General features: G+C 60.9%; 81 protein-coding genes and 4 tRNA genes. 50 read left to right on the top strand and 35 right to left on the bottom strand.

The features are described from left to right. Positions 1 to 1,793 precede the first annotated feature (1,793 nt). The 4 genes from J3U06_RS08020 (at position 1,794) to J3U06_RS08005 (ending at position 6,830) form a co-directional block, all read left to right on the top strand. Positions 1,794 to 2,618 carry a helix-turn-helix transcriptional regulator gene (locus J3U06_RS08020; RefSeq protein ID WP_267444853.1) on the top strand — a complete coding sequence of 275 codons (825 nt, stop codon included), beginning with the start codon at positions 1,794 to 1,796 and terminating at the stop codon, positions 2,616 to 2,618. Between the two features lie 100 nt (positions 2,619 to 2,718). Then, positions 2,719 to 3,903 (top strand): MalY/PatB family protein, encoded by a 1,185-nt coding sequence (locus J3U06_RS08015; protein ID WP_267444852.1) that lies wholly within the window; start codon positions 2,719 to 2,721, stop codon positions 3,901 to 3,903. Continuing rightward, complete coding sequence (nhaC, locus tag J3U06_RS08010) at positions 3,900 to 5,381, top strand: Na+/H+ antiporter NhaC (protein ID WP_267444851.1); 1,482 nt, start codon at positions 3,900 to 3,902, stop codon at positions 5,379 to 5,381. The genes J3U06_RS08015 and nhaC overlap by 4 nt, the downstream gene beginning before the upstream one ends. A gap of 621 nt (positions 5,382 to 6,002) precedes the next feature. Continuing rightward, on the top strand, positions 6,003 to 6,830 hold the full coding sequence (locus tag J3U06_RS08005; RefSeq protein WP_267444850.1) for an Abi family protein: 828 nt from the start codon (positions 6,003 to 6,005) through the stop codon (positions 6,828 to 6,830). Positions 6,831 to 7,412: 582 nt separating this feature from the next. Here the strand turns inward: J3U06_RS08005 and J3U06_RS08000 are convergent. Then, positions 7,413 to 7,485: transfer RNA gene (locus J3U06_RS08000), tRNA-Ala, on the bottom strand. Positions 7,486 to 7,523: 38 nt separating this feature from the next. Next, positions 7,524 to 7,597, bottom strand: a tRNA-Ile gene (locus J3U06_RS07995). Positions 7,598 to 7,701: 104 nt separating this feature from the next. Between J3U06_RS07995 and J3U06_RS07990 the strand changes: the two genes are divergently transcribed. Together J3U06_RS07990 and J3U06_RS07985 are read left to right on the top strand one after the other, a co-directional pair. Continuing rightward, positions 7,702 to 8,310 (top strand): M48 family metallopeptidase, encoded by a 609-nt coding sequence (locus J3U06_RS07990; RefSeq protein WP_267401044.1) that lies wholly within the window; start codon positions 7,702 to 7,704, stop codon positions 8,308 to 8,310. Between the two features lie 478 nt (positions 8,311 to 8,788). Then, entirely contained in the window at positions 8,789 to 9,556 is a 768-nt protein-coding gene (locus J3U06_RS07985; RefSeq protein WP_267401042.1) for an SDR family oxidoreductase, read from the top strand. A 110-nt stretch (positions 9,557 to 9,666) separates the two neighbouring features. On the opposite strand, the gene J3U06_RS07980 is transcribed toward J3U06_RS07985, so the two are convergent. The 3 genes from J3U06_RS07980 to J3U06_RS07970 form a co-directional block, all read right to left on the bottom strand. Beyond that, positions 9,667 to 10,926 carry a Na+/H+ antiporter NhaA gene (locus J3U06_RS07980; protein ID WP_267401040.1) on the bottom strand — a complete coding sequence of 420 codons (1,260 nt, stop codon included), beginning with the start codon at positions 10,924 to 10,926 and terminating at the stop codon, positions 9,667 to 9,669. Between the two features lie 423 nt (positions 10,927 to 11,349). Then, positions 11,350 to 11,829: a Dps family protein gene (locus tag J3U06_RS07975; RefSeq protein WP_220236604.1), complete on the bottom strand. Its 480-nt coding sequence runs from the start codon at positions 11,827 to 11,829 to the stop codon at positions 11,350 to 11,352. A 232-nt stretch (positions 11,830 to 12,061) separates the two neighbouring features. Further along, positions 12,062 to 13,447 (bottom strand): hemolysin family protein, encoded by a 1,386-nt coding sequence (locus J3U06_RS07970; RefSeq protein WP_267401035.1) that lies wholly within the window; start codon positions 13,445 to 13,447, stop codon positions 12,062 to 12,064. 157 nt (positions 13,448 to 13,604) lie between these two features. On the opposite strand from J3U06_RS07970, the gene J3U06_RS07965 reads away from it, so the two are divergent. Next, on the top strand, positions 13,605 to 14,168 hold the full coding sequence (locus J3U06_RS07965) for a peroxiredoxin (protein WP_015021096.1): 564 nt from the start codon (positions 13,605 to 13,607) through the stop codon (positions 14,166 to 14,168). 121 nt (positions 14,169 to 14,289) lie between these two features. Further along, entirely contained in the window at positions 14,290 to 16,041 is a 1,752-nt protein-coding gene (locus J3U06_RS07960) for an FAD-dependent oxidoreductase (RefSeq protein ID WP_267444849.1), read from the top strand. A 148-nt stretch (positions 16,042 to 16,189) separates the two neighbouring features. Here J3U06_RS07960 and J3U06_RS07955 read toward each other — a convergent pair whose 3' ends face one another. Continuing rightward, positions 16,190 to 17,203 carry a LacI family DNA-binding transcriptional regulator gene (locus tag J3U06_RS07955; RefSeq protein WP_267444848.1) on the bottom strand — a complete coding sequence of 338 codons (1,014 nt, stop codon included), beginning with the start codon at positions 17,201 to 17,203 and terminating at the stop codon, positions 16,190 to 16,192. Positions 17,204 to 17,528: 325 nt separating this feature from the next. Here J3U06_RS07955 and J3U06_RS07950 point away from each other — a divergent pair, with 325 nt between their 5' ends. The 5 genes from J3U06_RS07950 to J3U06_RS07930 all read left to right on the top strand — a co-directional run bounded on the left by J3U06_RS07950 (position 17,529) and on the right by J3U06_RS07930 (position 24,574). After that, entirely contained in the window at positions 17,529 to 18,791 is a 1,263-nt protein-coding gene (locus J3U06_RS07950) for an ABC transporter substrate-binding protein (RefSeq protein ID WP_220236608.1), read from the top strand. Between the two features lie 25 nt (positions 18,792 to 18,816). Next, on the top strand, positions 18,817 to 19,803 hold the full coding sequence (locus J3U06_RS07945) for a carbohydrate ABC transporter permease (RefSeq protein WP_267444847.1): 987 nt from the start codon (positions 18,817 to 18,819) through the stop codon (positions 19,801 to 19,803). A gap of 1 nt (position 19,804) precedes the next feature. Further along, on the top strand, positions 19,805 to 20,665 hold the full coding sequence (locus tag J3U06_RS07940; protein ID WP_267444846.1) for a carbohydrate ABC transporter permease: 861 nt from the start codon (positions 19,805 to 19,807) through the stop codon (positions 20,663 to 20,665). Between the two features lie 105 nt (positions 20,666 to 20,770). Then, on the top strand, positions 20,771 to 22,891 hold the full coding sequence (locus J3U06_RS07935; RefSeq protein WP_267444845.1) for an alpha-galactosidase: 2,121 nt from the start codon (positions 20,771 to 20,773) through the stop codon (positions 22,889 to 22,891). Between the two features lie 45 nt (positions 22,892 to 22,936). Then, positions 22,937 to 24,574, top strand: a complete 1,638-nt coding sequence (locus J3U06_RS07930; protein WP_267444844.1) for a glycoside hydrolase family 36 protein — start codon at positions 22,937 to 22,939, stop codon at positions 24,572 to 24,574. Between the two features lie 295 nt (positions 24,575 to 24,869). Here the strand turns inward: J3U06_RS07930 and J3U06_RS07925 are convergent, their stop codons facing one another. Continuing rightward, a complete protein-coding gene (locus J3U06_RS07925; RefSeq protein ID WP_267444843.1) occupies positions 24,870 to 28,199 on the bottom strand; it encodes an InlB B-repeat-containing protein in 3,330 nt (1,109 codons plus the stop codon). A gap of 277 nt (positions 28,200 to 28,476) precedes the next feature. After that, positions 28,477 to 31,236, bottom strand: coding sequence for a phosphoenolpyruvate carboxylase (locus J3U06_RS07920; RefSeq protein WP_267401024.1), 2,760 nt, complete (start codon positions 31,234 to 31,236; stop codon positions 28,477 to 28,479). Between the two features lie 306 nt (positions 31,237 to 31,542). Between J3U06_RS07920 and J3U06_RS07915 the strand changes: the two genes are divergently transcribed. Further along, positions 31,543 to 33,435, top strand: coding sequence for a threonine/serine ThrE exporter family protein (locus J3U06_RS07915; protein ID WP_267444881.1), 1,893 nt, complete (start codon positions 31,543 to 31,545; stop codon positions 33,433 to 33,435). Here J3U06_RS07915 and trpS read toward each other — a convergent pair. Further along, entirely contained in the window at positions 33,432 to 34,517 is a 1,086-nt protein-coding gene (trpS, locus tag J3U06_RS07910) for a tryptophan--tRNA ligase (protein WP_267444842.1), read from the bottom strand. The two genes, J3U06_RS07915 and trpS, sit on opposite strands and share 4 nt — an antisense overlap. Before the next feature lie 153 nt (positions 34,518 to 34,670). On the opposite strand from trpS, the gene J3U06_RS07905 reads away from it, so the two are divergent. Continuing rightward, positions 34,671 to 35,054: a DUF3073 domain-containing protein gene (locus J3U06_RS07905; RefSeq protein ID WP_267444841.1), complete on the top strand. Its 384-nt coding sequence runs from the start codon at positions 34,671 to 34,673 to the stop codon at positions 35,052 to 35,054. A 22-nt stretch (positions 35,055 to 35,076) separates the two neighbouring features. On the opposite strand, the gene J3U06_RS07900 is transcribed toward J3U06_RS07905, so the two are convergent. Continuing rightward, complete coding sequence (locus J3U06_RS07900; protein ID WP_267430900.1) at positions 35,077 to 35,496, bottom strand: sterol carrier family protein; 420 nt, start codon at positions 35,494 to 35,496, stop codon at positions 35,077 to 35,079. A 134-nt stretch (positions 35,497 to 35,630) separates the two neighbouring features. Further along, entirely contained in the window at positions 35,631 to 35,861 is a 231-nt protein-coding gene (locus J3U06_RS07895) for a hypothetical protein (protein ID WP_015021110.1), read from the bottom strand. A gap of 153 nt (positions 35,862 to 36,014) precedes the next feature. Between J3U06_RS07895 and J3U06_RS07890 the strand changes: the two genes are divergently transcribed. Then, positions 36,015 to 36,776 (top strand): rhomboid family intramembrane serine protease, encoded by a 762-nt coding sequence (locus J3U06_RS07890; RefSeq protein ID WP_267430898.1) that lies wholly within the window; start codon positions 36,015 to 36,017, stop codon positions 36,774 to 36,776. Between the two features lie 383 nt (positions 36,777 to 37,159). Here the strand turns inward: J3U06_RS07890 and crgA are convergent, their stop codons facing one another. After that, the gene (gene crgA, locus J3U06_RS07885; RefSeq protein ID WP_229133395.1) at positions 37,160 to 37,579 is read right to left on the bottom strand and encodes a cell division protein CrgA; all 420 of its coding nucleotides are present in this window, start codon (positions 37,577 to 37,579) and stop codon (positions 37,160 to 37,162) included. A gap of 90 nt (positions 37,580 to 37,669) precedes the next feature. On the opposite strand from crgA, the gene J3U06_RS07880 reads away from it, so the two are divergent. Together J3U06_RS07880 and J3U06_RS07875 are read left to right on the top strand one after the other, a co-directional pair. Beyond that, positions 37,670 to 38,422 carry a DUF881 domain-containing protein gene (locus J3U06_RS07880; protein WP_267444880.1) on the top strand — a complete coding sequence of 251 codons (753 nt, stop codon included), beginning with the start codon at positions 37,670 to 37,672 and terminating at the stop codon, positions 38,420 to 38,422. Beyond that, complete coding sequence (locus tag J3U06_RS07875) at positions 38,423 to 39,550, top strand: class E sortase (protein ID WP_267444840.1); 1,128 nt, start codon at positions 38,423 to 38,425, stop codon at positions 39,548 to 39,550. A 241-nt stretch (positions 39,551 to 39,791) separates the two neighbouring features. On the opposite strand, the gene pknB is transcribed toward J3U06_RS07875, so the two are convergent. Genes pknB through J3U06_RS07840 form a run of 7 tightly spaced genes read right to left on the bottom strand, consistent with a single transcriptional unit; the run spans position 39,792 to position 48,772 of the window. Continuing rightward, a complete protein-coding gene (pknB, locus tag J3U06_RS07870) occupies positions 39,792 to 41,951 on the bottom strand; it encodes a Stk1 family PASTA domain-containing Ser/Thr kinase (protein ID WP_267444839.1) in 2,160 nt (719 codons plus the stop codon). Next, on the bottom strand, positions 41,948 to 42,940 hold the full coding sequence (locus tag J3U06_RS07865; RefSeq protein ID WP_267401016.1) for a serine/threonine-protein kinase: 993 nt from the start codon (positions 42,938 to 42,940) through the stop codon (positions 41,948 to 41,950). The genes pknB and J3U06_RS07865 overlap by 4 nt, the downstream gene beginning before the upstream one ends. Next, the gene (locus J3U06_RS07860; protein ID WP_267430894.1) at positions 42,937 to 44,400 is read right to left on the bottom strand and encodes a peptidoglycan D,D-transpeptidase FtsI family protein; all 1,464 of its coding nucleotides are present in this window, start codon (positions 44,398 to 44,400) and stop codon (positions 42,937 to 42,939) included. Before J3U06_RS07860 ends, J3U06_RS07865 begins: the two co-directional genes overlap by 4 nt. Next, complete coding sequence (locus J3U06_RS07855) at positions 44,397 to 45,938, bottom strand: FtsW/RodA/SpoVE family cell cycle protein (protein ID WP_267444838.1); 1,542 nt, start codon at positions 45,936 to 45,938, stop codon at positions 44,397 to 44,399. Before J3U06_RS07855 ends, J3U06_RS07860 begins: the two co-directional genes overlap by 4 nt. Before the next feature lie 2 nt (positions 45,939 to 45,940). Then, positions 45,941 to 47,509, bottom strand: a complete 1,569-nt coding sequence (locus J3U06_RS07850; RefSeq protein WP_267444837.1) for a BofC C-terminal domain-containing protein — start codon at positions 47,507 to 47,509, stop codon at positions 45,941 to 45,943. A 6-nt stretch (positions 47,510 to 47,515) separates the two neighbouring features. Then, complete coding sequence (locus tag J3U06_RS07845; RefSeq protein ID WP_416378954.1) at positions 47,516 to 48,031, bottom strand: FHA domain-containing protein; 516 nt, start codon at positions 48,029 to 48,031, stop codon at positions 47,516 to 47,518. A gap of 36 nt (positions 48,032 to 48,067) precedes the next feature. After that, positions 48,068 to 48,772 carry an FhaA domain-containing protein gene (locus tag J3U06_RS07840; RefSeq protein ID WP_267430888.1) on the bottom strand — a complete coding sequence of 235 codons (705 nt, stop codon included), beginning with the start codon at positions 48,770 to 48,772 and terminating at the stop codon, positions 48,068 to 48,070. Positions 48,773 to 50,196: 1,424 nt separating this feature from the next. Between J3U06_RS07840 and J3U06_RS07835 the strand changes: the two genes are divergently transcribed. The 5 genes from J3U06_RS07835 to J3U06_RS07815 all read left to right on the top strand — a co-directional run bounded on the left by J3U06_RS07835 (position 50,197) and on the right by J3U06_RS07815 (position 60,276). Continuing rightward, complete coding sequence (locus tag J3U06_RS07835; protein WP_267444835.1) at positions 50,197 to 52,626, top strand: S9 family peptidase; 2,430 nt, start codon at positions 50,197 to 50,199, stop codon at positions 52,624 to 52,626. A gap of 57 nt (positions 52,627 to 52,683) precedes the next feature. Then, the gene (locus J3U06_RS07830) at positions 52,684 to 53,991 is read left to right on the top strand and encodes a chloride channel protein (protein WP_267444834.1); all 1,308 of its coding nucleotides are present in this window, start codon (positions 52,684 to 52,686) and stop codon (positions 53,989 to 53,991) included. A gap of 194 nt (positions 53,992 to 54,185) precedes the next feature. Further along, positions 54,186 to 56,822, top strand: a complete 2,637-nt coding sequence (locus J3U06_RS07825) for a YhgE/Pip domain-containing protein (protein WP_267444833.1) — start codon at positions 54,186 to 54,188, stop codon at positions 56,820 to 56,822. Continuing rightward, the gene (locus J3U06_RS07820) at positions 56,819 to 59,149 is read left to right on the top strand and encodes a YhgE/Pip domain-containing protein (protein ID WP_267444832.1); all 2,331 of its coding nucleotides are present in this window, start codon (positions 56,819 to 56,821) and stop codon (positions 59,147 to 59,149) included. Before J3U06_RS07825 ends, J3U06_RS07820 begins: the two co-directional genes overlap by 4 nt. 35 nt (positions 59,150 to 59,184) lie before the next feature. Continuing rightward, positions 59,185 to 60,276 (top strand): alpha/beta fold hydrolase, encoded by a 1,092-nt coding sequence (locus J3U06_RS07815; protein ID WP_220236632.1) that lies wholly within the window; start codon positions 59,185 to 59,187, stop codon positions 60,274 to 60,276. 21 nt (positions 60,277 to 60,297) lie between these two features. On the opposite strand, the gene J3U06_RS07810 is transcribed toward J3U06_RS07815, so the two are convergent. Further along, positions 60,298 to 63,150 (bottom strand): heavy metal translocating P-type ATPase, encoded by a 2,853-nt coding sequence (locus J3U06_RS07810; RefSeq protein ID WP_267444831.1) that lies wholly within the window; start codon positions 63,148 to 63,150, stop codon positions 60,298 to 60,300. Between the two features lie 115 nt (positions 63,151 to 63,265). Between J3U06_RS07810 and J3U06_RS07805 the strand changes: the two genes are divergently transcribed. Continuing rightward, positions 63,266 to 63,547 (top strand): metal-sensitive transcriptional regulator, encoded by a 282-nt coding sequence (locus J3U06_RS07805; RefSeq protein WP_110416674.1) that lies wholly within the window; start codon positions 63,266 to 63,268, stop codon positions 63,545 to 63,547. Between the two features lie 165 nt (positions 63,548 to 63,712). Then, entirely contained in the window at positions 63,713 to 65,047 is a 1,335-nt protein-coding gene (locus J3U06_RS07800; RefSeq protein WP_267430881.1) for a dicarboxylate/amino acid:cation symporter, read from the top strand. Between the two features lie 178 nt (positions 65,048 to 65,225). On the opposite strand, the gene J3U06_RS07795 is transcribed toward J3U06_RS07800, so the two are convergent. Beyond that, positions 65,226 to 65,308: transfer RNA gene (locus tag J3U06_RS07795), tRNA-Leu, on the bottom strand. A gap of 56 nt (positions 65,309 to 65,364) precedes the next feature. Then, on the bottom strand, positions 65,365 to 66,663 hold the full coding sequence (gene tgt / locus J3U06_RS07790; RefSeq protein ID WP_267400995.1) for a tRNA guanosine(34) transglycosylase Tgt: 1,299 nt from the start codon (positions 66,661 to 66,663) through the stop codon (positions 65,365 to 65,367). Between the two features lie 232 nt (positions 66,664 to 66,895). Here tgt and J3U06_RS07785 point away from each other — a divergent pair, with 232 nt between their 5' ends. The 9 genes from J3U06_RS07785 to J3U06_RS07745 all read left to right on the top strand — a co-directional run bounded on the left by J3U06_RS07785 (position 66,896) and on the right by J3U06_RS07745 (position 79,823). Further along, positions 66,896 to 68,770 carry a S1C family serine protease gene (locus J3U06_RS07785; RefSeq protein ID WP_267444830.1) on the top strand — a complete coding sequence of 625 codons (1,875 nt, stop codon included), beginning with the start codon at positions 66,896 to 66,898 and terminating at the stop codon, positions 68,768 to 68,770. Positions 68,771 to 68,942: 172 nt separating this feature from the next. Continuing rightward, positions 68,943 to 70,910 (top strand): heavy metal translocating P-type ATPase, encoded by a 1,968-nt coding sequence (locus J3U06_RS07780; RefSeq protein ID WP_267444829.1) that lies wholly within the window; start codon positions 68,943 to 68,945, stop codon positions 70,908 to 70,910. A 118-nt stretch (positions 70,911 to 71,028) separates the two neighbouring features. Next, on the top strand, positions 71,029 to 72,495 hold the full coding sequence (locus J3U06_RS07775) for an FAD-dependent oxidoreductase (RefSeq protein ID WP_267444879.1): 1,467 nt from the start codon (positions 71,029 to 71,031) through the stop codon (positions 72,493 to 72,495). Between the two features lie 250 nt (positions 72,496 to 72,745). Next, complete coding sequence (locus tag J3U06_RS07770; RefSeq protein WP_267444828.1) at positions 72,746 to 73,756, top strand: D-alanine--D-alanine ligase family protein; 1,011 nt, start codon at positions 72,746 to 72,748, stop codon at positions 73,754 to 73,756. A gap of 136 nt (positions 73,757 to 73,892) precedes the next feature. Further along, complete coding sequence (htpX, locus tag J3U06_RS07765) at positions 73,893 to 74,828, top strand: zinc metalloprotease HtpX (protein ID WP_267444827.1); 936 nt, start codon at positions 73,893 to 73,895, stop codon at positions 74,826 to 74,828. Positions 74,829 to 74,875: 47 nt separating this feature from the next. After that, complete coding sequence (locus tag J3U06_RS07760; RefSeq protein ID WP_267400989.1) at positions 74,876 to 75,502, top strand: response regulator; 627 nt, start codon at positions 74,876 to 74,878, stop codon at positions 75,500 to 75,502. Next, positions 75,499 to 76,674 carry a sensor histidine kinase gene (locus J3U06_RS07755; RefSeq protein ID WP_267444826.1) on the top strand — a complete coding sequence of 392 codons (1,176 nt, stop codon included), beginning with the start codon at positions 75,499 to 75,501 and terminating at the stop codon, positions 76,672 to 76,674. Before J3U06_RS07760 ends, J3U06_RS07755 begins: the two co-directional genes overlap by 4 nt. 110 nt (positions 76,675 to 76,784) lie before the next feature. Next, positions 76,785 to 78,773 (top strand): hypothetical protein, encoded by a 1,989-nt coding sequence (locus J3U06_RS07750; RefSeq protein WP_267444825.1) that lies wholly within the window; start codon positions 76,785 to 76,787, stop codon positions 78,771 to 78,773. Positions 78,774 to 78,950: 177 nt separating this feature from the next. Then, positions 78,951 to 79,823, top strand: a complete 873-nt coding sequence (locus tag J3U06_RS07745) for an ABC transporter ATP-binding protein (RefSeq protein ID WP_267444824.1) — start codon at positions 78,951 to 78,953, stop codon at positions 79,821 to 79,823. On the opposite strand, the gene nagA is transcribed toward J3U06_RS07745, so the two are convergent. Genes nagA through J3U06_RS07725 form a run of 4 tightly spaced genes read right to left on the bottom strand, consistent with a single transcriptional unit; the run spans position 79,814 to position 84,361 of the window. Next, a complete protein-coding gene (gene nagA / locus J3U06_RS07740; protein WP_267444823.1) occupies positions 79,814 to 81,121 on the bottom strand; it encodes an N-acetylglucosamine-6-phosphate deacetylase in 1,308 nt (435 codons plus the stop codon). The genes J3U06_RS07745 and nagA overlap by 10 nt on opposite strands. A gap of 37 nt (positions 81,122 to 81,158) precedes the next feature. Continuing rightward, positions 81,159 to 81,947, bottom strand: coding sequence for a glucosamine-6-phosphate deaminase (gene nagB / locus J3U06_RS07735; RefSeq protein WP_267400982.1), 789 nt, complete (start codon positions 81,945 to 81,947; stop codon positions 81,159 to 81,161). Further along, positions 81,944 to 83,050 (bottom strand): ROK family protein, encoded by a 1,107-nt coding sequence (locus J3U06_RS07730; protein WP_267444822.1) that lies wholly within the window; start codon positions 83,048 to 83,050, stop codon positions 81,944 to 81,946. Before J3U06_RS07730 ends, nagB begins: the two co-directional genes overlap by 4 nt. A 6-nt stretch (positions 83,051 to 83,056) precedes the next feature. Next, entirely contained in the window at positions 83,057 to 84,361 is a 1,305-nt protein-coding gene (locus J3U06_RS07725; RefSeq protein ID WP_416378952.1) for an AGE family epimerase/isomerase, read from the bottom strand. A gap of 296 nt (positions 84,362 to 84,657) precedes the next feature. Between J3U06_RS07725 and J3U06_RS07720 the strand changes: the two genes are divergently transcribed. The 3 genes from J3U06_RS07720 to J3U06_RS07710 all read left to right on the top strand — a co-directional run bounded on the left by J3U06_RS07720 (position 84,658) and on the right by J3U06_RS07710 (position 86,832). Then, the gene (locus J3U06_RS07720; protein ID WP_267444821.1) at positions 84,658 to 85,776 is read left to right on the top strand and encodes an ROK family transcriptional regulator; all 1,119 of its coding nucleotides are present in this window, start codon (positions 84,658 to 84,660) and stop codon (positions 85,774 to 85,776) included. A 122-nt stretch (positions 85,777 to 85,898) separates the two neighbouring features. Beyond that, positions 85,899 to 85,969: transfer RNA gene (locus J3U06_RS07715), tRNA-Gly, on the top strand. A gap of 260 nt (positions 85,970 to 86,229) precedes the next feature. Next, positions 86,230 to 86,832 (top strand): hypothetical protein, encoded by a 603-nt coding sequence (locus tag J3U06_RS07710; RefSeq protein WP_267444820.1) that lies wholly within the window; start codon positions 86,230 to 86,232, stop codon positions 86,830 to 86,832. Between the two features lie 548 nt (positions 86,833 to 87,380). Here J3U06_RS07710 and J3U06_RS07705 read toward each other — a convergent pair. The 5 genes from J3U06_RS07705 to J3U06_RS07685 all read right to left on the bottom strand — a co-directional run bounded on the left by J3U06_RS07705 (position 87,381) and on the right by J3U06_RS07685 (position 90,354). Then, positions 87,381 to 87,584: a hypothetical protein gene (locus tag J3U06_RS07705; RefSeq protein WP_267444819.1), complete on the bottom strand. Its 204-nt coding sequence runs from the start codon at positions 87,582 to 87,584 to the stop codon at positions 87,381 to 87,383. Between the two features lie 205 nt (positions 87,585 to 87,789). Further along, positions 87,790 to 88,452: a phage major capsid protein gene (locus tag J3U06_RS07700; protein ID WP_267444818.1), complete on the bottom strand. Its 663-nt coding sequence runs from the start codon at positions 88,450 to 88,452 to the stop codon at positions 87,790 to 87,792. A 192-nt stretch (positions 88,453 to 88,644) separates the two neighbouring features. Continuing rightward, complete coding sequence (locus J3U06_RS07695) at positions 88,645 to 89,043, bottom strand: hypothetical protein (protein WP_267444817.1); 399 nt, start codon at positions 89,041 to 89,043, stop codon at positions 88,645 to 88,647. Then, complete coding sequence (locus tag J3U06_RS07690; protein WP_267444816.1) at positions 89,040 to 89,432, bottom strand: hypothetical protein; 393 nt, start codon at positions 89,430 to 89,432, stop codon at positions 89,040 to 89,042. The genes J3U06_RS07695 and J3U06_RS07690 overlap by 4 nt, the downstream gene beginning before the upstream one ends. A 724-nt stretch (positions 89,433 to 90,156) precedes the next feature. Further along, the gene (locus J3U06_RS07685; protein ID WP_267444815.1) at positions 90,157 to 90,354 is read right to left on the bottom strand and encodes a hypothetical protein; all 198 of its coding nucleotides are present in this window, start codon (positions 90,352 to 90,354) and stop codon (positions 90,157 to 90,159) included. 171 nt (positions 90,355 to 90,525) lie between these two features. Here J3U06_RS07685 and J3U06_RS07680 point away from each other — a divergent pair, with 171 nt between their 5' ends. From J3U06_RS07680 to J3U06_RS07670, 3 genes are all read left to right on the top strand, one after another. Continuing rightward, positions 90,526 to 90,759, top strand: a complete 234-nt coding sequence (locus J3U06_RS07680; RefSeq protein ID WP_220236652.1) for a DUF2188 domain-containing protein — start codon at positions 90,526 to 90,528, stop codon at positions 90,757 to 90,759. 211 nt (positions 90,760 to 90,970) lie between these two features. After that, positions 90,971 to 91,780 (top strand): hypothetical protein, encoded by an 810-nt coding sequence (locus tag J3U06_RS07675; protein WP_220236653.1) that lies wholly within the window; start codon positions 90,971 to 90,973, stop codon positions 91,778 to 91,780. A 31-nt stretch (positions 91,781 to 91,811) separates the two neighbouring features. Beyond that, positions 91,812 to 92,567, top strand: coding sequence for an alpha/beta hydrolase (locus J3U06_RS07670; protein ID WP_220236654.1), 756 nt, complete (start codon positions 91,812 to 91,814; stop codon positions 92,565 to 92,567). Positions 92,568 to 92,573: 6 nt separating this feature from the next. Here J3U06_RS07670 and J3U06_RS07665 read toward each other — a convergent pair whose 3' ends face one another. Next, positions 92,574 to 94,805 (bottom strand): cation:proton antiporter, encoded by a 2,232-nt coding sequence (locus J3U06_RS07665; RefSeq protein ID WP_267444814.1) that lies wholly within the window; start codon positions 94,803 to 94,805, stop codon positions 92,574 to 92,576. 521 nt (positions 94,806 to 95,326) lie between these two features. Between J3U06_RS07665 and J3U06_RS07660 the strand changes: the two genes are divergently transcribed. After that, positions 95,327 to 98,113 carry an HAD-IC family P-type ATPase gene (locus J3U06_RS07660; RefSeq protein ID WP_324123893.1) on the top strand — a complete coding sequence of 929 codons (2,787 nt, stop codon included), beginning with the start codon at positions 95,327 to 95,329 and terminating at the stop codon, positions 98,111 to 98,113. A 35-nt stretch (positions 98,114 to 98,148) separates the two neighbouring features. Beyond that, entirely contained in the window at positions 98,149 to 98,601 is a 453-nt protein-coding gene (locus J3U06_RS07655; protein ID WP_258561511.1) for a nucleoside deaminase, read from the top strand. 8 nt (positions 98,602 to 98,609) lie between these two features. Here J3U06_RS07655 and J3U06_RS07650 read toward each other — a convergent pair whose 3' ends face one another. Then, positions 98,610 to 99,407, bottom strand: a complete 798-nt coding sequence (locus tag J3U06_RS07650) for a sulfite exporter TauE/SafE family protein (protein WP_324123867.1) — start codon at positions 99,405 to 99,407, stop codon at positions 98,610 to 98,612. A gap of 274 nt (positions 99,408 to 99,681) precedes the next feature. Here J3U06_RS07650 and J3U06_RS07645 point away from each other — a divergent pair, with 274 nt between their 5' ends. Continuing rightward, positions 99,682 to 100,656: a ketopantoate reductase family protein gene (locus J3U06_RS07645; RefSeq protein ID WP_267444813.1), complete on the top strand. Its 975-nt coding sequence runs from the start codon at positions 99,682 to 99,684 to the stop codon at positions 100,654 to 100,656. A gap of 176 nt (positions 100,657 to 100,832) precedes the next feature. After that, positions 100,833 to 103,058, top strand: coding sequence for an alpha-galactosidase (locus tag J3U06_RS07640; protein WP_416378953.1), 2,226 nt, complete (start codon positions 100,833 to 100,835; stop codon positions 103,056 to 103,058). 22 nt (positions 103,059 to 103,080) lie between these two features. On the opposite strand, the gene J3U06_RS07635 is transcribed toward J3U06_RS07640, so the two are convergent. Continuing rightward, complete coding sequence (locus tag J3U06_RS07635) at positions 103,081 to 104,364, bottom strand: ROK family transcriptional regulator (protein ID WP_220236659.1); 1,284 nt, start codon at positions 104,362 to 104,364, stop codon at positions 103,081 to 103,083. Between the two features lie 231 nt (positions 104,365 to 104,595). Between J3U06_RS07635 and J3U06_RS07630 the strand changes: the two genes are divergently transcribed. The 6 genes from J3U06_RS07630 to ilvA all read left to right on the top strand — a co-directional run bounded on the left by J3U06_RS07630 (position 104,596) and on the right by ilvA (position 113,868). Beyond that, the gene (locus J3U06_RS07630; protein ID WP_267444876.1) at positions 104,596 to 105,852 is read left to right on the top strand and encodes an ABC transporter substrate-binding protein; all 1,257 of its coding nucleotides are present in this window, start codon (positions 104,596 to 104,598) and stop codon (positions 105,850 to 105,852) included. A gap of 20 nt (positions 105,853 to 105,872) precedes the next feature. Next, positions 105,873 to 106,811 (top strand): carbohydrate ABC transporter permease, encoded by a 939-nt coding sequence (locus tag J3U06_RS07625; RefSeq protein WP_267444811.1) that lies wholly within the window; start codon positions 105,873 to 105,875, stop codon positions 106,809 to 106,811. A gap of 1 nt (position 106,812) precedes the next feature. Next, positions 106,813 to 107,712: a carbohydrate ABC transporter permease gene (locus tag J3U06_RS07620; protein WP_267444810.1), complete on the top strand. Its 900-nt coding sequence runs from the start codon at positions 106,813 to 106,815 to the stop codon at positions 107,710 to 107,712. An 87-nt stretch (positions 107,713 to 107,799) separates the two neighbouring features. Next, positions 107,800 to 109,710 carry a glycoside hydrolase family 13 protein gene (locus tag J3U06_RS07615; protein WP_267444809.1) on the top strand — a complete coding sequence of 637 codons (1,911 nt, stop codon included), beginning with the start codon at positions 107,800 to 107,802 and terminating at the stop codon, positions 109,708 to 109,710. A 162-nt stretch (positions 109,711 to 109,872) separates the two neighbouring features. After that, on the top strand, positions 109,873 to 112,338 hold the full coding sequence (gene otsB / locus J3U06_RS07610; RefSeq protein WP_267444808.1) for a trehalose-phosphatase: 2,466 nt from the start codon (positions 109,873 to 109,875) through the stop codon (positions 112,336 to 112,338). 264 nt (positions 112,339 to 112,602) lie between these two features. Next, positions 112,603 to 113,868 (top strand): threonine ammonia-lyase, encoded by a 1,266-nt coding sequence (ilvA, locus tag J3U06_RS07605; protein ID WP_267444807.1) that lies wholly within the window; start codon positions 112,603 to 112,605, stop codon positions 113,866 to 113,868. A gap of 197 nt (positions 113,869 to 114,065) precedes the next feature. On the opposite strand, the gene J3U06_RS07600 is transcribed toward ilvA, so the two are convergent. Continuing rightward, a complete protein-coding gene (locus J3U06_RS07600; protein WP_267444806.1) occupies positions 114,066 to 114,821 on the bottom strand; it encodes a Sir2 family NAD-dependent protein deacetylase in 756 nt (251 codons plus the stop codon). Positions 114,822 to 115,343: the final 522 nt, after the last annotated feature.

The raw sequence follows: 115,343 nt of genomic DNA, 5'->3' as shown, positions 1-115,343 counted from the left end.
GGTAAAGATATTAGCTGAGCAGGGTCATCCGAAGATAGCCTATCTGTATAGGAAAAGGCCGACAGCGCAATAGCTATCGGCCTTCGTTCTATCAATGGACCCCAAACGGCCCAATCGGGTACGGCACCAGCAGATGCTAAAAGAATTTATCCTTACCTCTTATATCTACCGGGTGATGCTGCCGTCTCCCGACAAACCCCATCATATCGCCGTCGACGACCGAAGAAGTTCATCATGGGATAAAATCAGATAGTCGCCATGCCGGTGATGCGGAGATGGCGGCCGCCAGCTCATCCGGGTTGGCTGTTCTATCAATATACCGAGGTGGTTTGGATGCCTAATGGTAATCCAAACAAGGACGGTCGCGGATCGTACTTCATGGCTGCTGCTCTCGTGGGTGTCCCAGCGCTCGCGGGCAGGATGGATTCGTACGCTGCTTGGCTGATGTGTCTGGTCATGATGGCGTGTGCAGTCCTGTATGACGTGTGGCACAGGAAGCGGTGATGTCCAGGCAGCCCGTCCAACAGGGTGGGCTGCTCTCTTCCGTGAACGCGAAAGGTCCAGCCATTCCTGCCTGGCTCTTACCAGGCAATTAAATACAACACTGGTTGTGCAACAGACCAGTCTTATTAAGGTCCGCTGCATATGCGCGTTCTGGGAAGGCTCATGTCGAATACCCACTTGCCAGGTGCTTCCGTTTTCGATGATGAGCGTGGTCCCCGGCGTTTTGGCCACATGCCCAGTCGATTCTTGGCTGATTTTCCTGCTTTTCTGCCATAGTGTCCAGTCTGCTCCGCACTGCGGGTTGGGTCAGTGCTGTGGATAAACCAATCTAGCGGTGGCGTGGGGGCACAGCCCGACACTATGGAAGGTGTGGGCCAAATCGCTTTTAGATAAGGGGCCACCTGCGAGCGAGGTTGAGCTAAACTTCGACAATTCGCTAACGGAATTTATAGGAGAGGAGTCCAGGACGGTTTCCTTCTCAGACGCGGGCAGGAATGATCCGGGTAAACACGGCGGCCAAGTCGCTGTTCTAAAAGGTTTGGATTTTTCTCTTAGACCTGGCGAATGGATGCTCACTTTGGAGAGGAGTTCAAACCATGCTGATTGAACAGAGGGGTGGCCGCACTTGTCTAATCGTCTCCCTCGTTCCTCGGTCTGTGCCCGAGTTAACCATCTGCTGTCTTTCGCACATGGCAAGTTCAATTGAAGTCAGTTCGGAGAAAAGTGATTCAGTAAAACAGGTGTCAGCTCTCACTCGGGGTGGCGATATCTCGATAAGGTTCCTGCGCAAGCGTGGTTCATGGAGCCTAGCCGTCTTAAGAGAGTTGAAAAGTGGAGGATTTCTTTCGGCAGAGTTGAGGTAATTAAGTCCATCAGCAAGGTTATCGCTTTACTGATTTGCTTTACTAATTAATAAGCGGATGCCAGCCCATCTGGTCAGTCTGGCAGTTGTTAGTCGTCAAAGATACGGTTTCAAGCAACTTACTTGGGCAAACACGATTCCCGCTAGGGCGTAGCCTTTTCGATATCTTGAAGCCCCTGTCAAGGGTCTAGCTGGCTACTTTAATTCCATATCTGCAGATTATGGATGTCTGCAGCCTTGCGTTCAACATTATGTGTTTCGTGGTTAAACAGCCGGATTTTCAACGATTTGAACGGATGAATATCCCCTATGAAGATCGTGAATTCGGAAGAGCGACAGAAAAAAATAAACAATTAATAGAAACGCTCAACAAAATGTTTATTAAATGGTTATACTATCTTTAGCTACTTCATGAAAGAGATGATGTATGAGCAACGATGCACAATCGGCACGCGACCTTAAGGCGCAGGACAGCGTAGAGCGTGCCCTGATAATCCAATCCTTGGCCCAGCTGGTGGAGCCGCTGGCATCGCTTATGGCGGATTGCGAGGTTGTGGTGCATGACCTTTCACAGGTGCCCACCACCATTGTCGCCATCGCAGGAGGCTTGACCGGTCGCAAGGTCGGTGATCCGGCGACCGATGTGCTGCTCAAGCAGATGGCTGAGGGTAGGGTTCGCACCATGGTCAACTACAGCTCTGTTCTGCCTGACGGGCGTCGGATTCGTTGTGCCACTATCGCCGTCAAAGATAGCCGAGGGAATCCGGTCTCTGCATTGTGCATCAACAGCAGTGTCGAGATCTGGTCGGGGCTTCTGAAAATATGCCAGCAAATGCTCTACGGCAGTGTAGACGCAAGCTCTGAACCAAAGTCGGAAGCTGAACTTGATGAAGACTTGGATCAGAACCAACAGCGTGGCGCCGAGAAAGCCGGATCTGAGACAGGGCAGATAGATCAGGGAACAGAATCGGCCGAAGCCAGCTCCGCGGGTGAAGCCTTCGTCCACAACCTTGGCGACTTGGCAAATATCGTGCTTGACCGTGCTGTTGCCAGCCAGGGTGTACCGGTCGAGCTGATGACGAAAAGCCATAAAAAGGAGGTGATACGACAAGCCAAAGAACAGGGCTTTTTCTTCCTGCGAGACGCGGCCGAGACCTTAGCCGACCGTTTGCAGATTTCACGGTTCACCGTCTACAACTATCTCAAAGAAATAGACGAGACGACCTCCGTTAAAGATAAGAAAAAGCAATAAGCGGGGGAGTGGTACCGAGGCCATGGTGGCCTCAGAGGATTGCATTGCTAATGAAGGCAAGGTATCCGGCATAGTTGTAAAGAAGGGAACAGACGTAATCATGGGTCTTCTACATCCCGTTTCAACCCAGGATCTGGGAAGAATACATAGCATCCGTTGGGATGATGCACATCGCAACTGCGGTGACGATGCCATATCCCTGTCGGTGGCAGATATGGATTTCAAAGCCCCGGACCCGTTGGTCCAGGCTGTGGTCGAGCGTGCTCAGGTGGGTGATTTCTGCTACACTTACCTGGACCCCTCGTATAGACAGTCAGTGTGCGACTGGTTCAAAAGGCGCCACGGCTGGCAGATCAGACCCGCCAGTCTGGTGCCGGTAGGAAGAATGGTAGAATCCTTGCCGGCCATACTCAGGGAGGCTCTGCCGCCCGTCAGCTCGGTGATCGTTCCCTATCCTGCATATTCGCCCACCCCAACGGCGATCAAGGCCGCAGGGTGCAAGGTCCTTCCATGGATGCTGAAGATAGACGGCCAGGGAAAATACCGGTTCGATTTTGATGCGCTTGAAGACCTGCTTGACAAGGCCAATGCGATGGTAATCACCAACCCGCATAACCCCACCGGTCGTGTATGGACCCGTGACGAACTGGCTAAGGTTGCCAAGGCTGCCGCCAAGCATGATGTTCTGGTCATCTCAGATGAGTTCCATGCTGATCTGATCCATTCAGGATATCGATTCCAGCCTTATCTGACCTCTTCGCCCGAGGCAGCTGGAGGCATCTCCTTTACTTCCCCGGGGAAAACCTTCAACATCGCTGGGTTGGAAACTGCCAACATCGTCGTTCCTGATGCTGATCTGCGGCACAAGGTGGAAAAGGCCATCGATGATGCCGGCTGCCATAATCCCCGCTATTTTGCACAAGTTGCTACTCAGGCAGGATATGACCATTGCGCAGACTGGTTGGACGAGCTTCTTGCTGAGCTCGAGAAGCACACCAATCTTTTGCGCGACTGCGTTGCCGGAATGGATGGCGTGAAGCTGATCGAACCTGAAGGCACCTATCTGGCCTGGATAGATATGAGAGGGCTGGGACTTCAGGATGAGGAGATCGAAAAGCGGCTGACTGACCAGGGTCTGAAGCTGGATCCGGGGACTGACTTCGGTCTGGGCGGCAGCGGTTTTGTGCGTATCAACCTGGCAACAACTACGCCGATTCTGACCGAGGCACTGTCGCGCATGCATCGGGCGCTTGGTACTTCCACGAGAAAGGTGACCCTGCAATGACGAAGGAAAGGAAACAAAGAGAGCAGCGTTCCCCCACCCTGCTCTTGGCACTGACTCCAATTATCGCCATGGCGGTGTTTATGGGGGTTGGGGCTATCTGGCTGGAACTTCCCGCTGAACCGATGCTTATCATGGCTGCCGTGGTGGCAGCGATCATCGCCTACATGCTTGGCCACGGATACGATGAGATGCTCAACACCATAGCCGAGAAGATCGCCGGGATCATGCCTGCCATGCTGATTCTGATAGTGGTGGGCATGCTTATCGGATCCTGGATGATCGGCGGAACCATTCCCATGATGGTTTACTTCGGCCTCAAGATCGTATCGCCCAAGTACCTCTATCTGACGGCTCTGCTGGTCACGGTCATCACTTCGGTCTGCACGGGAACCTCCTGGGGTTCCGCAGGTACCATTGGCGTGGCCTTCATGGGAGTGGCGCTGGGCATGGATGGCATCAATCCCGCCATCGTCGCTGGTGCAGTGGTCAGTGGCGCCTATTTCGGAGACAAGCTTTCCCCTCTGTCCGGAGACACCAACCTGGCTGCGGCCATCACCCATGTGAATGTGTTCACGCATATGAAGCACCTGTTGTGGACCACCTTCCCCTCCTTGCTGGTGGCATCGATAGTCATGTTTGTGGCGGGCCGTGGAGTCCAGTCCACAGGCGGCCGTGGCTTTGACAAAGTCGCCGAGATGAACAACACGCTTTCGCAGGCTTTCACCTGGAACGTGCCCATGCTGCTTATACCACTCCTGATCATCCTGATCGGGTCGGCGTGGAAGAAGCCGACTATTCCAGTCATGCTGCTCTCGTCGGCGGTGGCCATGTTCAACGCTGTCGTCATCCAGCGCTTTTCCGTCACCAACGCGTTCAACGCCATTGTCAACGGATTCGACACCTCTATGCTCCCCAAGGGCTTCAACCTGGGTCCCGCAGCCAAGGACATCACCAGTCTGCTGAATCGGGGTGGCATGGAGAGCATGATGAGCACCCTTCTAATTGCGTTCTGCGCCCTCTCCTTCGCAGGAGTGCTTTCGGCCTCCGGGGCTTTGAACAAGATAGTGGAGTCTCTGCTTAAGATCAGCAAGAGCACTGGCTCGTTGATTGTCGTCACCCTGCTGACCGGCATCCTGACCATATCCACCACCTGCAACGGGCAGGTCTCCCTCCTGCTGCCTGGCGAGCTGTTGAGGCCTGCCTACATTCGTCGAGGTCTGCATCCTTGCAATCTCGGGCGAAGCATAGAGGACTCCGGCACCATATTCGAGCCGATCCTGCCTTGGACAGCTGCTGGCGCCTACATGGCGGCCACGTTGGGGGTGCCCACGCTCTCCTATATGCCTTGGGCAACTCTCTGCTGGACCGGCGTGATCTTTGCCACCATCTGGGGATACACAGGAATTGGCATCAGGAAGCTAACGCCGGATGAGCAGAAGGCCATGCTCGCTGAGCTGGATAAGGAGAAGGAAGCGTAGAGCCTTTTCTCTGTTATGGCTAATTAGCGCCACCACTGGGCAGTACCTGTTGTGGCGCTTTTCTTGTCAGTCGGAAAACGAATATGGATCTGCATGGGTTCGGTCTCTTTTCATTGTTCGGAAAGCAGCAAATTAGTCGTCCTGGCTTCAACGACCAGCGCTGAACTTAATGGCGTTAATGCAGGTTTCTATGTTTCTCTCGAGTGCAGAATCAGTAAGTTTGACTATGAAAGCAGCACTTATATAACTAGTCTGATCTCAGTGAACAGCAAAGATCAAATGTTTAGTAATTTTATCTTTAGATCGAGCACTTTGTTGGCGCTGTTATGTTGAATCGACAACAGATCAGTTTTAAATATTATGAAATTTGCTCGGTATTCATAACTTCAGAAAACATACTCAGCAGCACCTGATAAGTCCTTGAAAAAACAGAAAAATCTATCCTTTGTTTGCGTCAAAACCATATTTTCAACACGCGCGAAATAAATTGACAGATGCTTATATGTAATTAGCATTGTAGGTACAAAGTCAAAAGGGAGTTGGTCACATTGGCCAGCTCTTCACTAATGGGGCAGCGCTTTTCGAAGCGGATGCCCCATTAGTTTAGCTGCGGGGGCCAATGTGGACAGTTCAAAGCGCATGTGTCTGGCTAAAAGCCTCGATTTTCAAATTGCTAATTTGCAAAACGACGGCATCGTATTCGATATCTGTAATGAGGAATCCGCTAAAGCATATCTATCTGCGAACACCTACCTATTTTGGATTAAGCGATATGCTTCTAATTTCAACAAGCACGAAGACGGGAAGTACAAGAATCTCGATTTCGCTGTACTCAAAGATTTGGCGGTCATTGACTATGAACTCAGGATGGCACTGGAATATTTGGTAGCAAACGCGGAACATGATTTGAAAGTGCGATTCAATAATTTATTGATGTCAAATTCTGAGCTTGACGGCAGACGAATTGCAAAGCTGGTTGATCCATATGATCGCTTTGTATTTGATGAAAAGACTGGCTATCGAAATCAGCACGATGGCAGGCCTGGCAAGACAGGAATTAAGCTTAAATATTCTCCTTATTCAGATGCTATGGTTCGCAAATATTTCCCTGACCCAGAAATATGGAACTTATGGGAATGCTTCAATCTGGGTGATTTGATTGATTCATATATGAAGTATCTGGAGTCATTGCATCTGAGAGACAATGCTACAAAATTTTTTGGCAACTTCCGTAGGTTGCGAAATGCGGTATCGCATAGTGCCCCGTTACTGTTGGATGTGGATAGGACAAACAAGCATGGCCATGTGCCTCAGACTGAGTTTGTTGATGGATGTTTGTGCGATTTATTCCAAATGGATACCCCCCCCCCCCGGCGCCTATTCCGAGTACGATTAAGAAGTCGCAACTTGTCTATGACTATTCAAGTTTCTTGTGCATGTTTCTTATAGTCTGTAACAGTATGCCCATACGACGCATAGCAGCAAAATTGATGTCAGATCTAGAACAAAGAATATGCAAGAATTACGAGCAGTATTATCAGGGGAATTCGGAGTGCATCCACTTAAGGAATACTCTTGCATGCATTATTCGTATTTCGCGAGCGTTCTCGGAATACATTAAAGCTGAAAGTGACCAGCCGCATCAAAGCGGAAGATTGCATTTTATCCCTCAGCCTTTTTCAGTTAAGTGAATCCTGCTCAGTCACCGGTTTAAGGTGGTCATTTTATCGGAGAGCAAGAGTTCTGACCATTTCCTTCTTCATCAGTGTTGAAACCGACTGTGTAACTCAATAGTGATTGCAGGCTTTTATAATTGATTTCTCTGTTCCTGCTTGCAGTATTGTTGAAAGTTCTCTTTACATAGAATGATTCGGCGGGGTGTGGTCATACATTCGGTTGTATGAGCTTCAGCTGCTAGAGTGTCCACCCCACTGGATCAGTGTTATCCACGCTGTAGTAGTCGTAGTTGGATAGTCGATATTTGCCAAAGATGATGTAAAAAAGCCTCGAAAGCCTCGGAAATACTATCTGTGGAGCTAGCCGGATTCGAACCGGCGACCCTCTGCTTGCAAAGCAGATGCGCTACCAGCTGCGCCATAGCCCCGTGAATGTGAAAAGAACTTCAACCACACAAGAAATGCGTGGGCCTGGGAGGACTTGAACCTCCGACCTCATCCTTATCAGGGATGCGCTCTAACCAGCTGAGCTACAGGCCCATGCCGTGTGACCGAAGAATCACACAAATGGTTAGCTTACCATAGTGTCCCCTCAAGTCAATCTCGGCGGCGTCGCGTCGCGTCTTGGCGGAAGAATGGGGGTCATGAGGCGGAAACGGCGTGCGGAACCAGTCCGGTCGGAGCAGCTGGAGGTCGGTGGTGAGACTGTTCTGGTTATCAGGAAGCGGATCGCCAACGTCTATCTGCGGGTCAAGCCGCCTGACGGCCATCTGGAAGTGACGGCGCCTCTAAAGCTGGGCGACGACCAGATTCGTGCCTTTATCGACGGCAAGCACCGCTGGATTGCAACCACTAGAGAACGTCTGGCCCACTCACGCGATGTCTACGCCCAATCCGGAGCCGATGGTCAGCTACAGCCAGGACGATCCGAGGACGAAGCCAAGAGAATTCTCCAAGAGAGGCTGCCGACTCTGCTTGATCGGTGGGTCCCCGTAGTGGGTCGTCGGCCCGAGCGCATCAGTCTGCGGAAGATGAAAACGCGCTGGGGCTCCTGCACCCCCGCCACTGCCAGTATCCGGCTCAACACCGACCTGGCTTGGCTGGATTCCGATCTGTTGGAGTATGTGTTGGTTCACGAGCTGACTCACCTCTACGAGCACGGTCACGGCCCCGGCTTCCGCGCGCGGATGGATCGCTATATGCCCGACTGGACTGAGCGCCGTCGTCGACTCAACCGCTATTTGGCTTTGTGACTACAGAAGCTAGACATATGAAGATATGACTTCGAGAGCCATGAATTCCGGAGCCATCAGCTCCACGTGATTTCAGAATTTGTGCAATGTGAGCTTGTAAATTACGAATCTGTGGCATCATACGTGCTGATGATTTCGCGTCCGAACCTCTGCTGTGTCTTTTGGAGCGAAGTCGGATTGGTTTTTGATGCGTTCTGTCTGTGCAGATCTAACCTGCCTATGCGGTCTGATTCAGACCGAACTGACTGTGAGCTGTTCTGACTCAGCTGATCTGCATTTGATTCGTGCTGACTCTACCCGAGGCTGGTTTAATGCGCCACATTTGTCCTCCAAAGCCGACAGGAGACTGCCGCAGCCCATGCTGGTGCGCTAGCGTTGAGGAAGAGGGGCGATCCTGCAGCAGCTAGGCAGGCTCCCTGCGGCCCGGAGGCGAGTGTGGAGCCGATCCGGGGCAATCGATCATGAAGGAGCAGATGAGATGACGGAATCCAAGAAGACAATCAAGCGTGCTGTGGTGACCGGCGCTTCGAGCGGCATCGGTCAGGCCAGTGTGCGAGCCTTGGTGGACAAAGGCTGGAAGGTGGTCGGACTGGCTCGGCGCGAGGACAATCTCAAGGCCCTCGCCGACCAGCTGGGTCAGAACTTCACCTATGAGGTATGCGATGTGACCGACGAGGACTCCACTCAGGTGGCCGTCGATGCTGTACTCAAGGGTGGACCGGTCAAGGCTCTGGTCAACTGTGCCGGTGCGGCATTTGGCAAGGACCCGGTGGCTACCTCCAGCCTGGACGATTGGCGCGGCATGTACGAGCTGAACGTCATCGGCACCCTGCGGGTCATCCAGAAGCTGCTCCCGGCCCTGAAAGAGTCGGAGGGCACGGTTCTCGTCATCTCCTCGACGGCAGGCATCGAGCCCTACGAGGGCGGCGGTGGATACTGTGCTTCCAAGGCGGCGGAACGGGTCATGGCCCGCATTCTGCGGCTGGAACTGATTGGCGAGCCAGTGCGCGTGGTCGATATCGCCCCTGGTCTGGTCCACACCGATGAGTTCTCCCTGAAGCGGTTCGGCGGTGATAGCGACCGGGCTGACGCGGTCTACGCCGGTGTGCCCGACCCGCTGACCGCCGACGACATCGCAGGATGCGTCACCTGGGCCTTGGAGCAGCCCGACACTGTGGACATCGACCAGATTGTGGTTCGTCCTCGTGCCGAGGGCTCATACACCAAGCTTTACCGTCGCAGCTGAGCCTGGTAAGGGACCGATTCTGGCAAAACTGATTCTGCCAAAAACCCAGTTTGACAGGTTGATTCTGGCAGGAACCGGGTCTGGCAGAGGTTGAGTCTTGGCAGCTAAGCCTATGTGTGCCTAGCGGAACGCAGTCGACCGGGGATAGTGCCGACGGCCACGATGAGCACGGACAGGACCGATCCCGCCAGCACGCCCAGCAGTGCTGGCTTCAGGCGCGGGGATCCGGCGAACGCCAGGTTGGCGATCAAGAAAGACATGGTGAAGCCGATTCCACAGAGCTGGCAGAGGCCGATCATGTTCCCGGTCGTGGAGCCAGCAGGCCGCCGTAGCCCCAAATGACCTGCTAGGATCACCACGGTCATGATTCCTAAGGGTTTGCCCAAGGCCAGTCCCAGCGTGGTGCCCCAAAAGACGCGGTCAGTCAGCAGTCCGGGCCCCAGCTGATCTAGGGAGATGGATAGCGAGAAGAAAGCAAACACGGGCAGGACAACCAGGGCGCTCAAAGGCGTCAGCAGGCGATCCAACTGTTCGGCAGGCGATGGTGCCCGGGAGTAACTCTGCTCAATTCCTATTGTCTTGGTCTCAGCTGGATTGGCCCCGGTAGATTCTGCTCCGGATGGTTCAGCCTCGCGTGACCTGGCCACAGGGGTCAATAGGCCCATCGCCACTCCCGCCAACACTGGGTGGATTCCAGCCTTGAAGAGGCCGTACCAGGCCAGAAGTCCGCCCGCTAAGGCGCCCAACAGGAACAGCAGCATCAACGGTCTCCAGAGTTGGGAGGAACGGCTCACCGCTCGGACCAGCAGGGCCCAGACCACAAGGCCGGCTAGGCAGACAAGCAGCCAGCTCTGTTGTCCCAAACTGGAGTAGCCCAGGGCTATCAGCAGGACGCCAATCAGATCGTCGAAGATGGCCAGGGTCATCAAAAAGGCCTGCAGGGCGGGCCCGGCCTTGGGCAGAAGCAGTTGCAGCGCCGCCAGGGAGAAGGCCACATCGGTGGCCGTTGGGACAGCCCAGCCACGCAAACCAGCGGGGGAGCCCAGGTTGAGCAGGCAGTAGATCAGGATCGGAACGGCCACACCGCCTAGAGCGGCCAGCATGGGCAGTAGGACCTGCCTGTGGTCGCGCAGAGTGCCCGTGGCAGCTTCCTGGCGCAGGTCAAGACCCATGGTCAGGAAGAATATGGTCAGCAGCCCGTCCTGTATCCAGTCCTTCAAGGACAGGTTCAGCCCGCTCGGCAGATCCAGAGGTACCCAGGCGGCAAGCGCATTCAGGCCTGGCCCGGCCTTCGGCAGATTGGCCAGGATCAGTCCGGCTACTGCGCAGACCATCATGAATGGCCCGGTGATCCGATCGTTTTCAGCCAAGGATGATAGGGTTGCGAAACAATTTGAACGATGATGTCTGTTGTGCTGGTCCCTGTCAGATCCGCCCTGCCCACGCTGTGGATTTGATGGTTGGGCATTCGATGGCTTGGAATTCTGCTGAGAATTCGAAAGTCGGGGGTCTGATGGTTCGGGGTCCTGACGACGTGGATTGATTTGAGATGTTGGGAATGTGGGCGTGGGCGGCATGATGCTCCTGGTCGGGCGGATAGGGTTCGGTCTTCCGTGGCCGACCAGTCTTCCCGGCATGAGGCGGCGCCCGGCCGTCTCCCAAATGTCAATTCTATCTTGTCCAAAGAGTTATGCCAGCGGCCCTGCACCTTTTACGATGCAGGGCCGCTGGCATACCGCCTATCGGAGGCGGCGATGAGCTCTCAGAGCTCAGAAATCGAGTAACTCAGTAACTCAGAACAGATGGCTGCGCATGAACCACTGGAAGTGCTCCAGCTCCTGCACGTGGTCCTGCAGGATGTTGGAGCTGACGATGTCCAGGTCGTCCAGCTTCTCAATGGCCTCGCGGTCGCGCTTGATGAAGGTGGTGTAGTAGGTGTCCAGGGCCTTCAGGTAGTCCAGGGCATCCTGGCGGCCGGTCATGGTGATGCCATCCCAGTCGCGGTTCTTCATGATGTCGTCGGGCCGTCCGGCGGGGGAGCCGCCCAAGGTGGCGATGCGCTCTGCGGTTTCGTCGGCCATGTTCAGCACCGAATCGACCTCGGGATCCATCATCTCGTGGATGCCGATGAATTCCTTGCCCTTCATGTTCCAATGGGCGTGCTTGAGAATCAGGGCAGTCTCCTGTTCCTGGCTCAGACGGCTCTGCAGGATGGAGATGACCTTCTCGCTGGTCGCTTCGTCGAGTCCCGGTACGGTAAAGTTCAATGCCATAATCGCTCCTTAAATATGAAATTATGCCTGCGGTCGGGTCAGCCCCGACCTTGTATCTCCAGACTAGAGGAAAAGGCAAGGAAACGCTTGGATTTTGCGGGAATCAACTAGTGAAATCATTCACGGACCATCGGCTACGCTGACAGTCATTTTTCCTTGACTAGCGTGGATGCTCGTAGGCTGACGGCCAGCCTCGGTCAAATCAATCTCAGTCAGATTAGAACCGCTCTGGTTATTCCCGGCCTGCTCCTGCTTCGGGATTCGACTTGTCTTCATCCGCTTCGTCTTCTCCGGCTTCGTCATTATCGCCAGCCTGGCCCTCAGCCTCCCGCCGGCGCCTGACCTCAATGGTCTCGATGCGCCGCCCGTCCACCTTGGTCACCACCATGTCATATCCGTCGTCGGAGTGGACCACGTCGCCCACCTGCCCCATCCGCCCGGTCTGGGCCAGGAAGTAGCCGGCCAGGGTCTCGTAGGGTCCGTCCTCCAGCTCGATTCCGGTCAGGTCCGCGAAGTCCTCGATCGTCATGCCGCCGTCAACCGTGGCCACGCCGTTGACGAAGGCGGTTGCCTGGGGATGGGCCGGGTTCTGTTCCTCAGGCAGGTCGTACTCGTCGCGGATGTCGCCTACCAGCTCCTCGGTCATGTCCTCCAGGGTGACGATGCCGTCGGTGCCCCCGTACTCGTCGATGACCACAGCCAGGTGGATGCCTTTCTTGCGCAGCTTCTCCAGGCTGGGCAGGAGCTTGGAGGTGCCGGGCAGGGCGATGCCGGGCCTGGTTACGTCGGCCACGGTCTTGGCCTGGGGATTGCGCACGTCCATCAGGTCGCGCACGTGGACGAAGCCCAGCACGTCGTCGAAGTCGCGTCCGGTCACCGGGTAGCGCGAGTAGGGCTCGTCGTGCACGAATTCGACCGCCTCCTGCAGTGGCATGTCTCCGGCGATGAAGACCACGTCGGCCCGGGGGCGCATGACCTCGGCCACGCTGGTCTCGGAGGCATCGAAGACGTCGCCCAGGATCATCCGCTCGTCCTTGCTCAGGTTGGTGTTGGAGGAGACCAGCATCCGCAGCTCGTCATCGCTGACCTCGGTGTCGGTCTGCTGGGGGTCGAAGCCCAGGATGCGCACGATGAGGTTGGTGTTTTTGCCGATCAGCCAGATCAACGGCCTGCACAGGGTGGTGAAGACGTCGATGGCCGGGACGACGGCCCTGGCGATGGCCTCGGTGCGCTGCATGGCGATCCGCTTGGGCACCAGCTCGGAGATGACTATGGAGCAGTAGGAGATGATCAGGGTCAGGATCACTGTGGTCAGGGTGCCGGCCAGGCTCTCGTGCACTCCCCACCCGGTCAGGACGGGCACTACGTAGGGGGCGATGGATGATGCGCCGAAGGAGGCCGAGAGAAAGCCTGTCAGTGTCACGCCGATCTGCACAGCGGAAAGAAAGGTATTGGGGTCGCGGGCGATGCGGGCCACCCGGGCGCCGCGTGCGTCCTGCTGCTCCATCTGTTCCAGTTGCGATCCGCGCAGGGAGACCAGCGCCAGCTCGGTCCCCGAGAAGACGGATCCGATCAGGAGGAAGAAGAGAATGAGCAGGATGTTCAGCCATAATGCCATAACCTCAATGCTAGGGTATGGACGCCCCATGTGCCCTATGTCACACCCCAGCGGCGAACCTCTGTCTTCCCCATGCAGTGCTTCCTGACTAGCATGAAATACGGAGACAGGTTCGGCTTCAGGCCGACGTTCCCAACGCTCCCGAAAGGATTTTCCCATGTCACAGCTTCAGCACGAATTGACTGAGTTCACCACGCAGGCCTACCAGGATAACAAGACCTTCCCGGTCTCCAAGAAGGATCTGCTGGGACACTGGTCCCTGCTCTTCTTCTACCCTGCGGACTTCAGCTTCGTCTGCCCCACCGAACTGGAGGATCTGGCCAGCAAGTACGAGGACTTCAAGAAGATCGGCTGCGAGATCTACTCCGTCTCCTGTGACACTGAGTTCGTCCACAAGGCCTGGCACGAGGCCAACGAGAAGATCGCCAAGGTCCAGTACCCCATGCTGGCCGATCCGACCGCAACCCTGGCCAAGGACCTGCAGACCTACAATGAGGCTGAGGGCAAGGCCGAGCGCGGCGACTTCATTCTGACCCCTGAAGGCAAGGTCGTGGCCTACGAGGTCATCTCCTCCAACGTGGGCCGCAACGCCGACGAGCTGCTGCGCCGCGTTCAGGCCTCCCAGTTCGTCTACGAGCACGGCGATCAGGTCTGCCCTGCCAAGTGGGAGCCCGGCGAGGACACCATTGAGCCCAGCCTGGATCTGGTCGGTCAGCTCTGATCTGCAGCTGCCAATATCGGGAACTCGCCGATCGGAAGCGACCAGGGCGGGTTCCCTTTTCTGTATTCACGACCAGTATCCAACACCAGCACATCCGTGCATTCCTTCGGAAGAGGCATTCATGACGGAAGACAAGAATCTCTATGACGTGGTCGTCATCGGCGGTGGTCCTGCAGGCCTGAGCGCAGGCCTCTATCTGGCCCGGGCGCGGTATCGCACCCTGATCCTGGAGAAGGACGACTTTGGCGGCCAGATCACCATCACGGCCGACGTGGTCAACTACCCGGGCGTGGCCAGCACTGATGGCCGCAGGCTGACCGATACCATGCGCCAGCAGGCCCAGAACTTTGGAGCCGAGTTCATGAGCGCCGAGGCCACAGGTATCGAGGCCCAGGGCGACATCAAGGTGGTCCACACCTCTCGGGGCGACCTGCGCACCTTCGGCATCCTGATCGCCACCGGCGCCAGCCCCCGCAAGATAGGCTTCCAGGGCGAGCAGGAGTATGCGGGCCGCGGTGTGGCCTACTGCGCCACCTGCGATGGCGAGTTCTTCACCGGGCGCGAGGTCCTGGTGGTCGGCGGCGGGTTCGCAGCCGCTGAGGAGTCGGTCTTCCTGACCAAGTACGCCACCAAGGTGACCCTGCTGGTGCGCGAGGAGGACTTCACCTGCGATGCTGCCGTGGCTGACGAGGCCCGGAAGAACGACAAGATCGAGATTCATTACTCCACCGAGCTCAAGGGAGTCTCCGCTGGCCCCGGCGGGCTGGTCGAGGCCGCTATCCTGGACCGCAAGAGCGGGCAGACCACCACTTGGAAGCCCCAGGATGGCGGCACCTTTGGCGTCTTCGTCTTCGCTGGCTACGTGCCCCAGACCGGCATGCTCAAGGGCGTGGTGGATCTGGATGACCACGGGTACGTGCTGACCCACGACTACCTGGAGACCTCGGTGCCAGGCATCTACGCCGCCGGGGATCTGCGGGTCAAGAACCTGCGGCAGGTCATCACCGCCGCCTCCGATGGGGCTGTGGCCGCCGTGGAGCTGGAGCGCTACGCCTCCAACATGTCGGACAAGACCGGCCTGGTGCCGCCGCGGCCCGAGGACTCCCCCTACGCCCGTTCCGAGCGGCAGGCCGAGAACTCCGCCCTGGCCTCGGGCACCTCGCCCGCGCCTGTGGCCCAGGAGGACGGCCAGGCCCTGGCCAAGACCTCCGGCTTCTTCGGGCCGGACATCCGCAAACAGCTGGGCATGGTCTTCGGCAAGATGACCGGAAAGCTGGAGCTGGCCCTGGATCTGGACGGCAGCCAGGTCTCCAAGGAGCTGGAGGCCTTCGTGGATGAGCTGGTCGGGCTCTCCGACGGCAAGCTGACCGTCAGGGTCGACTCCCGCACGGACGAGGACAGCAAGGACTACGATCCCTCCAGCGACCTGCCTGATGCACGTCCCAGCGTGCGCATCTGCCGGCTGGACGACCAGGGCGTCTCCCAGCCGACCGGATTGGCCTTCCATGGCGTGCCCAGCGGCCACGAGTTCAACTCCTTCGTCCTGGCCCTCTACAATGCGGCGGGCCCCGGGCAGCAGGTTGATCAGCCCACCTCGGACCGGATCGATGCCATCAAGGACCGGGTGGACGTGATGATGCTGGTCTCCCTGACCTGCACCATGTGCCCGACTACGGTCCTGTCCGCCCAGCGGGTGGCGGCCCAGAACGGCAAGGTGCGCGCCGAGGCTTACGACCTGGCCCGCTTCCCTGAGCTGAAGGATCAATACCAGGTCATGAGCGTCCCCTGCATTGTGATCCGCAAGGACGGACAGGAGACCGTGGAGTTCGGCAAGAAGTCCGTACCTGAAATGCTGGATCTGATTGGGGCCTGACCCTGCGTCTGAGCCTGAACAGAGTCTGAGAAGGCGCTGGCGTCTATTGCCTTTGCGGTGATGATGCCAGCGTCTTTTTGGTATATGTTGCAGGTCTGTATTGATGAAAAGCTCTGGATATTATCCATGGTTTGGATAGTTTGTCGTATCAGCAGCCACAGGAGTGACGGATGGCTAGATCCGCCTTGATGATCTGCACGTCGGGGACCTGGTCCGGCTCCAAGGCCGCATTGATGGCGCAGGCGGCAATTTTCGCAGTGTCCTGCTGCATGGTGGTCAGCTGAGGCCAGGTGTAGAGGGAGTCGATGGTGCCGTCAAAGGAGACGATGGCTACATCCTCGGGAATGCGCAGCCCGCGTTCATGCAGGGCTCGCAAAGCACCCATGGCCTCCAGGTCCGATCCGGCGAAGATGGCCTGGGGTGGTCTGCCGCTGTCAATCAGGTCCAAGGTGGCGCGGTAGCCGCCCTCGCGTGTGAAGAAGGCCTGGCGAATCCTGCCGGCGGGAAGGTTGGCGTTCTGATGGGCCGCATACCAGCCCTGGATGCGGGCGTCGCCCCGGTCGTCGGGGGAGCCGCCGAAGAGCATGTCGACGCTGCAGTGCCGGTGCTTGATCAGGTGTTGGGTGGCGGTCAGGCCAGAGTGGAAGAAATCGGTCGACACGCTCTTGGCATTGCTCACCCGGTTGGGCTGGTCCATGAAGACGAAGCGACTCTCCTCGAGATGAGCCATGCTCAGCTGTGCGTAGCTGCGTGAGGATGAGAGGAAAATGGCATCGACGTTGCGCTCCAGCAGCTGTCTGATGGCCTGCTCCTCCAATTCGGGGTCGCTGCGCACGTTCATGAAGAGAACCGAGTATCCCCGCCGCATGGCCACCGTCTGCAGCTCGTCGTAGATGCCGGCGCTGAATGGGTTGGAAGAATCCGGCACAATGACCCCCAGCATCTTGGAATAGCCGGTGCGCAGGGCGCGCGCCGTGGGGTTGGGGTGGTAGTTCAGCAGCTTCGCCGCCTCGCGCACCCGCTTGGATGTGTTCGGAGCCACAGCCCTGGGCCCATTGTTGAATACGTAGCTGACCACGGCTGTGGAGACATTAGCCAGCTTGGCCACATCCGTGCGCGTGGCCCTTTTGCGTTGTCGGTGATCCTTGTTGTTTGCAGCCATCAGAGTTCGTTCCCATCTGCCTATTCGCCAGTCTCAATTTATGCTACCCGGAATAGGGAATCTACTCGAATTGATATTGCCGTCAAACCCGGTTGAGCACCATTATTGATCTGTCTGCACATGTCTTGCTAAGGCTGAAAAATCAAGGTAAATAGCACCAAAAAACCAGCCGTTGCGGGTGCGTTTTTCCTCAAAAGCAACTGTTCGGGCAACCAGCGTCAGATATTTGACAGACGAATCTACTCGTGTATATTAAGAATCACGAATGAGTTCAGGTTCTCTCGGAACGTGTTCGGCGAAGAAGCAACCTACGAAGGAGTGGTTGATGAACAAGATCAAGACGGTGGCGGCGGTCGGCATCTGCTGCGCTATGGCAATAACCTCATTGGCTGCCTGCGGCTCTTCCTCCTCCGGGGGCAAGAAGACCGTGGAATTCATGACCATGCAGTCGACGGGGACCCCCCAGCTCAAGGCTCTTCAGGGCCTGGGCAAGAAGTTCGAGGCAAAGAATCCAGACATCGCCATCAAGATGGTTCCTGGCACCAACAACAACGAGAACGACATCAAGGTTCGTCTAGCGGGCCACAACCCTCCGGACATATGGAACACCCACGGCTGGTCGCGCGACCGGTACGGCAACTTTCTTGAGCCTCTGCAGAACAGGCCCTGGGCCAAGCGGCTCAAGCCGATAGGCAACGATGTCTTCAAGACCAAGGACGGCAGATTCTACGCCCTTCCTGCTGATATTCAAGTGTCTGGCATCATGTACAACCAAACGGTTCTGGATGCGGTCGGCATCGATCCCAAGTCCATCGACACCTGGGACGCCTTTGAGCAGGCCTGCACCAAGCTCAAGGCCGCCGGGTACACCCCGCTCATCTCCTCCAACAAGGATGCGGGTCCCAATGGCGACATCGCCGACTACATGCTTCCGGGCATGTACGACGACAGCCAGCTCAAGGACCTTTCTGCCGGCAAGTTCGATACCGCAGTCTACGAGAAGTACACCTCCAGGGTGGCCAAGTGGGCCAAGGACGGCTGGTTCAATGTGGATTACACTTCCGCCTCCCAGGATGACATATCCAGGCTGATGGCCCAGGACAAGGTCGGCTTCTCCTTCCGCGCCAACGGCAGCTCCCAGCTGATCCAGTCCTACAATCCCAAGGTCAAGCTGGGCATGATGCCGGTTCCTGCAGAAGTCGGCAGACCCTACTTCTCTACAGGCGAGGACACCCTGACCTTCGGCGTCTCCAAGACCAGCAAAAACAAGGACGCGGCATTGAAGTTCATCGACTTCATGGCCGAGCCTGAAAACCTGCAGAAGCTGGTAGACGTGAGCATGAACGATTCGGCCCTGACCGGCGTCAAGTCCGCGCTGGGGCAGTTTGAGCCGACATACGACTACTGGGTCAACAAGAAGAAGACCAAGTTAGTCCCCTTCTTCGACCGCAAGTACCTGCCCAACGGCATGTACAACACTCTGGCCAAGTCGACCGATGGTCTGCTGACCGGTCAGCTGACTGCACAGGCCGCTGCCGATCAGGTCAAGACCTCCTTCAACAGCCTGTATGGCCAGAAGTCTTCCTGAGCAGTGAGCCAAGAGGAGCCGAGTCATGACAGATAGCCGCTCAGGGGCGATTCCTTCGCAGGACACCCAATCCGGATCACCGTTACATGGGGATAGCAGGGATGCATCCGTTGACCACGTCAGGGGTCCCGCCCTGCGTCGTCGCCGTTTCAAGGGTGCCTCGATCAATCTCTTCTATCTTCCTGCCGTCATCCTCCTGGTGATCTTCATCATCTATCCGCTCTTGTCGGGGATCGGACTTTCCCTGACCAACTGGGACGGGTACAACGAGGCCAAGTCCTTCGTGGGGCTGGCCAACTACAAGCAGATGCTGACTGACGCCAACTTCAAGCAGGTGGTCATCAACACCTTCATCTACGGCATTGGCAGCACAGTGCTCCAGCAGATCCTGGGCCTGGCTCTGGCACTGCTGCTGAACGCCAGGATCAAGGGGCGCACCCTGATCAGGGCCATCATCTACCTGCCCGCTCTGGTGGCCCCGGTCATCATGGGCATCATGTACTACTTCGTCTTCCAGTACCAGCAGGGCGCCCTGAACGCCGTCATGACGGCGCTGGGTCTGCACAAGGTGGCCTGGTTCAACAATGCGGGGTTCTCGGTCTGCATCATCGTGCTGGTGAATTCCATCCAGTTCGTCGGCGTCTCCATGATCATCTACCTGGCCGGTCTGCAGACCATGGACCAGGAGGTGGTCGAGGCCGCCGAGGTCGATGGGGCATCCGGCTGGAAGAAGTTCTGGAACATCACCCTGCCGCTCCTGTCGCCCGCCTTCACGACCAGCGTGGTTCTGAACCTGATCGGAGGGTTGAAGCTCTACGACATGGTCAAGGTGCTGACAGGCGGCGGCCCCGGGTATGCCACCAACTCCATCTCGACCTATATCGGCACGATCTACTTCGACAACCAGGCGGCCGGGTATGCCTCGGCTATCGGAGTCTTCCTCTTTGTCCTGATTGCCATCGTGACCTGGCTGGTCGACAAGGGGCTGGCCAAGCTGGATTGGGAGGCCTGACATGGCTAGCAAGAACAAGAATGCGATGACCCCTGCCGAGCGGTCATACCAGCGTGGGCGTTGGGCCATCTACCTCTTTCTGGTCATCGTCTGCCTCTGCCAGCTCCTGCCCTTCTACCTGGCGATCACCACCTCGCTCAAGCCTTCGGACGATCTGAGCTCGGCCCTGAGCATGCGCATCCACGACCTGGCATGGTCCAACTGGTCCGAGGCCGTCAACGAGGGCGGCATCCTCAAATCCGTTCTCAACAGCGTGGTGGTGACTGTTGGGGCGACGGCCCTGGTCTGCATCCTGGGAGCAGCTGCGGCCTACCCCCTGGCTCGTCGCCTGACCCGATTCAACAAGCTGGTATCGGCCTTCATCCTCTCCATGATGATGATTCCGCCGCTGAGCATTCTGGTCCCCCTCTACTCCTTCCTGGTCAGGATCGGCGGGGTGAACAACTACTGGGGCATCATCGTGGTGCTGACGGCCACCAACCTGCCTCTGTCGGTCTTCCTCTACACGGCCTTCATCAAGGCCATACCCCCGGCGATTGATGAGGCCGGCGAGCTGGACGGGGCCAACCGGCTCCAAGTCTTCATGCGCCTGGTCCTGCCCATGCTCAAGCCGGTGACGGCGACCGTGGTCATCATGACCGGCTCGACAGTATGGAACGACTACGCCCTGTCCAGCTACATCCTGACCGATCCCTCGGCCCAGACCATTGCCCCTCGTGTGGCCTCCTTCTTCTCGGCCAATACCAACAATCTGGGCGTCGCCGCAGCGGCATCCCTGATTGCGGCAGCCCCCATGGTGGTCGCCTATATGTTCCTGCAGAAGTACTTCATTGCAGGGATGGTGGCCGGAGCAGTCAAGTAGTCTTTTAGTCAGGAGCCGCCCAACTGCAGTTGAGCGGGCGGCTCACTGGCTCATCAAGCATCGTTGTTTTTGCACATTTGTGCCGTAGTCACCAAAGGATTTTTCATGCTCTTTCCACAGTCGGTCCATTCGGATCAGCCACTCACCTATATGGCCCTGGGGCCCGTTACGCCGGGTGCCGATATTCCTGACATCAGAGGGCTGTATGCAGGCCCCGACCTGGATGGCTTGGAACAGAGCCCCGTCTGGGCCTCAACCCATTCGCCCCTGCTGCTGGAGCATGCGCAGAACACCTACCTGCATCCGGGCCTGACCGGGCATCGGATCACGCAGGGCTCCGAGGGCTTCCAGGCCGGTCGTTCCTGGTCGCCACGATTCCTGGTCGAGGGCCGGCCCGAGCAGACCGCCGACTCGCTGATCATCAAGGCTCGCGACGAGGGTGCCCAGCTTGGCTTGAAGACCAGGGTGGAGGCCATGGCCGGCGGCTCCCTGCGGATTCGTCACACCCTGCGCAACCTGGGCGCCGATCCCTTCCTGCTGGAGGGTCTGGAGATCCGCCTGCCCCTGGACGACCAGCAGACCCAGATTCTGGACTTCGCCGGTAGGCACGAGCGTGAGCGCAGCCCCCAGCGTCATGATATGGCCGACGGGGCCTGGGTGCGTGAGTTTCGTTGGGGCCGCACCGGCTTCGAAGGGCCCGTAATCATGGTGGGCACCCCCGGGTTCAACTTCCACCATGGCAGGGTGCTCTGCGTCCAGCCGGCCTGGAGCGGCAACACCGTGCTCCGGGTGGACCGGAACAGCGCCACCCCGGCCGGCGTCAGCGCTGGCGAGCTCCTCCTGCCCGGCGAGGTGGTCTTGGACCAGGGCCAGGAGTACAGCACGCCCTGGATCGTGGTCACCGCCTCCGACCATGGCATGGATCCGATCATGAACAGCCTGCACGCCTGGGAGCGCACCCTAACCGAGCATCCGCGCGAGCAGCCGGTCATCCTGAACGTCTGGGAGGCCATCGCCTTCAACCACGACTTCAATACCCTGCGCGACCTGGCCGACCGGGCCGCCCGCATCGGAGTGGAGCGCCTTGTTCTGGACGACGGCTGGTTCCACCTGCGCCGGGACGACAAGGCCGGTCTAGGCGACTGGTGGGTGGATCCTGCTGTCTGGCCCCAGGGTCTGGAGCCTTTAGTTGATTATGTCCACAAGCTAGGGATGCAGTTCGGCCTCTGGTTCGAGCCGGAGATGATCAATCCTGATTCGGATGCCTTCCGCGACCATCCTGAGTGGGTCATGAGGGCATCCTCCAGAAACCCGGAGCTGCAGCGCAACCAGCTGGTCCTAGACCTGACCAACCCCCAGGCCTTCAACCATGTGCTGGAGGCCATGACCGAGGTTCTGGGGTCCTGCCAAATCGACTACGTCAAGTGGGACCACAACCGCGACCTTCTTGAGGCCGGCTCACAGGTCCATGGGGGCGCGCCGGCCATCCACGAGCAGACCCTGGCTTACTACCACCTTCTGGACGCCCTCCGCACTCGCTTCCCTGAGGTGGAGTGGGAGTCCTGCGCCTCGGGCGGCGGCCGCATCGACCTGGGCGTGATCGAAAAGATCCGCCGCTTCTGGAACTCCGACATGACCGATGCCCTGAGCAGGCAGCTGATCCAGCGCTGGACCGAGCAGACCGTGGCCCCCGAGTACATCGGCGCCCACATCTCCCAGCCCTCCTCCCAGCAGACCGGCAGAACCTACAGCCTGGATTTCCGGGCCGCCACGGCCGTCTTCGGGTCCATGGGCATCGAGTGGGACATTCGCCAGGCCAGCGAGGAGGACCTGGAGCGGCTCAAGGAATGGATCGCCTGGTACAAGGTCAACCGCGGCTTCCTCCACTCCGGCCGCGTGGTTCGCCTGGACCTGGCTGACCCCTCGGCGCTGGCCCATGGCGTGGTGGCCCCCGACCGCAGCCGCGCCATCCTGGCCCATGTCCAGTTGGATGAATCCCTGCATAATCGTGGTGTTTGTCTACGTATTCCCGGTCTGGATCCCATGGCGCGGTATCGGCTCACCTGGACCGGCCCCGCCAAGCCCAGGGCCTCGTTGGAGCATTTGGATCCAACAGGTCCGCTGGGCACCGCCGAGGTCACCGGCACCTATCTGGAGCGTGTGGGTATCCGCATACCCCGTTGCCAGCCCGAGACCATCCGCCTGATCGACCTGGTCCGGGTCTGACCCGCCGCCGTCTGCCACACCACAGGGATGAAGGAGCACTGAGTCATGAACCCAACCAGCCTTAGCCTTGGAGAGCCGGATTGGATCACGCTGACCACCGATGCCGACAGGGAGACTGTGCCTGCGGGAAGACGCTTTCACACAGCCCCTGACGTGAGGGCCAGCCTTAAGGGCGGGTCCGCTCTGACAGTCAGCCTGACCGCCGGTTCAACCCCCATCCGGTCCCTGGTGCTGCGCTGGACCAGGCCCATGCCCTCCGATGACTTCTACCTGGGCGACGCCTGGGAGCGCGGCTACGGCCGCATGGGTTTCCAGACCATGCGTGCCAACCGGTTCATGCCCTGGTACTTCTTGGCGGTGGGTCAGGAGCAGGCCGAGGGGTACGGGGTGGTCACCGGGGCCAACGCCTTCTGCTTCTGGCAGGTCGATACGGCCGGTGTCACCCTCTTCCTTGATCTGCGCAATGGAGGCACAGGCCTGGTCCTGGACGGCAGGGAGCTTGAAGCGGCCACCATCGTTTGCCTGCAATATCCGCTTCAGGAGCGGGCTGGTGGTCCGGTCTTTGCTGTGGCCAGTGACTTCTGCTCCCGGATCAGCCGCAAGGGCCTCATACCCACCGAGCCAGTCTACGGGAGCAACAACTGGTACTACGCCTACGGGGACTCCAGCCGCTCACGGATTCTTGCCGATGCCGAGTATTTGGCCTCCCTGACCCAGGGCAGCGCCAACCGCCCTACCATGGTCGTGGACGACGGGTGGCAGGACCACCACCGGCTTGAGGACTACAACGGCGGTCCCTGGCGGCGTGGCAACGAGAAGTTCGGAGACATGGGCGCCCTGGCCGACCAGATCAAGGCCATGGGCATCAAGCCCGGCATCTGGTACCGTCCGCTTCTCAACGAGGACGAGATCATTGCCGACCAGTGGAAGCTTCCGCACAATGGATGCCTGGACCCCTCGAACCCGCAGGCCCTGGACTACATCCGCCAGGACATCGCCCAGCTGGGGGAGTGGGGCTACCAGCTGGTCAAGCACGATTTCAGCACCTTCGACCTGCTGGGCAGGTGGGGCTTCCAGATGAACCCCTGGCCCAGCCCGGACGGCTGGCACTTCTACGACCGGAGCCTGACCAGCGCCCAGGTGGTCAAGCAGCTCTACCGGGCCATCTTCGAGCAGGCCGCTGAGACCGGGATGCTGGTCCAGGGCTGCAACGTGGTCGGACATCTGGGCGTCGGCTTCATGCAGATCAACCGGACCGGCGACGACACCAGCGGCCTGCAGTGGGAGCGGACCAGGCAGATCGGGGTCAACACCCTGGCCTTCCGCCTGCCACAGAACGGGAGCTTCTACGCCACCGACGCCGACTGCGTGGGCATATCCGACTCAATCGACTGGAAGCTCAACCGCCAGTGGATGGACCTCTTAGCGCGGACCGGCACTCCACTCTTCTTCTCGGCTCGCCCCGACAGTCTGACCACCGACCAAGAGGGCCAGCTCAGGCAGGCCTTGGCCCTGGCCTCAACCGGTGGCACCCATGCCCTTCCCTCGGACTGGCTGGTCAACGACTGCCCTGAGATTTGGACTGACGACGGCGGCACCCGCCGATACTCCTGGTATCAGCCGGCTGGCCTGGAATTCGCTGACATGCCTGAGCGCTACGATGGGTACCTTTCAGCCGTATAGAGGTAATTGGCATAGGCGTACATGGCGGGCGCGCTCGGTTGGGGTGGGCGCAACCGCCAGTTCGCCGAATTGCAGTGATGGAAATCTGACCATACTTGCAAAAGGTACAGTGGCAAATGCATTGAATGCATGAGCCTGTTTTATCAGACTCTTCCAGGACGAGCCTGCGCGCATCGCGTCTTCGACTGCTTATCCGGCAGCTGGCTCATGCTTTTCTTTTCTGCTCCATTGTGCGAAGTGGTTGGGCTGTGCCATTGTGCGGAGACTATGGCACAGCCCTGTCCTGGTTTGCTTTTCAGCGGCCGGTGCGGGCTTGCTCGTGTCGGCGCCGCCGTGAGGCCAGGATGGCGCCTGTGCCGGTGGCTCCGGCAGTCAGGGTGAGCAGGATGCCTGCTCCTCCCGCCTTGGGCAGGGCCAGGGGTTGGTAGGTATAGGTCAGTGAGGTGTTGGTCATGGTGGGACCTGTGCCGCCTAGTGTGTAGTCGATGCTGACGGTCACCGGGCCGGGCTGATGGGGCGGGGTCACCGCCGTGACGGTGTTGCTGGCGGTGCGGGACCGGCTGATGGCAGCGGGGGAGGCATCGAACCTGGCTGCGGTGATGATCGGTGCCAGGCTGGACTTCACCTGCACTGGAACATTCGAGCTGACGGTGCTGTTGTTGCCGAGTTCGCCGTCACCATTGTATCCCCATGCCCAAATGCTCCCCTCCTGGTCATCGAAAGCCAGAGAATGATAGAAGCCTGCACCGATGGCCTGTGTGGCTTTGAGTCCGGTGTTGGGGTCGTTGGGGTGGGCTGGGTCGCGCACGCGCACGGGGACGTGTGAGTCGCTGGTGCTGTTGTTGCCGAGTTCGCCATACTGGTTCCATCCCCAGGCGTATGCGTACCCGTCGCTGCCGACAGCCAGTGAGTCATCGCCTCCGCCGCTGATTTGTGTGGCTTTGAGTCCGGTGTTGGGGTCGTTGGGGTGGGCTGGGTCGCGCACGCGCACGGGGACGGAATTCACGCCGAGCCAGTCAGCGCCGGTGTTGTTGCCAAGCTGGCCCCAGTCATTATATCCCCACGTCCAAGCGTTACCTTCCTGGTCTATGGCCAAGCTATGCCAGTTCCCGCCGCTGATTTGTGTGGCTTTGAGTCCGGTGTTGGGGTCGTTGGGGTGGGTTGGGTCGCGCACGCGCACGGGGACGTGTGAGTCGCTGCCGGTCTTGTTGCCGTTGCCAAGCTGGCCCCACTTGTTATACCCCCAAGCGTATACGTATCCATCGCTGCCCAAGGCTACGGAGTGAGAGCCCCCGCTGCTGACTTGTATGGCTTTGAGTCCGGTGTTGGGGTCGTTGGGGTGGGCTGGGTCGCGCACGCGCACGGGGACGTGTGAGTCGCTGGTGCTGTTGTTGCCGAGTTCGCCATACTGGTTCCGCCCCCAGGCGTATACGTATCCGTCGCTGCCTATGGCCAGAGAGTGGGGGCCTGCAGCGCTGACTTGCGTGTAGGTGAAGTCCTTTGATGTTCCCGCGGGTTTTCTGACGGTGATTGGTGCGCTCCTGTCGATGGTGGTGCCGTCGCCGAGCTGGCCGTTGCTGTTGCTTCCCCAGGCATAGGCGTTGCCGTCGCTACTTATGGCCAAGGAATGACTGGTGTCGGGCCCGCTGCTGATTTGGTTGAATTGGATGCCGCGGGTGGCTGGGGGGGTGATGGTTGTGGCCTGTCCGCCGAGCTGACTGCCTTGCTCCGGGTTGATGGCCCAGGTGTCAGGTGTCCAGTGGGCGGTAAGAGCGAGGTTCTGAGTGACGGGTCTGCTGAAGTCGTAGGCAGCCTTGCCATTGAACCATCCGTCGAACAGGAAGCCGTCTCGTTCCGGGTCGGGTGTGGGCCGTCTGACTCTTTGGTAGGGGCTGGCGATTTGTTGGCTGACGGGCTGGGGGCTGCCCCCGGCTGTGTCAAAGCTGACAGTGAAGGCCGCGTCTGGCTGGGCCGTCCGGGCGAGGCCCGGGGTCTGGCCAGCATCTTGTTCGAAGGTGTATTCGAGATTTTCGGCAAAGGGCTGTCCGGCTTGCCTGCCAGAGATGGCGATGCTCGCTGGTCCGGGCTTATGGGCGGGTGTGGTGGCCTGCCAGGCATTGCGGATCCAAGTGAGTCTGAGGGGCTGGCCGTCAAGGCTGGCCGCCTCCAGCAGCGGGGGCGAGGCAATGGTGATGACGACTGGTTTGCTGGTCTGGCCTGGACTCCATGAGGCGAGGCCGCCCTGCCTATCCAGGGCGGTGATTCTGCCGTCCGCGCTGGTGGCTTGTGTCCAGACGCGCCCGTCGTCGTGGATGCGGGCTGTGGGCTCGCCTGGTTTCCAGGCCCAGAGGTGTCCGTCTGCGTCCGTGATCACGGCCTGACCCTCGTTGGTGTTGATTAGGCTGGCCGGTCTGCCGCCGGTCAAGTTGACTGGATTAGCGTCGTTCGCTTCGTCAGCCAGCCAGTGGGCCTGGCCGTCTGCGTCCAGAAGGAGGATCCCCTGGCTGAGGGGCTCGGCCTGGATAATGCGTCTGGACGGATTCTGACTGATGCGTGTGATGTGCGGGTCTGCTTGACCGGGGCTCCATGACCAGGCCTGCCCGTCCTCGTCCACGGCCAGGAGTCGGCCGGCTGAGGCGACCGCGAGCACGGCCCGTCTACCCTGAGGCAGGACTGTTTCGGCTTGCCTCAGGGTAGAAGGGCCGTGGTCCTGCCGGCCTGTTTGGAAGACGTGGACGCGGCCCTGCCGGTCCACGGCCATGAGCCATTCTCCATTGCCGCTGATGTGCATGTACCGGGTGCCACGTCCCGCGTCCAAGGGGACGGGGGTGGGATGAGAAGCGGTCCAGACGTAGATCTGCTGGTCGGAGCCCAGGATCATCTGCCAGTCTCCGACTGAGACGGCCTGCAGGTAGCGAAACTCGCTCCCGGCCTGGGCGGGGGCGGGCAGACGCGTGAGCGAGGAGGTCGCGGTCCATGTGTACAAGCTGCCGTCTCCGCTCAGGGCTGTCAGTCTGCCGCCGGAAGCCTGGACGCAGGTTAGGGTCGGCTCTTGCCCGGAGGGCGGGTTGATGGTCAGGTGGATGCCGCCTGCGGCGGGTCCGCGATCCGGGCTGAGCGTCCAGTCCCCACTTCGGGCCCACTGGGCAGTCAGGACCATATCTTGAAGGACGGGGGTCCGGAAATCGAAGAGCCTGCCCTCCTGCATCCATCCGTCGAATCTGTAGCCGTCGCGCTGGGGATTCGCGGGAGGGCTGGCGAGACCCCCCTCCCGCACAGTTGACCTCACTGGCGCACTTCCGTTTGCAGGATCGAAGCGCACCGCGTGCACGGTCTGGCCGCCAGTTACCGACGAGGACGAAGGTCTGCCGACGGATGTCCCGGCATCCGCCAAGGGGGAAGGCGAGACAGACACGCCCCCCTCACCACGAGGGGAAGGCGAGACGGCTGAGGACCCGTCCGTTAGGCGGAAGGACTGCTCCTCCCCGGCGGGGATAGAAGGTTTCGTCTTGTCGGCAACAGCAGCCGAGCCTCCTGCGGCAGCGGCCACTACGCCCAAGCTTGACAGCAGGATCAGCAGGACCAGCGCCAGCATCAGCTGGCGTAGTCTGGACCTTAAACGCATGACAACCCCTTCGCCGGCAACGTCAGCCGTCGCCTGTCATCCCCTAAGGCAGAGTAGCCAACACAGCAGTCCCAAACCAATTGCCCCCACACCGACCATCAACACTATACCACCACAAATGCCCGGCGACGTCCTCGGTCGCGCATGGGGGAGACAAGCGTTCGCAGCTTCTGCGGTTCCGCCGCTTGACGGCCATGCCTGCGTGAATACAGGAGGAGCCCCGCCTCCTGCAATATGCGGGAGAGCCGAGCTCCGCAGCTGGACTGCCTGGCGCGGATCAGCCGGTGTTCTGCAGACCGGCGGCGACTCCCGAAACGGTGCAGAGGATCAGGTAGATGAAGTCGGCCTGTTGGCTCTTGCTGAGCTCCTCCTTGTCGTTGCGACGACGCAGGGCACGCAAGGCGCGCACCTGGGTCACCGACAGGGCGTCCACATATGGAGAGCGGATTCGGATGGCCTGGCCCAGCACGTGGCGGTGCTGCAGGGGCCACTCGTCGCCCACGATCTGCAGAACCCACTTGCGGGTCAGCTCCATCTCCGAGAGGACCTTCTGGCTCAGGTCGTCCCGGTCGCCCAGGGAGAGGTACATCTTGGCGATACGCTCGTCGGTCTTGGCCAGGCTCATCTCGATGTTGTCGATGAAGGTGCTGAAGAGCGGCCACTCCTCGTAGGCCTGACGCAGGGTATCCAGGTCGCCGAACTTCTCGCAGGCGGTGCCCAGGCCGTACCAGGCGGCCAGGTTGATTCGGGCCTGTGCCCAGGAGAAGACCCAGGGTATGGTCCGCAGATCGTCCAGGGACTTGGCGCCCAGACCACGCTTGGCAGGCCGGGAGCCGATGGGCAGCAGGCCGATCTCGTTCAGAGGCGTCACGATGGAGAACCAAGGGGCGAAGTCCGGAGTATGCAGCAGGTCCAGGAAGCGCTCGTGTGCGGCTTGGTCCAGTTCGTCGGCCATATCCGCGTACTTCTCGGTCATAGTGGTGTTGCGCTCCTCCACGCTGGGCGCGGATTGGAGCAGGGTGGCCGCAGCCACGGACTCGATGTGGCGGATGGCCAGGACCGGGTTGCCGTAGCGGGCGAAGATGACCTCGCCCTGTTCGGTCAGCTTGAACCGGCAGTTCACCGAACCCACAGGCTGGGCCAGCACGGCCCGGTTGGCAGGGCCGCCTCCACGGCCTACGGCGCCGCCGCGTCCGTGGAAGAGGGTCAGGTCAATGTCATGGCTCTCAGCCCACTTGGCGATGCGCTCCTGGGCGGAGTGCAGGGCCAGGGTCGCCGAGACAGGGCCGGCATCCTTGGAGGAGTCGGAATAGCCCAGCATGACCTCCATCTTGTTGCCGGTCTCCTTGAGCCGGGCCTGTACCTCGGGGATCTTGATGATCTCCTCCAGCACGTCCACCGAGTTCTGCAAATCCTCCAGCTGTTCGAACAGGGGGATCACGTCGATGACCGGCACGTCCTCGGCATGTTCGAAGGCCAGCCGGTTGAGCTCGTAGACGTCCTTGACGTTCTGCGCCGACTTGGTGAAGGAGATGATGTAGCGGCGGGCGGCCTTCTGGCCGTTGCGCTTCTGGATGGCTCCCAGGGCCCGGAAGGTGTCGAGCACCTCGTGGGTCATGGGCTGCAGCTCGCCGCGCTCGCCATGCAGGCCATGCTCACGGATATCCTCCAGGGCGCGGGCGTGGACCAGGGAGTGCTGGCGGAACTCCATCTCCACCATGTGGAAGCCGAAGGTCTGGGCCTGCCAGATCAGATCCTGCAAGGGGCCGTAGGCCTGACGGACCGCGCCCGCCTTGGCCAGGGAGTCCTGGACCACGCGCAGGTCGGCGATGAAGTCGTCACAGTCGGCATACATGAGGTCGGCGTCACGCTGGATGGTGGCCTGCAGGCGGTCTGCGATGACCAGGACTACGGCACGGTGCAGTTCGTTGTGAGAGATGGTGGCGGCCCGATCGGTCAGCCGTTCGCTCATCTCCTTCTGGTGGCTCCACAGGCTCCTCAGCTCGGGGCTGGGGGGTGTGGTGGTCACCTCCATGGTCATGTTGCGGCCCACGGTGGTGGTGGCCTTGACCAAGGCCTTGAGCATGTGGTCCGAGAACTTGCGGGCTACTTTGCGCGAGACCTTGGCAGTCACATTGGGGTTGCCGTCACGGTCGGAGCCGATCCAGCTGCCCGGGTGGAAGAAAGCAGGGCAGACCGGCTTGACCATGCCGGCCTTCCTGCCCAGCATCCAGTCATCGAAGCGGCGGTAGACCCTGGGAATGGTCTCGAAGAGCGTGGAGTCGAAGATATCCAGGATGGTGTTCGCCTCTTCGACGGGCGTCGGCTTCTTGGCTGCGATGGGCGAAGTCCGGAAGAGGGCGTCGATCTCGTTATGCAGCAGACGCTCGTTCTCCTCCAGTTCGGAACCGCCCAGACCACGGCGAACGGCCAGCAGGTTGGCGATGCGCCGGATCTTGCCCTCCACGGCCTTGCGCCGCGCCTCGGTGGGGTGGGCGGTGAAGACGGGGTGGAACTCCAGCTTCTCCAGCAATTCTAAAGCCTTGGCCGGGCCCATCTCCTGAAGGAGCTGGCTGTAGGCGCTGGTCATCTCGTTGATGGGATCGGTGCCCTTGGCCTCAAGGTTCACCTTGCCCTCACGCTCATGCAGGACCTTCACCCGGTAGTTCTCTTCGCAGAGGTTGGCCAGGTGGAAGTAGGTGGTCAGGGCGCGGGCCAGCAGCTGGGAATCCTTGACTGAGGTGTCGTCGATCAGGGCCACGGCCTTGGACAGGCCGTCCTCGTCAGGCACGGGGTCCGAGGGGTGGCGGTTGAAGTGCTCGGCGCTGGCCGTCATTACGTCCTCGCGCAGGGAATCGAACCGCTTGAGCAGCTGTTGATCGAACTCCCCCAAGACATCCCTGAGCAGCCGCAGGCACAAGGCCATGTCCTCGTCCAACGATTGAGGCAGCTTACGTTCCTCCGGCCCCTTGGTCCCGGTGCCGGATGTGACCAGGGTCGCATCGGCAGCCGTGATTTGCTGATTACTATCTGTCATCAGTCCTCCTTGTCGAATCGCAGGTTGCCCGGTCTTCGGCCATTCCACGGCTCCTCCGCGGTTATTGGTGGTCGGCGTTGCAGGCCCACAGCCTTCGATTCGATGGCTCGCGGCCCATTCTAGGACGTTTTCGGGTCGAATACGTTTCATGGTCCCATGCGGCGGTGCAGGGGCACGTGACCCGGGTGGAGTATGAATGTGGGTGTGAAATTCAAGAGCAGAAGTTCCAAGGATGGCTATCGTGGCAGGACCGCAGCCGAGGTCAGACGGGTCAGCAAGTACCACACCCACTCCATTCCGCTGGACATGGAGGATATTGAACGCGATTACGACAAGCCCATTGTCGAGGCTTGCATCGCGGCCAAAACCAGTCTGATTGTGCGGGTGGGCATGCTGGAGCTGGGGGCCGGCACGGGAAGCTTCCGCGTGCGCGAGATGATGCACAGGATTGCCTACCCCATGGGCGTGCACGTGCGGGCCGACGTGAACCTGACCGACATCGAGGCCACCTGCACGGATGGCGTGTCTCGGATTACCGAGGTGGTGGACCTGCCCACTACGGGGGTCAATACCGAGCGGATCTGGCTGCTGGAGCACTTCGCGGACTGGCTCAGCGTCAAGTGCGGGCAGGCGGGGACGTACCACGCCATGTCGGTGGTCTCCCGGGAATTGGTGGACAACCTGGACGAGCCGAACATCTACGCGGCGGCCCGCAAGGCGGTCAAGGAGGTGCTGGCCCAGGACCAGGATGCGGCCAAGGCGCTCAAGGATGTGGTGGCCACCGCTGTGCACAACGAGGACGAGATCAGCCAGAGCCGAATCGATGCGGCGGCCATGGACACCAGGACGGCCGCCGGTCTGGGCACTGTAGGCTCCACGCCTCGGTCCGAGGATTCCAACGATCCCAAAGCCGCTTCCGCTTCTGCTGCTGACGTGGTTGAGAATTCAGATTCGAGTGCCGCCAGCTCTGCAGCCGCTGAATCTTCTGCAACCAGTCAAGGACGCGATTCGGGGGCTGGGCGGCCCGCTTCCGGACAATCTGCGTCAACTCAAGGCGGAGCGCGTGAGAAGGCCAGGTCTTCCGAGGGCGCCGCGTCCTCCGAACAGTCGGTGTCTTCCGTCTGGTCCGCGTCTTTCAAAGAGGCTGTATCTTCCGATGGGCCTGTTTCCTCTCACGAGTCCGCATCCTCGCAGACGCGGGCTACGGATGGCATCACAGTCCGACAGGCGCATGAACGCCTGGACCTGATCGAGCGACGCAGACCCCTCTACTCGCCCCTCTTCTCGGGCTTCGCCTCGGCCGTGGCCTGCGCGGCCTTCGTCTTCCTGCTGGGCGGCGGCCCCTACGACATGGCCGGAGCTTTCGTCGGCGCTGGCATAGGACAGTGGGTGCGTCGTCAGATGCTGGGCAGGCGGATCAACCAGTTCTTCGCCACCGGAGTGGCGGTCATCATCGCCGCCCTGGCCTGTGTCGGCACGCTGAGGTTGGCGGGTATCTTCGACCCTGTGGCTCTCAGGCACGACACGGCTTACATTGGCGCCATCCTCTTCGTCATTCCCGGCTTCCCCCTGGTCACTGGCGGCCTGGACATCGCCAAGCTGGACTTCCCCTCGGGAGTGCAGCGCATCACCTACGCCTTCTCGATCATCCTGGTGGCCACACTGGGCGGCTGGGCCGTAGCAAGGATGGTCATGCTCAACCCCCAGGGCTTTGAACCCATGAACCTGAGCCCCTGGCTGATGGCTGGCCTGCGCTTGGTAGCAGCCTTCTGCGGGGTCTGGGGCTTCTCGGTCCTCTTCAACTCACCCCAGCGCATGGCCCTGGTGGCCGCCGTCATCGGCGCCCTGACCGACACCATGCGCTTGGAGATGCAGGATCTGCTCCACGTTCCTCCTGAGATGGCCGCCTTTTTGGGCGCCTTTCTGGCTGGCATGCTGGCCACGGTCTGGCGTTCCTCAGTCCGCCACGGCCTGCTGCCGCCCGATCTGGGCTATCCAAGAATCAGCCTGACCGTGCCCTCAATCGTCATCATGGTGCCCGGCCTGTATATGTACCGGGCCATGTTCTACCTGGGGCAGTTCAATACGCTCAACGCCCTGGACTGGGCCTTCCGGGCCTTCATGGTCATCATCTGCCTGCCTATCGGCCTGGTTACGGCTCGGGTGCTGACCGACCGCTCCTGGCGGTACGACGTCTAGTAGCGCATGCCCATGGCCGAGCGGACCTGATCAAGAGTCTCCTCGGCTACCTGGTTGGCACGCTTGTTGCCTTCAACCAGGATGTCGCGCACGGTGTCCATGTCCTTGGCCAGCTCGGCGCGGCGCTCGCGGTGGGGTGCCAGGAATTCGTTGACCGACTTGGTCACATAGGCCTTGAGGGCGCCCGAGCCGGCATTGCCGATCTCCTCGGCGATATCCTCGGGCTTCCGGTCGGTCACCAGGCCGGCCGTGGTCAGCAGGGCCGAGACTTGGGGGCGGTTGACAGGGTCGAAGGTAATCCTGCGCTCGGAGTCGGTGGGGGACTTGCGGATCAGCCTGGCTGTCTCCTCCGCGGTGGCGCCCAGCATGATGGAGTTGCCGTAGGACTTGCTCATCTTGCGGCCGTCCAGACCTGGAATCTCAGGGGTGTCAGACAGGATGGCCTCAGGCTCGGGGAAGACCGGAGCCTGGCCGTGGTAGCGCTCATCGAAGCGGCGGGCGATGGTCCGAGTCAGCTCCACATGCGGCAGGTTGTCCTTGCCGATGGGCACTACGTTGGCCTTGCAGAAGAGTATGTCGCAGGCCTGGTGGACCGGGTAGGTCAGCAGCAGGCCGGTCAGGGCGTGGCCACTGGCCTCCATCTCGGCCTTGACGGTGGGATTGCGGTGAAGCTCGGCCTCGGTCACCAGGGAAAGGAAGGGCAGCAGCAGCTGGTTCTCTGCAGGGGTGGACGAATGGGTGAAGATCATGGTCTTCTTGGGGTCGATGCCTGCGGCCAGATAGTCCAGCACCAGGTTGAGCACGTTGTCGCGGATGTGCTCGGTGGTGTCCCGGTCGGTGATGACCTGGTAGTCGGCGATGACGATGTTGGTGTGTACGCCGCGATTCTGCATCTGGACGCGCTCGCGGATGGAGCCGAAGTAATGGCCCAGATGGAGCCTGCCGGTCGGGCGGTCGCCGGTCAGCATGGTGTAGCGGCTGGGATTCTTGTCCAGCTCGGCCAGCACCTGGTCGGACCGATGCTTGGCGGCTCTGAAGCTATCGCTGATCTCGTTGCCTGCCGCTGTGACTTCTTCCTGCATGGTCCCACCCTCGTCGTCGTGCCGAATGTCCTTCTGGGAATTGCTTTTATGGTAAAAGTCCGAGCCGACAAGATGCGTAGGTGGTACTCTCATAAATGATGCAAATTCACATTCAAGTTGCCTAAGTGCACGTTACCTGGCGAAGGGGGTCGGATGGGCCGCGGACGTCAGAAGGCTAAGCAGACGAAAATAGCCCGGAAGCTCAAATATCTGACAACGGACACGGATTACGACGAGCTGGCCAAAGAGCTCAGCAGCAAGGAACCCGGAACCAGGGGCAAAGATCCCTTCAAAATGGTTGAAGAGGAATACTCCAAGTCGGATTCACGCAAATCGGGGGGCCAGGACCCCGAGGATTCCATGGACGATGATCTGGACGATTACGCCCGGTGGGCCGCCGAGGTTGCTGCCAAGGCCACCTCGGGAGAGATGCCGGCCACGCCCAAGCCGCACAAGCGCATACCCATTCCCGTGCCCAGCGCGCTCAAACACCGCAAGGATCAGAAGAGCGCATCCAAGGAGTCCGCGAGCAAGTAGCCGGCCGCAGAGGTAGCCGGCCTCATACCAGTGGCAGCAGCTCGTGCAGATCGTCGCGCTCGCCCACGGCGCTGATATGCCCGGCGGCGGCTTCTTCACTCCAACTGGTGATGCCGGCGGCCAGCCGCAGCCAGACATCCGGGTCCAGTTCGATGACGTCGGGCGGGGTCAGGTTATGCGGGTCGGATGCCGGCCCATCCAGAATCTTGACTGCTCCCCAAGGTGCCACTCTGACCTCTACGCCGGGGCCTGGGGCCTTGATTTCCAGCATGTGCAGGGAATAGCGGACGGCCATGGCCTTGCTGCGTCTATCGGTTTGTGGGGCCACTGATAGTCGGTCGCCTTCCGGGCCCAATTTATTCGCGACCTCCTTGGCCGCATCGCGCCAGGCCAGAAAATCCCGGCGGCCCTCTTCCATGTCTGCTTCCCGTATGGCACTCATGGCTCCATTCTGACGCGCCGCCCCAACAGGCGTGTCCGGCAGGCTGCGGGTCAAGCCGCAATCAGGCATGAAAAAAGGAATCCGTTGCCCTCACGTCCTTGACGCTGGGTCGGATTCCTTCCCGACCGGAACGGTCAGGCCTGTGCGCCCGCTTGCAGAGGGGTCTCAGGATCCTCAGATCCCTTGTCCTCCTCATCCTTGGCCAGGCCCAGGTCGACTGGCGATGAGCTGTTCTCCCAGGGCTCCTCCCAGGGATCGTAATCCGGGTTCTGCTGCTTGTATACGAACAGAGCGACAACGCCGGCCAGCAGCGTGCCGAAGAGCAGTGCAAAGAACTTCCAGCCGTTTGAAGATGAATTCTCCATGTTTGGCTCCTTTCGACGACTTTCGTCGGTCCTGCCCACTTCGACCGACCTAGTCATCATCCTAGTAGAAAGCGGCGAACTGTGGGGCGCATCGGTGCCATTGCAGCACGGAAACCGCACACCCCGGCCGGATGGTCAGGTAAGGTAAGGTTCATGGTCAATGGCATGGGCACCGGTTTCACAGGCGGAGGGAATGGTCGGGGGCCGCTGGGATGGATCCGGCGGCACTGGGGTGACCATGCTCCGGTGGTGACCATAGCCATCACCCTGATCTGCATGGTGGCCTGGGTCATCCAGATGGTCCTATACCTGTTGGCTCCGCTTCGCTATCAACGGCTTTTGCTGGGCTACTGGGCCTTCGTGCCGATTACGGCCATTCATGAGCCTTGGATGTTTGTGACCAACATTTTTCTGCACGCCACCAATGTCTCGCATATCCTCTTCAACATGATCACCCTTTGGGTTGTGGGGCCGGTGCTGGAAAATCTGATAGGGCACGGGCGTTTTCTGGCCCTCTACCTGATCAGCGGGCTGGGTGGAGACCTGGGGCTGATGGTCTATGCGGTCCTGGCGCCCAATGGATGGGGCACCTCGGCCATCGGGGCCTCGGGCGCACTCTTCGGGCTCTTCGCCGCCATCCTGGTGGTTTACCGCCGTCTGGGGATTGACATCGTTTCCATGGTGGTCTGGATGGCCATCAACTTCTGCATGCCCCTGTTTGTGCCCGGCATCGCCTGGCAGGACCATGTGGGCGGATTTATAGTCGGCGGCCTCTTCATGCTGGCCCTGCTGTACATGGGCCGGCCTAGCTCGCGGGTGCATGGCCTGCTCTCCTGGCTGCTGCCCACGCTGATCTTCCTGGCGGTCCTGGTTCTACTGGCTCTGGGCTGCAATATGGTCAACCCAATGCGCTGAAAATCGGCATCTGTCTGCTGCGTTGCTGCCTTCCGTAATTGATAAATGACATGGGTGTCATCTATCCACATTTGTTGACAATCGTGTGGATAACCTGGGAATAAGTATCCAGAACTGGTGCATATATAGCAGCAAAAAGTGGATAAGTGAAGGCAGAATCTGATCAGCGGTAGGGCTATGGACGAGTGTCCTAGTGCGTCCACGAGAAATTCGGGCGATTGTGGATAACTTTGGCTTGAGTCTGGAACTGGTGGATGAAATCGGTGGAGCTGAGTAGCCGAATCCACACATGCCTGATGCTCAGGTGTGGATGGGTATACAAAGAACCCCACAGCCGTGCCTGAGCGGTTGTGGGGTCCCTAAAGAACAATGTGGCAGATGGATCAGTGCCACCACATGGTCATGAGGAAGCCGACCAGCAGAATGCCAAAGCCTACGGCCAGGTTCCAGTTGCCGATGCCGGGGATGGGGAAGACATTGCCCCGAGTGGAGGCGATGTAGTAGACCACGATCCAGATCAGGCCCACCACCATCAGCGTGACGAAGAGAGGCACGAACCAGCGTGGATTAGCCTTGGTGCTCTTGATGGTGTCCTCCACGCGGCGGGTGTTCTCCTCCTGTCGCTGCACGATGCGACGCATCTGCGGGGTCATATGCTTTTTGTCAACGCTCTGGTTGAGCACGGCCTCCACCTTGTCCATGGACAGGCCGTACTCCTCGTCCTCGGCATCCTCACCAGTGTCAGCGGTCTTGGCCTCGTCCACCGCCTGGTCCTCGTCATCATGGAGTTGATGCTCTGCCATGAGGTTATTCTCCTTCAGTAGATCTACTAAGCCATAGTAGCGGTTAGACTCGAACGTAATACTATCGCAGACGAGGATGAGGGTATGCCTATGACCAGACGGACGGGACGGCACGGTGCGCGCAGGCCCCTGGTCGGCACAGTGTCCGTGGCTGTGGTGCTCGCCTTGGTGGGGTACATGCTGACCACCAACATCCGCGTCAACAGGACGGTCACGGTCACCTCGGATACGGCCGGGCTGGTGGAGGAGCGCCAGAACAAGGCTGCCGAGCTGCGCAAGGACATCAATGACATGAGCTCGCAGATCAACGCGCTGAAGACCCTGACCGATGACAAGGGCAGTTCGGACCAGTCCCGCGAGGACCCCGGCTCGGGCACGGTGCTCAAGGCCGTCCAGGGGCCGGGGCTGACGGTGACCCTCAACGATTCCCCGCTCTGGCAGCAGAAGGTGGGGTCCGACGGGTCGACGGCCAACATCAACGATTACGTCATCCACCAGCAGGATGTGGAGAGTGTGGTCAACGCACTCTGGGCCGGGGGAGCCGAGTCCATGCGAATCCAGGATCAGCGGGTGCTGCCCACCACGGCCGTTCGATGCGTGGGCAATGTGCTGCTGTTGCACGGCCGAAAGTACTCGCCGCCATATAAGATTTCAGCCATAGGACCAGTCGATCGGATGACCAAGTCCCTGAATGCTTCGCCATCCATCCGCGTTTACAAGGAGTATGTGAACACGGTGGGTCTGGGTTGGAATGTCGAGTCTTCGGACAATCTGAGATTCCCTGAGACGACGGCTGTCCTGCAGCCACTCCAGTACGCATCGCTAGATGAGAAGGCACGGTAAATGACGACAGAAGACTCGGAGAACGACAAAACGCCGGCCGATAAGCCGGCCGATAAGCCGGCGGATAAAGGGCGAACTTGGCTGGTGGGCATTGCAGAAATCATAGGGGAGCTGCTGATTACCCTGGCCGTCATCTGCGCACTCTACGTGGTATGGCAGCTCTGGTGGACCGGTGTGCAGTCCGAGCATCAGCAGTTGCAGGCCCGGGCCTCGACCTCCTGGAGCAACCCGGGATCGGGCGACACCCGCAAGGTGGCCAAGCCTCAGAAAGGGGCGCCGCCGGTGCAGCCCAAGCAGGCCTCCGAGGGTGAACTGATGGCTCAGGCCTATATTCCTCGTTTCGGACAGCATTGGGAGCGCAACGTGGTTCAGGGCACGTCGCCCCGAGAGCTGGCCTACGCGGGACTGGGGCACTACCCCAATACGCAGATGCCGGGCGAGATGGGCAACGTGGCCATAGCCGGACACCGTGCCGGCTATGGTGAGCCGCTGGGCCATGTAGACGAGCTGCGAGTGGGCGATGCCATCGTTCTGCGCACCAAGGATTACTGGTACGTCTACCACTACACCCGCTACAAGATCGTCTCGCCCGAAGAGGTGAGCGTCATCGCCCCCAACCCTTATTCGCCCAACGACGCTCCTGATCGGCGCATGATCACACTGACCACCTGCGAGCCCAAATACACCACGGCCACCCATCGGTGGATCAGCTGGGGCGAATTCGGCTACTGGGCCAAGGTGTCAGACGGTGTGCCCAAGGAACTGCTGGGCGACCGGGGCAGCAATGTGGCCTTTGCCGACGACAAGGGCTCGATCATGGCCAGGCTGGGTTCTCTGCAGCCGGTCTTCCTGGTTTTGGCAGCAGCCTATCTGATCATCTACCTGGCGGCACTGGCTGCCTGGCGGTACCCCTTGCTGAAGCAGATTCGCAAGGGCGAGAAGCCCCAGCCCATGATCAGCCTCTACGGCTGGCTGCTGCGGCACCAGCCCGGCATAGCCCCGATTCGATGGCTTCTGCTGATTCTGCTTCTGCTGACTCTGGTTTGCGCCCTGATGGAATGGGGCTTCCCATGGTTGGCCAGCAACGTGCCCATGCTCAGACAGATGTCCAACTACTCCACCTTCTGACCTAGGCGGCATAGGAAGAGCGGCGGGGCCGCAGGATCCAATGTGATCCTGCGGCCCCGCCGCTTATTGATGTCATATCTTGCCGACTGCCGGAAGTGATTACCCTGGTTTATCTAAGACACCACGGTGGCCATGGTCTGGAAGGCGCCGCTATATTCACCTCGTACTCATGCTGCCTGGCCTTATATGACCCAGCATATGGCCCCGACGGCAGGACTGTGCCCGCCGGGGCCATATCAGGTCAGTTGGTGGAGCTGATGGTGGTCACCGTGATGGGTGTGTTGTCGTCCACCCTGCTTCCTGCCGCTGGGTTTACAGCGGTCACCTTGTCCGTGTCCTTGCCGATGGAGGTGACCCTGTCGGCGCTGACACCGCTGTTGGTCAGCTTCTGCCGGTAGCTGCCCAAGGTCTCGCCCTGTGAGAAGGGCGGGATGCGGATGGCTGTGGTCAGGGTGATGGTGTCCTTGGACTTGTCGAAGGAGGCGCCAGCGGCAGGATCCTGGCCGGTGACCTCGGCGTTGTCGTTGTTGGGGCCATTGACCTTGATATTGACCCCCTGGCCCAGGGTGCGCTTGGCCTCGCCCAGAGTCATACCGATATAGTTGCCCAACTGCATGCCGTTGCTGACGGTGACCGTGATCATGGTTCCCTGCTGGACGGAGGATCCGGCAGCCGGATCGGTGCTGATGACCATATCCTTCGCCACGCTGTTGGATGCCTGCTCGCGGATGGTGATGTTGAAGTGCAGACTCTGCAGGGTCTTGGTCGCGTCGTCCTTGCTCTTGCCAGACAGATCAGGCACCTTGGTCATGCCCGAGGAGATGTAGATCAGGATGCTGGTTCCCTTGGCCACGCTCTGGCCTGCGGCGGGATCCGTGCGGGTCACATGGTCCTTGGGCACGTCCTGGCTGTCTTCCACCGAGGCTGCTGGAGAGACCTTGAATCCGGCTTTCTCCAGGGTTCTGCGGGCCTCCTGCTGGTTCATGCCCTTGACGTCGGGAATGGCTGTGTCCTTAGGCCCGGAGGAGAACCAGACGGTCACTGTGGAGCCTCTGGGAGCCATGCTTCCGCCCTTGGGGCTTTGCTTGGTGAAGGTCCCCTTGGGCTCGGCCGAGTCGTGGTCCTCCTTCTCCTGATAGTGGAAGCCTGCGGCGGTGACCTTCTCGCGGGCGAGGATCCGTGACATCTGCGCGTTGATGGTAGGCACCTCGGCCATCTGATGATGGTTCCGGTTCACGACCGTCCAGAGACCCAGTCCGGCGGCTACCAGAAGCAGGGCTCCCAGGACGGCGCCGATGATGATCTTCTTGCGCTTTTTGGCCTTCTGCTGGGCCGTCTTGGCGGCTGTGCGCTCAGCTGTGGCTACGCCGGTGGCAGCAGGGTTGAGCGAATCCTGGACGGGGTTGAAGGCCTGGGTGGCGGCCGTCTCCTCTTCGGTCAGCGGCATGGTGGCCGTTTCGGCCCCCTGCTCGGCATCCTTGCGGGCCTTGACGTTGGCCAGGTCGGTCAGCGGGTTGAAGGCGGCAGCCACCGGGGTTCCGCCGTTCATGAAGGCCAGGATGTCGCTCTTGAAGGCGGAGGCCGTGGCATACCGGTTCTGCCGGTCCTTGGCCATGGCCTTGGCGCAGATGGAATCCCACATCTTCGGCAGGCCGGGCACGATGCTGCTGGGCGGGGTGGCCACCTCGGTGACGTGCTGGTAGGCGATGGCCACGGCCGAATCCCCGTTGAAGGGCGGCCGTCCGGTCAGCATCTCGTAGAGGACGCAGCCGGCCGAATAGAGATCGGAGCGCATGTCCACGCTCTCGCCGCGGGCCTGTTCGGGGCTCAGGTACTGGGCCGTGCCCACCACGCCCTGGGACTGGGTCATCGTGGCGGCAGAGTCGTCCATGGCCCGGGCGATGCCGAAGTCCATGACCTTGACGATGCCCTGCTCCGAAATCATGATGTTGCCGGGTTTGATGTCCCGGTGGATGACGCCCATATGGTGGGAGTAGTCCAGGGCGCTGAGCATACCCAGCATGACCTGCTCGCTGTCGCGCTGGCTCAGGGCGCCGTTCTCCTTGAGGATGGACCGCAGGGTCTGGCCCTTGACGTATTCCATGACCAGGTAGGGCACCCGCTCATGGTTGCCCTGGTCGTCGGTCAGTATCTCCTCGCCCGAGTCGTAGATGGAGACGATGTTGGGGTTGTTGAGCAGGGCGACCGAGTGGGCTTCCCGCCGGAACCGCGATAGGAAGACCTCGTCGTTGGCCAGATCGGATCGCATGATCTTGACCGCGACGGTCCTTCCCAAACGTGTGTCCACAGCCTTGTGAACCTCGGCCATGCCACCGCGTCCGATCAGCTGTCCCAGACGGTATCGTCCGTCCGCTAGGGACGGCGGCAGTGTGATGCTCATAGGGTATCCCCTCCGTTCGTCGCTTCAAGGCCGCGCTGTGCGCTTCCTTCTCCATAGTGCCCCCAGAAGGGCCTGAAGATGTCTTTTACCGCGTGCGGCCTGCTCATAATGCGTCGAGGCATGGGTGCGCGTGGATTGATGACCTCCGTCTCGCCCAGCTGCTGGTCCAGCAGCCGTTGCTCGATCCTGGCCAGCGTGTGCGAGACCACCAAGGCATTCGCCGGGCGGTCTCGCGGGTCCTTGGCCAGCATGGACATGACGAAGTTCATGAGTTGGTTGTCCACTGAGTCGGGCAGCGGCGGCACCGGGTCGTTGACGTGTGCTGCGGCGATGTCCACCGGGGTGGCGCCGGTGAAGGGCCGGTGCCCACAGAGCCCCTCGTAGGCCACCACGCCCAGGGAGTAGATGTCTGACTGGGGCGTGGCCTGGAGACCCTGGGCCTGCTCGGGCGAGATGTACTGGGCCGTGCCTACCACCATGCCGTCCTGGGTGATCTGCCCCTGGTTGGTGGAGTAGGAGACGCCGAAGTCGGTGATCTTGACCTCGCCGGTGTCGGAGACCATGATGTTGGCCGGTTTGACATCCCGGTGAATGACACCGTGGGAGTGAGCCACGTAGAGCCCTCGGGCCGTCTGGATCAGGATGGGCAGCAGCTCGATGGGGCCCAGGGTGCCCCGGTCTCGGTAGATGTCGGCCAGGGATTGGCTGGGCACGTATTCCATGATCAGGAATCCGATGCCATCGTGCTCGTAGTACTCGAAGAGGGCGGCGATGTTGGGGTGGGCCAGGTTGGCGGAATTGTGGGCCTCGGCCCGAAGCCGAAGAAGCTTGGACTCCTCGTTGGTCAGGTCCTCGCGCAGGGCCTTGATGGCCACCACGCGGCCCAGTTCGATGTCATAGCCCTTCCAGACCTCGCCCATGCCCCCCTGGGCCAGGCGGCGGTCCAAACGGTACCGCCTGTGGATGAGCTGTCCCTGCACCAGTTTCACTTGGCAGCCTCCTGCATGACGCGTTTCATGATCGGCTCGGCGATCTCCATTCCATAGGAGGAGATGCCGTGCACCACGACGGCAACGGCCACCTTGGGACTGTCGGCCGGGGCGAATCCTATCATCCACCCGTCATTTGCCGCATTGCCAGCGCCGATCTGGGCTGTGCCGGACTTGGCAGCCACCTGCATGCCGGGGATGGCCAGATTGGGGTAGCTCTTGGTGGTCACTGCTTCCATCATGGTGGTCAGGGCCTTGGCGGTGTCCGAGGAGAAGGCCTGCGAGTAGACCGAGGGCGTGGTTTCGCTGATGACGCTCAGGTCGCTGGAACGCACCCGGTCCACCAGGGTCGGCTGCATGAGCTTGCCGCCGTTGGCCACGGCAGCGGCCGTCATGGCTGCCTGCAAGGGGGTGGACAAGGTGTCCCCCTGGCCGATGGATGCCAAGGCCAGCCGATCCTGGGACTGGTCCTCGGGAAACTTGGAGGCCACGGCCTTCATGGGCCGGCCTGTGGAGTTGGTCCCGTCCAAGGTGATGGTGGAACCGTAACCGAACTTGCGGGCTTGCTCGGCAAGCGTTTTATTCCCCAGACTGACACCCAACTGAGCGAAGGCGGTGTTGGAGGAGTATGCCAGCGCGTTCTCCATGCTGATCCTGCCGTTGACCCCGTTCCCCGTGGCTGTGGCGTTGGTCAGGTTGTAGTTGGTGCCCGGCAGGGTGTATGAGGCCCCGGCCGGCAACTGGCTGTCGATGTGGTACTGGCCGGACTCCAGGGCGGCCGCGGCCACGACCACCTTGAAGGTGGATCCTGGAGGATACAGCTGCGAGGTGGCCCGGTTGAGCATGGGGTTGTCGGAACGGGATGCCAGTTTCTGATAGGCCTGGGAGGCATCGCCGCTGTCGTGGGCGGTTAGGTCGTCGGGGTTATAGCTTGGCGTGCTGACCAAGGTCAGCACGCGGCCGGTGGAGGGTTCGATAGCCACCACCGACCCGGACAGGTTGCCCAGCATGTCGTAGGCGGCTTCTTGCATCTTGGGATTGATGGAGGTCTCAATGGAGGCACCCTTGTTCTGGGTTCCGGTGAAGAGGGACTTGAGCCGATCCATCCACAGACTGTCTGACTGGCCGCTCAGCAGACGGTCGCGCGAGGCCTCTATTCCCCGGTCTGCCGGGCTGGTGATGGAGTAGTAACCGGTGATGGGCGAGTAGGCGGCACCATTGTTGTAATGCCGCTGGTATTGGAAGGAGTCGTTGATGGGATCGGACTGGGCCATGACGGCGCCGTCCGAGGTCAGGATGGCCCCCCTGGGTGCTGCGTACTCATGGTAGAGGGCGCGCAGATTGCGAGGGTCCGAGTTAAGGCTCCCAGCCTTGATCACCATGATGATGGAGCTGGAAAGCCCTAGGATGACGAAGAGGACGATGACGGCGTTGAAGAGTTGACGCAGGGCCTTGTTCACTGTCCGCCTCCTCGCACCTGGCGGACTGGGATGCGGCCGGTGGCTGGCAGGTCGGTCTCCTCATCCCGATCAGTCGGCTCGCCCGGTTCGGCATGACGACCATGGACTTCTTGGTCGTCGGAGTCAGAATCAGAGTCCGAGTCGTCCTGTCCGCTGCGCTTGCTGGTCTCCTGCTGGCGCAGGACGGCCAGGGCCTCGTACTTGAAGGTGTCCGAGCTGACCTCCGGCGCAGGCTTGTTGGCCGCGTTGGAAATGATGATCAGCAGGACGGCCAGGATGCAGTTGGCCACCAGACTGGAGCCGCCCGCCGCCATATAGGGCATGGTCAGGCCGGTCAGGGGGATGACCAGGGTGATGCCGCCCACCACGGTGAAGACCTGGAAGGCCATGGTGAAGACCAGACCGGAGGCTAGGAGCTTGCCGAAGCCGTCCTTGATCTTCATGGCCGTGATCATGCCTGAAGCCACGATAACCAGGTAGAGGGCCAGAACCACCAGCAGGCCGCTCAGCCCCAGCTCTTCGCCCACTGACGTAAAGATGAAGTCGGAGTTGGCCAGAGGGGTGATCCAAGGGCGTCCCTGGCCCAGGCCGGTGCCGGTCAGCCCGCCGGCAGCCAGGCCGAAAATGCCGCGTACCAGTTGGCCTGACCCGCCGAAGGTCTTGCCGAACTCAGCATCGCTGAAGGGGTGCAGCCAGGCATCCACGCGGGCGCCTACGTGGGCGAAGACCATGGAGGCGGCCACCGCCCCGATGACGAAGAAGACGGCGCCGATGGCGATCCAGCTGGTGCGGCCCGTGGCCACGTAGAGCATGGAGACGAACATGGCGAAGTACATCAGCGAGGTGCCCAGATCATGCTGGATGACCAGGACGGCCAGCGAAATAAGCCAGACGATGATGATGGGGCCCAGGTCCTTGATTCGGGGCATCCGCATGCCCAGGACCTTCTTGCCGCCCACAGCCAGCTGGTCTCGGTGGTCGAACAGATAGGCAGCAAAGAAGAAGGCCAGGAAGAGCTTGGCGAATTCGCCGGGTTGCAGGGTGTGCGACCCTACGCCGATCCAGATGCGGGCGCCGCCGATTTCGCGGCCGATGCCGGGCAGCATGGGCGACAGGAGCAGGACCAGGCCCACCACCATGCTCACATAGGAGAAGCGTCGCAGCAGTCTGTAGTCCCGAAGCAGCACCACCAGCAGCCCGCACAGGACCAGAGCCAGACACAGCCAGATAAGCTGGGTGAAGCCCACTCGTGTGGGCTGACCGATCCGGGCGTTGCGCAGATCCATGCGGATGATCAAAGTGATGCCTAGGGAGCTCAGGATGACGATGCTGGGCAGGATGGCCTGGCTGCCGTAAGGCTGGAAAATCTCCAACAGGACCCAGAGGGCGATGAAGAGGGCGGCAGTGACTGCCAGCAGGGCGGCGTAGTCCCCTGGGAAGCGGCCCGCAGCCCGGGCGAACATCTGGAAGAAACCGATGAACCCCACAAGCAGGGAGAAGAGCAGAAGGCCTATGCGGCGCAGACGGGTGGTGATCATGACTACTGCCGCCTGCTCTGGTCAGTTTCCGACGGTGAGGGCGAGGTTGACGGGGAAGCCGCTGTCTGGTCGGACTCGTCCTTGCCCTCCTTTGCGCGCTCGCGCTTGAGGTCGCCGGCCTCCTTGCGGATAAGACGGGCGTGCTCTTGGGCATCATCCATGCTGGAGACGGTGATGCCCTCTTCCAATTGGTCGCGCCAGGATTGGGGAAGCCCCTTGACGGCGATGTCCGTGGTCTGCACCGGGTGGGACAGCGAGAGGGCGAAGGCCTTGGTAGGCACGCCCTGGTAGATGACTACGCGGCCCTGGTCCGCGCCCAGGTAATACTGTTCCTGGCTCCAACGGTAGGCAGCCGCCGTGCCTCCGGCCAGTGCCAGGATTACCAGGGTGATGATGCCGGCCAGGATCAGCCGAATCCGCCGATGCCGCGAACGCTGGCGCTTGCGCTGCTCCAGATGCTCCTTGTGGATGGCGTTGGCCACATCTGGGTCGTAGGGGTCGGCTGAGTCCGAACCGTCCTTCTTGTGGACGACGGGGATCTCGCTGGTGTCGGGCACATGCCGTTCGCCGCTCTCCTCGCGGGCAGCCGAGGGCTGGGCGGTGCGGCCATCGTCCTCCTCGCCCTCCTGCTTGGCGGCATCCCGGTCCTGGGCCAGATCGGCGGCCCGCTTGGCGGGCGATTCCCGGGACTCGTCACGCAGGTGCGGTGCGGCCGCTACGGGCTCATCCAGAATGTCAGCCAGGGCCTCCAGGTTGGAGCTGGCTGCGCCGCCGACCAGAGGGGTCTGATGGGGCAGGTCGAAGGCATCGGCATCCAGGGCCAGAGTGGCATCGGCGATGACCACGGTCACGTTGTCGGTGCTGCCGGCCTTCAGGGCGAAGGTGACCAGCTGCTGGGCGCACTCCGCTTGGTCCGAGACGGAGGACAGCACCTCGGCGATGGTCGAGTCCTCCAAAACGCCGCAGAGACCGTCCGAGCAGATCATCCAGCGGTCTGCAGGCAGGGCCTTGGAGATGGAGATGTCCGGGCGAGGGTCGATGTCGAAGTCACCCAGGACCCGCATGACCACGTTGCGCTGAGGGTGGTTGCGGGCCTCAGCCGGGGAGATGCGGCCGGTGTCGATCAGATGCTGCACGTAGGAGTGGTCCTGGGTCATCCGGATCAGCTTGCCCTCCCGCAGGAGGTAACCCCGGGAGTCCCCGATATGGGCCAGCACCCAGGAGTCGTCGGCCAGAGCCAGGGCCGTGACCGTTGTGCCCATTCCTGACAGGCGGTGTTCGCGCTTGGCCTTGCCCACGATGGCGTCATGAGCCGCGATGACCGAGGTCTCCATCATCCGGGCCAGGGACTGCACGTCCTGCTTCCGGTCGTCGCGTTCGATGTGGGCCAGGGATCGGATGGCTATGGTTGATGCCGTGTCCCCCCCTGCGTGGCCGCCCATGCCGTCGCACATGGCCACCAGGCGTTCGCCGGCGAACGCTGAATCCTGGTTGTTGCTGCGCACGTACCCTACGTCGGAAACCGCCGTGGAGTAGAGGAACAGCTTTTGGCTCGCTTCGTTCCTGGTCATGGGCGGCTACCTCAATTCGAAGGTGGTGGCTCCGATGCGCACGGGAACCTCCGCCGGTAGGATTGTCGGCGCCGTGATTTTCTGACCCGAGACGACGGTGCCATTGGTGGATCCCAGATCTTCGATGGCCCATCGGCCCGATGCGGGATCCTGGTAGACCCGCGCGTGATGACCAGAGACAAATTCGTCGTCCAGCACCAAGGTGTTCGAGGAGGAACGGCCCAGGGTGATGGGCCGTCCTGACAGTGGCGTGGAGGAGCCGGCCAGGGGTCCGTCGATGACCACGAGCAGGGAGGGCTCGTCCCTTGCGGGCTCTGTCTTGCTGACCGGGGCGATAGGCACGGATCTGGCGCTTGCCGGCAGCTTGCGCTGGGCTGCGCGTTCGCTGCGTTTACGGGAGTGCGAAGTTTTGGGGCTGAAAGTTTCGATGTCTTTGCGGAGTGAACGGATGGCCAGCCAGACGAATACCCATAGCAGAGCCAGGAACCCGTATTTGAGGATGGCGAATGTCAGTTCAGTCAGCATAATGATTCGACCTTACTTCAAGGCCTGGGCGACTTACGAATCCTGTTCCTGCGACGATGCCCAGTAGAGGATGCGGGTACGGCCGATGGTGATGGTATTGCCGTCCAGCAGGGTGGCTGCGGGAACCTGATGTCCCTCCACATAGGTGCCGTTGGTGGACCCCAGATCACGGGCTACCACGCCCTTGTCGGTGATCTCGATCTGCAGGTGTCGGCGCGAAATGCCTGCGTCGTCGATGACGATATCACAGGAGGATCCACGGCCGATGGTAGTGACGGGGGCAGTCAGCAGGTACTGGCGGCCGTTGATCTCCAGAACCGGGCAATCCTTGGACTCTTCGGGGGTGGTGACGGGTGCCGCGTTGCCCTGGACTGACTCGGCAGATAGGTGGAAGTCGCCCTTGTTCAGGTTGAGGTCCTCCTCGAAGATGACTACAACCGGACCGACGAAGGCATAGTGCTGGCTTTCGGCATACTTGGTCAGGTTGTCTGCCAACTCGTTGGCCAAAGCCTCCGAACCCCACTGCTCAATGCGGTCGAAGTCTGGGGTGGATAGTCTGAACCGATACTCGTTGGGCGCCACAGTGCGGTCGCGACCGACGGGCATGGCCTGTGAGTCTATCTCACGCTCGAGGGCGCTCGACAGGTCGACGGGCTGTAGGTCCTTGGAGCCGAACTTCGAAAAGACACCGTTAACGGCGCCTTCCACGCTCTTCTCGAAACGATCGAGAACGCTCATAGTCATCCCTTTCCATATAACCCTTTCATAGTACGTGACACTGCTGAAAGGGGGTAATGGGCGGTCGGATGCTTGCAATTTCTTCAATGAACAGGTTCGAACGAACGCGATTGCCAGGCATGGATAAGGCCCGTGGCCACAATGGGCCAGGGGCCTTTGACCTTCGATCGTCATGGGTCAGGCCGAAGCCTGTCGACTCACAGAGACAGCTTGCGGCGCAGACCCAGGGTGATGCCGGCGCTCAGGCAGAGGCCAGCGGCAATGGCCAGAGGGGCCACAGCATCAGCGCTGGTCTTGGCCAGAGCGTTGTTGGTCTTGGCAGCCTTGACAGCCGGATCCTTGGCGGCGGCCTTGCCGGTTGCTTTGTCGGCGGTCTTGTCGGTTGCTTTGTCGGCGGTCTTGTCGCCGGCCTTGGCAGGTTCCTTGGAGCTGCCAGCCGGGTTGGTCTCAGCAGGCTGAGCAGGGTGTACTTGGCTACGAAAGTGGCATCTTCAGAGAAGACGGCTTCGGGATTGAACGCTGCGTTGCTGTCAGCGCTGAACCATCCCTCGAAAGTGTAGCCGGGGTAGTTGGCCGGGGCACCCGGCTGTACCGCCAGCTTGTGGCCCTCGCCAGTGTACAGCGTCTGCGTAGCAGGTTCGTGGTCGAGGTTGGTCGGGTCCTGAGCGATGAAAGTGATTGCATTGGCTTGGTCCCATTTTGCGAAGACAGTGGTGTCCGCCGTAAAGGGCTTCGTGAAGTCGACTGTGTCAGGACCCATCACCGAATAGGTCCAGCCGACGACAGTCCAAGGCTTGTCGGACGACTGCGAAGCCTGCATGGAATCAGGTACTGGTATGTTAGTGGGGATCTTGCTTTTATCCAGTATGCCCTGATCGTTGGTCTCTACATGAATCCCGTGAGCGCCTCCTGCGTCCTCTGGATCGCCGACGAAGGTGATCTGGTAGGGGGCGGACTTGGCCTCGGCCCCCCTTGTTGCCCTCCACAGCCTGGGCCACGGTAGGCAGCAATGCCAGGCCGCCGGCCAGGGTGGCACCGGCAGCGAGCACCGCGCATGCGCGTTTAAAACGAACCATCATGTTCATTGGTTACCTCTATTTTCTCTATTGTGGATTGCTCCCCATGTGCAGTCATGGTGTCCTACCTTGACACCCCTATCCCCTGGGAAGCAGGGACTATCGGCCAGTCATTGGCGATAAAGCGATATTATTTTATCGCAGGGAGTGGCCATCGGCTGGTCGTAGTCCGGCGGTACGCCTTATCCGTGATACAAATTTCCCATGTAGAACGATTGACGTCTGCTGCTGTCCAAGGTGGCGCATTGCGGTTGGGGCTGATCGAATTCCCCTTTGGCACCTAGGCGCTTATCATCGTGGCAGACGCAGGATCATGGTGATCATGTCAGAGATATTCGAGGAGCGAGCATGACCGAAGAGGTGGATCGGGCAATGGAGGCATATCCGCGGGTCAAGGCCCGGACCCTGCGGTTCACCTTGGGCGCGCCACGGTCGGTCTCGGCGGTGGGGGATGGCTCACGTGCCGTCTTTCTGCGCTCGGACGGACCTGAGGATCTGGTGACCGGGCTCTGGCTGTCTGTCTTTGATCAGGAGGGCCGTCATCATGAGGTGCTCCTGGCCGACCCCAGGGCTCTGCTGGAGGATGCAGACATGGAACATGTGCCGGCTGCCGAGCTGGCTCGGAGGGAGCGTTCGCGAGAAGGCGGCGAGGGCATTGTCGACTACAGCGTGGATGCTGCCGGGGATCGGGTGGTCTTTGCCCTTGGTGACCGACTCTGGCTCTCGTTGATCGCCCCAGATGGTCTCACTGCCTCCACGCGGGCCCTGAGCTTGGAACACAGCGATTTGGCTGTGCTCAATCCAGTCATCAGCCCGGACGGCACCATGGTGGCCTATACGACTGGTGACCAGCTGATGGTGGTCGCCATCGGTCAGGATGCCGGACAGGACCGTGAACGGGCTGTCCTGGCCTTGCGTCCCGGCACCGATGACCGGATGCTGTTGGGGCTGGCCGAGTTCGTGGCTGGCGAGGAGATGGATCGCTATCAGGGGTTCTGGTGGTCGCCGGACTCCCGAGCCTTGCTGGTCGAGCACACGGATTCCTCCGACGAGCCGATCTGGTACATCAGCGATCCGGCCAATCCCCAGGTCGGGCCGCGCGCCCGGCGGTATCCCCAGGCTCTGACGTCCAATGCCCGTGTCGGGCTGAGCCTGGTCCTCCTGGGTCAGGACGATGCCCATCCCTGGGTGGGCGAGGTGGACTGGGATCATCAGGCCTTTGAATACCTGGCTGTGGTCCGTTGGCAAGAAGGGCATCGGCCGCTGTTGCTGGTTCAGAACCGTCGGCAGACCGAGGACAGGATCCTGGAGGTACAGGTGCCGGATGATCGCCAGGGTTTGGATCGGGGACAGGACATGACCTTTCTTGATTCCGATGCAGCGCCCAAGGTGGCTACCAGGGTGATGCAGGAGCATGGCAATGACCAGTGGATCGACCTGGTGCCCGGGTTGCCGGCCTATCGGCCCCAGGGCGGGCTGGTGGACGCCTTCATTGACGTAGAAGCCGACACCACGAGGCTGCGCTTGGATGGAAGGGTATTCTCCCCGGCTGGCTGCCAGATTCGGCGGGTGCTGTCTGTGGAGGATCGCGATGTGTTGGCGGTGGTTTCCACTGATCCCCGCAGCTTCGACTTGATGCGCCTGAGCTATGACGGTTCGATCCATGTGCTCAACCGGCTGCCCGGAGTATGGTCCGCCTCTCGGGCCGGTCATGGCATCGTGGTCAGCGGCCGGACTATGGCCTCGGCGCATGGGCAGGTGCGCCACTGCTATCTGGGTGCTGATGGAGATCTGGACCGCCTGGGGGCCGAAGGGCTGGGCCTGGTGAGCAAAGCCCGCTCTGACGGCAGCGTAAGATCCGCTGGTGGATCCACCGCCTCAGGCCGGGTTGGCGGTCGGCAGGAGCACCATGATCGTCCTGACCGCCGGGCCATGGATGCCGGCCATATCAATAGCCAGGGGGCCATGTGCGCCGTCCTGGCCGATGTCAGCAGTGATCCCGGATTCATCCCCAACGTGGACTTCGTACGCATGGGCCAGCGCGAGCTGTTCGCAGCCATCGTCAGGCCGTCTGAATCCAGCCCCTACGCCAGCGCCGACAGCCTGCCCGTCCTGCTCAAGCCTTACGGCGGTCCGGGCGCCCAGCAGGTGGTCTTCAACCAGTCCTACTACTGGGAGTCCCAGTGGTGGGCGGATCAGGGCTTCCTGGTCCTGACCGTCGATGGCCGGGGTACGCCGGGTCGTGGGCCTGCCTGGGATCGGGCCATCTTCGAGGATATGGCCCAGGTGACTTTGGATGACCAGCTTGAGGCTTTGGAGGCTCTGCCTGATTTCGCTCCCGAGGCCGACCTGGGGCATGTGGCTATGATCGGCTGGTCCTATGGCGGCTTCCTGTCGGCCCTATCGGTTCTGCGGGCTCCCGACCGGATCCATGCAGCCTGTGCAGGTGCCCCGCCCACGGACTGGACTCTTTACGACACCCATTACACCGAGCGCTATCTGGGGATGGACCCGGCCGTTTACCGCCGCAACGGCATTATCGACGATGCGCCTTCGCTGCGCCGCCCGCTGATGCTGATACACGGGTTCGCGGATGACAACGTCTCCGTGGCCAACACCCTGAGGCTCTCCAGCGCTCTCATGGCGGCCGGTCGCCCTCATACGGTCCTGCCGCTGACCGGCATCACCCACATGACCAACGACGAGACTGTGGCCGAAAACCTGCTTATTGTGCAGCGGGACTTCCTACGGGAGGCCCTCATGAACAAGACGGACTGACGGAAAGACTGCTTGGGCTAACGCTCTGCTGGCGGTTGCTCCCGCTAGATTGGAGTTGTGCATATCCAACGAAAGCCTGACCAGGCTCCAGGTCCCGAACGCGGATTCCGGCTTCCCCGTAGCTGGGGTCTGGCGGTCTCGGTGCTCTGCCTAGGTCTATTGGTCGGACTTTCCTCCGGCCTGCTGGCAAGGTTCTTTGAGTTGACTCAGGTCGGCCTGCTGGGTTTCGCTGAGACCCCAGGGGCTCCCACGGCTGAGGTGGTTCCGCCGATCAGAAGGCTGGCCTCGGTGACCTTGGCCGGGCTGGTGGCCGGTCTGGTCTGGGCCTGGCTGCGGACGAGGACCAGGCTGGTTCCCTCGGTCGATCAGGCCGTCAAGGGTGCATCCATGCCTCCGGGCCGGACCGTGGTTCATGTGCTTACCCAGATCTTCTTTGTGGCTGCTGGCGGCTCCATAGGCAGGGAGGTGGCCCCTCGCGAGGCCGGGGCTCTTCTGGGCGGTCTCTGGACCAGGCTGGGACGACGGCTGGGGCTGCGTGATCAGGACGGTCCGCTGCTTGTGGCTTCGGCGGCAGGTGCAGGGTTCGCCGGCATTTACATTGCGCCTCTGACCGGGGCCTTCTTCGGCATCGAGGTGCTGCTACGGCGGGTGGATACCGAAGTGGTGACGGTCAATCTGGCTATGTCGGCCTTGGCTACCCTGGTCGGCGGATCTATCAAGGGTTTTACCCCTTACTATAAGGTCGGCTCCGATCCCTTCCGGCCATGGCTCATGGCAGCGGTCCTCTTGATCGGACCAGTCATGGGGCTGCTGGGGGCCGGATTCCGCTGGATGACATCCTGGGCAGAGTCCCATAGAACTACTGGCCCTGCCGCCATCTGGCAGCTGACGGGGGTAGCTCTGTTGACCGGGCTGGTCGCTCTGGCTGTCCCCCAGGTCATGGGCAACGGCCGGGCTCTAGCCCAGATGGGCATGGATCAGCTGCTGTCCGTCGGGTTCTCAGGGCTCCAGCTGGCTCGGTCACTTGCCCTCTTGGCCCTCTTTGCGCTGGCCAAGGCTCTGCTGACCACAGCAACCATCCGTGCTGGGGCTTTCGGCGGCACTCTGACGCCATCCATAGCCCTGGGATCCGCCATGGGCGCTGTTTTGGGCCTGCCGCTGGCTTGCCTTGTGCCCGGCCTGCCGGTCTGGCAGTGTGCCGTGATCGGCGCCGCCTCCCTGCTGGCCGCCTCCCAGCAGGCTCCGCTCATGGCCATGGCTATGCTCATGGAGGTCTGCCGCCTGCCGGTCATGGCCTTCATGCCCATGGGCCTGGCTGTGGCCCTGTCGATGGCGGTCTCGCGTCTGTTCGTGGCCAAGGCATAAACCGTCGTCAGAAGCCCTTGCTGCTCTGACGGTCCGGCCTTGCATGGGCATTCACAATCAGCTGACTGGTCTGGGCCAGTAAGGAAGGGTGGCTATACTCAGGCCGGACGTAGGTCCCGGGAGGATGCAGCCGATCCGAGTGGAGTAGGCCAGTGCCGTGATCCCCTGGACAGACAAGAAGGAGGTTCCTGGCGGTGAAGACCGTGTTGGCCATCTTCAGGCGAGATCTCTGGCGGATACTGCGCAACCCCGTGGCCCTGGTGGTGACCATCGGCGTGGCTGTGCTGCCCTCCCTCTATGCCTGGTTCAACATCATGGCTCTCTGGGATCCCTACAGCAACGTCAACAATCTGCCCGTGGCCGTCGTCAGCATGGACCGAGGGGCGCAATCCGCAGAGACGGGCAGGATCAACGCCGGCAGATCGGTCATCCAGGAGCTGCGCGGCAATAAAAGCCTGGGCTGGAAGTTCATGGACGATGATGAAAGGGCCATCGAAGAGGTCCACTCGGGCCAGTGCTACGCGGCCATCATCATTCCTGAACGGTTCAGCGCCGACCTGGTCGGCATCGTCGAGGGGGCCGGGAACAGGCCCGCTCTGAACTATTACGTCAATGAGAAGAAGAACGCCATCGCTCCCAAGGTGACCGACACCGGCGCCTCCACCATCGATCAGGAGATCAACGCGGTCTTCGTCTCGGCCGTCAGCGACGCCTTGGCCGGGAAGGTCCTGCAGACCGTCGGCGATGCCCAGGGCGCGGCCGAGCAGAGCCGCAGCCAGGTGGTGGGCGACCTGGGGGAAATTATCGACCAGCTGGATCGGACGGACGGCCAGCTTGACCGGATCGGTTCCACCATGGGCCAGGCCCGGCAGACCGTGGCCGGCTCCAGAAGCGACATCAAGGACCTGCAGAGTCAGATATCGGCCACCCAGGCCACTCTGAACAGAGCTCAGAGCAGCATGGCCAAGACCCGCGACGACAGTCTTCGGTTCTCTTCTGCCCTGAACCAGGCCCTGGCGGACGGGTCAGTGCGGCTGTCCAGCGCGGTCACGGATGTGAATACAGTGGCAGGCGGGATCACCGCCGACCTGAACGCCACCCAGGACAAGGTGGACCGGGTCAATTCCGGCTTGGGCCAGCTGATCGATGCCAATGGGAAGGCTGTGGACCTGCTCCAGTCGGGTCTGGACCAGTCCGGGCTACATTCTGGGGATCCGGCCTATGAGAGCATCCAGCGGCAGATTGACGATCTGAAAAAGACCAACCAGAAGCAGAAGTCATCCCTTGATGCCTTCAAGAAGAACTCCTCGACGGCTCTGGACTCGGGCAGGCGGGCCGCATCAGACCTGAGCTCGGCCATGACCGACACCGGCGGCACAGGCATCAAGGCTCTGGCTGCGGCCAGCCAGAGCCTGGCTGGGACCACCATGCCCAACCTCCTTACCGGGCTGGATGCCCTCAATGCCTCCAACGGCTCTCTCCAAGGTGCCCTGAGCAACCTGGCCACCACGGCCGTCCAAACCGATGCCCTGCTGGATCAACTGGATTCCACCATCGGTCAGGCCCAGTCGACCCTGTCCACCACCAGGGCCTCCCTGGCCTCGGTCAGGTCCGACCTGGAGGGGGTTCGGACCGATGTGGCAGCCCTTGGGTCCTCGGCTGCTTGGAACCGGATGACCCAGACCCTGGGGTTGAGCCCGGAATCCTTCGGAAAGGCCATGGCCTCGCCGGTGGAGCTGGCCTCGCACACGGTCTATCCGGTCAGCAACTACGGGTCATCCGTGGCGCCCTTCTATACCAATCTGGCTCTCTGGGTGGGTGGGTTCATCCTGATAGCCATCTACAAGCTGGAGGTCGACAAGGAGGGCATCCGCAAATGCACCGCCACCCAGGCTTACCTGGGTCGTTGGCTTCTGCTGGTCTTCGTCGGCTTCTTCCAGGCGCTGATCGCTACAGTGGGCGACCTGATGCTGGGCATCCAGTGCCGCCAACCCGCCCTGTTCGTCCTGGCCGGGGTCTTTGCCTCCTTCGTCTACATCAATATCATCTATGCCCTGGCCGCCTCTTTCAGGCACATCGGCAAGGCCTTGGCTGTGGTTCTGGTCATCCTGCAGATACCTGGGTCCTCGGGCATGTACCCGATTGAGATGATGCCCGACTTCTTCCGCAATCTGAACCCGTGGCTGCCCTTCACCTACGGAATCAACGCCATGCGTGAGACCATCGGCGGCATGTACGGCAACCACTATTGGCAGGACATGCTCCACATCTTCTGGTACCTGCCGGTGGCCCTCCTGATCGGACTGGTGGTGCGGCGGTACCTGCTCAACCTGAATGCCCTCTTCGACCGGCGGCTTGGTGCCACTGACCTGATGCTGACCGAGCAGAACCATTCAGCCGACCGCCGTCTGAGCCTGGGCAGCCTGGCCCGCTCCATCCTGGGCGAGGGCGACTACCGCGCCGTCATAAGGCGGCGTGCGCATCGCTTCCTGGCCCTCTATCCAACGCTGATCCGGGGTGGTCTGGTCCTGGTTCTGCTGCCAGTGCTCTTCCTCATCCTGTTGTTCAGCACCGAAGCCAAGATCGTCATGCTGATCGCCTGCATCGCTTCCATCGTCCTGATAGACGCCTACCTGATCATCGTCGAGTACATCTGCGACAGCTATGTTCGGCAGCTGGGCCTGACCGAGCGTCCCGGCATGGACTTCCTCACCCTGATTCGCCCGCGTCGGCAGGGTCCCTCGGCCATGACCAGGCTGACCTCGGCCGTGCGCGAATCAGTCATGAGCCGCGATGAGGAGGACGCTCCCGAGGATGGTGATCGCCGATGAGGAACATCTGGAGGATCCTGCGCAAGGACCTGGCCGATGCCACCAGCAACGTCATCGCCATCATCGTCCTGATGGGCCTGATTATTGTCCCGGCCCTCTATGCCTGGTTCAACATCGCCGCCAGCTGGGACCCCTACAAGAACACCAAGGCCATCAAGGTGGCCGTGGCCAACACCGACAAGGGGTACAAATCCGACCTGATTCCGGTCAGGATCAACGTGGGGGAGACGGTCACCAGCACCTTGCGGGCAAACGACCAGCTGGATTGGAGGTTCGTCAACCGCGACCAGGCCCTGGAGGGGGTGCGCTCAGGCGAGTACTATGCTGCCATCGTCATTCCCAAGGATTTCAGCGCGGACATGATGACCCTCTTCTCGCAGGACGTGAAGCATGCCAGCCTTGAGTACTACCTGAACGAAAAGAAAAACGCCATCGCCCCCCATGTCACTGAGCAGGGGGCCGACACTGTGGCCACAACCATCGACAAGACCTTCGTCAAGACCGTGGGCCAGGTGGGGATCGACCTGGCCAGCCAGGTTTTTACTTACTCCGAGAGCCCCCAGGTCCAGGATTATCTGGCCAGGGCGACCGGCCACATCGATCAGATGTCACAGCGGCTGACCACTGCCTCCAGTCAGGTGAATGCCTATGCGGGCCTTCTGGATTCCTCCGGAAAGATGATCGACGCCACCGGCAGGATTCTGGGTCGGTCTGACTCCGCCATGGCCGATGCCAGGAAGGCCCTGAACCAGGGAACCAAGGGGTCCAAGGATCTGGGCAAGTCCCTCTCCGGGTCGGCCCAGGCGGTCGACGTTGCCCTTGACCAGGCCTCGGGTGCCTATGACACCATCGGCTCTAAGATCGATGACGCTTTCGACAAGGTGGGCCAGCAGAGCGATGCTGTCAGCAGCCATCTGAACTATCTGAGCGAGCGGATCAGAGACTCGGCGGCCGACTACGACGGGATGATCGCCAGCCTGGAGGATCTGCGCAGCACTGTGGAATCCGATGCCAATCTGACAGCTGACCAGCGCCAGGCCCTGCTGACCGCCATCGATCAGGCCCAGGCCGGAATGCGCACAGCCCAGGCGGCCCAACGTGACCTGGCCGACCGGATCAGCCAGGCTTCCCAGGCAGCCAAGGAGGGCAAGGACAAGCTGGGCGGTCAGCGTCAGGATCTGAAGAACAGGATCGCTCAGGCCCGTGCCTCGGTGGATCAGGTCCGCACCCAGTACCGCAATGACCTGAAGCCTCGCCTGGACGACTTGGCTTCATCCATGGACATCGTGGTCACCTCGACCGATCGGCTGCTGACGGGTCTGGATGGAACCGTCAAGGGCGCCTCTGGGCTGACGGGCCCTATGACCAGGGATATCAGCCAGGCCAAGGACCAGCTGGGTGAGATCTCCCAGTGCCTGGAGCAGGCCTCCAAGCGGCTGACCGACCTAGGGGGACATCTGACCCAGGCTTCGCAGGGCAAAGATACGCAGGAGGTCAAGACTCTGCTGAGCGGGGATTCCGAAACCATGGCCGCCCTTCTGTCCTCACCGGTAGGCATCCATCGGCATGCGGTCTTCCCAGTCATGAACTACGGGTCGGCTATGACCCCCTTCTACACCATCCTCTCCATTTGGGTGGGTGCCACCATTCTGGCGGCCATGATGAAAGTGGCTCTGTCAGACAAGAAGAAAGCCTCCGTCCTGCACTTGGACTCCCTGCAGGATGCATGGAAGAGGGCCGATGACCTGGATGAGGATTCCGAAGGCCGCCGCTCCTGGGGAGACTTCCGCCCCGAGTCGCCAGGCAACGCCCGCCGCTTCGGCCTTCAGCTCTACCAGGAGTACTTCGGCAGATTCGCGGTCTTCGCCCTGATGGCCATCCTCCAGGGCTGCCTGATCGCTCTAGGAGACCTCTTCTACCTGAAGGTCCAGTGCGTCCATCCGCTGATGTTCGTGCTGGTGGCGGTCTTCGCCTCATTCGTCTTCATGAATCTGATCTATACCCTGGTCGTCTCCTTCGGGGACATCGGCAAGGCTATTGCCGTTATCCTCCTAGTCATGCAGGTGGCTGGCTCGGGCGGCACCTTCCCCATGGAGACCCTGCCTGGCTTCTTCCAGGGGGTTTATCCCTTCCTGCCCTTCGTCCATGCTATAGGAGCCATGCAGTCGGCCGTTGCCGGAGCCTACGGCATGGAGTTCTGGCGGGAGATGGCCACCCTGGCCCTCTTCCTGGTGCCCTCGTTGCTGCTGGGGCTGGTCCTGCGCAAGCCCGTCATCCGCTTCAATGACTGGATCGTCAGAAACCTTGAGAGCACCCGGCTCATGTAGGGCGAGTCCGGCAGAAGGTGGTATAGGGTGAGAGCATGAGCGTCCAACTGGTTGAGGAACGCCGCTACGACCAAATCATGAAGGATCGTGTCCTTCCTGACCTGGCCTCCTGTCGCAGTGACGGATGGATGATCTCCCATGACGGCGGCGAGGACGGGGGAACCCTCCTGGACAAGGCCCATCTCAGCGGCGTGGACCCCTCCCGACTTCTGCATTACGTTTGCTATGACAGGACGCTGTTCCGCAAGGGTGCGGTGGAGTCCGGCTCAGCTCGTGTGCGCGGGGCCGCGATCATCTCCTTCGGTTTTTCGGAATTCGCCGACAAGTACCAGGAGATGGCCTGGTACTTCCTGATGCAGGGGTACTCCGTCTGCGTTCCCGAGCATTGGGGGCATGGTTTCTCTGGCCGTGGTGTGAACGATCCCAGCCTGATCTGGGTGGATCATTGGCAGCGGTATGTGGCGGATCTGGCCGCCTTCTGCTCCCAGGTGGGCCAGCAGTATGCCCAAGACGAGCCCATGGTGCTCTATGCCCATTCCATGGGCGGCGGCGTGGCTGCGCGGATGCTGGAAACCTTCCCCTCCCTCATCGACAAGGCGGTCCTGTCATCACCCATGATTGCGCCGCGGACCGGGTTCATGCCTTCGGTGGCCTGGACGGCAACAAACGCCGCCTGCATGATGGGCCGCTCGCGCAGCATGGTTCCGGGGTTTGGGCCATTCCGCCCCGAGCTGGACATGGGCAAGTACCCCAATGGCAGCCAGGCGCGGGTGGCCTGGGCCCATAAGTTGCGGGCCCAGGAACTGCACTACCAGACCAGTGCCGCCACCTTCGGCTGGGTCAGGGAGAGTCTGGAGATGAGCCGGGCCATACTGCGCCCCAACCGGTGCAGCCGAGTGGAGACCCCTCTGCTGCTTTTCCAGGCCCAGCCCGACCGGTTTGTGCTGCCGATGCCCCAGAACCGTTTTGTCGACCAGGTCCAGCAGGGCGGCTGCCAGGCTAAGCTGGTGCGCATCCCGGACAGCATGCACGAGCTCTACCAAATGCCGGACAAGGTCCTGAGGCCTTACTTGGAACGCATCTTCGACTTTTTCGACCAGCCTTGGCAGCTCGCTGACGACCGCTGATCAGATGCCAAACGTACGATCCTACTTGTTGAGCACTTTCTGCGGATCGGCGTCGAAGGTATCGACGCAGTTCTGCGAGCAGAAGTAGTAGGTCTTGCCCTGGTAGTCGCGCTTGGCTGCAGCTGTGTCGGGGTCGATGGACATGCCGCAGACCGGGTCGGTGACCTTCTCTGCTGCTGCCTGATCCTGCTGCATGTCGTCATGATGATGGAAGAGTCCCATCTCGTTTCCTTTCTCTTGGTTGTGTTCTTGGTGTGTGGAAATACTGAGGTCCCTGGTCAGGGCATCCATGTCGATTGGCTCGACCTCCTTGACCGGCCTGGCTTTTAGAGGCGTGTGCCGCAACCTGTTGGCGTTGAGCACCACCGACAGGGAGGAGAATGCCATGGCCGCCCCGGCGATCATAGGGTTGAGCAGGAGGCCGATGAAGGGGTAGAGCACCCCGGCGGCGATGGGGATGCCCAGCCCGTTGTATCCGAAGGCGAACCAGAGGTTCTGGTGAATGTTGCGCATGGTCGCAGCAGAGAGGTCAATGGCCTTGACGGCCGCGTTCAGGTCGCCCGAGACCAGGGTCACGTCGGCGGATTCGATGGCCACGTCCGTACCGGTGCCGATGGCCATGCCCAGGTCGGCCTGGGCCAGGGCCGGGGCGTCGTTGATGCCGTCGCCGATCATGGCCACCTTGTGCCCCTGAGCCTGAAGGGCCTTGACGATGCTCGCCTTGTCTTCAGGGTGGATCTGCGCAACCACCCGGGTGACACCCACCTGCCCCCCGACCTGTTCGGCAGTGCCCTGGTTGTCGCCAGTCAGCATGATGGTCTGGATGCCGCGCTCGTTCATGTCGTGGATGGCCTGCTTGGAGCCGGACTTGACCTGGTCAGTCACGGCCAGGACTCCGGCAAGCTCGCCGTCGATGGCCACGAAGATGGTCGTACGGCCCTGGCCCTCCCAGCCGCGGGCGGTGTCGAAGAGGGATTGCGCGCCTGCCTGGTCTGACGTTTCGCTTTCCAGCTCGATTCCCTTGTCCTCGAGCAGCTTGCGGTTGCCGACAAGGACATGCGAGGTGCCCTTGCATCCTTCGAAGGATCCGGAGGGGAAGGTTGCATCGATGCCTGCCCCGGTGACCGAATCGAAGTCCTTGACCGGGACCAGCTTTAGATTGCGGCCCTTGGCAGCCTGGACGATGGCCTGGGCCAGGGGGTGTTCTGAATCGCTCTCGGCGCTCGCGGCCGCTCTTATTAGCAGGTCCTCATCCATTCCCTGCACGCTCAGGGCATCAGCCAGTTCAGGCCTGCCCTGGGTGATGGTGCCGGTCTTGTCGAGGACGATGGTATCGATGTCATGCGCTCCCTGCAAGGCTTCCGCCGATCGGTAGAGCACTCCGGCACGGGCGCCGCGTCCGGTGCCGATCGTCACGGATAGCGGAGTGGCCAAGCCCAGGGCACAGGGGCAGGCGATGACTAGGACGGAGACCGCCGCCACGATTCCATATACTCCGCGTGGCATGGGGCCGAAGGCCCACCAGGCCACGAAGGTCCAGAGCGCCACAAGAATTACCCCGGGGATGAAGATGGACGATATTCGGTCGGCCAGCTTCTGGATGGGCGCCTTGGAGGTCTGAGCCGTCTTGACCAGCCGGATGATTTGGGCCAGAACCGTGTCCTGCCCTACCTGGGTGGCCCTGTATCGCAGAGAACCTGTGCTGTTGACGGTGGCTCCGACGAGGGAATCGCCCTCCTGCTTGAGCACGGGCATGGGCTCGCCGGTCACCATGGATTCGTCCACAGAGGATGATCCCGAAATGACCTGACCATCCACCGGCAGCTTCTCGCCCGGATGGACCTGAATCACGTCTCCGACGGCCACATCATCGACGGCGATCTCCTGGGTGGCCTCCCTGCCGTCCTGGTCGGTCCTCACCACGGTGGCTGTCTTGGGCCTCAGTCCGACAAGGGCGCGGATGGCGTCACCAGTGCCGCGCCGGGCCCGTGCCTCCAGGATCTGGCCGAGGATCATCAGCGTGATGATGGTGCCCACGGCCTCGTAGTAGGGTTCGCGGCTTCCCTCAGGCAAAAGTTGCGGGGCCACAGTGACCACCAGTGAGTACAGGAAGGCCGTGGCAGTGCCCAGGGCAACCAGGGAGTTCATCTCCGGTGCCCGGTGTGCCAGCGCCAGCCATCCGGTGCGGTGGATGGGCCAGCCCGAATAGAACATCACTGGCAGTATCAGGACCAGCTGGACCCAGGGGTTCATCAGAATGTGGGGCATGGGCAGGAACATGCCGAACATGGCCGGAATGAAGACCGGGAGCGTGAAGACCAGGGCTACGATGAATCGCCTGGTCAGATCGCGGATTTCTGCCGTACGCTCCTTATCCGCCTCGTCCTGGTCGCTGCCGCCATTGGCTTGAGCGGGCTTGGCGGATTCGGTCTGTGGTGAATGCTCGTCTTGCGACTGGCTGCTTCGTGCTTGTTCGGATTGTGCCTCGGCACTGACGGTCGTCGGTCCATCGGTGGCCCGGAGCATCCCGTGAAGCATGTTCATCCCACAGGCGAAGGGGTAGTCGCCGGCCTTGGGTGGGGTCAGCTGGACAGTCGAGGTTTGGAAGGCGGGCAAGGTCTTGTCGATGTTGAAACCGTTGAAGACCACGTGCGAGGAGCATTCCCCGCTCTCCTGGCGGTCGAAGACCAGCTTGACCGGTCGCCCGGCCTGAACCTGGATCAGCTGGGGGCTGTATCCGCCCTTGACTGTGATGTGGACGGTCTGGATGCCGCCCTCATCCTTGGCTTGGGTGGCCTTTCTGGGCGCGAAGAAGTACCAGATGATGCCCGCCGTGATGACCAGGGCTGCGACAAGGACCAGGATGCTGCTCATGTGGTCCACTATACCCCCCTGGGGTATACTGATAGTGGATTTCGAGACGGGTTTCATGGATTCGGGTCGGTCCCGGTTCCGCCATGCAGACCATTGACTAGGAATGGAGTGAATCGTGCCCGGATATGCCAACGATAAAAAGCGGACCATTACCAGACTCCGGCGTGTCGAGGGCCAGGTCAGGGCCATCGAGCAGATGGTCGAGTCAGACACTTACTGCATCGATATTCTCACTCAGATTGCCGCCTCGACCAGCGCCCTGAAGTCGGTGGCCCTAACCCTGCTGGACGACCACATGAACCACTGCGTCCGCGAAGCTGCCGAAAAGGGAGGTGAAGAGGCCGACGAGAAGATGGAGGAGGCCTCCGAGGCCATCGCCCGCCTGGTCCGTTCTTAGCAATCCTCGTCAGACAGGCCTAATCTGCCCGGGAATAGCAGTCCATAAGCAACGGGTATAGGCATTCTTCCGGGAATCGTTGGACTTCCGCCGCTCTCCTGTTAGATTGAACCCCAACCCCAGGCCGTTTGGTCCTGGGGAGGAGAGATCGATGAGGGAGAGGCAATGTCGGAAACGAGTTGGGATTGGGCGGCCCTGATAGTGGTCGTCATTCTCTTTGTGGGGCTGGCCCTGCTGAGCAGGAGGACCAAGGTCAACTTCAGTTGGCGGGTCATCATAGCGACGGTGCTGGGAATCCTGGTGGGTGTGGGCTTCTCAGGTCACACGACCTATGTGGGGGCATTCGGCAACGTTTGGTCCGAGGTCATTTCGGCCTTGGTGGTGCCGCTCCTGCTCTTCAGCATCATCGCCAGCATCAGCCGTATCGGCGGGTCCGGTCGGCTGAAAAACATCAGTCTGAAAACCATCGTTCTGCTCCTGGTCAACACCTTCACAGCAGCCGTGATCGCCCTGGTTCTGGGGCTGCTCTTCCAGGTCGGCAAGGGGTTCGACCAGGCCCTGCCCAAGGGGGCCAAGCCTCACGAGGTGCCAGGGGTGCTTGACACCCTGGTCGGTCTCTTCCCCTCGAATCTGGCTGAAAACTGGGCCCAGAACCAGGTCATTCCTGTCGTGATCTTCGCCATCCTCCTGGCGGTCTCTCTGAACAAGGCCGCCTCAACCCCGCGCGGCGAGCAGAGTGTGGCCCCCTTCAAGGCTTTCGTGGAAGCCGGCAATGTGGTCCTGTCCAAGGCCACCCAAATCGTCGTTGGCTTCACCCCCTATGCGGTCCTGTCCCTGATCGCAGCCGCCATCGGTCGAAGCAACCTGAAGACCCTTCTGCCCCTGTTGGCTGTCCTCTTGGTGTCCTACCTGGGCTTGGCTATTCAGCTCTTCCTAGTCCAACCCCTGATCCTGGCCCTGGTCGGCCGGGTCAATCCTCTGCCCTTCTTCCGCTCCCTTTGGCCGGCGGGCGTGGTGGCCTTCACCTCCGAGAGCAGCATCGGTACCATCCCAGTCACAGTCCGTCAGTTGCGTTCCGCTGGTGTTCCTGAAGAGACGGCCTCCTTTGTGGCCAGTCTGGGAGCCAATCTGGGCATGCCAGGATGCGCCGGGCTCTGGCCCGTTCTTCTGGCGGTTTTCGCTATCAATGCTCAGGGGATTCCTTACTCCCCTCTTCGTTTTGCGCTCCTGATCGTCTTTGCTCTGGTGGTTTCCGTGGGGACGGTGGGTGTGCCAGGCACAGCTACGATCACCGCCACCTCCCTCTTCACAGCAGCTGGCCTGCCCGTACCCTTCATCGCTATCATGCAACCTATTTCCCAGCTGGTGGATATGGGCCGCACGCTGGTGAACGTAGCAGGTGCCGCCAATACGGCAGTCATCGTGGCCAGGACCGAGAACGAGCTGGACCTCGACCTCTACAAGGGCCGCAAGGTCTTCGACGACCAGGACATCGAGTGACTGGTCTGTATGATCAAAAGCTGCATGGTCGGGCGGCAGGCGGCAAGAGGATGAACCATCCTGACCCGACTTGCGGCGGCCAGAAGGCCGGATAGCCAGAACGGCCTCAGCTGTAATTCGACCAATAAAAAATGTCTTCGACTGACATCAATCAGTCGAAGACATTTCCATTTCTTCGTGCGAACGGAGGGAGTTGAACCCTCACGAGCATCAGCTCACTGCCACCTGAAGACAGCGCGTCTACCATTCCGCCACGTTCGCAGACAACTGGAAAGGTTAGCACGGTTGTCTGCGCGGCGCAATAATGGCGTGTTGGTTCAGCCCTTGGATCCGTGGGCGTAGAACCTGGCCAGCGTCTTCTTCTTATATTCGTCGAAGTAGCCGCCGTCAATGGACTGGCGGATCTCGTCCAGCAGCCTCACGAAGAAGCGTTCGTTGTGGATGGTGGCCAGCGTGTAGCCGTTGAGCTCATGGGCGCGAAGCAGATGGTCGATGTAGGCCCGGGAGTAGTGGGTGCAGGTGTAGCAGTCGCAGTCCTCTTCGATGGGTCTGAAATCGGCCTTGAACTGGGCGCGTTTGATGTTCCAGCGGCCGTCACGGGTGAAGACGGCCCCGTTGCGGCCGCAGCGAGCCGGGGATACGCAGTCGAAGGTGTCCCCGCCGTTTTCCACGCCTGCAAAGATGTCGTCCACGGCGGCGATGCCCAAGACGTGCCTGGGCCGGGATTCGGGCATTTCGTCGCAGATCCAGGCGCAGGTCTGCCCCAGCAGCCGTTTCTCTATGGCGCCCCCGATGCCCACGCCGTCAAAGTCCAGGGAGGCGATCTGGCGGGCGGCGCGTCGGCGGAGATCCTCGTAGTTGGCCCCTTGTACCACGCCGAACAGGGCCTGATAGGGCTTGCCGGTCCGCGCCTGGGTCAGCCTGTGGTGCTCATCCACGCAGCGCTTCGCCCACCGGAAGGTGCGCTCCACTGACTGTTCCTGGTAAGTGCGGGTGTTCATCAGTGTGGTCAGCTCGTCGAAGGAGAACATGATGTCGGCGCCGATGCGGTGCTGGATGCCCATGGAGATCTCAGCCGAGAAGCGGTGCCGGTCGCCGTTGAGCGGAGACTTGAAGGTGACTCCGTCCTCATCCACGAAAGCCAGGCGCTCCTTGCCCTCGGCGATCACCTGGTCCGACTTCATGCCGGTCACGTCCATGGCCAGTGTCTTCTTGAATCCCGCTCCCAGCGATAGGACCTGGAAGCCGCCCGAGTCGGTGTAGGTGGGGCCGTCCCAGTTCATGAACCGGGCCAGGCCGCCTGCTTGGTCCAGAATGTCGGGGCCGGGGCGTTCGAACAGGTGGAAGGCGTTGGCCAGCAGGACCTGGGCGCCCAGCTGACGCATTTGCTCTGGCAGAACGGCCTTCATGGCCGCCTGTGTGGCCACGGGGATGAATGCGGGGGTGTGGATGTCTCCGTGCGGAGTATGGATGATGCCGGTGCGGCCGTAGCGGCGGCCATTGCGTCCCAGGCCTTCGGGGCTGTCGGGCAAGCGGTTCAGGGTCTCGAATGAGAATGCGGTGCGGTCGCCGGGTCGGCCCGGTGTGGCTCCCAGCGGGTTGGTGATCAGGCTCATGGCTCCACTGTATCCAAGACATCCAACCGTCCTGCTGCTGCCCTGCGTACAGTCGATATGACTTTCATCCAACGTCCAGACAACATTCAGCATTTCGGCCCTAGACTTGGAAGCAATGCATGCGAGGACCCGCTTCGCCTGTCAGCCGGAAACGGCAAAAAGCGCGGGCGACGGGGTAGATTGACAAGCGTGACCGAATAGCAGGCAGTGGCATCGATCCGAAGGAGCAGAAATGGCTGAAGAGCATAAGGCCGACCCGTGGAGGGGCGGCGATGACGGTCAGTCCTGGCAGCCAAGCCACATCGAGCGCGGGGCCGCCGAGCAAGAGCAGGAGACGGGAGCCTCCACAGAACAGACCGACTCTGCTCAAGTCCCAGCGACAGAAGAAGGGGACCAGCAGACTCAGGCCTGGGACCAGAGGCCCACGACACCTATTGCCATGCCTGGTGGCGATGCACGGCCCGCGACTACAGAAAATGCGTCGAATGACAGTAGCGGCACCGGGACCTCAGCCTCCGCCTCCGGTGGCTCGACTGCGGGGCAGGATGCGCAGACGCAGCAGCAGCCTTACTATCGGCCAGCGCCCGAGTATGGTGCTTATGCTCCCGCAGGCTCGCGTCCACCTGCCAACAATCAGGGTCAGCAGCAGTCCAACCAGCAGTCCAACCAGGGGTATGGCTCTGGTCCTCGGCAGAGCTTCTTCGGACAATATGGACAGCCAGGCCAGTTCGGTCAGAATGGCCAGCCTCGCCAGAATGCCGGTCAGAACCCCCAGGGTGGCCGACCCGCCAGCCAGGGGCCCTACGTGCCCTTCGGAACTGGCGGCCCCAATGGTCGGCCCGGTCCTGCCAACAATGCCAGCAGCAGCATGAGCGGCACGGGCAAGTACGTCTTTACCGCCGTGGTGGCCGCCCTGGTGGCCGCAGCCCTCATGCTGGGCCTGGGCTGGGCGGCTCTGTCCAACGGGTGGATCACTCTGCCCTCGTCCTCCTCGCTCAGCGGGGTCTCCTCTAACTCCTCGGGCCAGGGCACGGCCAAGGTCGAGGGCGGGCAGGCTCCTGACTGGCAGGGCATCAGCAAGCAGGTCTCCGAGTCCGTGGTCTCCATCCAGGTGCAGACCAAGAGCGGGGTCGGGGCCGGATCGGGCGCGGTCTTCGATACTCAGGGCCATGTGGTCACCAACAACCACGTGGTCGATGGCGCCCAGGAGATCCACGTCACCCTCTCCAACGGGCAGATGTACACGGCCAAGGTTGTCGGTACCGACACCACAGCCGATCTGGCCATCCTCAGCCTGGATCAGGCGCCTTCCGACCTGAAGTCAGTGAAGTTCGCCGACTCCGAAAAGCTGGCCGTGGGCGAGAACGTCATGGCCATTGGCAACCCCCTGGGCTACGAGAATACGGCCACCACTGGCATCGTCTCGGCTCTGAACCGCCCGGTCTCGGTCATGGACGAGAGCAATAACAACCCCATCGTGACCAACGCGGTCCAGCTGGATGCGGCCATCAACCCCGGCAACTCGGGCGGTCCCACTTTCAACGCGGCCGGTGAGGTCATCGGGATCAACTCCTCCATCGCCTCCATGGCCTCCTCCAAATCTGAGGCAGGGTCCATCGGCATCGGATTCGCCATCCCATCCAACCTGGTCAAGCGGATTGCCGATGAAATCATCAAGGACGGCAAGGCTAAGCACGTCTCCCTGGGGGTCACCATCCAGAGCAGCACAGCCCAGGCCAACGGGGTCACCCGCGGCGGCGCCAAGGTCACCAATGTGGTTTCAGGTTCTCCGGCGGACAAGGCCGGCATCAAGGTCGGCGACACCATCGTGGCCTTCAATGGCCATGCCGTCAACAACAACTACTCCCTGCTGGGCTTCGTCAGGGCTGCCGCTTTCGGTGACTCGGTCAAGATCACCGTGGTGCGCGACGGCAAGACTGCCGAGGTGAATGCCACGCTTGACAGCGAGGAGCGGAACGTCCAAGGCAAGCCCAGGACCAACAGGAAGAACTCGGACGGCAGTGGCCAGGACGGTGGCTCCGACCAGGGCGGTTCGGGCGATGACGATGACTCCATGGATCCCTTCCGCTTCTTCTTCGGGCAGTGATCCGGGACTGAACCCAGGGGGCCGCACCCGTCACATGGCGGGTGCGGCCCCCTGTCGTATCCGCCATCCATCACTGGCTCTGGCGCGGTATAGGCTTGATGTACAAGAGGACAAGAGAGCTGTAATCCGGCTGCGGTCGACGGATCGACAAGTCCGGATCGGGGAAGTGGTCATGTCAAGAATTCTGCGTTTCGCCAAGAAGGTCCCCATGCTTTGGGTGGTTCTGGCCTGCGGACTGGCCATGGGCCTGCTCTGGCACCCCTATCGCCAGGCTGCCCAATGGCTGGTCGCCGTCCTGGTGGCCGTCTCGCTGGTTGACACCCTCAAGGGGATGATCGATGACGTGCGTCAGGGCCACGTGGGCGTGGACATCCTGGCCGTGGTAGCCATCCTCTCCACGCTCGCCGTTCGGCAATACTGGGCCAGTTGGGCTGTGGTCCTCATGCTCTATTCCGGCGACGCCATCGAACAGTACGCCGGGAACAAGGCGCAGAACAACCTGACCGTCTTGGTCCAGGCCGCCCCCCAGGTGGCCCACGTGGTCCAAGCAGATCTGCCGGAGGGGGAGCATACCCTTCCCAAAGAGAGCGACTGGAGCACGGTGGATGTCGATAAGGTCCGCCTGAACGACCTCCTGGTGGTCAAGCCGGGCGAGACCGTGCCCGTTGATGGCGAGCTGATCAGTCCCGCCGCCACCCTGGACATGTCCACCATCAATGGCGAACCCATGCCCCGCAGGCTCTACCAGGATGCCCAGGTCATGTCCGGGGCGGTCAATGGTTCGGGCACCTTCCTGATGCGGGCCCGGCAGCTGGCCCGGGATTCCCAGTACCAGCGAATCCTCAACCTGGTGCGCTCCGCCCAGAACTCGCGTGCTGCAGTCGTCAGAACAGCCGATCTGATGGCGGTGCCCTTCACTGTAGTGGCCTTCATCATCGCCTGCGTGGCCTGGATCATCTCCGGAGCGCCGACCCGGTTCGCCCAGGTTCTGGTCCTGGCCACCCCCTGCCCTCTGTTGATCGCCGCTCCTGTGGCCTACATGGCCGGGACGGGAAGGCTGGCCAAGGCGGGGCTGCTGATCAAGACCCAGGACGTGATTGAGAATCTGGGCCGGGTTTCGCACATTTTCTTCGATAAGACCGGCACGCTGACCGTCAGACGTCCCCAAGTGGTTCGAATCGATCTGCCTGACGGTGAGGGGCAGGAGGTCGATACGGACCGGATTCTGGCTATGGCGGGCGCTGTGGAGTCCTACTCGGTTCACATCCTGGCTAACGGGATTGCCGAGGCCGGGGCCGCAGTCCAGGAGCGTTTGCGTGCACAGAGCAGCGGTGAGGTCCATCTGCATGCGCGGGAGGTTCAGGAGGACTCTGGCAATGGGGTCCAGGGTTTGGTTGACGGCCATCAGGTCAAGGTGGGCAGGGCCGAATTCGTGGCTGGCGAGCAACCAAGCGATTCATTCGGCCCCCTGGCTCCTGACGAGATGGCCTCCTACATCGCTATAGACGGGGCCTTGGCCGCGCGAGTCGTCATGAAGGACGTGCCCAGGTCGGATGCCGCTCAGACCATCGCTCGGCTGCGGGAGCTGGGGATTACCCGCCTATCTATGGTCACTGGAGACAAGGAGGCCTCGGCCCGGATCATCGCCGACCAAGTGGGGATCACCGACGTGCATGCTGGCCTTTTCCCTGAGGACAAGGCCGATCTGATCGCCAAGGCCGCCAGGGAGGAGCCCAACCGGCAGCCCCTCTGGGACATCTGGCTGTCCAAGTTCCTAGGTGAATCGGTGACTAAATCCATCACCATGATGGTGGGGGACGGGGTCAACGATGCCCCGGTCCTGGCTGCCGCCGACGTGGGCATGGCCATCACCGACGGGACCACCACGGCCGCCTCTGAATCCGCCCAGGCCGTGATCATGAACGACGACATCGCCTGCCTGCCCAGGTCGATCACCATCGCCCGCAGGACCAAGCGGGTCATGCTCCAGGCGGTCATGCTGGGGCTGACCCTGGCCACGGTGGGCATGCTCTGCGCCGCCTTCGACCTGATCCCGGTGGTTGTCGGCGCCTTTACGCAGGAGGCCATCGACGTGGTTTCCATCCTCTGGGCCTTGACTGCGCTGATAGACCGGGGCTGAGGCCATTTCATGACGCTTGGTGAAAGTCCCGGGGATGGAGCCCGGCCAGCTCTGTCCCAGACCGTTGCTTTGCGTTAGGCTGGCAAACATGAGCGATAATAATGCCAACGATTCCACTATGCCTGCGTCGGCCAGCGACAAGGGAGCCGGCTCCCCGCTGCGCGTAGCCGTCATAGGCGCCGGGCCTGCAGGGGTCTATGCCTCCGATATCCTGTTGCGGCAGCTTCGGGAGAAGGGTGCAGGATTGGGCCTGGGCGACCGGGCCCGGATTGATCTGTTTGAGAAGCTGCCCGTTCCCTTCGGCCTGGTCCGTTATGGAGTAGCCCCGGACCATCCCAGCATCAAGTACATCGCCGGCGCCTTGGAGAAGACCCTGGATAACCCCGAGATCCACCTCTATGCGGATGTGGAGTTCGGCAAGGACATCAACCTGGATGATCTGCTTCAGCGCTACGATGTGGTCCTCTTCGCCACCGGTGCGGTGGACGACCGCCCCCTGGAGATCGCCGGGCACGAGCTTGATGGCGTTCACGGGGCCGCCCACTTCGTCGAATGGTATGACGGCTATCCTGACGCTGACCAGAACTGGCCCCTGGACGCCAAGCAGGTGGCCGTCATCGGAGGCGGGAACGTGGCCATGGATGTCTCCAGGATCCTGATGCGGCGGGCCGACGACCTTCTGGGCACCGACATCCCCGACAATGTCTACAAAGGGATTCAGGGCAACCAGGCCCGCGAGCTGCACATGTTCATCCGTCGCGGGCCGGCCCAGGCCAAGTTCTCGGTCCAGGAGCTGCGCGAACTGGAGAAGCTGCCCGGGGTGCAAATCGTCCTCGACGAGGAGGACTTCGACCTGGATCAGGAGACAATCGATCGGGCCGGTGCCGACAAGCTGACCCGGCAGATGCTGGAGGAGCTCTTCACCATCAGGGAGATGGCCGAGGACATGGCTGAGGACGGCGGAGTCGACTTCGAGGGCAATCCTGCCGATCGCCGTTTCTATATGCACTTCTATCGGATGCCTGCCGCAATCATCGGCCAGGATGGCACAGTGACAGGCATTCGCGTGGAGAAGACTAGGGTCACGCCCGAGGGCACCATGGAGGAGACCGGCCAGTACGAGGAGTACCTGGTTCAGGCCGTCTACCACGCCATCGGCTACAAGCCTGCCGAAGTTCCCGGCATTCCATACGATTTCTCCGGCTACACCCTCTCCAACGTCCACGGCCGGGTGACCACTGCTCCCGAGGAGCAGGGCGGCAGGTCCATCGACCGTCTCTACGCCACGGGCTGGGCCAAGAGGGGGCCCGTGGGTCTGATCGGATCCACCAAGTCCGATGCCCTGGAGACCATCGGCAACATGCTGGATGACCTGGCTGCCAGCCCGGATCATGGTCGCTTCGCCCAGGACCGGGACGACGATTCGATTGACCGCTTCCTGGCGGACAAGGGCATCCAGCCTATCGACTTCGCCGGCTGGAAGCGGGTGGATGCTTATGAGCGGGCCGAGGGCGCCAAGGTCGGCCGTGAGCACATCAAGGTCACCGACCCCGACCAGCTCCGCCAGCTCGCCCACGGCGAGTAAGCGAGCGGTCCTGGTTCGGCAGCGGCAGAATTTGGATGAGGTTCATGAATCCTCGTCCAAATCCTGTTTTCTTGGTCGGCACCACGGGGAGGGCATCTCGCAGAGTATTCAATCGCCTATACGGTTGAATCGTCCCTTTGTATTCGTTATCTTAAGGAGTGTGCCGGTTAAGCGTTGACGAACACACCCTAGATTCTCTAGTCCATGAAGTGGAACCATGCAGGTGAGTGGACAGCCAGGAGGCTGAACGATGAGGATAGCTGTCGTCTTTGGTGGGACCAGTACCGAACGCGAGGTATCGGTCGCTTCGGCTATTGAAGTCATTCGTGCGCTCCGTGAACGAGGCCACGAGGTCGTCGCCGTTGACAGTGCCCGTGGCAGATTGAGTTTGGAGGAGGAAGGCAGGCTGGCCCTTTCTTCATCGGCATCGACTTCCATCCAGAATCATCCAGGCGCCAAACAACTTGAGACATTGAAACGTGCACATTCTGAGGTGAATCTTTCGTCGGCGGTCCTGGACTGCGATTTGGTCTTCCTGGCCCTTCACGGTGGCTCTGGTGAGAACGGTCAGATCCAGGCCCTTTTAGAATTGGCTCAGATTCCGTTCACTGGGTCGGGAAGCACAGCAAGTGGCCTGGCCATGGATAAGGAGGTCTCGAAGAGGGTGGCTGGAAGTGCGGGCATCCTCACGCCTGAATGGTTGACGGGCTCCGTCGACGCGACTGAGGTTGAGGATCGTCTGGGCTGGCCAGTAGTAGTCAAACCGGATGCCGAAGGTTCCAGTGTCGGCCTGAGTATTGTGGACAATCCTGATGGTCTGCCTGCTGCTATTCAGGAGGCGGCTGCCTATGGCCAGGTGATCATAGAGCGTTTCATCACAGGCAGGGAGTTCACTGTCAGTGTTATCGGCGACTCTGCACTTCCAGTCGGTGAAATCGTCAAACCGGATGGGCAGGTCTTTGACTATGCCTCAAAGTACCAGAAGGACGGGGTGGATGAGATCTTCCCGGCCCGAATACCTGCAAGCTTGGCTGAACGGCTCCAAGAGGAGGCCGAGACTATTCACCGGGTTTTCAAACTGAGCGGTTACAGCCGCAGTGACTTCATTGTGGATGAAGAAGAACAGATCTGGTTCATGGAGGCCAACACTTTGCCCGGCCTGACGCGGTCCAGCCTCCTGCCCAAGGCAGCAGCTGCAGCTGGTATAAGTTTTGGCGATCTATGCGAACGGATCTGTCAGCTGGCTCTGGCTAAGGAATAAATCGCTCTTTGGCTCATGAAACTGCTCCGTCAAGCTTCTCCCGGGGTATGTGTTTCTGGTCTGACGTGTATGAAACCCGTGGGATGTACAGGCTTCGTTCAGCAGAAATTCAGCAGCATTGTCTACCATGGTGTCCATGAATGGCAAGCTGAAGGTTCACGGACATTTCAACGGCCTGAAAACGACGCTTTTGTTCGCCCTTATGTGGGTCGTTATTATGCTCATCTGGTGGCTGACGGGTGGCCGTCAGGGGACTCTAGGCATCTATATCCTCATAGGCCTGGCCACCACTTTCGGGTCCTACTGGTTCTCCGACAAGGTGGCGATCGCCTCCATGCATGCCCGGCCGGTCAGCGAGCAGGAGGCTCCCGACCTCTACCGTATCGTCCGAGAACTGTCGGGGAGGGCAGGCAAGCCCATGCCCCGTATATACATCGCCCCCACTGACTCTCCCAACGCTTTTGCCACAGGCCGTAACGAGCGCCATGCCGCCGTCTGCTGCACCCAGGGAATCCTGCGAATCCTCAACGAGCGTGAGATCCGCGGGGTGCTGGGCCACGAGCTCATGCACGTCTACAACCATGACATCCTGACTTCTGCAGTGGCTTCGGCCATGGCCACGGTCATCACCTATCTGGGATACTCTCTCATGTATTTCGGCGGCGACAGCAGGGACAGGGATAACGATTCCGGCGTCTTCGGCCTCCTGGGTGTGCTGATCAGCTCGATTCTGGCCCCCCTGGGCGCTTCCTTGATCCAGATGGCCATTTCCCGCACCCGTGAGTATGACGCCGACGAGGACGGCAGTCGGCTGACTGGGGACCCAGCGGCTCTGGCATCGGCGTTGAACAAAATATCCTACGGGTCTCAGGCTGTGCCCATGCCTCAGACTGCCGGCACCCAGAGCGCCGCCGCCATGATGATCGAAAATCCCTTCTCGGTCAAGGGGTTCAGCAGGCTCTTCTCCACTCATCCGCCCACGGAAGAGCGCATAGCCCGCCTGATGCAGATGAGTCAGGAGATGGGGCAGACCCAGGTGAATTCCGGGCATGAAACCCAGGTGGGGTACTGAGAGGCAGAGCAGCTTTGCGCTTCTGTCGATGGGAGATGATGCCTGGTATGACGGAGACCATCAATCTGGCCATCGTCGATGATCAGGAACTGGTCAGAGCAGGACTGGTCTCGATACTGGCTGATGAGGACGATATCAAGATCGTTGCGGATGCAGCCAGCGCCCGGGAGCTTCTGGAGCATCCTCGCCTGAGCGATGTCGATGTGGCCCTAGTTGACTGCCGGATGCCTGACATCGACGGGATTTGTCTCATTGGCATTCTGCGGAAAAGAGGACTGAAAGTCCGATGCGTCGCACTGACGGCATTCGATGAGGATGAGAATCTTGTGGGGAGCATCAAGGCTGGGGCATATGGGCACCTGCTCAAAGACGCCGATGCCGAGGAGATTATCGGTACTGTGCATAGGGTCTACAGGGGCGAACGCGTCCTTGGGGCTGCCGAGTCGGGCAGACTGATGGATCTCATTAGCAGGGAAGGAGTCGACGATGCCTGCGACTTCGATCGGACGGACCGTCAGATTATCGACATGATTGTGGCTGGCTCAACCAACAGGGAGATCGCCGATCGTCTATGCCTGGCTCTGGGCACGGTCAGGAACCGCGTCAGCAGCATTTTCGACAAGATCGGCGTGCGTAACCGCACCGAGTTGGCCATGACCTTAAGGCGGCCATGAGCCCGTCAGAGCCTGAGCCGTCTCAGGAGCGGAAACCAGGGTCCCTCCCATATGTAGGCCTGGTGGAGGTCGCCTCGTTCTGCTGCTCCTTCTTATGGTCAAAATACGGCAATCCGCTCAACTTCTTTCTCTTCCAGACTGCCATGATCTCGGCCTGGCTGGGTTATAGGCTGATTCGGCGACGTATTCCCGCCTTGATCTGCGGGGGCCTTCTCATCGTGGTTTGTCTTGCAGCCACCCTTTTCGACAATCCGCCGCAGATGTTTCTCACCGCCATCGTGACCGTGGATGTTCTCTTCGCATTCCCGGAGATCTGGACCTGGGTCTCAGTGGGAGGGGAAATTGCGGCCTATATTCTGCATATGGCATGGAAAAGCGGATGGCGGCAGGCCATCTGGGGCGATATGATCCTGAACTTGGCTCTGATTATCTTCTTCGCGGTGGCTTTCCTGTTTTATGCACGGGCCAGCCGTCTGCTTATTGAAAAGAACCGGCAGCTGGCCAGACAGTCGCTCACAATCGAGAGTCTGGCCTTGTCCAAGGAGCGGGCGGAAATGGCCTCGCAGATGCATGATTCGATTGGTCAGTACCTGTCGGCCATGCACATGGAGCTTGAAGCAGCACAAAGGACTCTGCACAAGGGTTTGTCCATCGACCGAGCCCTCGCTCATCTGGCTAAGGCCGAAGACATCGATAAGAAGGCTCTGGCTCAGGTACGTCAGCAGGCCAGGGCTTTGAATCCGGCCGTCTTTGGTGGGGAACTGACCGAGGAGTCGATTGTCAGTCTGGCAGACTCCTTTGAATCCACGGGTCTGCATGTGACCGCTACGGTGCATGGGAGCCTAGAGGGCCTGTCGTCGCAGAGCAAAGTCCTTATCTACCGGGCTTTGCAGGAGACTTTGACTAACGTGGTCCGTCACGCTCATGCCTCATCCGCCTCGATTGTCATTGATCTGGCACCAAGAACCCTCCGCCTGAGTGTGACGGACAACGGAGTAGGTCCTGGCGACGGATCCGTTCGGTTTGTGCCTGGCTTCGGCCTGTCCTCCCTGGAGCAGAGGGCGAAGGCCCTGGGCGGCTCTCTGGATGTGAGGCCGGCAGAGGCATCGGAGTCTCCCCATGGCACTAGGGTGGCGCTTTCTTTTCCGCTGGCTGCGCAATCCGGTAGGTAACTTCGGACCTTCGGCCAGGATGACGACTTCTGCAAGGCAGTGACATTCGTCCACTTGATAGTGACGTCTGTCGGTGGCCTACCTGTTGCTCGCCCATGTAGCTTGGTCCTATGCAACGGACAAGAATAGGCGGTGACGGGAGAGAATCCGGGGCGGAATGGCCTAGAGGTCGGGGTATCAGAATCGGATACATCCGCCTGGTGAATTCCTTATGGCGGGGGAACCGCGGCCTGCAAACCCTGAACGTACTGGCTGGAGCCTGCCCCATGGCCTTGATCTTCCTGGTCCTTGAGGCCATGGCCAGGGGAGAAGGGCGGCCCGACTCGACCACCCCGGTAGCTATGGTGGCTATATTTTTAGCATCCTCGGCCTCCGTTTCCAAGACCATCAGCGATCACGCCTTTACAGCTCAATGGGACAGGCTCATGCGCATCCGTCTGCTGGGCGCCTCCCCCAGCCGGCTCCTGGGATCGATATTGGTCGTCCAAGGTCTCATGGCTGCCTTCTCTGGTCTCATCGGCGTGATTCTGGGTGAGCTGGTGATGCCTCTGGCGGGGTCGGCCATGTCCCAGCTGGACATGCTTCCGCCAAGGCAGGGCGGGCTGCCGAACCTCTCCTCCACTCTTGTAACGGTCCTGCTTTCCGTCCTGTGCCAATGTCTGGGCGCCATGTTGGCTGCAGTGAGGGTCGTCAGAGCTCGGCCTGACTTGCAGTCCATGCCCTGCTCGTCCGGGAGGCGCCGCCGCGCCCTGTTTACTGTGGTCATTCTTCTGGCGGTCTCTGCGGCCTGCATGATGATCTGCCTAAAGGGGACTGGAGCGACCGCCGGCAGTTTGGGCATCTTCCTGATTCCTCTTCTGGTGTGGGCCTTGGCACGAATGGGCAGGACCCTATTGATCCGAATAGCGAGCGTTATCCTGGCTGGTCGTCTGAAAGGTCCCGTGGTCACCTTGGCCTTGCGCAGTCAGGAGACCGCCAGGGCAGCCTCCCTTTTCACGATGGTGGTCGTCGCCGCTGCGGTCACTTGTGGGCTTTTCGGTTTTTTGGGGTACAGCGATGCCAATGCGCGCGCCTCCCTGACCGAAGCGCTGGCAGGCGGGTCTGTGATCAGACCGGTCGGGCGCGGCCAGGGGACTTTGGATCGTTGGTCCGCCTATGTAAGGTCGCGCGATGCTGACCCTCTTATTCTGGCTCCTGCCACGGTTGTGCCTATGGAGAAGAACGGTGGGGGATGTGATCGGCAGGTCCAGCGGGCAGCCTCTTACTATCGTGGTGCCTCCCGTCTTCAAATAGACGGCGATCTGGGCCGGGTTCTTCCATCCGCCACCCTCCGCCATGTGCAGGACGGAACAAGCCTGGAGAGGCTCGATGGGGTGGTAGCCTCCAAGCCGGAGGCGGGGGCGGGCGTGTCAGTCGACAGCCCGGTCTGTATCGATGATGGGAGCGGGTCAGCCCGACGCAGTCGAATTGCGGCTGTGGCCGACTTGCCGGGAGGAATGGGCCAGTACTTCATCCCCTCCCGTCTGTCGTCTTCTATATCCCGAGGTTCATGGAAGTCCGGATATGAACGTTGGGGTGAGCACACGCCTCTGGCCCTGGTTTCGTCCCGGCCAGATGGCCGGGAGGTACCGACAGGAGTTACCGACCAAGCGGCCAAGGCATGGGTGGCGGATCTGCCGACAGGCAAAATCTACACGCAGACTGGGGGGGACGGGATGAGAGAGATGGCTGTCATTGTGTACCCAGTCCTGGCCATATGCGCTGTGGGCGTCCTGTCGCTGATCTTCACCATGGTGGAGGAGGGGCGCAGAACCAGGGCCGTGACCGTTCTCCTGGACCTGGGAGTCTGGCGGTACGGGTGCAGCGGGACTCTCAGGTATCTGGGCGAAGTTTTGTCGGCCTTCTTCCTGGGCTGCGTCGGCTCGCTCCTGGTCGTCAACCTCTGCTCCCACCCACAGTCAGTCGAACTCTACGGGGGTATCTCCTTTTATTGCCCGGCTAGGCAGCTGGGCCTGCTTTTGACGGTAATCCTGACGATGGGTCTGGTGGCCCTGTCCGCCCACATGGTTTCCTATGCTCGTCTGGCTTGCCAAGGATGAGCGAGCAGCCTGTGGCGGTGGCGGCATGGGAATGAGTGAGGGCACGACGGACGGCCGTGCAGGCGAGGGGGGGGGGATAAGTGGCCTGAGAAGTCTGTTGCGGTCATCACGAAATGCGTTGCTCGCGGCAGTCGTGCAGCTGGCATTTTGAAAATCGGACGCAGGAAAGAGGGATATATGGAAACAAGGCATGGGGGACGGGACGCAAGGATAAGGCTGAAAACTGTTCATGACGGGGATCCGGATGCCAACGATAAGGTCTTGCAGGCCAAGTCTGTCTGCTACGACTATTCGGACGGCGGTCGCCGTAGGCGTCGTCTGCTGGGAAGGTCGCATGACAGGAATGGGTCGGCCCCGCAGATCGGGCCGGTCGATATAGTGTTGCAATCTGGTCGGATCACGGCCTTGATCGGACCTTCGGGATGTGGGAAGTCCACTGTGCTCAAGCTGCTTGCCGGCATCCTGACCCCGTCGCGAGGAGAGGTCTGGTATGGTCATCGGAACATCGCTCAGCAGCCGGGTTTTCGCCGGGCAAGGCTTCGCAGGACCGAATTCGCCTTCATCTTCCAGGATTACATGCTGGTCGATTCCCTGACAGTCGCCGAGAACATCATCCTGCCGCAGTCCTTGAATGGTTCAGCCGCCGATGATCATGCTGTACGTCGGGCTCTGTCCTGTGTGGACCTGCCGACCGGTGTAATGGGGCGAAAGGTGGGCGAGCTGTCAGGAGGTCAGCAGCAGCGGGTGGCCATCGCTCGGGCCATGATCATGGATGCGCATGTTCTCTTTGCGGATGAGCCCACCGGCAACCTGGATCCCAGAGCCCGTGAGGACACCCTTGATGCCATCCAAGCAGCCATGAGTGCGGGACTCAAGGCCAGCCTTCTGGTCACTCATGATGCCAGGGTGGCTTCCAGGGCTGACAGAATCCTATATATGCGGGATGGGAGGATTTGCGGTTCCTACCACCATATGGATCAGGAGGATATAGAGCGGCTCCTTCTGTCCGGATCCGAGCAGAAGGAGCCGCTCAGATCAATTCAGGTCTGAATTCTGCGCCCGTTGCAGACCACGGTTTTGACGGACCAGTCGGCCGGGCTCAGGAGGAGGAGGTCGGCCGCATAGCCGGGTGCCAGCAGACCCAGTGGAGCACCTGTGATCGGGTTGGGACGGTCCAGCCCCAGAGTCCGGGCTGGTGTCAGAGTGGCGGCTTCCACGGCCTGGTGGGCCGGGAGACCGATGGCCTGGACGGCTCTGCCGACTGCCACATCCAGGGTCAGGGTTGAACCAGCTATGGCTCCGTTGGAGGTCAGGCGGGCGTGGCCGCCTTTCACTGTTACGTCCAGGGAGCCCAGCTTGTAGGCACCGTCCTCGCAGCCGGTAGCCTCCATGGCATCGGTGACCAGGGCTATCCGATGGGGAAAGAGCCTGAAGGCCAAGTCGACGCAGGGGTCCTGGACATGGAAACCGTCGTTGATCAGCTCGGCCGTGACACGGGGGTCCTTCACGGCGGCCGGAACAGGTCCTGGCTGACGATGATGGATGCCGTTCATGGCGTTGAAAACATGAGTGAGTATGCGGGCGCCGGCATCGAAGGCGCGGCGGGTCTGGTCGTAGTCGGCATCGCAATGGCCGACCGCAGGAACCACGCCGGACTCAGCCAGGCGGGATATGGCCTCGTAGCCATGGTCGCGCTCGGGGGCCAATGTCACCTGGCGTATGCAACCGTCGGCAGCCTCCAGGAGACTGTCGAGGGCCGCAGGTTCAGGGTCGCGTAGACACTTGGGATCGTGCGCCCCTTTACGGGAGAGGGCGATGAAAGGCCCCTCCAAGTGGGCCCCCAGCACGTCGGGTCTGGAGTCCATGACCCGCCTGACCGAGCGCAGATTGTCGCACATTGTGTCGACTGGGTTGGTGATCAGGCTGAGCACCTGCCTGGTGGTTCCATGGACCATATGGCAGGCTCTGGCTGTGCGGATGGCCTCGTCTCCGTCATCGAAGGAGTGGACCCAACCGCCGTGGGAGTGGATGTCGATGAACCCGGGAGTGAGGATGGAGCCGGTCGCGTCGATGAACTCTACACCGTTCGCATTCGCGTCATGGTTATCGGATCCAGGCTGAAAGAATGAGAGCAGGCTGGGCAGGCCAGCGGCTCTCAGGGCGGATTCCAGGCTCTCCCTGCCTTGCCCGACCTGCTCAATCTTGCCATCCAGGGCCAGAATCCAGCTAGCTTCCCTGATGCCGCGGGCGTCTATCAGCCTTGCGCCGGTCAGGACAAGGGGATGGGCAGGTCCGTTCAGGGATGACTCGACCGCGAACCCTGCCGACTCGTATGATTCCTTGGACATGTATGATTTGCCTTCTGTACTTTGCCGGTCAGGACGATCAGATGGATTGCCAGTCAGGCTTGTTGGCATATGCCCACTTGTAGTAGTCGCGGTTGCGCAGGCGTGAGGCTGCGGCCTCGTCCACGATCACGGTGGCATGAGGATGCATCTGGAGGGCGGAGGCTGGGCAGAAGGACGATATGCCGCCCTCTACGCTCTCGGCCACGGCTTCCGCCTTCCCGGCGCCGAAGGCCAGAAGGACCAACTGGCGTGCCTTGAGGATGGTTCCGATTCCTTGGGTGATGCAGTGGGTGGGCACCTGGTCCATGTCATCGTCGAAGAAGCGGGCGTTGTCGATGCGAGTCTGCTCGGTCAGGGTCTTGATGCGGGTGCCCGAGGCCAGGGAGGATCCGGGCTCGTTGAAGCCGATGTGTCCGTCGGTGCCGATGCCCAGGATCTGCAGGTCGACGCCGCCGGCATCCTCGATTGCCTGGTCGTATACGCGGCCAGCGTCCTTGATGGTGTCCAGGTTTCCATCAGGTACCCTCACCTTGGCGGGGTCCAGGCCCAGAGGCTCGACCACTGTCCGGTCGATGGTGGACCGGTAGGACTGGGGGTGGGCCGGATCCAGCCCTGCATACTCGTCCAGGGCGAACCCGCGCACCTGGGAGACGTCGATTCCCTCCTTGTGGACCAGATTGGCAAGCGCCTGGTATGCCGCCAGTGGGCTGGACCCCGTGGCCAGACCCAGCACGCAGTCGGGCTTGCGCCGGATCAGGTCGGCCGTGCAGCGGGCATAGATTTCGCCGGCTTCCTCCTGGGACTTGACGATGATGATTTCGGTCATGATGCGGTTTCCTTTCCAATAAAGTCAGATGGGCGACTACCGGCGGCCATGCGTCCTGCCAGGGCGGCGCCGATGGCCGCGATGGGCAGGTCGGCTGGGGCCAGACGAAGCCGGTCGGGCAGACTCAGCGAGGCGATGAAGTGGCTGCAGGCCGCGCTCCTATTCAGATGCTCGGTGACCAGATCCAGCAGGGGCTGACCGGTTTTGCTCATGCCTCCGCCCAGGATGATGACTGCGGGGTCGATGGTCAGGGCCACGATCTGCACGGCCAGGGCAATGCCATGTCCAATGATGTCCAGCACATCCTGGGCCTGCTGATTCCCCTGGTCTGCCTGGGCGATAAGGTCAGGCAAGGGGTGCGCGATCCCCGGCCAGAGGGCCTGCGCGGCCGAGCCGGAGGCCACGGTCTCCAGACAGCCCCGCTGGCCGCACTTGCAGGGAAACTGGTGGGCATCTACTGGGATGTGGCCGATTTCGCCGATTGCCCCGCTGGCTCCGTGTTCGATCCGGTCCCCGCTGATGATGCCCGCTGCAAGACCAGTGCCTAGGTTGATGAAGGCCACCGTGTGGTCGTCATGGTCGGGCAGGGCCCTGGGGCCGTCGCGTCCAGGCTCAGTTGCGGGTCGTCGGGCCTGGTCCCGAGCAGCCTGGGAGTGGGGTGTGGCTCCAGGGGTCATCAGAGTGTCGCCAGTCTGCGAGGCAGCTCCCAGAGCAGCGATGTTCACATCGTTCTCGACGCGGACGGGCAGACCGGTCGTCTTGGCGACGGCAGGGCCCAGAGCCATGTGGCGGATGCCTAAGTTGACCGCGTCGTCCACCATCCCTCGATTGGCGTCCACTCGCCCCGGGATGCCTAAGCCTACGGTGACCGGACCCTGGTTTGGGCCCACCTGGTCCAGCAGGTGGCGGATAAGCATCACTGTGTCGTCATGAACCGCTTGGCTGCCCTCGCGCGTGGGGATCCGATGGCAGGCCAGCAGGTGTTCGTTACCGTCCATGGCCACACCCTCGATCTTGGTGCCGCCGATGTCTATCCCTAGGCTGATCGGGTCGGCCTGGACGCTATTTGTGCCCGCCCTGAGGTGCGGGGTCGATGCTGCCATGGGGTTTTAGCGGGCCTGGGCCTGGTTCGCCCATCCCTGTCCGCAGGCCTGCTTGATGGCCGTAGCGATGGAGACCGCCGGGTCGTTGTAGGGAATTAGGGTGGATTGGAAGGCGTGGTAGAGGTCGGACTTGCCGGGCCAGACCGTGCCGATCACGTGGTTGTCGGCATTCAGCTGATGCCACCAAGATCCGCCCTGGTGGTCGATCAGGTAGTGGTCTACGTAGCTGCAGAAGGTGGCGTACCAGTCAGCGTAGGTGGTCTTGCCGGTGGCTGCGTAGAGGGTGGACGAAGTGTTCAGGGCCTCGGCCAGGGTCCAGTGCATCCGGTCGTGGACCACCGGGCGGCCCTGCCAGTCGGTGGTATAGACCAGGCCCTCGGACCCGTCGGCGGCCCAGCCATCCTCCACAGCCCTGGCGAACAGGTGCTCGGCTGCCTCGGTGTAGCGGCGGCGGTCGGCCTCCTGACCGAACCTGCTTAATGCGTACTGAGTAATCAGCCTGGCCCATTCGATTCCGTGGCCCGGCGTGGCCCCGTAGGGCTTGAACTGATCGGCCTTGTCGTCCTCGTTGTAGTCCAGGTCGGCCTGCCAATCGCTGTTGAAGTGCTCGGGGATGCGCCACTGATTGTTCTCGGCCCAGCCGATGACCTGGTCGATGATGCGTCCGGCGCGCTCGCGGTATTCCTCCTTGCCGGTGGCATCGGCTACGGCCAGGAAGGCCTCAGTGCTGTGCATATTGGCGTTGAGCCCCCGGTAGGGGTCCAGCCGGGTAAAGCCGCTGTCCCAAGTGTCGACGGCCAGGCCCCTGTCATCATCCCAGAAGTAGCGGTTGAAGATCTCCAGCGCCTGATCCAGCAGGGATTGTCCATCGGAGTCGCCCGCCAGCATGGCCGAAGAGGCAGCCAAGACCACGAAGGCGTGGGTGTAGCAGGTCTTGCCGCTCTCGGGCTGGCCCTGCCAGGAGACCGAGGGGTACCAGCCGCCGTGTTCGTCATCGTGCAGGTTTCCTTGAAGAGCCTGGACGCCGCGGCGGACCAGTTGTGATGCTCCCGGGTAGCCCAGGAGGCTGCCGATGGCGTAGACGTGCGTCATTCTGCAGGTGATCCAGGTCTGGATTCCCTGGTCTGGGTCGATGCTGCCGTCGTCATTGAGCCAGCCGGCGCCGCCCTGCTCGGTGGGGAACCCGCGCCCGAAGTCCAGGAAGCCATAGGTCTGCGAGGCCATGAAGATGCGATTGGCTTCGTTTCCCAGCAGGTATCGGGGATTCATGGCGGAAGATGAGGCTCCCGGATGGTTCGGTGTCTTGGTCATGGCGATCGCTCCTTTGCTCAGCGAGGGATGCAGCTGTTTCTGGTATCTGTTCACAGCCTAACACGTAATTGTTAGGGAACTGAACTTTTTACTGACTATCCCGTAGTCTTGCCCATGATGCTAGTGCGTAGTCTTGAAAACGAACCAGTTTGATGCCGTTATGGCGAGATCTGGATCTGTCCGGGCAAGGATGTTTACAATATAAGGAGCAAGCATGGATGGGCATGGTCACGGGGTTCAAGGCCCAATCCCCATGGCGGGTCCCCGTTCCCGCATTATCTATCGTCAGGCGAATTATGACCAGCAATAGCGGCAACCTGTCCAAGGCATTGCCCAAGTCGGTGCGGCACCACAATCGAGCAATCCTGCTCAGATTGCTCTATCCCGATGTCAGTATGACCAGGGCTGATCTGGCCCGCGCTTCAGGGCTGACCAGGGTCGCCATATCAGATATTGTGGCCGAGCTGCTGGGCGAGCATCTGCTCATGGAGGTGGGTTACAGCAAATCCACCGGGCCGGGCAAGAGGGGACGGCTGCTGCGCATCAATCCTGACGGGCGCAGTATCCTGGCCCTGGACCTTTCCACGCCCTACGTTTTCAGGGGGGCGGTGCTCAACCTGACCGGGCAAGTAGTGGCGCGTGAGGAGATCCCTCTGACTGCTGACGGCAAGGTTCCCCTGGACTTGGTGGGGGAGCTGACCGATTCATTGATGCAGCGGGCAGCCCACCCCATCATGGGCATCGGCGTATCCAGTCCTGGCATCGTCAGTGCTGAAGGCGTTGTGGATGATGCTACCAACCTTGGCTGGGTTCAGACCGACCTGCGCGGCTATTTGCATGAGAAGACAGGCCTGGAGGTAACGGTCAACAACGATGCTAACAACGAGGTGCTGGCCGAGCAGCAGTTCGGCTCAGGACAATCTGACCTACTGCTGGTCCATCTGGGCGACGGAGTTGGGGCGGGGTTGCTGGTTTCCGGCGAGCTGGTGACCGGTTGCAACCGTGCGGCCGGCGAGATCGGCCATGTGGTGGTGGATCCCACTGGTCCTCAGTGCCGTTGCGGCAAGCGCGGCTGCCTGGAATCGCTGATCAGCGTTCCCAAGCTGACTGCTGCAATGGACAAGGATCCTGACAATCTGGCCAGCATTTTGCGCCGGGCCGGTGAACTGCTGGGCCGTGTTCTGACCATGTCTGCCGGCCTTATGGACATTCCTCGCGTGGCTGTTCTGGGCGACTCCAGGGTGGTCAACCGCATCTTCCTGAGTGCTATGGAGAAAACCATGAACGATGCCCTGGCCACTGATTTCCGGCGGCCCCTTGTGGTTGACCGCTCGGCCCTGGGTGAGGATGCCGCCTTGCTTGGGGCCTGCTCCACAGTGGTGGCCGACCTGATTGAGCCTGACGGCACCGTCTGAAAGTTGATTGAAGACCTGTTTCGCAGCCGCACCCGGAGTTGGTGATTCGCGCACATCGCCGAGACCTGCTACCATGGTGACTCGCATGCGGTTGGCCGAGGTCTGACCCCGGTAGCCAATTTGCGGGCGTAGTTCATTGGTAGAATGGAAGCTTCCCAAGCTTCAGAGGCGGGTCCGATTCCCGTCGCCCGCTCTTTAAGAATCGTTGGAAAATCAAGGTTTATAGCTCACTTTTGCAGCATCGTATCTCTTCAATGGCAACGATCTGGCAACAAAACCTCTTGGCGCTTATGGTGTGAGTTCGGCTCACCTCATCGCCTAGATTGAATCTAGGAGCCTGATTATTAAAAGGGATCATATCAATAAGTCATCTATCGCAGTATATGATGAAATAGCTGGAATTGTCCCCGGCTGATAGATTCGTTCAACGTCATAGGAGACAGGAAATTCAAAATGGCATTATTGGAAACAGCGGCAGCGACAATTACTAATTTACTGGCTAAATCTGCTGGTGATGGCATTGCGCAGAAGATGCAATCTATCCGGAACAAAAAAGACATCAAGGAAATGTCGAATTCGTATGATGCCCTCATTAATGAACTAGTCCAAGACAGGATAGACGCAATTGCTGCAGCGCAAGCATACAAAAACGAAGTGGATCGGTTGGAAATATCTGATGAGGATATAGAACAGCTGCAAAACACAATTGGTAGAGTCCTCGATGTATTTGGAGAAATAGACCGCCAGCAAAAAGAACAATTCAGTGCAATGGCAGCCCTTCTTCAATCAACGAACGAGCAGAAAACCGAAGATACTGAACAGCCCAATCAGGTCAATGAGTTTGCCGAAATTGCAAAGCAGGTAAAGGGTCTTTTCAATGCCGATACACTCAAGGCTATCCAACTTCTTGGTTTTAACTATAAAGAAGCCATAGGAGAGCCTTTGACTCGTGTATGTGCTCATGCTATCGAAACAAAGTTGGGCAATATCGGTCTGGCAGAGGGGCATGATGAGACGCAGGACACGAATGACGGATTGTTGGAAAATAAACGCTAATAGCTAAGGTCTGCTATCTAAGGAATTTGCAAAGAGACACACTGCTGAGCCTATTTTCTTGAGGCAGTTGTCTTGCTCACTGGGTTTGTTGGTTGTTTCGTGTTTTTGAACCCTCCGTACTTGCGAGTCCCCTCACCGGCGGTCTATCCGCCCTCTTGTGAGGGGGCACCCCTGACTGGTTGTGGGGTTTTTCGTTCTTGGATAGGGCGATGGTGGCGTTGTGGGGCGTGGTCAGCATATACCGGTCAGAGGGAGTGTATTTCGTGACTTCTCTATCTCGAGTGCAATAGTCTCAGACTGTCGGTCTTCTTTTTAATTCGTGACATTGGTAAATAAACTCACTGTGTCATGGGTTCAGCGGCCTCCCCCAATTGCCGGGTGACCGTGTAAGACATTTTGACGAGCCCTGGAGGCGCGAACGCGCAGAACACCGGGAAAGTTGCCGGGAAGCCGCGAAACGAATGGAAAGGCGCATGCATAATCGGTGGTGCTATCCGGCGGTTATCGGCCCCTGCCGGGGGAGGTACCCCCCACCCGGGTTGGACCATTCATTGAGCAAGTAACCCTGAATAAAATGTGACGAAGATCACATTTGAGTTCCCCGGAAACCTATCAAACGGGGCTGCATCACTGAACTCCTCGGTACCATGCACATAGCTGGCAATCAGGAAAGCCCTGATCCGACCAACGAAGGAGGTGAAGTCAGCGATGCAGAACAACAATATCTGGATCCAGCTAATCAAGTTTGCCATCGGAAAGCTCATTGATCGGCTGTCTGCAACACAAGCCATGATAGCACTGATTCTCGTTTGTGCAATATTGATTGTGATCATTTTGTGGCGGTCACGACGTTAATGAGTTACTACGCCTTGCCGTGACTGATGGCGACAAGGCGTAATCAGCCGTCGTGCCTGCAGGTTGGTCAAACCAACATGTCGGGCACGGCAGGCTGTTCCTCTACTTTCCCGTCGCCTTATTGACGGAGAGTCTGGCGAGTCGGTTGGGGCGGAGGACTCCGAAGCCGGGGCGCATGGTGACGCGTAGGGCGATGGAGTCGTTGGCGAAGTAGGCCTGGTCGCTGGAGGCGATGGCGGCCTGGCTGACGGCGCTGAGGACCTGGCTGCTGTCGTTGAGGAGGATAGTTCCTGCCGGGGTTTGCATGTTCAGGATGATGGGGATCCCGTAGATGGCGGGTGTGGGGCTGTTGGCCACGTCGGTGGCGATCAGGGGCCGGTTGTTTTTGTCGTTGAGTTTGTGCAGGTTGGCCCAGGTGCCGTAACCCATGATGATGCCGGTGGGGCTGCCTCCGTTGTCGCCGACCTTGCCGATGGCGTCCAGGAGCGGGGTGAGTCCGGTGGTTTCGTTGATGTCTCCCGCGTCGATCATGTCGGGGTCGGTTTCGGCGATCTTGGTGCCTTCGGCGACGATGGCCGCGTCCAGGCCGTCCTTGATGTAGGGGATGTGTGCGACGGGTCCGTCGCCGCTGATGCTGCCGCCGACGCTGGTCTGGGAGAAGATGAGCGCGTCGGGGGTGATCTGCTGGGCGGGGTAGAAGGTGCCTCCGGGCCACAGGCCTTCCTTGCCGGTGCCGGTGGTGATGATGTTGGTGGTGTCGGTCATGATGGTGTTCCTGTCCGCATGGCGCGTCGGGAGCCCTGTGAAAGGGCGTGCTACGGCCATGCTCATCTTGTTGCGAGTGTGATTGGTTGTCCCGTCCCGGTCTCCTTGGACCCGGTTCCGGTCGGCATGGCCTGCACGCCGTTGAAATTATAAAAGTGAGACGCCCGCATGTCCTGCACGCGGACGTCTCCATTATACCTCACAGGCCGGTTTCATGCCTGGCCTTCCCCGGTCTGCCTCCTCCAGTCGGTGATGGTGGTGTAGGGCAGGCCCAGCCGGTCGCAGGCCTCCAGCAGGAGGGTGCCCGGGTCGCTGTCTTGGTCCTTGGCCTGGGTCTGCTAAAGGTCCAGGAGCCTTTCGGCCACGTTGCGCAGCACGGCGGCCACCATCAGGCGGGTGCGTTCCGGGGTGTCTGGGTTCGCCGCAGGGCAGGGCAACCCTGACCTCGCCCACGCCTAGCGCGTACGCCCTGGCCGCCAGGAGCACCCAGTCCATCATGACCCGCAGGCCCACCGTCCGGGCCGCCTGCCCGTCCAGCCGGTCGGCCTCCTCCAGGCGGCGCGCCAGCCCGTCCATGTCCTCCCCGCTCACCGGACGGTCTCCCTTCGTCTCATGGCTTCGATGGTCCTGATGTGCCTCTGCCCGTCCCGGCACAGGTCGCCCAGGTCGGTGGGTACGGCGCTCCATCCGTGGCCCTGCACGTCGAACAGGTCGCCCAGGTGGTTCATGCCGATGTTGCCGCTGCGCGTCTCCGTATTCAGGGTCCTCTCGTCGATGCCGGTCTTCTCGGCCATCTCGGGCACGGTCAGGCCCTGTGCCTCGATCATGTCCTGGAGGACCCAGGAGAAGGCCATGAACGTGGCCGGGACGGACGGGTCGTGCAGTTGCCGGTCCATGCGCGCCTTCAGGTCCCGGCACCGTTGGCATACACCGGAGGGCATGGCGTGGGCCCGTTCCACCAGGGCGTGGTCGTAGGTCATCCTCCCTGCTGCACAGGGTCAGGCCCCTCCTGCCGGTCCTGGCCGACACGGGCAGCGTGTAGTGGACGGTCACCCGCCCCTCCTGGCATCTCAGGCTGGTCACGCATTCCTTCACGCGCGCGCCCCTGCACCTGCGGGAAGCCTCCGGCGCAACAGCCCGGCGGCTTGTATCATGGATGGTGGAGTTACTCATAGCGGTTCTCCTTGATAGTGGCCCGGATGTTGATGGCGTCCGGGCTTTTTCTTGTGTTCCTTCAGGCCGTGAAGGTGCGGTGAGGCTGATGGTGTCGATCCGGTCGGTGAGCAGTTGCAGGCTCCGGCCGCACACCGCGCCGAACACCGGGTCCATGCGCGGGATGCGCACACTGCCCGTCCTGCCCTCCATGAGGGCCAGGCTCGCCTCGTTCAACAAGCGGTGGGCCAGGTGGCGCGCGTACTCGCGTTCGGCGCTCACGTCGATGGTTTCGGGGAATCCGCTCACCACAGTGTCCCCTGTTCCGGTCGGGGGATGGGATGTCGGCGAGCTGCCAGGCGGCCTCGCACAGAGCGCACACCACGTATTCGCCCGAGCCGGTCGCCTCCAGGGTGCCGTCCAGGTCCAGGGTCATGTCCTGCCCGCACAAAGTGGTGATCTCCTCCCCGTCCCTGAGGCTGCCGTGAAACAGGTGGACGATCGTGGCGGGCGGGCCGGTCCGTTTCCTGTCCTCAGAAACCGAGAGTCGGGTCATCCCCAACCACCCCCTGAAGTGTCTAATGTGTCTAATCCGTCTAAAGTGTCTATCGGCGGAGGGGTGATGGACTCCTTTGCGAGTTCCTGCCAGACTTTGAGGGTCTTCCAGGCATGGCTGAAGGCGGAGTAGTAGTAGCCGCGTTGTGACTGGTCCTTGTTCCTGGTGGCGTTGACCTCCACCTTCTTGAGCATGCCGCCCACACGTCGTGGCGTGATTGGCGTGCCGAACTTGCTGCCGGTGCCCCGTCAGCATCATCGTTAGCGAATAATAATCCTGGAAATTCTGGTGTGTCGAAGCACGGTGCCTTAGGTCGGGCATTGGAAGATGAGGGGGTACAGGGAAGTATGGAAAGGACGGCCATCATGGCTGATTATCACGTGCAATACGACGAGGATCGCGATCTCTGGACAGTCAAGCGGGCCGGGGCCTCACGCGTTTCCCGCACTTTCGCTACTAAGGCGGAGGCCAGCAAGCAGGCCAAGGTCTTTGCAGACCGGTCAGGCGGCGGTGAGGTCAACATCCATAACAAGGGCGGCAATAAAATCCGCGACAAGCGCACCATAGGCAAGAAGGATCCTCGAGACATCAAGGGCTGAACGCCAACTGAGCAACTGAGCTCTGGGACTTTTCGCCGTCATCGGGCCTGTGCTGGTGCCGAACGTCCCAGCGATAAGCAGCTATGCGCTTCTGATATGCCCATCTATCAGCTCGGCAGGATGTCGGGATGGTGAAGCATTGGCCGCTGTCGCTGGTCTGCATGTGTCCGCCCCCATAGACTGAAACCAACCGTGAAAGGTGGCGAGGTCGATGGCCGATGGATTCAACCAGCTGGATCAGCGGCTGGCGGACAGCGGGTATGACGAGGGTCTGCCAGTCTCCTATCCTCCTCGCCCGGATATTGATGAGCGTCCTATTCAGATAGCCCATGCCAACATCTGGAGTCGGTTTGCAGCAGTCACAGGACTGGTCTCAGCTCTTGCGGGCGCGGCCTTGCTGGCCCATGCCATAGCACCCTCCAGGCTGGGGGTCATAGGCCAGGTGGGCATCTCGGCTTGGGTGGGCGTCTCTGTGGCCTTTGCCCTGTTGACCATAATCCTGGTCGTCATAGCCCGCCACTCCGGACCAGTCCCGAATCGGCCATCGGTAGGCTCGGCGGGCATTATTCTTTTGATTTGCGGAATGCTCTTGACGGCGGCAGGCCTGCTTATTGCCAACTCTTATCCCAAGGGCATCATCAAGACCCCCGCGCGTGACGACGCGCCCATCAGCTCGCCTCAGGCCATGACCGGCGGTATCGACAAGGCTGCCGGCCAGTGCGCTTCGGGTTGGCATGACATCGGCTTGGGTGGTTATGTGGGCATCTCCCAAGCTCGGTATTGCACGGATACGGCCATGGCCTACGTGGTCTTCGATAACGACTCTGCGGCATCCCTGGCTAAAGGGCCTATCCGCGCCCGCGTGCCCGACCTGCTCTCCCGCTACGGAGGCGGGTTGCAGCCCCAGGATTTATGGCTGCTGACCGGCAAGCGTTGGATGGTGGTGGGCAGCAAGGCCCAGGTGACCGGACTGCAGGGCCAGTGGGGTGGTCAGGCCGAGCCGCTCATGAGTCAGCATTGAATGACAGGACCGGTCGACTATCGTGGCAGGTATGGATCAAGCACAAAAGGATGACGGGGGATTGGTGGGTCGGCCCTCCACGGTGGTGCCCGGACGTTTTGGGCAGGAGCTCAAGGTCGAGCAGGTCCGTTGGTCCCGCAAGCAGGGCACAGGCAACCCCTCGCGGCCCATTTTTGTACTCATGCACGGCTGGGGCTCCAACGAGGAGGACATGGCTGATCTGATGCGTTATGTGGCCCCCTACAACGACTATGCATCCCTGCGGGCGCCCATGATGGTGCCAGGCAGCGAGCGCGGCATGTTCGGCCCGGGCTATACCTGGTTTCACGACATGCGCCCCGAGCAGGAAGACCTGGATCGGGATGGCTATGCAGCGGCCCGGGCCGTGGACGCCTGGGTTTCAGCCAATATCCCCGAAGACCGACCTGTAGTGGCCATGGGCTTCTCCCAGGGAGCCATGCTGGCTGTTCATCTGCTTCGGGTCAATCCTGAGCGTTATCGAGCATCCATATGCCTATCCGGGTTCCTGGCCCCAGGCCTGGTGCCCGGCACTGCTCCGGCCGACGAGCGCCTGGCTGGCTTGAATAAGCCGGTCTTCCTGGGATTCGGTTCGGATGACACCACGGTGCCCAAGTACGAATTCCGGGCTCTGGCCGCCTGGCTGGACGAGCACGTATGGCTGCACACCACCGAGTACGACCACCTGGAACATGCTGTCGACATGCGCGAGATGAACGACCTTCGCCAGTGGCTGGGCGAGATCGACGTGACCTCGGGCCTCATGTAGATCGGCTCAAAGGGCTGAGTCGGCGTCGACCTGCATGACGTAGACGTTGCGGCGCATCTTCCTGGCCGTCGTGCGCGAGATCTCCCCAGATTCGACCATGTCCTGGATCTGGCCCAGCTCGATGGCGTATCCCTCGCGCTTGGCCTCCTCCACCTGATCCCTGACGGCAGGCATGCCCGCGTATTCGGTCTTTCCCTCCGCGGAAGATTCGATCATCTGATGGTTGATGATGGTGTTCAGCAGGTCCTCGGTCTTGAAGCGGCCCTTGCCCAGCTCGGAGTAGAGCTTTTCGATCAGGAAGTGGTTCATCTCTGCCTGCAGGTGGCGTCCGGCCACGAAGACTCGGTCCTTGTCGATCGGCTGGGTCAGGTGCTTTAGGCGGTGGAACTGGCTGTGCAGCAGGCCCCTGAGTCGTCTGCGAGCCGTGTAGGCCCTCCAGCGCAGCTCCCCGCCTCTGTCCAAGTGGAAGAGGGATCCGGATATGGTGGACAGGATCCTGCGGGCGGCCTGTTCCTGGCTGCGCAGATTCAGCAGTTCCTCCTGGTCATCGCCGCGCTCGTCGCGACGGTCGATCAGCTGGGCGTCGGCATCCCTGTCGGCTACGGTTTCGGCCTCAGTACTGGGTTCGGTCTCGGTCTCGTTCTCGGAGGCAGGCTGCGTTGATGCAGGTGCCTGTTCTATGCCTGCGTCTTCGTTCCTGAGCCGCTCCTCCAGCTGATCCTGGGCCTCCTCGATTCGGCTCAGCCGCTCCTCCATGTAGTCCTGCTCCCACTCCATGGTCTGCACCTGCAGGTCCTGGAAGTCCTTGGGGGAATACTGGCCGATTCGCGACTTGAGCTTGGCGATGCGGTGGTTGTACTGCTTGATCACCTGCTGGATGGCCAGCCGATTCTCATCAGTGATCCTGCTGGAGAGCTCCCGGACAGTGCCCCTGAGCACCTTGATGAATTTTTCGACCTGTTGGGCCGGCACCTCGTTGCCCTGTGAGGGAGCCAGCAGCGGTAGGGCGAAGTTGGCCAGCACCAGGGTGACGATGATGACTCCGGCGGCCACGAATATCAGCTCGCTGCGCATGGGGAAGGCGGACCCGTCATCGGTCATATAGGGGATGGTCAGGGCCAGGGAGAGGGTGATGGTCCCCTTGGGGCCGCCGAAGGTCATGACGGCTGCCGACCTCAGGAGCTTGGATGTGATCCGTGGTCTGCTGCCGGTTTCATGGTCCTTGGTGAAGATCAGAACGCTGGCCGTCCAGAGGAAGCGCAGCATTATCACGATCAGGCAGACCAGGATGATGGTGGCTACCAGCATCCAGTTGCTGACCCGCCGGTCTCGCCAGCTGGTGCCCATGGCTGCCGGCAGCAGCATGCCCAGAAGGACGAAGACCGCACCGTTGAGGCTGAAGGAGAGCACCTTCCAAACGCTGGATGAGACGATGTTGGCCTTGGAGGTATTGGGTCCCACCCCGGTGTGGTCGAAGCGGATCAGCAGTCCGGTAGATACCACGGCCAGGATTCCGGACACATGCAGGATGTTCTGCCCGACCATGTATATCAGGAAGGGCAGGAAGAGCTCCAACAGGATCCTGGTGGTGGTGGTTTCCCAGCCCAGGCGACGGGCCGACTCAAAGAGCCAGTTGACCACAAACCCTGTGATCAGGCCGAAGCCGATGCCACCCACGAACTCGACAAAGAACTCGCCCAGGGCCTGAGGCAGGGAGAAGGAGCCGGTCACGGTAGCCAGGATGGCGAACTGGAAGCCGATGACGCCGGTGGCGTCGTTGAAGAGCGATTCGCCGGCAAGGATCGAGTGTTCGTCTGGTGTGAGGTCGGCGCTCTCGCCCAAAGAGGAGACGGCCACGGCATCGGTCGGTCCCAGGGCGGCGCCCAGGGCCATGGCTGCGGCCAGGGGGAACATGGGCCAGGCGGCATGCAGGATGACGCCCACCATGATCATGGTCAGAGCAGCCAGTCCGATTGCCAGGGAAAGGGATGATCGCAGTCCCTTGAGCAGTTCCATCTTGTTGATGGTGTGGGCCTCGTAATAGAGCAGGGGAGCGATGAAGAGGACCATGAACAGCTCAGGATCCAGCCGCATTCGCGGGAAAATGGGCAGCAGGGCCATTACTGCGCCCAGGACGATCTGGACGAGAGGGGTAGAGATCCGGGGAATGAATCTGGAAATAAAGGAAGAGACGAGGACGGCAGCAAGTATGCACAGAATGAGAATGAATGTTTCCACGGGCTTCCTTTCCGCCACGCAATCCCGGGCGGGCTGCCGCAGGCCCGACTAGCAGGGTTCATTCGACCAATGAAGGAATCTCCGAGTACAGGGTTGCATGAGGATTGACGTCGCATAATCCATTGTACGGAATCACGGTATCCAGGAACAGCATTAATGGACAATGTGCGCTAAGTTGACACCTCAAGCCGGAATGGTGGACAGACTGCGCTCGCGATAGGCGAACATTTGTGAAAATCCGGCCCGGGCACCCCTTTTAAGCGCATGAAAGGCCGACTCAATCGGTATACTCATAAGGACCGGGAAGGCTCCGAACCTCCCAGCGGGCACTGCTTGCGGCGGCTGACCATGGAGCCCCATCTCTTGACCCCGGGGACTTACGCGCACGCTATTGTTTCCCCGACGCTTCCGGACATCCCCCGGTCCAGAAGGAAGATTGCAAGAAAGACTGCAGAGGGTCGCATGCGGGGACAAATGACCGATCCGGTTTGGAAAGGCCAGGTTGACCGATGACATCATCCGTGACATCTACAAATATCAAGAATCAGAACGCTGCGGCAGCAGGGGCTGACATGCGTTTCGACGACACCGACTGGCACAGCTTGGAGACCTCGGCTGTGCTGGAGACCCTGCACACCGGGGACCAGGGTTTGGATACGCAGGAGAGCGCACGCCGACTGGAGCTCTTCGGGCCCAACAGCCTGGCCGAGGCCCAGGCCAAACCCCGTTGGAAGCTCTTCCTGGAGCAGTTTGCCGGCCCCCTGATTGCCGTCTTGATGGTCTGCGGCATCATCACCATTTTCCTGCAGCATTATGTGGATGCCGGGGCCATTTTCCTGGTTCTTTTTCTCAACGCCATCATCGGCTATGTGCAGGAGTCCAAGGCCGACAAGGCCGTGGAGGCCTTGACCACCCTGTCCACCCCCACTACACGGGTCGTGCGCCAGGGCCGGATGGAGCAGATTGATGCCGACCAGCTGGTCCCGGGCGACCTGGTCCTCCTGGAGAGCGGCGACCGCATCCCCGCTGACCTGCGGTTGATCGAGGCCCTCCACCTGCGCATCGACGAGGCCATGCTGACTGGCGAGAGCGAGGATGCCAAGAAGAATACGGACCCCGTGGATCGCGACGCAGCCCTGGGGGACAGGCGCTGCATGGCTTTCTCGGGCACCATGGTCACCAGCGGCCGAGGCCGAGGGCTGGTGGTGGCCACCGGTTCCGACACCGAGCTGGGCGAAATCAACGATCTGGTCCATGTGTCCAAGGGCCGCACGCCCCTGCAGCGAATCATCCACCGCACCGAGGTGGGCATCGCTGTCGCCGTCATTCTGGTGGCCATCTTCGTCTTCATCGGCGGAGCCATTCTCAATGGCGACGCTACTGGGGCCTTCCTTTCCGCAGTCTCCCTGGTGGTGGCCTCCATGCCTGAGGCCCTGCCCATCGTGCTGACCGTGGCCATGGCCTTGGGAGTTTCGAGGATGGCCGAATACCATGCCATCGTCCGCTCATTGCCGGCCGTTGAAACCCTGGGCTCCATCACCGTCATCGGCTCGGACAAGACCGGTACGCTGACCCAGAACCGCATGACCGTGGAGCAGTTCACCCTGGGCGGCGGCCAGCCGATCCCCGTAGAGGGCATGGACCTAGGCGCAGCGGCCGTATCCGACGACGACCGTATGCGTGGTCTGTCCGCCCTTGCTCGGGCTGGGGCTCTGACCAACGAGGCCCACCGGCAGTCGAATGAACAAGGCGGCATCGAATACAGTGGCGACGCGGTCGATATGGCCATGGCCCGCCTGGCCGACCAGACCGGGGCTGTGACCACCGAAGACCTGGACGCTCCTATCGTCATGGAGACCCCCTACGAGCCGGAGCTGCTCCACTCCATGACCATCCGCCGCAGCCCGGACGGCACCATGACCCAATACGTCAAGGGTGCCCCCGATGCGATCATGGCCATGAGCCGAACCATGCTGGACCCGGATGGCCAGGTCGTTCCCTTGGACACCCAGGCTGTCCACAAGTCCTACGAAGCAATGGGTTCCCAGGGGTTGCGGGTGATCGGCGTGGCCAGCAGGGTCCTCTCCTCTGACCAGGATCCCGCCTCCCGCTGTCGACCTGACGACCTGACCTTCCTGGGGCTTGAAGGCATGCTCGATCCGCCCCGACCCGGCGTGCGCGAGGCCATCGCCGAATGCGCCGGGGCCGGCATCCGCGTGGTCATGATTACCGGCGACCACCCGGTGACCGCAGCCGCCATAGGTCGTCGCCTGGGTCTGGAGCATACCGACCAGGCGTTGACCGGTAGCGAGATGCTGGAGATGAGCGACGAGGTCCTCCGGGCCCGTCTGCGTGAGACCTCCATCGCCGCCCGCGTCTCCCCCCAGGACAAGCTGCGCATTGTGGAAGCCCTGCAGGATGAGGGCCATGTGGTGGCTGTGACCGGCGACGGCGTCAATGACGCCCCAGCGCTGAAGGCTGCCTCGGTGGGCATCGCCATGGGCCGCTCCGGCACCGACGTGGCCCGGGAGGCCAGCGATGTGGTTCTGACCGACGACAACTTCGTCACCATCACCCAGGCTGTGCGTCAGGGGAGGGTCATCTTCAAGGCCATCCGCGGGTCCGCCTACTTCCTCCTGTCCACGGCCGCAGCCGCCATGATCGCCGTGGGGGTCAATGTGATTGCCGAGGAGCCCCTGCTCTTCCTGCCCCTGCAGATGCTCTGGATCAACTTCGTGACCAACGGCGTCCAGGACATAGCCCTGGGATTCGAGCCGGGCAACGGGGACGAGCTGGAGTCGCCCCCGCGTTCGTCCGGAGAGGGCTTGCTCTCGCGAGTGCTTTGGGCACGGCTTGCCGTCTGCGGGCTCTGGATGGCCACTTGCATCCTGGTCCTGTTCCGCCTCAACATCAATGCAGGGATGGATCTGGCCCACGCCCGGACCATGGCCCTGACCTTATTGGTCCTCTTCAACTTCTTCGTCGCCATGTCGGCCAGGTCTGAGAACAGGCTGATCGTCCAGCTCAACCCCTTGGACAACACCTTCCTCCTGGTGGCTTCGTTCGTGGCCCTGGGCATCCACGCGGGTGCCATGTATCTGGCTCCGGTTGCAAGCGTTCTGGGCATGGCTCCACTGAGTGCAAGCCAGTGGCTCATCTGCCTGGGGATTGGACTGACGGTTCTGATCTTCAGCGAGGGGGACAAGATGGTTCGTGCCTTCCTAGCCAAGCGAGGCATCGACACGTCCGGGCGGCCCAAGGCCCATCTGCACCATGTGCGTCGCCGTATCGCAGGCATGATCAACTGAACTGACCTGTCGGGCTGGACTGCCAGACTGAACCCGTGCAAGAACAGTGGAAGGCGCCCATGGAGGAGGCCCTGCGGCTGGCCGGCTTGGCTGGAGACCGTGGGGACGTGCCCGTGGGCGCTCTGGTCTTGGATGCCTCGGACCGCGTCATCGGCCGGGGCTTCAACCAGCGGCAGGCCCTGGGCCGTCCCCTGGCTCATGCCGAGATGGAGGCCATCGGGAAATCCGACGTGGGCTGGGATCTGGCCGGGTGCACCATGATCGTGACCCTGGAGCCCTGCCCCATGTGTGCAGGGGCGCTGATGGCTTGTCATTTCAGCAGGGTGGTTTTCGGAGCCTGGGATCCCAAGATGGGAGCCTGCGGGTCGGTCTGGGATCTGCCCCGTGACCCGCACACCGGAACAAAGGCCGAGGTGCTGGGTGGTGTGTGCGAACAGGCGTGTGCCAGGATTCTTGCCGATTTCTTTGCACGGCACCGCCAGGGCTGAGCCTGTTTTTAGCGGTGGTTGTGATTGGCCATGTACTGCTGGAAGACCGGGGTAACCTGGAGGGCCGCCCAGATGCAGCGCAGGACGATCAGGCAGAGGTAGGCGGCGAACAGATTGGCGCCCACTCGCGCGCTGACCCCCGAGGCCGCCCAGGTGCCCACAGGTGTGGTCAGAGCGGCCACGATTCCCAGAAGCAGCCCCTGACCGGCGTGGACCAGGTGGTGCCGCAGGTTGGTGAACGTTCCCGACAATGAACTTGGCAGGATGGCCAGCAGGGAGGTTCCCCTGGCGATCAGGTCGCTGGCGCCCAGCAGAGCCAGGGCGGGCACCGCGATGGCTCCGCCGCCGACACCCAGCAACCCTGACAGGGTTCCGATCAGGACGCCGACCAGCAGAATGATCAAGGCCACCACTGGGCTCAGCTGGATGCTGCTCTCCCTTGAGGGCGTGGACAGCAGCTGCTGGGCAATGACTGCCATGAGGAAGCCCACGTAGAGCCATCTGAGGATCACCTCAGGAAGCCGGTCCAGCAGCCAGGTGCCGACCTGCGCCCCAATGACCGTGCCCACGGCCAGCAACAGAGCCGCCAGCCAGTCCACATGCCCGCTCAGGGCGTAAGAGGCCACCCCGGCCAGCGACATGGGGATCATGGAGGCCAGCGACGTGGCAGAGGCCTGCCGTTGCTGCAGTCCGGTCCATACCAGGGCAGGCACTATGATCGATCCGCCGCCGATGCCGAACATCCCCGACAGGAATCCGCTGATCACGCCCACCAGGACCAGGATGGCCAGGGTCCGCCGGTCCATCCCTCCGGCTCCTCTCTGCTCTCTTTGCATGGGTTCTAGCCTATGCCGGTGTTTTTGCCGGGATGGCTGGATGTCCGCTTATGCTCCGATCGGCGTCGATTAGGCGTGGCGAGGCTTTCCACGCTGCAGGAATCCACGCATGCTCCAATCCTTATGTCCACTATGCGAACGTTGTCCTGGTCCCCTTCTGCCGTCCCGGCATACTGCTTGGTATCCCTCGGGCCGGTCCCCGAAGGTGCGTCGCCTAGTCAGGAAAAGAAGAGGGTGTATTTCGATGCGATATACGGTCATCGGTGCCGGAGCCATGGGCTATCGTCTGGGTGTGCTGCTGCAGGAGCAGGCCGGCCTGCAGGTGGATTTCGTGGATACCTGGATGCCCAATATTGACAAGGTTCACGACCAAGGAGGCGTCTATGTCTCCCGCGATCATGAGAATCGGCATTTGGTGGCCGTTAATATTTACACCCCTGAGGACTACAAGGGCGACCCCGACGTCTGGATCGTCATGCTCAAGCAGATGCAGCTGGAGGCCGTCCTGGAGCGTTGCGCACCGCTCTTCCGCGACCATCAGGTGGTCGTCTCGGCCATGAACGGCTGGGGTCACTTCGACAAGCTGCTCAAGTACTTCCCCCAGGAGCGGATCTATGGTGGCACGGCCATGATCGGCACGGTCCTCAATGGGCCCGGCGACGTGGATTTCATAGGCAAGTCCGGGGCCGGATCCCTGCACCTGTGCGCCATGACCGAGCAGACCACCGACCTGGAGCGCAGGATGGCCGAGGACTTCAAGGCCGCCAACCTCAACCCCATCCTGACGGAAAACTTCGAGGGCACCTGCCTGGCCAAGATCATCTTCAACTCGGTGGTCAACACCATCTGCACCATGTATCAGATCACCATGGGCCAGTTCGTCTCCTACCCGGGCGCCAAGGATATGTCCCGCCAGCTGATTGACGAGGCCTATGACGCCTGCGAGAGGGCCGGCAAGCAGCTGATCCAGACCCGTCAGGAGACACTGGACGAGGTGGACTATGTCAGTCGGGTGAGCAACCCGCTTCACTACCCCTCCATGTATCAGGACATGTCCAAGGGCCGCCCGACCGAGGTGGACTACATCAACGGCTACCTGGCGCGCCTGGGCCGTGAGCATGACTATGTCTGCCGGACTCAGGAGTTCCTGACCCACGGTGTCCACCTGGCCGAGCTGGCCTTCCGTGTTCACCACGAAGAGCGGGTCGGCCAGAGCTGATGTAAACAGCTGCTGAGCGGATTTCCATGAATTACTTTCCCAAGTAAGAAAAACACGCCCTTCCAGACAAGTTAGCCGCGGGTTCTTAGCATGGAGCCTGATTTATCAGCCTCGGCGAGCGGCATCGCCGGGCTTATGGCGGAGGTGTCATGGAGGTTCATCGCGGCGGCCCGAGGATGGGGTCTTATCAGAGCAAATCGAATCTGGGGGTTCCCCTCAGGTTGGTTTACATGGAGCAGTCCGAGCTGTCCCTTGCTGCCCTTTTCCCGGGGAGGGGTCTGCCGCGAATAGTTCACTGGGGCGATCCAGTGGCCGATCCGCAGGCCCTTCTGGGAACCTATGACGCTCTGGCCCCGCAGCGGGTCTCAGGAGGACTGGACCTGACGGCCTGGCCCAGCATCCTTCCGACCCAGTCCGAGGCTTGGACCGGACAGCGCCGACTGCGCATCTGCCGCGGCGGTGTTGAGGTCTTTTGCCGCTTCCAGGTGGAGTCAGTCGATTTGGGCACAGCCCAGGTCCGCCCTGACGGCTCCGCCGTTCCGACGCTGAAAGTTCAGGTATGCGACCGGGACCAGGGCGTGGGGCTGACTTGGCAGTGCCAAGTGCTTTCGTCCGGTCTAGTCAGGCAGCGTGCGGACCTGTCCAACCTGGATAAGGTCAGAGAGCTGGATGTCAACGGTTTGGAGCTGGCTTTCCCCTTGCCGGCCGAGGCAAGCGAGATTCTGACCACCACCGGTCATCACCTGCGCGAGCGCAGCCCGCAACGCCAGCCATTGACCGTAGGCCGTCTGGAGCGTTCAAGCTTGGTGGGCCGGCCGGATTTTGATTCCTCCCTGGTCATGTGCGCGGGTCGACCCGGGTTCGGATTCGAGCATGATGAGGTATGCATGGTCCACTTGGGTTGGAGCGGCAATGGTCTGCTCAGCGCCGAGCGGATTCCTTCAGCTCCCGCATTGCTGGGCGGCGGCGAGATTCTGATGGCGGGAGAAATCGCGCTTCCTCCTGCTGATGACCATTCCGGCCAGCCAGCGTATTCCACGCCCTGGCTCTATGGTTCCCGGGGCAAAGGGTTGGACCAGGCGGCCAATAGGTATCATGCTTTCCTGCGATCCCTGCATCCCGGGTTGGCTTCACATCCCAGGCCTGTCACTCTGAACACTTGGGAGGCGGTCTACTTCGACCAGTCCTATGACAAGCTGGCTGCCCTGGCCGAACAGGCCGCCCGTATAGGTGTGGAGCGTTTTGTCGTTGATGATGGCTGGTTCCAGGGCAGGCGTTCGGATGAGGCCGGACTGGGGGACTGGTCCATCGATCGGCAGTTATGGCCCGAAGGGCCTAAGAGCCTGGAGGCTCTGGCTGCCAAGGTGCATCAGCTGGGAATGGAATTCGGCCTCTGGTTCGAACCCGAAATGATCAGTCCAGACTCAAACGTCTTTCGCGCACATCCTGACTGGGTCATGTCCCCGGGGCCTTCCCGGCTGCCTGTCGAAGGCCGCAACCAGCAGGTCATGGATCTGACCAATCCCGATGCCTATGGCTATGTGTTCGATGCCATGGACTCGCTCATTGCGCTTATGAGCATCGACTACATCAAATGGGATCACAATCGTTACGTGACCGAAGCCTGCTCGCCCCGGTCGGGACGTCCTGCCATGCATGCTCAGACCGAGGCGGTCTATAGAATCATGCGCGACCTGAAAACCAGGCATCCTGGCTTGGAGATTGAATCCTGCGCTTCAGGGGGCGCACGCATCGATCTGGGCGTATTGGAATATGCTGACAGGGTCTGGGTCTCGGACTGCGTGGATCCGGTCGAGCGGGCTGACATCCAGCGCTACACATCCTTACTGCTGCCGCCGGAGATGATGGGTGAGCATGTGGGCGATTCCCCGGCCCATTCCACCGGCCGTGCCACCTCGCTCGGTCTGCGTGCGGCCATGGCTTTCTTCGGCCATATGGGCGTGGAATGGAACCTGCTTGCCGTGCCCCAGGATCAGCTGGATGAGCTGGGGCGTTGGATTGATCTTTATAAGCAGTGGCGGCATATGCTGCACACCGGTCGTGTAGTGCATGGCGACGCACCCGACCCGGCAGTCCGCTTGGATGGAGTAGTTTCTGCTGGCGGCTCGCAGGCGCTCTACCGCTTCACCCAGTTGACCTCTTCGGTCAATTACCCTCCGCAGCCCTTGGCACTTCCCGGCTTGGATCCCAAGGCTGATTACAAGATCAGACCCTTGGATGTCTGCTGTGACCTGGATCGGATCGGCAACGGACAGAGCCCTCTGGCCTGGTGGCGTTCCCAAGGCGTGGTCCTTCCGGGCGCGGTCTTGGGCGCTCAGGGAATCCGGCCACCGGTCATTCACCCGGCGGAGGCAGTGATTTTTGAAGCGAGCCGTATCTGAATCTGTCCAGTCGTTTCCTCGTTCATTCGGGCTTATCGGCCTCTCCGGGGCCCTGCAGGTACCGGGCAATTGCTCTGGCCGCCGGTGCTTGGGCCCAGCGGAGCCAGTCGCCGTCAATGATTTTCACGGGAACCTCGACCATCTGGCTGTGGCGGAATGATGCTGTGCCCTTGCGTACGGATTCGACGCACCTTTTCATCAAATAGGAAGTCTCCCCGCCAACCAGAACCTTGTCAGGCAGGGCCACGTTGGCCACCAGAGCGATCAGCACCCCTAGCCGATAACCGGTCAGATTGAGCAGGGTCTCCGCCTGTGGCATGTCCTCCTCCAGGTCTTTGACCAACTCGTCAAGGCTGGCAGCCTGCCCGATGGCATGCGAGTACTGCTCAGCCAGGGAGCCTGTAGTCAGGCACTGGGCGCAGCCACGATGACCCAGATAGCAGACCGGTCCGTCCGGATCCACCAGCTGATGGCCAATCAGCCCAAAACCCTCATCCGGTGAGGAGACAGGCATGCCGTGCTCGCTCAGGGCATAGCCGATGCCGGATCCCATGGTGATCAGAGCGAAACGATCCAGCCCGATGCCCTCGCCGAACCATCCTTCGTACAGGGCCAGAGCATCGAGATCGTTGAAGACCAGACAAGGCAGATCACATGTATTCTCCATCTGGGTGGCAAGATCAATGGGTTCGCTCCAGTGCAGGAAGGGGGCGTAGGTGACGATCCTGTCTCCCTCCGCCCGACCCCCCAGCGAGATGGCAAGGCCGGAGGGGCTGGGCAGCCCGGCCTGGCTGATCTCACGCATGCATTCCTGGGCAAGGTCTGACAGCATCCTTACGACCTGGCCTGGGCTTCGCTGTCGAATGTGATGACTGTGGGGCTGGCCGACGGGTCGGCAGGCCAGGTCCGTCGCCGTGGCCAGCGCGGTGCCGCCGTGAAGATTGATGCCGATGAAGGTCTTGGCTTCCCGGCGGATGATCAGAGCCTGCTGCGGTCTACCTACGCTATTGGAGCTATGATTGCCGTCATCCTGTCTTCCTGGGTCTTTCTTTGCCTGCGGCAGTGTGCCTGCCTCTCTGATGACCCCGCGGTGGGTCAGATCGTTGGTGATGCGCGATACGGCACCCTGGGTCAAATTGAATCGCCGTGCCAGAGCCACTCTGGAGATCGGGCCGTGCTGGAGGATCTCAACGGCGATGCGGTGGGTATATTGGGAGGCCGTGAACCAGGCTGGGAACGGCCGTGCTTCTCCTAGGCGGTAATCGTTCTCGTGATGGTTTGAGCTCTGGTTGTCTCTGTCGGCCACGGTGCCTCCTTACGGAAAATTGGTCCGACCTGATTGCGGACAAACCCCATGCACTGAACAGCATATCTTAATTACTTTCTTAACGAAAGGAACTCGCCGGGGCTGGGAATGAAATATCCCTGTCCCCTATGCTGGTCCGCAGAATCATCTAGGTCATTGTTGCCCGTGCGGATGGTAAAGGAGCCAAATATGAAGGATATCGGCAGTAGGGAGGGATCCGGGCTTGGTCGAATGACGACCTGGGTTCGCAACGGAGTCGCCTCGCTCCTGGCTCTGCTGACCGTCGTGGCAATGGCGGGCTGCGGCTCAGCAGATTCAGGCCAAGTCACTCTGGACTTCTTCCAGTTCAAGTTCGAGGCCGCCGACCAGTTCAAGGCCATGGTTGCACAGTTTGAGAAGGAGAATCCTGACATCAGGGTGAACATCAATAATTCGGCCGATGCCCAGACGGATTTGCGCACTCGTCTGGTCAAAAACCGGGTGCCCGACGTCATCACCTTCAACGGCGATATCAGCTTCGGCATGTTCGCGGCATCCGGGGTCTTCCATGATTTCACTGACGATCCCTTGGTCAAGGGGCTCAATCCGGGCATGGTGTCGATAGCCAGGAATCTGGTCCAGACCAAGGATCCTTCGGCCAAGCGCCTGTATGGCCTGCCCTTTGCCGGCAACGCCAGCGGGTACATATACAACAAGACGCTTTGGCGAAAGGCCGGGCTTGACCCTGACAATCCGCCGCGCACCTGGTCGGAGTTCACGGCTGTCATGGACAAGTTCAAGTCCCTGGGCATCGAACCTGTGCAGGGCACTCTCTCTGATTCCTGGACCGCCCAGGCCCCCTTGGCGTCACTGGCAGGGACCCTGGTCCCCGAGAGCAGATACAGGGATCTGATGGCTGGGAAAACCGATTTCAAGACCCTGTGGACGGAGCCGGCTCGGCGCGAGGTCGAGCTCTTCAGCCATTCCGCTGGCGACAAGGGCGTCACCTACCAGCAGGGCACCCAAAATATGGCCAAGGGCAAGGTGGCGATCCTTCCCCTGGGAACATACGCCATACCGCAAATCAGGATGATCGAACCGGATGTGGACCTCGGATTCGCCCAGATGCCCGCGAATGATTCCCGCTCCCGGCAGATACTGACGGCTGGCGACGATGTCATGCTGACCATGGGCGCCAGCACCAGGCATCCCAAGGAGGCCATGCGGCTGATCCGTTATCTGATGCAGCCCCAGCAGCTGCGCACGTATGCCAAGGCCCAGACGGCCTTCACGCCGACCAGAAAGGTGGAGGCAGGTGATCCGGCCCTGAACGGGGTTCTTCCCTTCTTCCAGCAGAACCGCTTGGCCGACTTCTGCGACCATTATATCCCCTCTTCCATCAATATCGGCGGCTATCTGCAGACAATGGTCACCAAGGGGGATGTGGATGGCTTCATCGGTTCCATGCAGAACGAATGGGACAAGGTCCAGGCAAGGAACTTCCAATGATGAAAGGTCAGGATTCAGACATGGCACAATCCAAGGTCGTTGGCATCCGTACTGCTGACGGAACAGCCAAGGCCGGAAAACGGCCTTCAAGGTTCTCCAATCGCAAGGTCGACCGCGCTTTCTACTGGATGGCGGTCCCTGCCGCCCTGATTTTCACGCTCTTCCTCTATGTGCCCTTCCTCCAGGGCGTGGCCTACTCTTTTACGAATTCCCAGGGATACGGGCGCTTCTCATGGATCGGCTTCAAGAATTACGGCGCCCTCTTCCGTGACGGCCGCGTGGGCCACGCTTATCTGTTCACTTTGCTGATCGCCATCCTGATCACCCTGCTGGTCAACTTCATCGCCCTGTTCATCTCGGTGGCGCTGAATGGAAAGATCGCTTTCAAGAACGGGTTCCGGGTCATCTATTTCATCCCCTACACGCTCTCGGTTCTGGTCATCGGCTATGTCTTCAAATACATCTTCATGACGCCCCTGCCGGCTCTAGGCAAGGCCCTGGGCATCAGCTGGCTCTCCCAGTCCCTGCTGACCAGCGAGCACTATGCATGGATCCCTATCGTCTTCCTCTCGGTTTGGCAGGCGGTGGCTTATTCGACCCTCATATATCTGGCGGGTCTGCAGACCATCGACTCGGAGGTTTATGAGGCTGCATCCATCGATGGCGCCAATGAGTGGCAGAAATTCTGGAGGATCACCTTCCCCTTGATTGGCCCATTCTTCACCATCAACCTTGTGCTGACTCTGAAGAATGCCTTCAACACCTTCGACCAGGTGGTGGCTCTGACCGCAGGAGGGCCCGATTCCAAGACCGAAACAGTCACCTACCTCATCTACAAGGGCGGCCTTACCGGAGGCGAGTACGCCTACCAGACAGCCAACGCGGTCATGTTCTTCATCGTCCTGGCTGTGATCGCATTCATCCAGCTGGGCATTTCCAGAAGAGGGGAGAAGATCTGAGATGGCACAGACAGCGCTTATGCAACCGCAGACACCGGCACAATCAGCAGAAAGAAGGGGAAGGCGGCATTGGGGATCCCCGGGATCGCACCTCAGGAGGGTCAACTGGTGGCTGACGGCCACCGTGGCTGTGCTCTCCCTGACGATTCTTGTGCCGCTCTACTTCACCGTGGTCACGGCTCTGAAGACCCCTGCGGAAGCCGGAACCTTCAGCCTGCCCTCTTCCTGGCAGTGGCACAATTTCGCCGATGCCTGGAACAAGGTCAACTATCCCAAGGCCGCTCTGAATTCAGCCGTCGTCACGGTCTGCGCAGTGGCGCTCACCCTGCTGACCAACACCTTCGTGGCCTATGCCGTGGCCAGGAACATGGACAAGCGCTTCTTCCGCTTCCTCTACTACTTCTTCATCGCGGCCATGTTCGTCCCCTTCCCCGTGGTCATGCTTCCCATCGCCAAGCAGTTCGGCAGCTGGCACTTGGACAACGTGCCAGGTCTGATCCTGCTCTACGTGGTATTAGGACTCGGCACCAACCTCTTCATCGCCACGGGGTTCATCCGATCCATCCCCACCGCTCTTGAGGAGGCCGCCCGATTGGATGGCGCAGGCACCTGGAGGATATTCTGGACCATCATCTTCCCCCTTATGGGTCCAATCAATGCGACCATCGCCATCACCACGGCTCTCTGGGCCTGGAACGATTTCCTCATGCCGCTGATCGTCCTGACGGATCAGACCAGTCAGACCATCCCTCTGGCGCAGTATGTCTTCAGCTCCCAGTTCGCCACCAACTATCCGATGGCCTTCTCCAGCTACCTGATGGCTCTGGCGCCCATCCTGATCGTCTACCTGTTCGCACAGAAGTGGGTCATCAGCGGCGTTATGAGAGGAGCTGTCAAGTAGCCCAGCCAGGACAGGCAGTCAGGGCGGCCTATAGTGGAGGTCACAGAACAAGGAAGTCCCAGGAATCCAATCTTCGTGAGGAGGGCCATGACCCAGGAAGAACGCATGCAGCTGCCCGATAGGGTGCGGACCAACGGAGCCGCCCCCAATCCCTGGTGGGCCAACGCGGTGGTCTATCAGATCTATCCGCGGTCCTTCCAGGACACCAACGGTGACGGCTACGGCGATCTGCCGGGCATCACCCAGCGGCTGGACTACTTGGCCGACCTGGGCGTGGACGTGATCTGGCTGAGCCCGGTCTACAAGTCTCCTCAGGATGACAACGGCTATGACATCGCCGATTACCAGGACATCGACCCCATGTTCGGCACCATGGACGATATGGATGAGCTTCTGGACCAGGCCCACCGGCGGGGCATCAAGGTGGTCATGGACCTGGTGGTCAATCACACCTCGGACGAGCACGCCTGGTTCCAGGCCTCCCGCAACAGGGATGACCCGCACGCCGACTGGTACTGGTGGCGTCCCGCCAAGGCCGGCCGCGAACCCGGCACCCCTGGCGCAGAGCCCAACCAATGGGGGTCCTACTTTGGGGGCTCCGCCTGGCAATACGATCCGCAGCGCGGCGAGTACTACCTGCACCTGTTTTCCAAGAAGCAGCCCGACCTCAACTGGGAGAACTCACAGGTCCGGCAGGCCGTCTTCGGCATGATGAACTGGTGGATGGACCGGGGCATCGACGGGTTCCGCATGGATGTGATCGTCATGATCTCCAAGACCGTCGACTCCGAGGGCCGTCTGCCCGGCGAGGACGGATCGTCCATTGCTGACGGTTCTGTAGGGCCCGAGGGGTACTCGTCCTCGGCGCCCTTCTGTGTGGACGGCCCCAGGCTGGATGAGTTCCTCAGACAGATGCGCAGCGAGGTTTTCCAAGGTCGGCACGGCTACCTGACCGTGGGGGAGGCTCCCAGCCTGGCCCCTGCTCGCAGCGGGCAGATCACCGACCCGGCCAACCACGAGCTGGACATGCTCTTCCTCTTCACCCAGACCGAGGTTGACACCGGGGACAGCAAGTGGGACATCCGCCCCTTCCAGGTCTCCCGGCTCAAGGCGGCCATGAACGAGCAGCAGCAGGCTGTGGCCAAGGCCGGATGGGCCAGCCTCTACTTCGACAACCACGACCAGCCCAGGATCGTCTCCCGTTGGGGCGACACCTCCAGCGATGAGCTGCGCTCCCGTTCGGCCAAGGCCCTGGGACTCCTCCTGCACATGCACCGGGGAACCCCCTACATCTATCAGGGCGAGGAGCTGGGCATGACCAACGCCGGCTTCACCAGCCTGGACCAGTACCGGGATCTGGAGTCCATCAACCTCTACCACCAGCGGGTCGACCAGGCGCACGAGCAGGATCCGGAGTCCATGATGGCCGCCTTGGCTTATATGAGCCGCGACAATGCCCGCACCCCCATGCAGTGGGACTCCACCAAGTTCGCTGGCTTTACGGCTTCATACGCTCCTAAGGAGCCCTGGCTGGCCGTCAACCCTAATAGAAACAAGGTCAACGTCAAGACCGAGCTGCGCGATCCGGATTCGGTCCTGGCCTTCTACCGGGAGCTGATCCGCCTGCGGCACACCAATCCGGTCGTGGCGGCCGGCGACTTCACCCTTCTGGATCCGGATGCGGACCGGATCTATTCATTCACCCGTTCCCTGGACCAGGTGCCGGAGCCCAAGTCGGGACCTGAGGCTGCCAGTGTGCTGGATGCCCTGCCCTGCCAGCGCCTGCTGGTTGCGGTCAATCTGAGCAGCCGCCCAGCCTCGCTGCCGCCTCAGACCGCTGCCATTCTGGGCCTGGATCAGACCGGATTCACCTCTATGGCCCTCGGGGCGGTGGACCCCGACCGGATCCTCATAACCACCTACCGGCCTGAGCAGACAGCCAGCTCCCTGCTGACCGGCCGCCTCTCCCCATGGGAGGGTTTCGTCTACCGACTCTGAGGAAAACTTCGCCGTCGGCATGCTTTCCCGGCTAGAGTGGAAGTCAGCGATGCCCCGTTGTGCCCGTACGGACCGGTTGGGTCCCCGGGTTCCGGGGCGATGGGTCCGCGTCATGGCAAGTCGTGACGACTTCGTCGCGGACGGAAAAAGAAAGCGGGTTGCATGTCTCGTCTGATCATCGTCTCCAACCGTTTGCCCATGTCACTGCAGGCACGGGAGGACGGCTCTTACACTTTGCGCCAGAACGTCGGAGGGCTGGCCACGGCGATCGGCCCCTACCACCGTTCCCATAAGGACAGCCTTTGGATCGGCTGGAGTGGTATCGATCCTCAGAAGTACTCCGAAAAGGAACTGGCCGGGATTCGTCAGGCCTACCGGGAGAGCCGGTGCATTCCCATCTTCCTAAGCAAGGATGAGCTGAACGGCTACTACGCCGGATTTTCCAACAACACCCTCTGGCCCCTCTTCCATGACTTCTCGCATGAGGCGGTCTTCCGTCAGGAGGACTGGGAGATGTACCGCAAAGTCAATATGCGTTTCGCGCAGGTGGTGGAACCGCTCATTCGCAAGGGCGACACCATATGGATCCAGGACTACCATCTGATGCTCCTGCCCAAGATGCTGCGCGAACGCTACCCTGATGCCTCCATCGGCTGGTTCCTGCACGTGCCCTTCCCCAGCGCCGAGATCTTCCGATCCCTGCCCTGGAGTCGAGAGATCCTGGAGGGCGTCCTGGGCGCCAACCTGATCGGCTTCCACACGGTGGACTTCTCCGCCAGCTTCCTGGCTTCGCTGCACAGGCTGCTGCCCGAACTGCCAATCAACCAGGACGGCGTGGTCGAGATGCCTGACGGCCACCGCGCAGCCATCGACGCCTTCCCCATCGGCATCGACTACAACCTCTACCGGCGTACTGCCCATTCCAGCCTGGCCCGGGCCATGCGCCGAGGGATCGACGAGGTCTGCGGCAAGTCCCCCCGTCATCGCTACCGCACCTCGGTGACCGCTGAAGGGGTCGCAGCCAACGAAGCCGCCGCGTCGGACGCCAACTGGTGGAGCCACTACATGAAGGAGGACATCCCCGAGTCCACGCTTGCCAAGCAGGCGGCCTCCTCGGTGGGCAGCCGGTCCAACAAGGTCATCGTCTCGGTGGACCGGCTGGATTACACCAAGGGTCTGCCCGAGCGGCTTCAGGCCTTTGGCCGCATGCTGGACAAGTACCCTGAATGGGTGGGCCATGTCACCTACTACCTGCTGGCCACCCCCTCGCGTGAGGTCGTCGAGTCCTATCAGCGGCTCAAGGCCCAGGTGGATCAGCTGGTGGGCGAGATCAACGGCCGCTACTCCCTGCTGGCCTGGACCCCCATCCACTACATCACCCGCTCCCTGTCCATCAAGCCGGTCTGCGGTATATACACGGCTGGCGATGTAGCCCTGGTCACCCCCCTGCGCGATGGGATGAACCTGGTGGCCAAGGAGTACCTGGCCTGCCATGACGGGCGCGACGGCACCCTTGTCCTGTCGGACATGTGCGGGGCAGCCGACGAGCTGACCGATGCCTTCATCGTCAATCCCTACGACATCGACATGGTCTGTGAGGCGCTGCACAACGCCCTGGAGATTACTCCCGAGGAGTCCAAGCGGCGTAACATTCGCATGCAGGCCCGGCTCAAGGTGCGCACTGCAGCCAACTGGTGCGCCTCGTTCCTCGACTCCCTGCGGCAGGTGTCCGCTCCTGGCATGACAGATAGAAGGCTGCGTATGGATCACCACAACGCCATCGTTCGTCAGTGGGACGGCGCCCATCGTCGTCTGGTCCTGTGTGATTATGACGGGACGCTGACCCCGCTGGTTCGCCGTCCTGAGCGGGCTAAGCCCACCCAGGCCCTCCGCCGTCTGCTGACCCAGGTTGGGAGCAATCCCGATGTGGACTTCCTGCTGGTCTCCGGCCGCAGCCATCAGATCATGCAGGACTGGTTCGGCAACCTGCCGGTGGGGCTGATTGCTGAACATGGCGCTTGGAACCGCAACCTGCCTGGCAGCGACTCGGACGAGTGGCAGCGGGCGAAAGGCCTGCCCGACTCCGATACCTGGCAGAAGGTGATCCGGCCCATCATGGATGAATCGGCCACAAGGGTTCCTCGTTCCTTCGTGGAGAGCAAGTCGGATGCGGTTGCTTGGCACTACCGGATGAGCGACGCCCAGGTGGCCGACCAGGAGCGTCAGGATCTGCTCCATCGCCTGCGCGGAGTAGTGGTCGGCCTGGGGCTGATGATCATGGAGAACTCCAAGGTCGTCGAAGTCACCCCCGTGGCCACCAGCAAGGGCCAGGCCATCCTGCCCTTCGTCAACAGCGGCGACTACGACTTCATGATGGCCTTGGGCGACGATGAAACGGACGAGACCATGTTCGCCGTCATACCCGATAAGGGCTGGACCATCAAGGTCGGGCCGGGCCAGACCAAGGCCCGTCTGCGGGTCAATGACCCGACCGCGGTCACTTTGCTGCTAGCCGACCTGGGTGCCGGCGTGGCCCGTGACGCTGATGAGCCTGTGCCCTCTCATGACTTCCGTGATGACCATACCGTGGTCGACGAGGCGCATGCGCAGCTCACAGACGACAAGTAAGGCAGGCGACCGCCAGTTGCCACTGGTGACCACCAGCCACTACCGGTGACTGCTCGTGAAATTCGTCAAGTTCACTGGTGGTTGGTGGTCCGCTTGACTATTGGTCAGGTTGTTTTCGGTTGTATAAGGTCTGCTCTCATACCTGTCTGGTCTTCGGGTGCCCAAACGTTCGATTGCTCACATGTTTTGATTTCCAGTACGTTTGGGTGTCCACCATGTTGACGGCAGACCCATTGGTCGGGCCTGGCCGACCATACTTGGAGCATGGATACTTCAACAATCACTACTTGTCTTGAGGCCGATCATGCCGCTGATCTGCAAAAAGCCGCCCAACGTCTGGAAGGTGTGGCCCGCCACACCCTTATTGAGGAATCCGGTGACCTGGGTGCTCGGATAGGCCATCGTGTTCTGCTCAAGCCGGAGAATCTGCAGCTGACCGGATCCTTCAAGATTCGCGGAGCTTACAACAAGGTGGCCTCGCTGAGTCAGGACGAGCTGGATCGCGGGATCGTCACTGCTTCCGCTGGCAATCATGCCCAGGGAGTGGCTTTTGCTGCTCGCAGCCGGGGCGCGAAGGCCACCATTGTCATGCCCCGGATCACGCCGCCCCTCAAAGTCGATGCCACTCGGGCCTATGGTGCTGAGGTTGTCCTGCAGGGCGAGGTCTTTGATGAAAGCTCTGACTACGCCTTGGGGCTGGCACGTGATCGCGGCATGACCTTTGTTCCGCCTTTTGACGACTATGAGGTCGTCTGCGGTCAGGGAACCATAGCTATGGAGATTCTTCAGGATGTGCCCGATGTCACCGATATCGTGGTTCCCCTGGGTGGAGGTGGGCTGGGCGCTGGTGTTGCGCTCGCCGTAAAGACCTTTAAGCCTGAGGTCAGAGTCATTGGAGCCACTCCAGTAGGATCTCCGGCCTGGCGTGAGTCTCTGACAGCCGGCCATGTGGTCGCAGCAGACCAGATGCGTACGGCTGCCGAGGGTGTAGCCGTCAGACGTCCCGGCGATCTGAACTATGCTTTGCTCAGCCGCTATATGGATGATCTGGTCCAGGTAACCGAAAGCGACATCTCCGAAATGATCCTATTCATGCTGGAGAAGCACAAACTGGTGGTCGAGGCAGCCGGTGCCGTCTCCTTGGCAGCCCTAGGACAGTTGGATCTGCAGTCCGATATCTTCCGGTCGGCTCCTGGGCCGCACGTGATCGTCCCCATCATCTCGGGCGGCAACATCGACACAGTCACCATGGGTGCGGTCATCCAGCGGGGGATGATCTCCCGCGGACGCATCATGCAGTTTGGCGTGGAGCTGCCCGACGTTCCCGGACAGCTGGTCAATGTGGCCACGGTCTTGGCTGATCTGCGAGCCAATGTGATCGAGCTCAACCACGACCAGTTCAAATCTTCCGGCCACTATGACAACGGCGTGCTCTTGGAGGTGACTGTAGAGACCAACGGCCCCGACCACATCACCCAGATTCTGGATACCTTGCGCAGTCGAGGCTTCCAAGTCCATCAGAACTACTGACTTGGTTTCCCGATCGAAACCAGGGTCCGGTGCTCGTCTTCCAAGCTTCCGCGACAAGGATCATGACCGGGCGAATAGCCATAGTGGCCATTCCCATTGCTGAGTTTGCTTGAAGGACCCTGCAGGTTCTCGCAGGATCCTTCAGGAATCTGCAGATCGTCACTCTGATCCAAAAATTAGGTAGAGCAGTCGGGGAATCAACTCTGTCCGGCGATGGTCTTGTCAACGAGTTTGGGCAGCGCTTCTTCGATGGGTTCGTGGATGAGTCGGGTTGCCAGAGAATCATACTGGGTCGAACCCATGTTCATGATGGTGATTGGCACGCCTGCCTGGGCTGCCACTGGCACCAGCGAGGCCGCCGGATACACCTCCAAGGTGGAGCCGATCACCCAGAATTGATCGGCCTGGCTGGCCAGCCTCATGCTCTTCTCCATGGCGCCCTCAGGCAGGGCTTGACCGAAGTAGACCACATCAGTCTTGATGATGCCGTTGCAAGGCATGTTGCCTTGGTAGGGCATGGGCTTATGGCAGTGTGGGTCGGGCTCCTGATCAAGCTTGGTCATGATGTCGGCTGTCCGGTATGCCTGACCGCATTTCATACAGTGGGAGGTGCCGATGGTTCCGTGAAGGTTGACGATGACGTCCTCGGAGTTGCCGGCTTTCTCGTGGAGGGCATCGAAGTTCTGCGTAGCCAACAGGTTCAGCATGCCTGCCTGCTCCAGCTTGGCCAGTGCCTTGTGGGCCACTCCCGGTTGGGCCTTCCATACAGGCGACTCCTTTTGCCACCGCCATGAATACTCCCGCTGTTTCCGGTCGCTCATGAACAGGTCCAGGTCATAGACGCTCATTTGATCAGGATGCTTGGTCCAAACCCCGTCAGGCCCGCGGAAATCCGGTATGCCGGCTGAAGTCGAGATGCCCGCCCCGGTCAGTACTGCAATTGTTGTGCTCATACACCCGTCTTACCATCCGTTAATAGACTCAATGAGTCGAAGGCCAACTTGGTGCGCGAATATACACCTATATCAACATTCGCATTCGTAGGGTGTGGATGACTGGCGATCGCGGACGAAAGGCAAACTCCGTATTGGATGTAACCGGTCCTGACCAGAATTCAAAAGGGCCATGCTGACACGCCGACCTAGCAGTGGCTCAAGCAATACTTTGTGAATAAAATGTGTGCATGAAGCAGAGACGGCACGCTGAAGTCCCAACTTCGCGAGGTTCTAAAGTAAAAAGGGACATATGACGACACGCCGTCTAAGGGCTTGTTATTGCTGGTTTTAAGGGTGCTCTCAGAATGGCCGAGTTGCGTTTTGGCCGGCTCGTGGTAACTTTATCTCTTGCTGCTCAACACGGCGGTTCTTCTTCCGGGAAGAAGTTGAATGGCTTGTTGGTGTGGTGGTGGTTTGAGAACTCAAGAGCGTGTTTGTGCTACTTATAGCTTTTTGATTGCCAGTCCGATGCCCGCCCGG

This window comes from Bifidobacterium sp. B4142 (genome assembly GCF_026537325.1).
Taxonomy (GTDB): domain Bacteria; phylum Actinomycetota; class Actinomycetes; order Actinomycetales; family Bifidobacteriaceae; genus Bombiscardovia.
The sequence above is the reverse complement of the archived record's forward strand: the minus strand, read 5'-3'. Positions and strand labels throughout refer to the sequence as shown.

Coding starts and splice junctions, on each gene's coding strand:
- J3U06_RS08020 (WP_267444853.1), top strand. CDS start 1,794: ATGAGCAACGATGCACAATCGGCACGCGACCTTAAGGCGCAGGACAGC.
- J3U06_RS08015 (WP_267444852.1), top strand. CDS start 2,719: ATGGGTCTTCTACATCCCGTTTCAACCCAGGATCTGGGAAGAATACAT.
- nhaC (WP_267444851.1), top strand. CDS start 3,900: ATGACGAAGGAAAGGAAACAAAGAGAGCAGCGTTCCCCCACCCTGCTC.
- J3U06_RS07990 (WP_267401044.1), top strand. CDS start 7,702: ATGAGGCGGAAACGGCGTGCGGAACCAGTCCGGTCGGAGCAGCTGGAG.
- J3U06_RS07985 (WP_267401042.1), top strand. CDS start 8,789: ATGACGGAATCCAAGAAGACAATCAAGCGTGCTGTGGTGACCGGCGCT.
- J3U06_RS07975 (WP_220236604.1), bottom strand. CDS start 11,829: ATGGCATTGAACTTTACCGTACCGGGACTCGACGAAGCGACCAGCGAG.
- J3U06_RS07970 (WP_267401035.1), bottom strand. CDS start 13,447: ATGGCATTATGGCTGAACATCCTGCTCATTCTCTTCTTCCTCCTGATC.
- J3U06_RS07965 (WP_015021096.1), top strand. CDS start 13,605: ATGTCACAGCTTCAGCACGAATTGACTGAGTTCACCACGCAGGCCTAC.
- J3U06_RS07960 (WP_267444849.1), top strand. CDS start 14,290: ATGACGGAAGACAAGAATCTCTATGACGTGGTCGTCATCGGCGGTGGT.
- J3U06_RS07955 (WP_267444848.1), bottom strand. CDS start 17,203: ATGGCTGCAAACAACAAGGATCACCGACAACGCAAAAGGGCCACGCGC.
- J3U06_RS07950 (WP_220236608.1), top strand. CDS start 17,529: ATGAACAAGATCAAGACGGTGGCGGCGGTCGGCATCTGCTGCGCTATG.
- J3U06_RS07945 (WP_267444847.1), top strand. CDS start 18,817: ATGACAGATAGCCGCTCAGGGGCGATTCCTTCGCAGGACACCCAATCC.
- J3U06_RS07940 (WP_267444846.1), top strand. CDS start 19,805: ATGGCTAGCAAGAACAAGAATGCGATGACCCCTGCCGAGCGGTCATAC.
- J3U06_RS07935 (WP_267444845.1), top strand. CDS start 20,771: ATGCTCTTTCCACAGTCGGTCCATTCGGATCAGCCACTCACCTATATG.
- J3U06_RS07930 (WP_267444844.1), top strand. CDS start 22,937: ATGAACCCAACCAGCCTTAGCCTTGGAGAGCCGGATTGGATCACGCTG.
- J3U06_RS07925 (WP_267444843.1), bottom strand. CDS start 28,199: ATGCGTTTAAGGTCCAGACTACGCCAGCTGATGCTGGCGCTGGTCCTG.
- J3U06_RS07920 (WP_267401024.1), bottom strand. CDS start 31,236: ATGACAGATAGTAATCAGCAAATCACGGCTGCCGATGCGACCCTGGTC.
- J3U06_RS07915 (WP_267444881.1), top strand. CDS start 31,543: ATGGAGGATATTGAACGCGATTACGACAAGCCCATTGTCGAGGCTTGC.
- trpS (WP_267444842.1), bottom strand. CDS start 34,517: ATGCAGGAAGAAGTCACAGCGGCAGGCAACGAGATCAGCGATAGCTTC.
- J3U06_RS07905 (WP_267444841.1), top strand. CDS start 34,671: ATGGGCCGCGGACGTCAGAAGGCTAAGCAGACGAAAATAGCCCGGAAG.
- J3U06_RS07900 (WP_267430900.1), bottom strand. CDS start 35,496: ATGAGTGCCATACGGGAAGCAGACATGGAAGAGGGCCGCCGGGATTTT.
- J3U06_RS07895 (WP_015021110.1), bottom strand. CDS start 35,861: ATGGAGAATTCATCTTCAAACGGCTGGAAGTTCTTTGCACTGCTCTTC.
- J3U06_RS07890 (WP_267430898.1), top strand. CDS start 36,015: ATGGTCAATGGCATGGGCACCGGTTTCACAGGCGGAGGGAATGGTCGG.
- crgA (WP_229133395.1), bottom strand. CDS start 37,579: ATGGCAGAGCATCAACTCCATGATGACGAGGACCAGGCGGTGGACGAG.
- J3U06_RS07880 (WP_267444880.1), top strand. CDS start 37,670: ATGACCAGACGGACGGGACGGCACGGTGCGCGCAGGCCCCTGGTCGGC.
- J3U06_RS07875 (WP_267444840.1), top strand. CDS start 38,423: ATGACGACAGAAGACTCGGAGAACGACAAAACGCCGGCCGATAAGCCG.
- pknB (WP_267444839.1), bottom strand. CDS start 41,951: ATGAGCATCACACTGCCGCCGTCCCTAGCGGACGGACGATACCGTCTG.
- J3U06_RS07855 (WP_267444838.1), bottom strand. CDS start 45,938: ATGATCACCACCCGTCTGCGCCGCATAGGCCTTCTGCTCTTCTCCCTG.
- J3U06_RS07850 (WP_267444837.1), bottom strand. CDS start 47,509: ATGACCAGGAACGAAGCGAGCCAAAAGCTGTTCCTCTACTCCACGGCG.
- J3U06_RS07840 (WP_267430888.1), bottom strand. CDS start 48,772: ATGAGCGTTCTCGATCGTTTCGAGAAGAGCGTGGAAGGCGCCGTTAAC.
- J3U06_RS07835 (WP_267444835.1), top strand. CDS start 50,197: ATGACCGAAGAGGTGGATCGGGCAATGGAGGCATATCCGCGGGTCAAG.
- J3U06_RS07820 (WP_267444832.1), top strand. CDS start 56,819: ATGAGGAACATCTGGAGGATCCTGCGCAAGGACCTGGCCGATGCCACC.
- J3U06_RS07815 (WP_220236632.1), top strand. CDS start 59,185: ATGAGCGTCCAACTGGTTGAGGAACGCCGCTACGACCAAATCATGAAG.
- J3U06_RS07810 (WP_267444831.1), bottom strand. CDS start 63,150: ATGAGCAGCATCCTGGTCCTTGTCGCAGCCCTGGTCATCACGGCGGGC.
- J3U06_RS07800 (WP_267430881.1), top strand. CDS start 63,713: ATGTCGGAAACGAGTTGGGATTGGGCGGCCCTGATAGTGGTCGTCATT.
- tgt (WP_267400995.1), bottom strand. CDS start 66,663: ATGAGCCTGATCACCAACCCGCTGGGAGCCACACCGGGCCGACCCGGC.
- J3U06_RS07785 (WP_267444830.1), top strand. CDS start 66,896: ATGGCTGAAGAGCATAAGGCCGACCCGTGGAGGGGCGGCGATGACGGT.
- J3U06_RS07780 (WP_267444829.1), top strand. CDS start 68,943: ATGTCAAGAATTCTGCGTTTCGCCAAGAAGGTCCCCATGCTTTGGGTG.
- J3U06_RS07775 (WP_267444879.1), top strand. CDS start 71,029: ATGCCTGCGTCGGCCAGCGACAAGGGAGCCGGCTCCCCGCTGCGCGTA.
- J3U06_RS07770 (WP_267444828.1), top strand. CDS start 72,746: ATGAGGATAGCTGTCGTCTTTGGTGGGACCAGTACCGAACGCGAGGTA.
- htpX (WP_267444827.1), top strand. CDS start 73,893: ATGAATGGCAAGCTGAAGGTTCACGGACATTTCAACGGCCTGAAAACG.
- J3U06_RS07760 (WP_267400989.1), top strand. CDS start 74,876: ATGACGGAGACCATCAATCTGGCCATCGTCGATGATCAGGAACTGGTC.
- J3U06_RS07755 (WP_267444826.1), top strand. CDS start 75,499: ATGAGCCCGTCAGAGCCTGAGCCGTCTCAGGAGCGGAAACCAGGGTCC.
- J3U06_RS07750 (WP_267444825.1), top strand. CDS start 76,785: ATGCAACGGACAAGAATAGGCGGTGACGGGAGAGAATCCGGGGCGGAA.
- J3U06_RS07745 (WP_267444824.1), top strand. CDS start 78,951: ATGGAAACAAGGCATGGGGGACGGGACGCAAGGATAAGGCTGAAAACT.
- nagA (WP_267444823.1), bottom strand. CDS start 81,121: ATGTCCAAGGAATCATACGAGTCGGCAGGGTTCGCGGTCGAGTCATCC.
- nagB (WP_267400982.1), bottom strand. CDS start 81,947: ATGACCGAAATCATCATCGTCAAGTCCCAGGAGGAAGCCGGCGAAATC.
- J3U06_RS07730 (WP_267444822.1), bottom strand. CDS start 83,050: ATGGCAGCATCGACCCCGCACCTCAGGGCGGGCACAAATAGCGTCCAG.
- J3U06_RS07725 (WP_416378952.1), bottom strand. CDS start 84,361: ATGACCAAGACACCGAACCATCCGGGAGCCTCATCTTCCGCCATGAAT.
- J3U06_RS07720 (WP_267444821.1), top strand. CDS start 84,658: ATGACCAGCAATAGCGGCAACCTGTCCAAGGCATTGCCCAAGTCGGTG.
- J3U06_RS07710 (WP_267444820.1), top strand. CDS start 86,230: ATGGCATTATTGGAAACAGCGGCAGCGACAATTACTAATTTACTGGCT.
- J3U06_RS07705 (WP_267444819.1), bottom strand. CDS start 87,584: ATGGCAAACTTGATTAGCTGGATCCAGATATTGTTGTTCTGCATCGCT.
- J3U06_RS07700 (WP_267444818.1), bottom strand. CDS start 88,452: ATGACCGACACCACCAACATCATCACCACCGGCACCGGCAAGGAAGGC.
- J3U06_RS07690 (WP_267444816.1), bottom strand. CDS start 89,432: ATGACCTACGACCACGCCCTGGTGGAACGGGCCCACGCCATGCCCTCC.
- J3U06_RS07685 (WP_267444815.1), bottom strand. CDS start 90,354: ATGCTCAAGAAGGTGGAGGTCAACGCCACCAGGAACAAGGACCAGTCA.
- J3U06_RS07680 (WP_220236652.1), top strand. CDS start 90,526: ATGGCTGATTATCACGTGCAATACGACGAGGATCGCGATCTCTGGACA.
- J3U06_RS07675 (WP_220236653.1), top strand. CDS start 90,971: ATGGCCGATGGATTCAACCAGCTGGATCAGCGGCTGGCGGACAGCGGG.
- J3U06_RS07670 (WP_220236654.1), top strand. CDS start 91,812: ATGGATCAAGCACAAAAGGATGACGGGGGATTGGTGGGTCGGCCCTCC.
- J3U06_RS07650 (WP_324123867.1), bottom strand. CDS start 99,407: ATGGACCGGCGGACCCTGGCCATCCTGGTCCTGGTGGGCGTGATCAGC.
- J3U06_RS07645 (WP_267444813.1), top strand. CDS start 99,682: ATGCGATATACGGTCATCGGTGCCGGAGCCATGGGCTATCGTCTGGGT.
- J3U06_RS07640 (WP_416378953.1), top strand. CDS start 100,833: ATGGGGTCTTATCAGAGCAAATCGAATCTGGGGGTTCCCCTCAGGTTG.
- J3U06_RS07630 (WP_267444876.1), top strand. CDS start 104,596: ATGACGACCTGGGTTCGCAACGGAGTCGCCTCGCTCCTGGCTCTGCTG.
- J3U06_RS07625 (WP_267444811.1), top strand. CDS start 105,873: ATGGCACAATCCAAGGTCGTTGGCATCCGTACTGCTGACGGAACAGCC.
- J3U06_RS07620 (WP_267444810.1), top strand. CDS start 106,813: ATGGCACAGACAGCGCTTATGCAACCGCAGACACCGGCACAATCAGCA.
- J3U06_RS07615 (WP_267444809.1), top strand. CDS start 107,800: ATGACCCAGGAAGAACGCATGCAGCTGCCCGATAGGGTGCGGACCAAC.
- otsB (WP_267444808.1), top strand. CDS start 109,873: ATGTCTCGTCTGATCATCGTCTCCAACCGTTTGCCCATGTCACTGCAG.
- ilvA (WP_267444807.1), top strand. CDS start 112,603: ATGGATACTTCAACAATCACTACTTGTCTTGAGGCCGATCATGCCGCT.
- J3U06_RS07600 (WP_267444806.1), bottom strand. CDS start 114,821: ATGAGCACAACAATTGCAGTACTGACCGGGGCGGGCATCTCGACTTCA.